Consider the following 112300-nt stretch of genomic DNA (forward strand, 5'->3'; position numbering starts at 1 on the left):
CCCGCGGCATGACCACCGGTCACAAGGCGGCCGGGACGGGACTGCGCAGCACACCTTCGGACGCCGGGGCCGGCCTCAGCGGCGAGTGGACGGCACGCCCCGTCACCGGGTCGGTCCAGGAGCCCGCCGTACCGCAGGAGCGGCCCGTGCCGCCGCCCACCGCGCTCGCCACCCTCGCCGGGCGCCACAACGCGGGCCTCAGCCTGGGGCGGCTCGGCCGCTGGGAGGAGGCGGGCGAGGTGCACCGGGCGGTCGCCGCCGAGCGCGAGCATCTGCTCGGGCCCGAACATCCGGACACCCTGGACAGCCGCCACCAGGTCGCCTTCACCCTCAGCCGCACCGGGCGCGCCGCCGACGCGCTGCGCGAGTACAGCCACGTCGCGCGGCTCCGGGCCCGGGTGCTCGGCCCCGAGCATCCCGACACGCTCGCCGCCCGGCAGGAGATGGCGTACGTCCTCGGCCAGTTGGGACGCCCCCTCGACGCGGACCGGGTCTACACGGCGGTGCTCGCCGCCCGCGAGCGCATCATGGGCCCCGACCACCCCGACACCCTGCGCTGCCGCCACAACCTCGCCTTCAACCTGGGCCGGCTGGGCCGCCTGGAGGACTCGTACCGCATGGCCTGCGAGGTGGCCGGTGACCGCGCCCGGGTGCTCGGCCCCGAGCATCCCGACACCCTGGTCACCCGCTACGAGGTCGCCTACGCGCTCGGCCAGCTGGGCCGCTGGGCGGAGGCGCTGCACGTCTACCGCGAGGTCGCCGCGGCCCGCACCCGGGCGCTCGGCCCCGACCACCCCGACACCCTCGCCGCCCGCCACGAGGTCGGTATCTGCCTCGGCCGGCTCGGCCGCAGCGCCGAGGCACTGCGCCTCTACCGCGACCTCGTCGACGACCGCACCCGCGTCCACGGCCCCGCCCACCCCGAGACGCTGCGCGCCCGCCACGGCCTCGGCGTCAACCTCGGCCGTCTGGGGCGCTGGGAGGAGGCCCTGGTCGAGGCCCGCGACGTGTGCGCGATCCGCGAGCGGGTCCTCGGCCCCGACCACCCGGACACACTGGTCAGCCGCCGGGAGGTCGCCGTGGGCCTGGGCTGGCTCGGCCGCTGGCAGGACGCCCTCGCCGAGTACCGCACCGTCGCCGCCATCCGCGAGCGCGTCCTCGGCCCCGACCACCCCGACACTCTCACCAGCCGCAACGACGAGGCCCACTGCCTGGAACAGCTCGGCCGCGGCCCGGAGGCGGTGGAGCTGTACCGGAGAGTGGCGGTGCTGCGGCAGCAGAGGGTCTGAGCCGCAGGAGCCCCTGTGACGGGCATCTGGCGGCGGACGATCACGCGTGTTACCAAGAACCATGCCCGCACCCGCTCGCGCCTACGACGCCGTCATCGTCGGCGGCGGACACAACGGCCTGGTCGCCGCCGCGTATCTGGCCCGCGCCGGCCGCTCGGTCCTGGTCCTCGAACGCCTCGGCCACACCGGCGGCGCCGCCGTCTCCACCCGCCCGTTCCCCGGCGTCGACGCACGGCTCTCCCGCTACTCGTACCTGGTCAGCCTGCTGCCGCGGAAGATCGTGCGGGATCTCGGCCTGGACTTCCGGGTCCGCACCCGCACCGTCTCCTCGTACACCCCCGTCGTCCGCGACGGACGCCACACCGGCCTGCTCGTCGGCGGGGGTGAGCGCCGCACCCGGGAGGCGTTCGCGCGGCTGACCGGGGGAGAGCGGGAATACGCGGCCTGGCAGCGGTTCCACGCCATGACCGGGCGGGTCGCCCAGCGGGTGTTCCCCACGCTGACCGAGCCGCTGCCCGACCGGGCCGAGCTGCGCCGCCGCGTCGACGACGAGGACGCCTGGCGGATGCTGTTCGAGGAGCCGATCGGCGTCGCGATCGAGGAGCACTTCACGGACGACCTGGTGCGCGGGGTGGTCCTCACCGACGCCCTGATCGGCACCTTCGCCGACGCCCACGACCCCTCGCTGCGGCAGAACCGCTGCTTCCTGTACCACGTGATCGGCGGCGGCACCGGTGCCTGGGACGTCCCGGTCGGCGGCATGGGCGCCCTGACCGACGCCCTCGCCGCCGCGGCCCGCGCGGCCGGCGCCGTCCTCGCCACCGGCCACGAGGCGGTGCGCGTCGCCACCGACGGGGCGACCGCCGAGGTCACCTACCGCACCGCCGACGGCGAGGGCGTGGCCGCCGCCCGGCACGTCCTGGTGAACGCCTCCCCGCGGGAACTGGCCGCCCTGACCGGGGACACGCCGCCCGACCCCGCCGAGGGCGCCCAGCTGAAGGTCAACATGCTGCTGAAGCGGCTCCCGAGGCTGCGCGACCCCGACGTCGACCCGCGTGAGGCGTTCGCCGGCACCTTCCACATCGCCGAGGGCTACCGGCAGCTGGCCGCCGCCCACGCCGAGGCCGCCGGCGGCCGGCTGCCCGCCGCACCGCCCTCCGAGATCTACTGCCACTCCCTGACCGACCCGTCGATCCTCGCCCCCGCACTGACCGACCGGGGCTACCACACCCTCACCCTGTTCGGCCTGCACACCCCCGCCCGGCTCTTCGCCCGCGACCACGACACCGCCCGCGACGAGCTGCTGAAGCACACCCTCGCCCAGCTCGACGCCCACCTCGCCGACCCCCTCACCGACTGCCTCGCCGAGGACGCCGACGGCCGCCCCTGCATCGAGGCGAAGACCCCGCTGGACCTGGAGCGCGACCTCGGGCTGCCCGGCGGCCACATCTTCCACCGCGACCTGTCCTGGCCGCACGCCCAGGACGGCACCGGCCGTTGGGGCGTCGAGACCCGGCACCGCAACGTGCTGCTGTGCGGCGCGGGCGCGGTACGCGGCGGCGGGGTGAGCGGCGTACCCGGGCACAACGCGGCCATGGCGGTGCTGGAGAGGGAACCGGCCCCGGCTTGATGCCGGTCCTCGTGCGCGGGATGCTCGACACATGGTGACGTCGCCGCGCGATGAGGCGCGAGCGGCCACGGCGAGTGACGCCGTGGCGGTGGTCGACGCGCGCGGTCTCGTCACGGGCTGGAGCGAGGGCGCCCGCCTCCTCACGGGCTACGACCCCGAGGAGGTGACCGGCCGCCCGGCCGCCGACCTGATCGACACCGACGCCGACCCCGACGGCGACGCCGCCCGGCACCGGCTGACGGAGACGGGCACCGCCGTGGTGGCGGTACGGCACCGGGACGGCCGGCGGCTGGATCTGGCCCTGCGGGCCTGTCCGCTGACCGGCGCCGCGGGGGAGCCGGAGGGCTGTGTGATCTTCGCCGCGCGGGACGACCGGGACCGGCTGCTGGGCGAGCTGGCGTTCCAGCAGGCCTCCATGTCGATGTCCGTCTTCGACACCGAGCAGCGCTATCTGCGCATGAACGACGTGGCGTGCCAGGTGATGGGCCGCCCCGAGGCGGAGTTCCGTCACCGGTACTTCCCCGACACCGTGGAGGACGCCGAGCACAACCGCGGCTTCCTCCGCCATCTGGAGATCGTCGCGGAGACCGGGCAGCCGGTCCGCTACGAGAGCTGGGCCCGCGCCCCCTCCGGGCGGCGCATGCACGCCTGGAACATCGAGATGTGGCCGGTGCGCGGGCCCTCCGGGGAGCTGATCGGCACCGCGCTCGCCGCCTTCGACAGCAGCGAACAGCACTGGGCCCGGCAGCGGCTGGCCATGCTGAACGAGGCCGCCGCCGGCCTCGGTACCAAGCTGGACGTCGTCCACACGGCTCGGGAGCTGGCCGAACTGGTGGTGCCCCGGCTCGCCGACTTCGCCAGCGTGGACCTGCTGGACTCGGTCGTCGAGGGCGAGGAGCCGGTCGTCGGCCTGGTCGGTGCCGACGTGGTGCTGCGGCGGGCCGCCCACCACTCCCTCACCCCGGGCGTGCCGGAGGCGGCGATCGCCCTGGGCGCCGCGGACACCTACCCGCCCGAGTCACCGCCGGCCCGCGCGCTCGCCACCGGCGAGCCGGTGCTGACCGGTACCGGCGATCCGGGCCTCGACGACTGGATCGCCGGCCACGACGCCCGCGCGGCCGTCCTGAGCGCGGCCGACACCCCCGACCTGTCCCTGATGGCCGTCCCGCTGGTCGCCCGCGGCACCACCCTCGGGGTGGCCGTCTTCGTCCGCCGCCTGACCCCCGAACACCCCGACGCCTTCGACCAGGACGACGTCTCCCTGGCCCAGGAACTCGCCAGCCGCGCCGCCGTCTGCGTCGACAACGCCCGCCGCTACACCCGGGAACGCACCACCGCGCTCGCCCTCCAGCGCAGCCTGCTGCCGCAGGCGATGTCCGGGCAGGCCGCGGTCGAGTGCGCCTCCCGCTATCTGCCGGCGCTCTCCCAGGCGGGGGTCGGCGGCGACTGGTTCGACGTCATCCCGCTGTCCGGCACCCGGGTGGCGCTGGTCGTCGGGGACGTCGTGGGGCACGGCATCCACGCCTCCGTCACCATGGGCCGGCTCCGTACGGCGGTGTGGACGCTCGCCGACGTCGACCTGCCGCCGGACGAACTCCTCACCCACCTGGACGACCTGGTCGGCCATCTCGCCTCCGACGGCCGGAACACCGGCGGAGAGATCGCGGCGACCTGCCTGTACGCGGTGTACGACCCGGTCGCGCAGCGCTGCACGGTGGCCTCCGCCGGGCATCCGCCGCCCGTCGTACGGCTGCCCGACGGCACCGTCGAGGTGGTCGGGATGACCCCCGGGCCGATGCTCGGCGTCGGCGGCCTCCCCTTCGAGGCCACCGAACTGGAGCTGCCCGAGGGCGCCGTGCTGGCCCTCTACACCGACGGGCTGATCGAGGCCCGCTACCTCGACGTGGACGCGGGCACCGCCACCCTGTGCGGTGCGCTGGCGGCACCCGCCGACAACCTCGAGCAGATGTGCGACACCATCCTGAAGGCGCTGCTCCCGGACACCCCGGCCGACGACGTGGCCCTGCTGATGGCCCGCACCCGGGCCCTGGACGCCGACCGGGTGGCCGTGTGGGACCTGCCCGCCGACCCGGCGGTGGTCGCCACCGCCCGGCAGGGCGCCATCGAGCAGCTGGAGCGGTGGGGGCTGGAGGAGACCGCGTTCGTCACCGAACTCGTCGTCAGCGAGCTGGTCACCAACGCCATCCGGTACGGCGGCGCCCCCATCCAGCTCCGCCTCATCCGCGACCGCGCCCTGATCTGCGAGGTCTCCGACGCCAGCAGCACCTCCCCACATCTGCGCCGGGCCCGCACCTTCGACGAGGGCGGCCGCGGTCTGCTCCTGGTCGCCCAGCTCACCCAGCGCTGGGGCACCCGGCCCAGCGGCACCGGCAAGACCATCTGGGCCGAACAGGCGCTGCCCTGACGTCAGTCGGCGGACGCCGACCAGCCGTCCGCCGTGATCCGGGCCGCGTCGGCGGGCCGCGCCTCGTCGAACAGCACGGAGTCGCCCGTCGTCACGCGCAGCCCGTCGACGTACGCGCCCCGGCCGACGTACAGCCGGTCGGTCCGGTACCGCCAGCGCAGCGTCAGCCCGCGCGCGGCCGGGAGGTCCGCCGTGAGCCGGTGCCAGACCCGGCCGGACCAGCCGGTGACCGCGCCGGACGGACGGTCCGCGGGCTCCTCGCCGGGCCGCGAGGTGGTGAACGGCACCGGCTGCCAGGAGGCTCCGCCGTCGGCCGAGGACTCCAGGGCCAGGGAGTCCGCCCCCGGCTCGGTGTCCCACCACAGCAGACAGCGCAGCCGGGTGCCGCCGCCGGAGGTGTCCAGCGCGGGCAGCGTGAGCGTCGCCGTCGCCGCACTCGCCATGCCGGAGAACCAGGCCGTGCGTCCGCGCGCCGGACGGACCGGCACCGCCCGCGCCAGGTTGTTCGCGGCGGCCACCCGGGGCGCCGAACCGGAGCGCCAGCTCCGCACGGGATGCACCGAGTTGCCGAGCACCACGAGGAACGAGTCGGTCGTCGGGTCGAGGACGAGTGAGGTGCCGGTGAACCCGGTGTGGCCCGCGGTGCGCGGAGTAGCCAGCGCGCCCATGTACCAGTGCTGGTAGAGCTCGAAGCCGAGGCCGTGCTCGTCGCCGGGGAAGGCGGTGTTGAAGTCGGTGAACATCAGCCGCACCGACTCCGGTGCCAGGATGCGGGTGCGGCCGTAGGTGCCGCCGTTGAGCAGGGTGCGGGCGAGTACGGCCAGGTCCCAGGCGGTGGAGAAGACGCCGGCGTGGCCCGCGACCCCGCCGAGGGAGAAGGCGTTCTCGTCGTGCACCTCGCCCCAGACCAGCCCCCGGTCCAGCCCGGACCAGGGCTTGCGGGCGTCCTCGGTGGCCGCGATCTTCGGCTTCCAGGAGGCGGGCGGGTTGTAGCGCGTGCGGTGCATCCCGAGTGGGGCGGTGATCTCGTCGTGGAGCAGGGCATCCAACGTGCGAGCAGTGATCCGCTCCAGGACCAGCTGGAGCGAGATGAGATTGAGGTCCGAGTAGCGGTACCGGGTGCCCGGCGGGTCGATCGGCGCCTCGTTCCAGAGGAGCCGCAGCTTCTCCTCGTACGTCGGCGCGGCGTACAGCGGGATCCAGGCGCGCAGCCCCGACGTGTGGGTGAGCAACTGCCGGATCGTGATGCCCGCTTTGCCCGCCGCCCCGAACTCCGGCAGATACGAGACGACCGTCCCCTCCAGCTCCAGCGCGCCCCGCTCGATCTGCTGCACCGCGAGGAGCGAGGTGAACAGCTTGGACACCGAGGCGAGGTCGAAGACCGTGTCATCGGCCATCGGGATCTGCCGCTCGGCCGGGAACTCCACGCCGGTGTCGGTCTTCTCGTCGTACGCGGAATAGCGCACCGCCATCCCGATCGGCCGGTGCAGCGCCACGGTGCCACCGCGCCCGGCGAGCAGCACGGCGCCCGCGTACCAGGGGTGCTTGGGGGAGGGGCCGAGGAACGCCTCGGCGTCGGTGACGAGTTGCCGCAGGTGCGCGGCGAGCAGTCCGGCGCGTTCCGGCGAGCCGTGGCGCAGGGTCGGGTGCGCCTGTCCCGGCGTGGCGGCCGCGGCCGGTCCCGCGGGCAGCGGGGCGAGAGTGAGGGCTCCGCCCAAGGCCAGGGCCGCTCTTCCGAGTTGGCGACGGGTCACCGCTCTGTCGGCCCCGCCATCGGTTCTGTCTGCCTTGCCATCGGTCATCGAGTTCCTCCCGCAGGTGGTCGGCCGGCCGCACCCGAAAGCATGTCCAGCAGGATGGCCCAATAAATCTGACGGTGCATCAGAAAGCCTCTTCCGTCCTCCGGAGGACTCCGGCATCCTGCGCCCATGCAGACGGAGCTGAGCAAGACCCTGGGAGTCGAGCACGCCGTCTTCGGCTTCACGCCGTTCCCCGCCGTCGCCGCGGCCATCAGCCGGGCCGGCGGCTTCGGAGTGCTCGGCGCGGTCCGCTACACCGACCCCGACGACCTGAAACGCGACCTCGACTGGATCCAGGCGCACGCCGAGGGGAGGCCCTACGGCCTGGACGTCGTCATGCCCGCCAAGAAGGTCGAGGGCGTCACCGAGGCCGACGTCGAGGCGATGATCCCCGAAGGCCACCGGCAGTTCGTCCGGGACACCCTCGCCAAGTTCGGGGTGCCCGAACTCGCCGAGGGCGAGGCGGCCGGCTGGCGGATCACCGGCTGGATGGAGCAGGTCGCCCGCAGCCAGCTCGACGTCGCCTTCGACTACCCCATCAAGCTGCTCGCCAACGCCCTCGGCTCACCGCCCGCCGACGTGGTGGCCCGCGCCCACGACCGGGGCGTGCTCGTCGCCGCGCTCGCGGGCAGCGCCCGGCACGCCCGCAAGCACCAAGAGGCGGGCATCGACATCGTGGTGGCCCAGGGGTACGAGGCGGGCGGCCACACCGGCGAGATCGCGACCATGGTGCTCACCCCGGAGGTCGTCGAGGCCGTGGCTCCGCTGCCGGTACTGGCCGCCGGAGGCATAGGCAGCGGCCGGCAGGTCGCCGCCGCGCTCGCCCTCGGCGCCCAGGGCGTGTGGCTCGGCTCCCTCTGGCTGACCACCACGGAGGCCGAACTCCCCTCACCCAAGCTCGTCCGGAAGCTGCTCGCCGCCGGCTCCGGCGACACCGTCCGCTCCCGCGCCCTCACCGGCAAACCCGCCCGCCAGCTGCGCACCGAGTGGACCGACGCCTGGGACGACCCGAACGGCCCCGGCGCCCTGCCGATGCCCCTCCAGGGGCTGCTCGTCGCCGAGGCCGTCTCCCGCATCCAGAAGTACGAGGTCGAACCGCTGCTCGGCACGCCCGTCGGCCAGATCGTCGGCCGGATGACCAGCGAGCGCAGCGTCCAGGCGGTCTTCGACGACCTCACCCGCGGCTTCGAGCAAGCCGTCGACCGCATGAACCGTATCGCCGGAAGGAGCGGCCAGTGACCGGAGTGCCCCCCACCGGATTCTGGGCCCAGGCCACCGCCGACCCCGGGCGCCGCGTTCTCGTCGCCCCCGACGGCGAGGAGTGGACCGCCGGACGCCTGCACGCCGCCGCCAACCGCCTCGTCCACGGCCTGCGCGCGGCCGGCCTGGAACGCGGCGACGCCTTCGCCATCGTCCTGCCCAACGGCCCCGAGTTCCTCACCGCCTACCTGGCCGCCACCCAGGCCGGGTTCTACCTCGTCCCCGTCAACCATCACCTGGTGGGCCCCGAGATCGCCTGGATCGTCGCCGACTCCGGCGCCAAGGTGGTCATCGCCCACGAACGGTACGGCGGCCCCGCCCGCGCCGCCGCCGACGAGGCCGGACTCCCGCCGGGCCGCCGGTACGCGGTCGGCGCGATCGACGGCTTCCGGCCGTACGCCGAACTCCTCGACGGGCAGCCGGAGTCACCGCCCGCCGACCGGACCCTCGGCTGGGTCATGAACTACACCTCGGGCACCACCGGCCGCCCGCGCGGCATCCGGCGACCGCTGCCCGGCAAGCCCCCCGAGGAGGCCCACCTGGGCGGTTTCCTCGGCATCTTCGGCATCCGGCCGTTCGACGACAACGTCCATCTCGTCTGCTCCCCGCTCTACCACACGGCCGTACTCCAGTTCGCGGGCGCGTCCCTGCACATCGGGCACCGGCTGGTGGTGATGGACAAGTGGACGCCCGAGGAGATGCTGCGCCTGATCGACACTCACCGCTGCACCCACACGCACATGGTCCCGACCCAGTTCCACCGGCTGCTCGCCCTGCCCGACTCCGTCAAACGGGCGTACGACGTCTCCTCGATGCGGCACGCCGTCCACGGCGCCGCCCCCTGCCCTGACCACGTCAAGCGGGCCATGCTCGACTGGTGGGGGCCGTGTGTAGAGGAGTACTACGCGGCCAGCGAGGGCGGCGGCGCCTTCGCCACCGCCGAGGACTGGCTGAAGAAACCCGGCACGGTCGGCAAGGCCTGGCCGATCAGCGAACTCGCCGTCTTCGACGACGACGGCAACCGGCTGCCGCCCGGCCGGCTCGGCACCGTCTACATGAAGATGAGCACCGGCGGCTTCGCCTACCACAAGGACGCGGACAAGACCCGGAGGAACCGCATCGGCGACTGGTTCACCGTCGGCGACCTCGGCTACCTCGACGAGGACGGCTACCTCTTCCTGCGCGACCGCAAGATCGACCTGATCATCTCCGGCGGGGTCAACATCTACCCGGCCGAGATCGAGTCCGCCCTGCTCGCCCACCCCGCCGTCGCCGACGCCGCCGCCTTCGGCATCCCGCACGACGACTGGGGCGAGGAGGTCAAGGCCGTCGTCGAACCGGCGCCCGGCCACGAACCGGGCCCCGCCCTCGCCGCCGCCCTCCTCGACCACTGCGCCGAACGCCTGGCCGGCTACAAGCGGCCGAGGAGCGTCGACTTCGTCACCGAGATGCCCCGCGACCCCAACGGCAAGCTCTACAAACGGCGGCTGCGGGACCCGTACTGGGCGGGCCGGGCGCGCCCGGTGTGACGCGCCCGGCGGGGCCGCTCAGCGTTCCCGCACGCGCACGATCTCCAGCGCGGGCGAGGCCAGGATGTCCTTCTCGCAGAACCGGGAGGTCACCCACCGCTCGCCGGAGAACAGCCGGGTCTGGTCGGCGTGGTGCGGCGAGTTCGGGTTCGAGGACTGGGCGTACGACAGCAGGGTCCGGGCCACCGGGCAGCGGCTGCCGTCCCAGCCGACCGCCTGGATGTAGCTGGAGCCGGTGGTCACCTCCGTGTAGCCGCCGTGCGCCGGGTTCCACACCGGCTCGATCTTGTTCCACACGCCCAGCGACTCGGTGCCGCCGGACACGGCGACGCGCTCACCGCCGCGCACCACGAACTGGTGCTCGCCGAGCGGCGCGTCGAGCGGGATCCCTGCCGCCCGCAGCTCGCCGACCGCGTCCGCGAGGGCCGTGGCGAAGCCCGGCGCCGCCGTGTTCAGGGTGTGCGGCGTACGGACCGGGTCGGCCGCGGAGAACGGCACCTTCCACAGCTGCGCCGCCGGCACGCTCGCGGTCAGCTTCCGCCAGAACCGGTCGAAGAGCAGCGCGCCCCGGCTGCCGGTGTCCACGGTCCGGTCCCAGGCCGCGAGCACGTCACACGCCTCCCGGACGTCGACGGACACCCCCTGGCTGCTCGTCGCCGTCCCGCCGGGCAGCCCGGCACAGGCCTTCGCCGCGTCGGCCGCGGCCAGGTCGCCCGCCGGCACGCGGTTGGCGAACTGCTGCCGCTGGAGGTCCCGTACGGTCAGCTCCCCGCGCCCGGCCATCGCCGCCACGTCCTCGATCGCGCCGCGCGTCCGCAGCGAGCGCGGAGTTCCGAGGTCGCCGAAGACTCGCTCGTACCCGGTCAGCGGCCGGTCCGCGTTGGCCAGCCAGGCGCTGTTGTTGGAGTTCTCCGCGTACGGCGCGTCCGTCAGCGTCGGCATCCGCGCGGGCCCCATGACGCCCGCCTGCACGGCGTCGGCGTCGCGGCCGAGGTCGCAGTCGCCGCGCGAGCCGTCCAGGATCGCCAGCCCCGACGAGGGGTAGGTGACCTTGCCGAGCGCGGTGGAGCAGCGCTGGGCGAGGTCGTCGGTGATGCGAGGGAGCACCTGCGACTGGGTGAACAGCGTGTGCCCGGCCGAGTCGGCGGCGATGGTGTTCACCCACGGCAGGCCCTGGGTGTCGCGCAGCGCGTCGAGCACGTCCGCCGTGCTCCGCGCCGTACTGAAGCCGAGCGCGGTGTCGGAGGAGCGCAGGTTGGCCGCGTTGGGGTCGTGGAGGGCGTACGCCGTGGTGGCCGTCCAGGGCAGCGGGAGCGAGGCGCCGAGCGAGCCGACGACCGGGCCGTAGCGCGTCCACCACTGGGTGCGGGTGACCGGCGCGCCGTCCTTCACCGCGACGGTGACGGTACGTTTCCGCATGCGCTCCGGCCTGCCGTCGACCAGGTAGACGGTCGGGTCCGCCGGGTCCAGGGCCAGCTGGTGCAGGTTGAGGGTGACGCCGGTCGCCACGGTGTGGCTCCACGCCACATGCGCGTTGTGGCCTATGGAGACGGTGGCCGAGCCGAGCAGCGAGCCGCCGGCGACGTTCAGCCGGCCGGGGATGGTCTGCTGCGACTGCCAGAACCGCCGCCCGCCCTGCCACGGGTAGTGCGGGTTGCCGAGCAGCAGGCCCCGGCCGTTCGCGGTGGTGGCCCCGCTGAACGCGACGGCGTTGGACCCCATGTCGGCGTCGTGCGCGGCGAACAGGTCACGGGCGGCGCGGGCGGCGTCCTGGGGATCCGGCGTGGCGGCGGATGCCGTGCTCGCCGCGGAGGTCGTGGCTGCGGTGGATCTCGTGCTCGCCGCGGAGGTCGTGCCTACGGCGGACGTCCTGCCCGCCGCGGAGGTCGCGGGCGGCCTGGCGGCCGTGATGCCGTCCACGGCCCGCCCCTGCCCGCCGAGCACCGCGAGCGCGTGCCCGCGTGCCGCCACGTCCAGCGTCGTCACCGGCCGCACCCAGGCGGCGCCCGCGCACGCCGGATCGGTGATCCGGTTCTCGCGCAGCCAGGCGTTGTAGCCGGCGGCGTACCCCCGCATCAGCTCCTTCGCCGCCCGGCTCGGGCCCGCCGGAGCGGGCTGGGCGAGCAGCTCCTCGACCGTGCCCGCGTCCCGCACCCCGCGGAAGTACAGGTCGCTGGAGAGGTTGGTGGCCGCGGAGGACAGCGAGGCGTCGGGCGCTGCGTCCGGCCCGAAGTACCGGGACCGCTCGCCGCGTACGGTCACGAAGCCGTCGGCGAGGACGCACACCTGATCGGCGGCCTGCGCCCACCCGGTCCCGAAGCCGAGGTCGGCGTAGCTGTGCCCGACGATGTGCGGAATGCCGTACTCGGTGTACCGGATGACGGCCGACAGCCCACCGTGCGAGGGACGGTCCTCCCGGCCGTCCGGCGCGGCGGCGGCCGCGGGCAGGCCGGCCGTCGCGGTGAGCAGGGCGACGGCCGTGACCGCGAGCCGTCTCAGGCGTGTGCGCATGGAGCCTCCCAACATCATTGGGGGAAGGGGCGGTTGAGCGTACCAATGGGTATGTGCTCGGTGCACCGGTGTCGTCCGGTGTTCTTGCCGCTCGCTTGACCGCACCCGGCGCGGGGTCGAGGATCGGGAGCCATGAGGCCCGGACACGGCAGCACGGTCGACGGGGTGCTGCGACGCAGCGCCCGCCGCACCCCGGCACGCGTCGCGGTGGAGTACCGCGACCGCCGGTGGACGTACGAGGAACTGGACGACGCCGTCTCCCGCGCCGCGCGCGCCCTCCTCGACCGGGGCCTCGCCCCCGGCGACCGGGTCGGCGCCTACGGCCACAACTCCGACGCCTATCTCATCGGCTTCCTCGCCTGCGCCCGTGCCGGCCTGGTGCACGTACCCGTCAACCAGAACCTCACCGGCGACGACCTGACGTACATCGTCCGCCAGTCCGGCAGTTCCCTGGTCCTCGCCGACCCCGACCTGGCGGGCCGGCTGCCCGACGGCGTCCCGGTGCTGCCGCTGCGCGACGCCGACGGCTCGCTCCTGGACCTGCTCGCCTCCACCCCGCCGTACGACGGCCCCGAGGCGCGCGCCGAGGACCTGGTGCAGCTGCTCTACACCTCGGGCACCACGGCGCTGCCGAAAGGCGCGATGATGACCCACCGGGCTCTGGTGCACGAGTATCTGAGCGCCATCACCGCCCTCGACCTGAGCGCCGGGGACCGTCCGGCGCACGCGCTGCCGCTCTACCACTCGGCGCAGATGCACGTCTTCCTGCTGCCGTATCTCGCGGTCGGCGCCACGAACATCGTCCTCGACGGCCCCGACGGCGACCGGCTCTTCGACCTGATCGAGGCCGGGCGGGTGGACAGCCTGTTCGCCCCGCCCACCGTGTGGATCGGCCTCGCGGGCCGCCCCGACTTCGCCACCCGCGACCTGGGCGGGCTGCGGAAGGCGTACTACGGGGCGTCGATCATGCCGGTGCCCGTCCTGGAACGCCTCCGCGCCCGCCTGCCCGAACTGGCCTTCTACAACTGCTTCGGACAGAGCGAGATCGGCCCGCTGGCCACCGTCCTCGGCCCCGACGAGCACGAGGGCCGCCTGGACTCCTGCGGCCGGCCGGTGCTGTTCGTGGACGCACGCGTCGTCGACGAGGACGGCAAGGACGTGCCCGACGGAACGCCCGGCGAAATCGTCTACCGCTCCCCGCAGTTGTGCGAGGGCTACTGGGACAAGCCCGAGGAGACCGCCGCGGCCTTCCGCGACGGCTGGTTCCGCTCCGGCGACCTCGCGGTCCGGGACGCGGACGGCTACTTCACCATCGTCGACCGGGTCAAGGACGTCATCAACTCGGGTGGCGTCCTGGTCGCCTCACGCCAGGTCGAGGACGCCCTCTACACCCACGAGGGCGTGGCCGAGGCGGCCGTCGTCGGGTTGCCCGACGAGAAGTGGATCGAGGCGATCACGGCGTTCGTCGTCCCGCGCGGCGAGATCACCGAGGCGGAGCTGATCGCCCACGCCCGGGAGCGACTGACCCCCTTCAAGGCGCCCAAACGCGTCGTCTTCGTCGACAGCCTGCCCCGCAACGCCAGCGGAAAGATCCTCAAACGCGAACTGCGAGACCGCGGTTGAGCGACGGACTGAGCAACGGACTGAGCGACGGACCGGGCGACGGTCTGGGCGAGGCGGCGGGGGTACGGCAGGCGGTGTCGGTGGTGGTGCCGGTGCTGCTGGACGGCGATCCCGACTGGGACCGGGGCCCGTTGCCGTTCGGCACCGAGCAGCGGCCGTGGGACGCGGACCGCCGGGGCCGGTACTACGCGCCCGCGGCGGCGCGGGCCCTGTACGGGCGGCGGTGGCATCGCAGACTGTCGGTCACCGAGGGCCCGCTGGAGCTGGAAGGGCTGGAGCTGCTGCGGGTGGCGACGCCCAAGGAGCCCCGGCAGGCGCTCGGCGTGCTGCACTTCGCCGTACGGGGCACCCATCTGCTGGAGGTGCTGCGGGCGATCGGGCACCGCCCGGGCGCGGCCCCGGACCCGCTGACCGGCGCCCTGCACCCGGCCGTACTCTTCGACGGCGTGGCCGACACCGCGCCGCCCCGGGCGCCCTTCGCGCTGTCCCGGCCGTACACGGTGGCCTTCTTCAGCCCCGGCGCCCCGCACACCGCGGCCCTCCGGGACGCCGACGGCCGGCTGCCCGCCTCGGCCGACCGCCGGCTGCGCGCCCTGGCGTGGCGGGCGTCGGAGGCCGACAACCCGTCCCCGCCGGAGCGCATCGACGGCGTGTCCGCCGACGCGATCCGCATCTCGGCGGACTGGAGCGCCCTGGTCGGCCGGCACGGCGCGGCCTTCCTCGGCCACCGGCCCGACCAGGGCCCCGGCGACTTCTACGCGTTCGCGGCGGTCCAGGCCCGCGCGGTCTACCTGGACGCGCTGCTGCTGGGCATGCTGCAGCGCGACCACCTCGACGCGCTCACCGACGAACTGTCCACGGTCTTCGACAGCGCCCCCGGTCTGGCCCGGCGGGTCTCGGCCCTGGAGCAGAACATCGCGGTCTTCCGCAGCACCTACTGGCGCCGCCACCAGACCGTGCACGGCCCCGCCGACGGACTGCTGCGCGCCTTCCAGGCCCAGCACCGGCTCCCCGACCTGTTCACGGACATCCTGGCCGAGGCCGCCGACTACAGCCGGATCGTCCAGACCCGCGAGAGCCAGCAGATCGCCGGCGCCCTCGGCGTCCTCACCGTCCTCGGCCTCCCCCTGGGCACCGCCCTCTCCGTCCTCCAGGTCCTGGGCGACGAGAACCCCTGGCATCTGCTGATCGCCCTCACGGCCGCCCTCGCCGCCACGGCCGCCGCGCTGACCACCCGGTACGGCCGCCTGGTCCTGGCGTCCCTGCGGGGCGGGCCGCGACGCCGACCGGGACCGGACTGACCACCGGCTAAGGCCGGGCGGGCCGCTCTGTGGGGTCGCCCGGCCTCAGAGCCACATCACCGGCGTAGTGCAGCGGTACGCCAGGCCCGAAACCCTCCTGCTCGATCATCGCCTCACCGCTGCCGACCTTGTACCGGCAGTGCACGGTGGGGTTGCCGGGGTGCGGGAGCCGGATCTCGCCGGTGCCCTCGCTCATCGTCCCGGTGTCGCCCCGGTGCGGGCCGCTCGTCACGTAGTAGCGCATGGCGCGCAGGATGCCTTCGCCGCCGGGCCCTGCGCAAACAGTCGGAAGACGGGGACCTGCGGGTCAGGAGACGGCCTTCGGGAAGCTCAGCGCGGCCGCAGGTCCACGATCCGCCGGATCTTCCCCACCGACCGCTCCAGGGACTCCGGTTCGACGATCTCCACCGAGACCGACACCCCGATGCCGTCCTTCACCGCCGCCGCGATCGAGCGGGCGGCCGCCTCGCGGACCTCGGGGCCCGCGTCGGGACGGGCCTCGGCGAGGACCGTGAGGGCGTCCAGGCGGCCCTCGCGGGTCAGGCGCAGCTGGAAGTGCGGGGCGACGCCCGGGGTGCGCAGCACGATCTCCTCGATCTGGGTGGGGAAGAGGTTCACGCCGCGCAGGATCACCATGTCGTCGCTGCGGCCGGTGATCTTCCGCATCCGCCGGAACACCCGCGCCGTGCCCGGCAGCAGCCGGGTCAGGTCCCGCGTGCGGTAGCGGACGACCGGCATCGCCTCCTTGGTGAGCGAGGTGAAGACAAGCTCCCCCTCCTCGCCGTCGGGCAGCACCTCCCCGGTGACCGGGTCCACGATCTCCGGATAGAAGTGGTCCTCCCAGATGTGCAGCCCGTCCTTGGTCTCCACGCACTCCTGGGCGACCCCGGGGCCGATCACCTCCGACAGGCCGTAGATGTCGACCGCGTCGATCGCGAACCGCTCCTCGATCTCCCGCCGCATCTGCTCGGTCCACGGCTCGGCGCCGAAGACGCCGACGCGCAGGGAGGTTGTGCGCGGGTCGACGCCCTGCCGTTCGAACTCGTCCAGCAGGGTGAGCATGTACGACGGCGTCACCATGATCACGCGGGGCTTCAGATCCTGGATCAGCTGCACCTGACGGGCGGTCATGCCGCCGGACGCGGGGATGACCGTACAGCCGAGCCGTTCGGCGCCGTAGTGGGCGCCGAGGCCGCCCGTGAACAGGCCGTACCCGTACGCCACATGGACCCGGTCGCCCGGCCTGCCGCCCGCTGCCCGGATCGAACGCGCCACCATGTCCGCCCACATGGACAGGTCGCCCTCGGTGTACCCGACCACCGTCGGCCGTCCGGTGGTCCCGCTCGACGCGTGGATGCGGCGGATGCGCTCCTGCGGCACGGCGAACATCCCGTACGGGTAGTTCTCCCGCAGGTCCGCCTTGGTCGTGAACGGGAACCGGGCCAGGTCGGCGAGCGAGCGGCAGTCGTCCGGGTGGACGCCGGCCTTGTCGAAGGACTCCCGGTAGAACGGCACGTTCGCGTACGCGTGCCGCAGCGAGGCGCGCAAGCGCTCCAGCTGGAGCGCCCGCAGCGCCTCCGGGTCGAGCCGTTCCCCCGCGTCCAGCAACTCCGTCGCTTCCGCCATGCGGACTACTCCCTCACCAACCGCACCAATCCGGGCGACCGATCATTCGGTCGAGGCCTTGGAGATCAGTAATCCAGTCCCGGCGCCACCGGCGCAAGAGGTCGGCTCGTACTTTCTCGGCCGCGGGCGGGCCCCGGCCCGGCCCGCGGAAACTCCCTTGCCACCGGTGACCGGCCCCCTCGATGATCGGCGCCATGCCGACCTTCAGCGCCCCCGACGGAACCCGCCTCGCCTATCACCTGCGCGGCGAGGGAGACCCGCTCGTCGTCCTCCCCGGCGGGCCCATGCGCGCCTCCGCCTACCTCGGCGACCTCGGCGGGCTCGACCGCCACCGGCGGCTGGTGCTCCTGGACCTGCGCGGGACCGGGGACTCCGAGGCGCCCGCGGACCCGGCGTCGTACCGCTGCGACCGCCTGGTCGACGACGTGGAGGCGCTGCGGCGGGAACTGGGGCTGGAGCGGATGGATCTGCTCGGGCACTCGGCGGGCGGCAGCCTGGCGATGCTCTACGCCGCCCGGTACCCCGAGCGGGTCGCGCGGCTGGTGCTGATCACCGCCACGCCGTGGGCGCTGGGCATGCCCGCGACGGCCGAGGACCGGCTCGCGGCGGCCCGGCTGCGGGCGGACGAGCCGTGGTTCGAGCAGGCCTTCCCGGTGTTCCGCGCATGGCTGGCGGGCGAGCGCGACTTCGACCCCGTCGTACGGCCCTTCTTCTACGGCAGTTGGGACGCCGCGGCCGCCGCGGAGGCCGCCCGCGACGAGGCGCAGACCAACGAGGAGGCCGCCGAGGTCTACGGCTCCGAGGGCGCCTACGACCCGCCCGCGACCCGTGCCGCACTCGCCCGGCTGACCGCCCCCGTCCTCGTCCTCGCCGGTGAAGTCGACGGCGGGCCGAGCCCCGACCTGGCCCGCCGTACCGCGGCCGTCTTCCCGGACGCCGAGTGCGCGGTGCAGCCGGGGGCCGGGCACTATCCGTGGCTGGACGACCCCGAGTGGTTCGCGGGGCGTGTCGACGAGTTCCTGGCCGCCACCTCGCGCGCCCACCGGTAGTCCGCCTTGCCGCTCGGTGAGCGGCGGATGCTGTCCGTGAGGACGAGCCGGCGCGGGATCTTGTATCCGGCGAGCCGGGTCCGGCAGTGGGCCTGGAGGGCCTCCAGGGACATCCCCGGCGCGCCCTCGCGCAGTTGCACCACCGCCGCCACCCGGTGCCCCCACCGCGCGTCCGGGACTCCGGCGACCAGGGCGTCGTACACGTCCGGATGGGACTTCAGCGCCTGCTCCACCTCCTCCGGATACACCTTCTCCCCGCCCGTGTTGATGCACTGCGAGCCGCGCCCGAGGACGGTGACCACGCCCTCCTCGTCGACGGTGGCCATGTCGCCGAGCAGCACCCACCGCTTCCCGTCCTTCTCGAAGAAGGTCTCGGCCGTCTTCCGCGGATCGTTGTAGTAGCCGAGCGGCACATGGCCGCACTGCGCCACCCGCCCCGGCTCGCCCGGCGCGACCGGCTCATGAGTGACCGGATCGACCACAGCCGTACGGGAGTTGACGCGGATCCGGAAGCCGCGCTCGGGGCCGGAGTCCTCCGTCGCGGTGCCGTTGAAGCCGGACTCGGAGGAGCCGAAGTTGTTCAGCAGCATCACCTGCGGGACCAGCTCCAGGAACTGCCGGCGGACCGTCTCCGACATGATCGCCCCGGACGACGACACGCTGAACAGCGAGGAGCAGTCCGTGCCCTTCATCGGTCCGGCGAGGGCGTCGATCAGCGGCCGCAGCATCGCGTCGCCCACCAGCGACACGCTGGTCACCCGTTCCCGCTCGATGGTCCGCAGCACCTCCTCGGGCACGAACTTGCGGTGCAGGACGACCCGTTGGCCGAAGTGGAACCCGATGAACGCGGTCAGGGTCGAGGTGCCGTGCATCAGCGGGGGAGTGGGGAAGAAGGTGATGCCCGCGCCGCCCGCGGCGACCCGTTCGGCCAGCTCTTCCGGCCGCTTCACCGGCTCGCCCGTGGGCGCGCCGCCGCCGAGCCCGGCGAAGAACAGGTCCTCCTGCCGCCACATCACGCCCTTGGGCATGCCGGTCGTGCCGCCGGTGTAGATGATGAACTGGTCGTCTCCCGAGCGGGCCGGGAAACCGCGCTCGTCCGATCCGGCGGCTTCCGCCTCTGCGAAAGAGACGGCCTCCGCCTCCGCGAAGGAAACGCCCGCCTCTCCTGCTCCCACCCGTAGCAGGTGCCGCAGCCTCGGGGCCTGCGGCAGCGCCGCCGCCACCCGCCCCTCGAACTCGGCGTCGAAGACCAGCGCCACGAGGTCCGCGTCCCGGTAGAGGTAGACCAGCTCGTCCTCGACATACCGGTAGTTGACGTTCACCGGCACGATCCGCGCCTTCAGGCAGCCCAGCACAGTCTGCAGATACTCGACCCCGTTGTAGAGGTGCAGCCCAAGATGCTCGCCGGGGCGGATCCCGCTGTCGAGCAGGTGGTGGCCGATGCGGTTGGCGGCCGCGTCCAGCTCCGCATAGGTCAGCCGGCGCTCCGCGCCCGTACCCGGATGGTCGAGGTACACCAGCGCCTCACGCTCCGGCACCACGTCGACGACCGACTCGAACAGGTCGGCAAGGTTGTACTCCACCGCTCCTCCTGACCCCGTCCCGCATCGGTTGCCGGTCATCAGAGCAAAGGCCGCCTCAAGTGTGAAGGGTCCTCGCGACAGAAATCTGACTGACTGTCAGAAACCTCTTGTCCTGTCCGCGCGCCTCCTGCAACCTGTTCTCGTTCCGGCAGAGGGGAGACGGGTCATGGGCGGTACGGAACACCTCACCGTGGTACGCGAAGGCGCCACCCTGGTGCTCACCCTCAACAGGCCCGAGGCCAAGAACGCGCTCTCGATTCCGATGCTCGTCGGCCTCTACGACGGCTGGCTCGAGGCCGACGCCGACGACGCGATCCGCTCCGTCGTGCTCACCGGCGCGGGCGGCGCCTTCTGCGCCGGCATGGACCTCAAGGCCCTCGCCGGGAACGGCATGGCCGGACAGGAGCACCGCGACCGGCTGAAGGCCGATCCCGACCTGCACTGGAAGGCCATGCTGCGCCACCACCGGCCCCGCAAACCGGTCATCGCCGCCGTCGAGGGCCCCTGCGTGGCCGGCGGCACCGAGATCCTCCAGGGCACCGACATCCGGGTGGCCGGCGCGTCGGCCACCTTCGGGCTGTTCGAGGTCCGGCGCGGCCTGTTCCCCATCGGCGGCTCCACGGTCCGCCTGCCACGCCAGATCCCGCGCACCCACGCCCTGGAGATGCTGCTCACCGGCCGCCCCTACAGCGCCCGGGAAGCCGCGGACATCGGCCTCATCGGCCATGTCGTCCCCGACGGCACCGCCCTCGCCGAAGCCCTGGAGATCGCCGAGCGGATCAACGCCTGCGGCCCGCTCGCCGTCGAGGCGGTCAAGGCGTCCGTGTACGAAACCGCCGAGATGACCGAGACGGACGGCCTCGCCCACGAACTCCAGCGCGGCCGGCCGATCTTCGACACCGCCGACGCCAAGGAAGGCGCCCGCGCCTTCGCTGAGAAGCGACCGCCCGACTTCAAACGCGCCTGACCGAAGGAGCCCCACGGGATGCCCGAAGTCCTCAAAGCCCCCCTCGTCGTCGAGTTCCCCTTCACCCGCTCCCTGGGCCCCGTCCAGAGCGCCTTCCTCACCGGCCTGCGCGAACGCGTCGTCCTCGGCGTACGGACCGCCGACGGCCGCACCCTCGTGCCGCCCGTCGAGTACGACCCCGTCACCGCCGAGGAGATCCGCGACCTGGTGGAGGTCGCCCCCACCGGCACCGTCACCACCTGGGCCTGGAACGAGGAACCCCGGCGCGGCCAGCCCCTCGACACCCCCTTCGCCTGGGTCCTGGTCCGCCTCGACGGCGCCGACACCGCCCTGCTGCACGCCCTCGACGCCCCCGGCCCCGACGCCGTCCGCACCGGCCTGCGCGTCCGCGTTCGCTGGGCCGAACAGCGCACCGGCGCCATCACGGACATCGCCTGCTTCGAGCCGTACGACGGCCCGCCCGAGGAACCGGCCGGCCGCACCGGCGAGTTCGCGGACCCCGTGACCGGCATCGTCGCCCCCGCCCGCCTCGACTACACCTACTCACCCGGCCGGGCCCAGACCGCCTACCTGCACGCCCTCGCCGACCACCGCGCCGTCGGCGAACGCTGTCCCTCCTGCCGCAAGGTGTACGTCCCGCCCCGCGGCGCCTGCCCCACCTGCGGCGTGGCCACCTCCGAACAGGTCGAGGTCGGCCCGCGCGGCACCGTCACCACCTACTGCATCGTCAACATCAAGGCGAAGAACCTGGACATCGAGGTCCCGTACGTCTACGCCCACATCGCCCTCGACGGCGCCGACCTCGCCCTGCACGGCCGGATCGCCGATATCCCCTATGACCAGGTGCGCATGGGCCTGCGCGTCGAACCCGTGTGGACACCCGGCAGCCGCTACCCGGACCACTACCGCCCCACCGGCGAACCCGACGCGGACTACGACACCTACAAGGAGCTGCTGTGACCCGCACCGACGGGGTCCGCCCCATCGCGGTCGTCGCCTTCGCGCAGAGCGACCATCTGCGCACCACCGACGAACTGTCCGAGGTGGAGATGCTGATGCCGGTCCTGCACGAGGTGCTGGAGCGGACCGGACTGCGCACCGGCGACATCGGCTTCACCTGCTCCGGCTCCAGCGACTACCTCGCCGGCCGCGCCTTCTCCTTCACCATGGCCCTCGACGGCGTCGGCGCCTGGCCGCCCATCGCCGAGTCACACGTCGAAATGGACGGGGCGTGGGCGCTGTACGAGGCCTGGGTCAAGCTGCTCACCGGCGACGCCGACACCGCCCTCGTCTACGCCTACGGCAAGTCCTCGCCCGGCTCCCCGCGCGACGTCCTCACCCGCCAGCTCGACCCGTACTACGTCGCCCCGCTCTGGCCGGACTCGGTGGCCCTCGCCGCCCTCCAGGCGCAGGCCCTGATCGACGCGGGCGACACCGACGAGCCCGCGCTCGCCGCCGTCGCCGCCCGCAGCCGGGCCGACGCCCGCGCCAACCCGCACGCCCAGCTGCGGGGTCCGGTCCCGCACGGCGAGCACGTCGTACGGCCCCTGCGCACCGGCGACTGCCCGCCGATCGGCGACGGCGCCGCCGCCGTCGTCCTCGCGGCCGGGGACAGGGCCCGCGAGCTGTGCGCCCGGCCCGCCTGGATCACCGGCATCGACCACCGCGCCGAGGCCCACTCCCTCGGCGTGCGCGACCTGACCGACTCGCCGTCCACCCGCCTGGCCGCCGAACGTGCCGGCGCCTTCGAACGGCCCGTCGACACCGCCGAACTGCACGCGCCGTTCACCTCGCAGGAGGTGCTGCTGCGCAAGGTCCTGAAGCTGGACGACACCGTGTGCGTCAACCCCTCCGGCGGCGCCCTCGCCGCCAACCCCGTCATGGCCGCCGGTCTGATCCGGATCGGCGAGGCCGCCGCGCGCATCCACCGCGGCGCCTCCGACCGCGCCCTCGCCCACGCCACCTCCGGCCCGTGTCTCCAGCAGAACCTGGTCGCCGTACTCGAAGGGGATCCACGATGAGCAAGGAACCGGTGGCCGTCGTCGGGATCGGCCAGACGAGGCATGTGGCGGCCCGCCGGGACGTGTCGATCGCCGGGCTGGTCCGGGAGGCCGCCCGGCGGGCCCTCGACGACGCCGAGCTGGACTGGGCGGACGTCGACGCCGTCGTCATCGGCAAGGCGCCGGACTTCTTCGAGGGCGTCATGATGCCGGAGCTGTACCTCGCCGACGCGCTCGGCGCCGTCGGCAAACCGCTGCTGCGCGTGCACACCGCCGGCTCCGTCGGAGGCTCCACCGCCCTGGTCGCCGCGAGTCTGGTCGCGGCCCGCGTCCACCGCACCGTCCTCACCCTCGCCTTCGAGAAGCAGTCCGAGTCCAACGCCATGTGGGGCCTGTCCCTGCCGATCCCCTTCCAGCAGCCCCTGCTGGCCGGCGCGGGCGGCTTCTTCGCCCCGCACGTGCGCGCGTACATCCGGCGCAGCGGCGCGCCCGACACCATCGGCTCGCTGGTGGCGTACAAGGACCGCCGCAACGCGCTCAAGAACCCGTACGCCCACCTCCACGAGCACGACATCACCCTGGAGAAGGTCCAGGCCTCGCCCATGCTCTGGGACCCGATCCGCTACAGCGAGACCTGCCCGTCCTCCGACGGCGCCTGCGCGATGGTCCTCACCGACCGCGCCGGAGCGGCCCGCGCGCCCCGCCCGCCGGCCTGGATGCTCGGCGGCGCCATGCGCAGCGAGCCGACCCTCTTCGCCGGCAAGGACTTCGTCTCCCCGCGGGCCGGCCGGGAGTGCGCCGCCGACGTCTACCGGCAGGCCGGGATCACCGACCCGCGCCGCGAGATCGACGCCGTCGAGATGTACGTGCCGTTCTCCTGGTACGAGCCGATGTGGCTGGAGAACCTGGGCTTCGCCGCCGAGGGCGAGGGCTGGAAGCTCACCGAGTCCGGGGCCACCGAACTCGACGGCGACCTGCCCGTCGACATGTCCGGCGGGGTGCTGTCCGCCAACCCCATCGGCGCCTCCGGCATGATCCGGTTCGCCGAGGCCGCGCTCCAGGTGCGCGGACAGGCCGGGGAACACCAGGTGGAGGGCGCCCGCCGGGCGCTCGGCCACGCCTACGGCGGCGGCGCGCAGTTCTTCGCCATGTGGCTCGTGGGGGACCGGCCGCCCGGCTCCTGAAAGGTCCCCCTCGCGTGGCCTGTCCGCCGTGGGACCCGATCGCTAGGCTGGCCGCGGACGACGAGTCGGGAGGAGCACGGACGTGGCCGAGAGCACCACCCAGCAGCAGCCGCTCAAGGGCTGGGACAAGCCGGAGCTGGACCTGAGCAGGGCCGAGTGGCAGTCCGGCAGCCGCGGACTGGGGGATGTCCAGATCGCTTTTGTCGAGGGGTTCATCGCCATGCGCAACAGCGGCCGCCCGGGAAGCCCGTCCCTGATCTTCACCCCCGCCGAGTGGGGAGCGTTCGTGTCGGGGGCGCGGGAAGGCGAGTTCGACCTCACCTGACGGGGATGTTCGCGGTCGGCTGAGCGGCCGATCCGGGGGGTTCCCGCCGGTTTTTCCGGACACGCGATGCCGTACGGCGTTCCGGGGCCGACGCCTGGGTCAGGCTGGCCCCGGAAAGCGGCGGATCGCATTCCGGAGGTGAGGAACCCATGGACACCCTGCCGGTCATCGCGGGCTTCGACGGTTCGGACGACAGCGTCCGCGCCCTGGACTGGGCTCTCGACGCCGCCCGCAGGCGCGGCACTTCACTGCGCGTGGTGCACGTACGGCAGTACGCGGCCTGGGCCCCGGCCGGGATCACGATCCCGATGCCACCGCAGGCCGCGGGCGACCCGGTGCTCGACCAGGCGCGCGACCACCTCGGCGGGCGCACCGGCCCGGTCTCGGTGGAGTACGTCGCCGTGGACGGCGCGCCCGGCGCCACCCTGCCCGAACTGGGCGCCGAGGCCCAGCTCCTCGTACTCGGCTCCCGGGGGCGCGGCGGCTTCGCCAGCCTGCTGCTCGGCTCCAACGGGCTGTCCGCCGCGCGCGACGCCGAGTGCCCGGTCGTCGTGGTGCCCCGGCCCGGACGCGAACTCGACGGCGTCCCGGTGGCCCCCGGACCCCGGGTCGTCGCCGGACTCAACGTGGACAGCCCCGACGACGCCGTGCTCGGCTTCGCCTTCGCCGAGGCCGCCCTACGCGACGCCCGCCTCGAGGTCGTCGCGGCCTATCCGTGGCCCGTGCAGCTGTGGGCCGGCACGCCCGGCGAGCTGCTGCCCACCGGCATCGACCAGGACGCCGTCGAGCACGAGATCCGCGTCCTCGCCGAAGGCTTCCTCTCCCCGCACCGCGCCCGCCACCCCGACGTCCGCGCGGAGCCGTACGTCGCGCCCGGCGACGCGGCCGGGCAACTCGTCGCGGCCGCCCAGGGGGCCGAGCTGACCGTGGTCGGCCGCCATCGCCGCCGGCTGCTCGCTCCCGCCCGGATGATCGGCTCGGTGACCCACGCCGTGCTGCTGCACGCGCCGAGCCCGGTCGCGGTGGTCCCGCCCACGCCGCACGACGACTGAACCCGACCAGGGAGACCTAATGGAAGCGGGGTCTCCATATCATTAACGCATGCAGGACTCGATCAGCCCCGAAGCCCGGCTCGCCCTCGACCTCGCCCTCACCATCCGCCACGACGGCAACGGCGGGGTCGCGGACGACCTGACCGAGCCCGCCGGACTCACCGCCTGGGTCCACGCCCACCCGGAGACCGTCCCGGACCCCGCCGCCTTCACCGCCGACGCCGCCGCCCTCACCGCCGTACGGGAGCTGCGCGCCGCCGTCCGCGCGCTGTTCGCCCGCGCCGTACGGCCCGGCGAGCCCAGCCCCGCCGACGCCACCCGGCTGCTGCCCCTCCCCGAGGCCCTCGCCCGGCTCAACACGGCGGCGGCCCGCACCCCCACCGTGCCCGTCCTGCACTGGCCCGAGGGCGCCGAGCCCGCCGTGCACCGGCGGGCCGCGGACGGCGCCCCCGAGCTGACCGCCGTCCTCGCCCAGGCCGCGATCGCCTTCCTCGCCGGCCCTGACCGGCAGCGGCTGCGCGCCTGCCACGCGCCCCGCTGCGTGCGGTACTTCCTCAAGGAGCACCCGCGCCAGGAGTGGTGCAAGCCGTCCTGCGGCAACCGCGCCCGCGTCGCCCGCCACCACGAACGGCACCGTCAGCGGATGTAGGCCGCGCGGACCCCGCCCGCCCGGCGCCGATCGCCCTCGGGCACGTACCATGGCGGCATGTCGTTCCTCCGCCGCCGCAGCGCCACTCCCGCCGGGCCCGACTTCGACGTACTGGCCATGGACCCGGGCGACTGGCCCGGCAATCTGGGCGCGGGCCTGCTGCCCGCCCCCGACGGCAGCTGCCAGGGCGTCTTCCTGCGTTACGACCTGTTCGGCGGCCGCGGCCCCGCGATGATCATCGGCAACCTCCCCGAGGGCTCCCCGGCCCGCGAGGTCGCCGAGGGCCAGGTCCCCTTCGAGGTGGCCCAGCTGCTGCTGGCGCTGGAGAACGACGAGGAGGTGACCGTCGTCGGCACCGAGGACGTGCCGGTGATGCAGGGCGACAACCTGCTGATCGTGCGCCGCATCAAGCTCTCCGAGAGCCGGATCTCCTGCGTCCAGTTCGACCGCAGCGACAACGTCCTGGTCACCATCGCCGCCTGGGACCGCCCCATCACCGACGACCTGTACGCCCTGCTGAAGCCGCTCCCGGCGGAGCTTTTCCAGCAGGGCTGAGGCCCGGCGCTATCCGGCCGACGGCACCACCTCGACGTCGGCCGCCCGCACGAACGCCACCCGGTGGCCGTACTGGATCTGGTAGTAGAGATCCTTGCCCGTCACCACCCGGTGAGAGCCGGTGTCGAACGTGACCGCGTAGTAGTACTCGCCGGGCAGCCGGTCACCCGCGACGTACTTCTGCCCCGCCGGCAGCTTGTACGGCAGCGGGGTCACCGGCTGGGCGGGCACCCCCGCCGGGTAGGCGGAGGCTTCCGGGTAGGCGCGGCCGTACACCGGGATGCTCGTCAGACCGGCCTTCGGCGTCACGACGACACCCCTCGCCGGGACGGCGGCCGGGGACTTCTTCGGGTTCTCGAACCAGGCCTTCTGGCCGAGATACCAGATCGCCGTCCAGTCGCCGGCGCGCTCCGCCACCGCGTACTGCTGGCCGGTGGAGACCCGGGAGCCGATGTCGTTGACGCCGGTCGTCGAGTCGCCGCCCCCCGGACGCAGCCCGATGTCCTTGATCAGCGGGTACTGCTTCCCGGGACCGGAGTACAGCCGCACCGCGCTGGAGCCGTGCACCGCGCACGGCTCGCCCTTGGCGGCGCAGCCGGTGAACTCCGGGCGGTTCGTGGCGTAGTCCGGGCGGATCGTCACGACGTCCGAGCCGACGCCCGCCGAGGGCTCGAACGGGTGGCCGAGCAGAGTGAAGTAGTGCTGCCAGTCCCAGTACGGTCCCGGGTCGGTGTGCATCCCGGGCACGGTCGACGGGGTCGGGCCCGGCACGGTGTCATGGCCGAGAATGTGCTGCCGGTCCAGCGGGATGTCGTACTCCTTGGCCAGGTACTTCACCAGCCGCGCCGACGAGCGGTACATCGCCTCCGTGTACCAGGCGTCCGGCGAGGCGAGGAACCCTTCGTGCTCCAGCCCGATCGACTTGGTGTTGACGAACCAGTTGCCCGCGTGCCACGCCACGTCCTTCGCCTTCACATGCTGGGCGATGTGACCGTCGGTGGAGCGCAGGCTGTAGTGCCAGGACACATAGGTGGGGTCCTGGACCATCCGCAGGACACCCTCCCAGCGGCCCTCCGTGTCGTGCACGACGATGTAGTCGATGTCCTGGGAGCGCGGCCGGTCGGCGAGGTCGTGATTGCCGTAGTCGTTGTCGCCGAACTCCTCGTACGGCGCCGGGATCCACTCGCAGGACACCGTCGGCGGGCACTCGGTGCCCTCGGCGTCGGCGGTGCGCAGGCCCGCCTGCCGCAACCGGCCGGTGTCGGGGACGAGGTCCGGCTGGGCGGGCAGGGCCACCCGCTGCCCGGCGTCGGTGAACCGCCCCCCGCCGGTGCGCAGCACGTCGTAGACGTCGTTCGCGTACGCCGCCGCCGTCGCGCTGTCGTCCGCGCCGGAGAAGCGGGCCACCGCCCCGTACCAGTCCGCCGGATCCGTGCTCATCGGCGCGCCCAGCTCCCGCTGCGCGGCCGCGAGCAGCGCCGCACCGCCGGCGATGTTGGCGGCCGGATCGGTCCGCAGCCGTTCGGGTGCCAGACCGGTCAGCTCCGCGGCCTTCGTCAGCGTCGTCAGACGCTCCGGCAGCTCCGTGCTCTGCGGTACCTCGGCCGTGGGCAGCAGCGGCGCGCGTGAGTCGTCCCCGCGCGGATCCTCCGTGCCCTCGCTGTGGTGCGGGGCCGCGCCGGTCAGGGCGGTACGGGCGTCGGTGAGGTGCATCGGGCCGTAGCCGCCGACGACGCTCGGCGCGCCGCCGTGGGTGTCCCAGCGGGACTGGAGATAGGAGACCCCGAGCAGCACGCTCTGCGGCACGTCGTACGCTGCGGACGCGGACGCGAAGGCCTGTTGCAGACCGCCCGCCGCGTCATCACCGCCCTCGGCCGGGGCGGCGCCCAGCAACGGCAGCAACAGGGCCGCGCCGGCCACGGCACCGGCGGTCCGCCGTCCGCGTCTCGGCCCTGCGGGTCTCCTGGAATCGGTCTTGTGCACGTGCAGCCTCCTGGAACGGTCGGGCGCGATGAGCCGTGCGGGACTGTGCATCCGGGGTGCGACAGTGGTACCGGCTGTCCGACGGTCCGTCAATCATGCAAGAGAGGCTGCGATTTCCCACGTCAGCGCAGGACACGCGGAGTTTCGCGGTAGCGGGGGACGGGCCTGCGGGGCGTCAGTGGCGTACACCAATGAGGGTGGCGGGCGGTGACATGGCGAGGTCCGCGGTGCGCCGTCGTCATCGGCGCGCCGCGGACCGCCATCCCCGTCAGCGAGTGCCGACCGCCGCACGCACGGCCCGGCGGGCCATCTGGCAGTCGTCGTGCAGCCGCCGCAGCAGCAGCCGCTGCTCCTCGCCGGACGGCGCAGCACCCGGGTGGGCCGGTCCCGGTGCCGCCGGGGTCGCGTCGTGCATCGAACGCTGCACGGCCGTCTCGTAGGTACGGATCTCCCGCGTCAGCACCAGCATCAGATTGACCAGGAACGCGTCCCGCGAGGCCGGGCCCGCGGACTGCGCGATCTGGCTGATCTGCCGCCGGGCCGCCGGGGCGTCCCCGAGCACCGACCACAGCACCGCCAGGTCATAGCCCGGCAGGTACCAGCCCGCGTGCTCCCAGTCCACCAGCACCGGTCCCGCGGGCGAGAGCAGGACGTTCGACAGCAGCGCGTCCCCGTGGCAGAACTGGCCCATGCCCTGCCGCCCGGCGGCCATGGCGATGCCGTGCAGCAGCTTCTGCAGGTCGCCCAGGTCCCGGTCGGTCAGCAGTCCCAGCTCGTGGTAGCGGTTGATCCGCGCCGCGTAGTCCAGCGGCGCGTCGAACGTGCCCGCCGGCGGCCGCCAGGCGTTCAGCCGGCAGATCGCGCCCAGCGCCGCCCGGATGTCCGCCCGCGGCGGGGCCTCGACCGGGTGCCGTTGCAACGCCGCCGCCCGTCCCGGCATCCGCTCGATCACCAGGGTGCAGTTGTCCGGATCCGCCGCGATCAGTCTCGGCACCCGCACCGGGGGGCGGTGCCGGACGAACGAGCGGTAAGCAGCTATTTCGTGCCGGATCCGCTCGGCCCAGACGGGGGAGTGGTCCAGTAAACACTTGGCGACGGCCGTGCTGCGCCCGGTCGTGCCGACCAGGAGCACGGACCGCCCGCTGCGCCGGAGCACCTGCACCGGCGCGAACTCCGGGCAGATCCGGTGCACGGACGCGATCGCCGTGCGCAGCTGGGCGCCCTGAGGGCCGGACAAGTCGAGTCTCCCGCTGAGCGGTTGGGTGCCGATACCCCCGCCGCGCCGCGCCGTGCCCTGCCCGAGCACGGGGGAGGCCGGGCGCGCGGGGGCGAGGTAGGGACCGCCGCCACCCGGGCGGGGGTGCAGCGGCCGGGGCGGGGCGGACACGGAGGACGATGCTGCGTACATGGGCGAGACAGATCCCTTCGTGTGCCTGCGACATCAAAACGCCTCCCGGCCCGGCCGTCCGGGTGCACCCTGGGGAATGCACCCGTCATATGAAGCGGCGACCGGGTCGGGGTGGCGCGTTCCTACCTGACACCCGATGCCCAGTGGCACACCATCTGGCGGACCCTGGCGAACCCTGGCGAATAGTCGCCCGGCAACTCTCACCGGGCTACTGTCAACTCAGCCGAGAACCTGGGGGCTTGACGTGAGCGGACAACCCAACACCCGCCTTGCGGACCTGTTCGGCCTGGCCGGCTGGTCCAAGGGCGAGCTCGCGAGGCTGGTCAACCGGCAGGCGGCGGCCATGGGCCACCCCCAGCTGGCGACCGACACCTCGCGGGTGCGGCGGTGGATCGACATGGGAGAGATCCCGCGCGATCCGGTGCCGCGGGTGCTGGCGGCCCTGTTCACCGAGCGTCTCGGCCGTGTCGTGACCATCGAGGACCTTGGTCTGGTCCGGCACGGGCGTGCGGGGAAACGGCAGGGCGACGGGAGTGTGGAGCATCCCGACGGAGTGCCGTGGGCGCCCGAACGGACCGCCGCGGTCCTCACCGAATTCACGGGAATGGACCTCATGCTCAACCGACGCGGCTTGGTGGGCGCGGGTGCCGCGCTCGCCGCGGGATCCGCACTCAGCAGCGCCATGCACGACTGGCTGCACACCGACCCGGCCCTGGCGGCCGACGCTCCGGACTTCGACGACCCCCTGCACGCCGACCCCGCTGGGTTCGACCGTTACGAGGCCGCCCCCATCGGGTCGCAGGAGATCGAGGAGCTGGAGCGCTCGGTCGAAGTGTTCCGCGCCTGGGACGCGGCCCGCGGCGGCGGGCTCCAGCGCAAGGCGGTCGTGGGCCAGCTCAACGAAGTGGGCGGCATCCTCGCCTACCACCATCCACCCCATCTCCAGCGGCGCCTGTGGGGCGTCGCGGCCAACCTCGCCGTCCTCGCGGGCTGGATGTCGCACGACGTCGGCCTGGAGCCCACGGCCCAGAAGTACTTCGTGATCGCCGCCCATGCCGCGCGAGAGGGCGGTGACCGGCCCCGGGCCGGCGAGGCGCTGTCGCGGGCGGCCCGCCAGATGGTGCACCTGGGCCGGCCCGACGAGGCCCTGGACCTCATGAAGCTCGCGCAGTCGGGCTCCGGGCCGGCGCTGCTGCCGCGCACCCAGGCGATGTTCCACACGATCGAGGCGTGGGCCCAGGCGTCCATGGGCAAGGGCCAGGCGATGCGCCGCACCCTCGGCCAGGCGGAGGACCTCTTCGTCTCCGACAAGGCCGATGTGCCGCCGCCCAGCTGGATGCAGTTGTTCAACGAGGCGGACCTGTACGGCATGCAGGCGCTGGCCTATCGCACGCTCGCGGAGTTCGAGCCGGGAGCGGCCGTGCACGCCCAGCACTACGCGGACAAGGCGCTGGCACTGCGGGTCGACGCACAGGAGCGGTCGAAGATCTTCGACCATCTCTCCATGGCGTCAGCCTGCTTCATCGCCGACGACCCCGAACAGGCGGCCGGGTACGCGCGCCTCGCACTGGTGTCGATGAGTTCGAACTCCTCGCGCCGCACCTGGGACCGGCTGCGCCAGATGTACCGGCTCACCGCCGAGTACGCCACCTACCCGAAGATCCAGGAGCTGCGGGAGGAGATCAAGCTGGCCCTGCCGAAGGACCAGGTCAGGAAGCTGGGCGGCAGCGCTCGGGCGTGACCGTCATCGCTGAGGGAAGCACCAGGCGTCGAGGGGGAGTCAGGGCGGCGCGCGTCCCTACGCGGTCACCCTGGCGACGAGCACGCAGGCGTCGTCCTCGCGCTCCGTCTCACCGAACTCCTCCACGACCAGCCGCACACAGTCCTGTGCGGTCCGCGCCGCGGTGAACCGCGGTGCCAGGTCGAGGAGGCGGTCCACGGCGGCCGTGTCCGCCGCTCGCCCGGGCAGCAGCCCGTCGGTGTGCAGCAGGAGCAGGTCCCCGACCTCCAGGGTCTCCTCGGCCTCGCCGTAGGTGGCACCGGAGGTCGCGCCGAGCAGGACGCCGTCCGGCGTGTTCAGCCTGCGCCCCGTCCCGTCGCGGAACAGCAGCGGGGCGGGGTGTCCCGCATGCGCCCAGAGCAGGGTGCGGGTCTCGGGCTGGTAGCGGCAGCAGACGGCGCTGCCCAGGGCGGGCTGGACGGTGGCGTCCAGCAGCTGGTTGAGCCAGGCCATCAGCCGGCCCGGCCGGGTGCCGGCCATCGCCATGCCGCGCAGCGCGCCCAGCAGCATCGCCATGCCGGAGGTGACGGCCGGGCCATGACCGGTCAGGTCGCCGACGCTCAGCAGCGTCTCGCCGCCGGGGAGTTCCAGCGCGTCGTACCAGTCGCCGCCGATCAGCGCGCTCGTCGTCGCGGGAAGATAGCGGCCCGACAGGTCCAGGCTCGACGGACCCTGATGCGGGAGCCGCAGGGTGTCGCGCCACGGCGGCAGCACGGCCTCCTGCAACTCGACCGCAAGCCGGTGCTCGGTCTGTGCCTCGTGCCGGTGGCGCTGGAGTGAGTCACGGGTCTCGCTCACGGCCTGCTGGCTGCGGCGCAGGGCGCTGACATCGCGCAGCACGGCCCACATCGAGGCGGTGCTGCCGTCGGCGTCGAGCACGGGCTCGCCCATCATGTGCACGGTGCGGACCTCGCCGTCGGGGCGGACGATCCGGAACTCGCCGTCGATGCGCTGGGCGTCGACGAGGCAGCCCGTGACCATCGCGGTCAGCTTCGGCCGGTCCTCGTCGTGCACCAGGGACGGCAGTTCGTCCAGGGTGAGCGGGGGAGCTGCGGGGTCGCGGCCCAGGATCGCGTACAGCTCGGCGGACCAGGTGGCCGCGTCGGTCAGCAGATCCCACTCGGCGCTGCCGACCCGGCTGAGCAGCGAGTCGCCCTCGGACGACTGCGGCGCGGAGCGGGCGGGCGGCACCGCGGGGGCCGGTGCCGGCGCGGGCGGCGGGCCGTCCCGCAGCTGGGCCAAGTGCTCGTCGAGGTCGTTGAGCTGGTGCAGCGCCAGGTCGTACAGGGCGCGTTCCCAGCGGCCCTGCGGGTCCGTACCGTCCGTGCCGTCCCTCTGGGTGTCCCGCCGTACGGCGTCCACGTCGCCCTTGAGCCGTCGCGCCTGGGTGATGAGGGCGTCGACCTGGCCGCGTCCTGGCGGCTGGGCGGCTGGGCGGTCCGCGGAGAGATGGGACGGCATGACGCACTCCATGCGGGGGACGGTTCGGCCAAGGCGGACGGTGGGACCGCTACGACTGTTGCACAGCCCGCGACGCCCTGTAAGGGATTTGGCAACACACGATACGGTGGTGCTTCTGGCATATGCCACAGTCTTCCGGGAGCGGTTCCAGCGTACCTCGGATGTACCTCATCGAAGGGTGCAAGTCGTAGACGCCGTACGCGAGTTGACGGACAGCCGGGCATCGCAAGCAGCGCTCATTCACTTGTTCGACGTGCCCTTGTTCTAGGTGGGGCGGTGCTTTTCTGCGGAGTGACGCAGATCACAGAATGTAACGAGGGTCCGCGTGCTCGTACTGGCACACCGGCCCGATCGCGCACCGCAGGGAGACCGCCCATGGACCTCACCCTCCAGCAGGCCGCCAGCGCCCGTCTGATCACCGCGGACGAGCGGGACAAGCCCGTGCCCGCCGTGCTCCGGTACACGGCCGACGACCCGTTCGCGGTGCACTTCGACTTCCCGCCCCAGGCGGCTCTCGACGGCGAGGCGGTCAGCTGGACCTTCGCCCGCGCCCTGCTGGAGGAGGGGCTGCGCGGCCCCGCCGGCGGTGGAGACGTGCATCTGTGGCCGTGCGGCCGGGAGCGCACCGTCGTTGAGTTCCACTCGCCGTACGGGCTGGCGCTGCTCCAGTTCGACACCGCCGCCCTGCACCGGTTCCTGCTGCGCACGTACGCCGTGGTGGCGCCCGGCCGGGAGGACGTCGGGGCGGCCGTGGACCGCGGGCTGAGCAGCCTGTTCGACGGGGTCTGAGTCAGTCGCCGGGACCGCCGTAGAGCGCCGGGCGCGGGGCCAGTTCCACGGTCGTCCGGCCGCCGCCCTCCAGGGACCGCACCCCCGCCTCGGCGACGGCGGACGCCGTGTACCCGTCCCAGGCGCTCGGCCCGGTGACCCGCCCGCGCCGGGTGGCGTCGACCCAGGCCTGCACCTCACGGTCGTAGGCGTCCGCGAACCGGACGAGATAGTCCCGCGGCACCTCCTCGCGCGCCTCGCCCCCGGCCGTGACGACCATCGTGTGCCCCTCCCCGACGCGCGCGCTGCCCGCCTCGCAGACCGCCTCGCAGCGGACCTGGTAGCCGAAGCCGCAGTTGACGAAGACCTCCACGTCGACCAGCACGCCCGCCTCCGTCTCGAACAGCACGAACTGCGGGTCCAGCAGCCCCTCGGGGGCGAGCGCGGAGGGGCGGGGCCGCAGCACGGTCACCGCCGTCAGCTCCTGCCCCAGCAGCCAGCGCGCCGCGTCGATCTCGTGCGACACCGAGCTGTTGACCAGCATCGCGCTGGTGAAGTCCGGCGGCGAGGAGACATTGCGATGGACGCAGTGCAGCATCAGCGGCCGGCCCAGCCGCCCGTTGTCCAGCAGCTCCTTGAGCCGCCGGTACTCGGCGTCGTAGCGCCGCATGAACCCGACCTGCGCGAGCCGCCGCCCGAGCCGCGCCTCCGCCTCGACCACCCGCAGCGCGCCCGCGGACTCCGGCACCATCGGCTTCTCGCACAGCACCGGCAGCCCGCGCGCGAACGCCGCGCGCAGCGCCTCCTCGTGCGCCGGGCCGGGCGAGGCGATCAGTACGGCGTCCACCCCGGGCGCGTCCAGCGCCGCCTCGGTCTCGGTGTGCACCGTGACCCCGGCCAGCCCGGCCACCGCCTCCTTCGCGCGGTCGGTGTCGGGGTCGGCCACCGCGGCGATCCTGGCGCCGCTCACCACCTTGTCGAGGCGCCGTATGTGATCGGCTCCCATGTGTCCCGCGCCCAGTACCGCCACGCCCAGCAGGTCACCCACGCCCGCACTCCTTGTCGCCGACCGTCCCGGCGTAGCGTACGGGCCGGGCCGCGGGCGCGGTCAGTAGCGCAGCACGCCGGCGATGCCGCCGGCCTCGCCCAGGGTGCCGTCGGGCACGAAGCGCACGTCGGCGCCGGTCTCCAGACACTGCTCGACGATCTCGTCCACGATGTCCTCGCGGGCGTCGAGGTCGCCGCTCTCGGCCGGGACCAGATGGTCGCCGTCGTCGCGCACCGTCACCCGGTAGTTCTCCTCCACGGCGAGCAGCCGGACGCGGGCCTGCTTGGCGTTCTGCCAGACCTCGTCCACCCCGGCCACGAACTCCCGGTGGCCGCGGGCCGCTTCCAGCTGATCGGCCACGCTGTCCACCGTGCGGGCCTCCTCGGCCTGGATCAGCGGGCGCAGCGCCTGCCAGACCGCGTCCGGAGCCGCGTGCGCCAGCCCGCCCCGGGGCACCTGCGCCGCGGCCTTGGTGGCCTCGCCGACGTCGTTGAGCAGGGCGAGCGCGGCGGGCTCGCCGGTGATGTACAGCGGGCGCGGGCTGTCGCGCAGGACCGAGCCGATCGCCCGGTCGGCCTCGCGCAGGAAGTGGCGGGTGCTCTCGTCGCGGTAGGCGCTCGGCTGGTCGCCGACGCGTTCCTGGCGCTCGGGGTCGAAGTTCTCGTTGTCGCGGATCATCGGGAAGCCGCTGGAGCGCTCCTCGACGACCCGGTCCGCTCCGCCGTTCCACAGCGTGACGCGGTCGGACGCGACCGACAGCACCCAGAACGGCCGCTCGGCGGCCTGTGCGGAGACCAGATTGCGGGTGAGGAAGGTGTCCGAGAGCACCACGCGCTCGGGCACGGACCGGGCCAGCGACCACACCTGGTGCTCACCCGGCGCGGCGAAGATCACCAGGCCGTCCTCGGCGTGCGTGAGATCGACCTCGGCCAGTGCCTGGTCGAGCTGGGCGACGACGTCGACGCGCCGGTCGCGGGGGACCGAGGGGTCGTGCTCCAGCTGCTTCTTCGCCTCGGCCACCACATTGCGCAGCCGGACCGGATCCTGGGCCTTCTCCGGTTCGCGGCGGTGGGTCGGCGTCAGCACGGACACCGCGGGGTAGGGGCGCGGGCGGCGCAGCTCGGCGAGGGTCGTGGGACTGAGTGCGTGCTCCATGACAGCACCATAGGGCCGATCCGCATCTCGGGCATTCGGTGAGAAAGACCCCAGCTCAGTCCCGGTCCTCCGCGCCGCAGGAACTGCCGTTCGCGGGCAGCGAGCCGTACAGCAGGAAGTCGTCGACCTTGCGGTGCACGCACTTGGACGACACGTATCCGGTGTGCCCGTCGCCCTTGTTGTCCAGGACGACCGCCGACGGGCCGAGCCGGCGTGCCGTCTCCACCGTCCAGCGGTACGGTGTCGCCGGGTCGCCGCGGGTGCCGACCAGCAGCAGCTTCGGCGTGTCGACGTCCTTCACCCGCTCGCGGATGAAGTCGGTGCCGCGGGGGCGGCCGTAGCACATCAGCACCTCGGTGAGGCGGTACCGGCCGAAGACCGGGGAGGCCTGCTCGTACGCGGCGCGCAGCCGGCCGAGGTCACGCTCGACCTGGCCGGCCGTGGGGCGATCGGGATCGTCCGCGCAGTTGATCGCCATCAGCGCCGCGGTGAGGTTGTCGAGGGGGATGTCCTCCTCGTCGGTCAGGCCGCCGTCGGTCTCCGGTCCGGTCTCGCGGCGGCGTTCGCTCTCCCGGCTGCCCGGAAGGGCGTAGCCGCCGGTCGCGAACGCCTCCATACGGCGGGTGTCGCCGTCCTCGACCAGCGAGGCCAGCGCCCGCTCCAGTGACGGCCACAGATCCTTGCTGTAGAGCGCCTGTCCGATGGCGCCCACCAGGTCCTGGCCGGTGAACTCGTAGCCGAAGTCGGTCGGCACCGGGTTCTGGTCCAGCGAGCGGACGAGCCGCTGCACCTCCTCGCGGGCCGTGCGCACATCCTGTCCGAACGGGCAGGCGATGTCCTCCACGCACCAGTCGAGGAAGTCGTCCAGCGCCGTCTGCTGCCCCTGCGCCACCGCGAGCCCCTGCTCGGCGAGCGGTTCGGTGAGGGCGTCCACGCCGTCCAGCGCCATCCGGCCCACCCGGTCGGGGAACTGCGTCGCGTACACCGCGCCGAGCCGCGTGCCGTAGGAGAAGCCCAGGTAGTTGAGCTTCTTGTCGCCCAGCGCCTGGCGGATGACGTCCAGGTCGCGGGAGACGTTGATGGTGCCTATGTGCGGCAGGACCGGCCCGGAGTGCTTCTCGCACGCGGCGGCCTCCCGGCGCAACTGCCGCAGCAGGGCCTGCGGATCGCGCAGGACCTCGTCGGTGTCGTCGAGGGGCTCCTCCATGCCGAAGAGGTCCCCGCAGCTCACGGGGGAGGAGCGGCCTACGCCGCGCGGGTCGAAGCTCACCACGTCGTAGCCGTCGGTCAGGCCCATGTACTCCTTGCCGCCCATGGCCAGTCCGGCGACGCCCGGGCCGCCCGGCCCGCCGAAGTTCAGCACGACCGAGCCGCGCTTGTCGCCGGTGGCCCGGTAGCGGGCCAGCGCCAGCTCCAGGGTGCCGGCGTCGGGCCGCGCGTAGTCGAGCGGGACCGTGACCTTGCCGCACTGGAGGTCCTTCGGCATCTCCACGCCCTCGCACCTGCCCCACGCGATCTCCTGGCGGTAGAAGCGGGACAGGTCGGGCTGGGCGTCCTGCGCGACCGCCGCCGGAAGTGCCGCGCACAGCAGCGTCACGGAGAGGGCCCCGGTGAGTGCGCGGCGCCGCAGGAAGGGCCGCGTCGACGGCTTTGCCGGCATCGATGCCTCCAGGGGTGCCAGGCTGCGGACCGGTGAACGGCACCCTCGCTCACGATAGGCGGACGCCGGAAGGGTCGCCTCCGGGCGGGCGGGGACGGCGGAAGAGGCGTACCATGCGCGCCTTTCGGCCACGCCACGGAACGTTTCGCCGCCCGTTCGAGCGGTCGGTCACTCGATGGGATGAACCGGTGACAAGCCATAACCCGAATGGTTCGCCCGCGTTTTATCCGGTGCGGGTGAGTGCCCGCGAATCTGTCTGGAAGGCAGGGAACCTATGAGACGGGTTACCCGAAACGGTGTGATCGCCGTCGCCGCCGCGTCCGGCGCGATGGCTCTGACGATGCCCGCGGTGGCCGACTCCGCGGCCGACGGCACCGCCGCCGGCTCGCCCGGGCTGATCTCCGGCAACGGCGTTCAGCTTCCGGTGCACGTGCCGGTCAACGTGTGCGGGAACACCGTGAACGTGGTGGGGCTGCTCAACCCCGCCGCGGGCAACACCTGTGTCAACGAGGGCGGCGGACACGCGAAGGACTCCTCCGGCACGTCCGGCGGGGCGACCGCTGAGGGCAGCGCCGAGGACTCCCCCGGAGTGATCTCCGGCAACGGAGTGCAGCTCCCCGTCGACGTCCCGGTGAACGTCAGCGGCAACACCGTGAACGTGGTGGGCATCGGCAATCCGGTCACGGGCAACCAGTCCGTGAACACCCCGGGCGACGAGCCGGACGGCCCCGGCAAGCCCAAGCCGACGCCCACGCCCAAGCCGACGCCCACGCCCGACAAGCCCGGCACCCCCGTCACCCCGGACAAGCCCGGGGAGCCGCGGCCCGAGCCCACGTCCCCGCCCAAGGCGCACCCCGAGCCCGTGCCCGCCCCGCACGCGGCGCAGCCGCCCGCCACGGTCCCCCTCGCCGACACCGGCGCGGACGCGATCCTGCCCGCCGCCGCCGGCGCGACGGCCCTCGTCCTCGGCGGCGCCGCGCTGCTGCGCCGCTTCAGGCGGGGCGACACGCACTGACCGCTCCCCGACGACGGAAGGCCCGCCGGCATCCGCCCGGCAGGGCCTTCCGCCGCTTCCGGCCCCCGCGGGCCCCGCCCGGCCCGCGCAACGCCCCCAGGCGTTCACCCTTGGTCGCGCGCCGCCGACACCGCGGTGAGCAGCAGCATCCCGGTGTCCCCGTAGTCGGGCAGTGTCGGGTCGGCGTCGATGTGCGTCACGTCCAGGTGCTCCGTCAGCGGCTCGAACACCTCCCGCACCAGGTCGCTGTCGACCGGGCAGCCCGGCCAGCGCGACTCGGGTCCGATCCGATAGGTCGGCATGTTCTCCATGAACGCGGCCACCAGATGCCCGCCGGGCACCACGCACCGCACGAAGACCCGGCAGAACTCGGCGAACTCCGCGGGATCCTCGGTGACCCCCTCGGCGAGGAAGTGCATGGACGCCAGCTGGTACTTGCCCGGCGGCAGCGAGCGCACATCGGCGTGCACCACCTCCACCGGCGCCAGCGCGGCCGCCAGGGTGGCCGGCACGGCCGGGTTCAGCCGCCGGCACAGCGCGTGGAACGGCAGCCAGCTCGTGTCCGGATGGTCGAGGATCTGGCACCGCAGATAGGCCACGTTGCCCGCGCCCGCCTCGACCGCGTCGATCCGCCGGCTCACCGCCGAGGCGAGGATCAGCGGGTAGAGGTTGGGTCCCGCGCCCAGCTCCACGCTGTCCACGAGGCTGTGCGGCGGTAGCCGGCGGTAGTACGCGGAGTGGTGGGCCATGACCGCCTCGTCCGACGGGTGCACGGTGCGGTAGTTCTCGGCGAGATAGTCCGCCACCGGCCAGAGGTCCCAGTCCACGTCGTCGTTGTGCGTGCGCATGCCCGTCACCCCTTCGCCGCGGAGACCGTGCGACGGCGCGACCGCAGCGGGAAGCGCGCCGCCAGCCGGGTCAGCGCGGCGTTGAGCCGGTCGATGTCCTCGTCGGAGTTGAGGGCGGTGATCTGGACCCGGAAGCCGACCCGGTCGCGCGGGACCAGCGGATAGGCGGCCAGCGTCACATAGATGCCCTCCTGCCACAGGAACGCGGCCACCGCGTCCAGGTCGCCGGGGTCGGCCAGCGGGACCTCCACGATGGGCAGCCGGTCGCGGTTCAGGGTGTCGGCGTCCAGCCCGGCGAGATGGTCCAGCACCCGCGCCGTCCTGCGGTACAGATCGGCCCGGATCGCGTCGCCGCGCCGCTCGTTGACGTCCAGCCCGGCCAGCGCCGTCGCCAGCGACGCGGTGGGGGAGGGGCCCGAGTACAGATAGGGGCCGGCGGCCGTCTTCAGCCGGTTCTTCAGCGGGGTCGGCAGGGCCACGAAGGCCAGCAGCGACGAGTACGCCTTGGAGAACCCGCCGACCAGCACGATGTTGTCGTACGACTCGCCGGTGTACCGCACCACACCGTTGCCGCGCGTCCCGTACGGGCAGGGCTCGCCCGGCCCACGCTCCCCGATCACCCCGAAGCCGTGCGCGTCGTCCACGTACAGCGTGGCGCCCCGGGCCCGGCACACCGCCGCCAGCGCCGGCAGGTCGGGCACATTGCCGCTCATGCTGTTCACACCGTCCAGACAGACCAGCCGGGGCGCTCCGGCCGGCGCCGCGGCGAGCAGGGAGTCCAGTTCGTCGGGCCGCTCGGCGTGGAAGCGGCGCAGGGTGGCGCCCTGCCCGCGGGCCACCGCACAGCCGTCGTACATCGTCCTGTGCGCGGTCGCCTCGACGAACACCTGCCCCTCGTCGGCCAGCACCGGGATCACCGAGGCGTGGATCAGCGTCAGCGTCGGCAGCAGCAGCGTGTCCGGGGCGCCGAGGAGACCGGTCAGCCGCTCCTCGATCAGCGGATACAGCCGCGGGCTGCCCAGCAGCCGGGACCAGCTGGGATGCGTGCCCCAGCGGCGCAGCGCGGGGTCCACCGCGGCGATGATCTCCGGGTCCCAGTCGAAGCCGAGGTAGTTGCAGGAGGCGTAGTCGATCAGCCAGTGGCCGCCGCTGCGGATGTGCCGGCCGCGCACCTCGTCGAGGACGGCGTCGCTCATCGGGCTGGTCCTGCGCAGGTGTTCCAGCTCCGCCCAGCGGGCGGCGGGCCGGACCGGGGCCGCGACGGCCCGGGACACGGAGGGCGTCCGGCCGTCCGGCCGCCGCAGCACCCGCGAGCTGTGCTCCACCGGCATCGGCCGCGCGAACAGATACCCCTGCCCGAACCGGCAGCCCATCCCCGCCAGCAGGTCCCGCTGCTCCGGGTCCTCGATGCCCTCGGCGATCACCTGGAGCCCCAGGGTGTCGGCGATCCGTACGATGCCCTCGACCAGCGCGACCTGCTGGGCGTCGCGGGGGAGGTCGTCGATGAACGACTTGTCGATCTTCAGTACGTCGATGGGGAAGTCCCGCAGATAGCGCAGCGAGGAGAACCCGGTGCCGAAGTCGTCGACCGCGATGTGCACGCCCAGGTCCTTCAGCGCGTGCAGCACCGCCTGGATCCGGTCGTCGCGGCGCAGCAGCACCGTCTCCGTCAGCTCCAGCTGGAGCGAGCCGGGGGCCAGCCCCGGGGTGCGCAGCACGCGGCCGACCTGGTCCAGGAACCCGGCATCGCGGAACTGCCGCGCGGAGACGTTCACACTGACGTACGGCGGGCTGTCCCGGCCGGGCAGCCGCTGCAGCGTCGCGATGTCGCGAACGGCGCGCTCCAGCACCCAGTTGCCCAGCGAGGCGATCTGCCCGGTCTCCTCGGCGAGCGCGATGAACTGCTCCGGGGCGACCGGCGGGCGCGGCGGCCGCGGCCAGCGCACCAGCGCCTCGAAGCCCACGACCTCGCCCGCAGTGATGTCCACGACCGGCTGGTAGCGCAGCGCGAACTCCTCCCCGGCGACCGCCTGGGCGAGCCGGCTCTGCAGATCGTGCCGCTCCACGATCCGCGACTGCAGCATCGGCCGGAACCGGCGCCACTGGCGCTTCCCGGCCGACTTCGCCGCGTACAGAGCGAGGTCGGCGTGGCGCAGCAGCTCCTGCGCGTCGGTGCTGTCGCGGGTGGTGGCCACGCCGACGCTGGCGGACACCGTCACCGTCTCGTCGGCCAGCGCGAACGGCCGGGACAGCGTCTGGATCACCTGCGCGGCCAGCAGCTCCGCGTCGAGGGGTGCGCGGGCGCCCTCCATCAGCACGGCGAACTCGTCGCCGCCGAGCCGGGCCGCGGTGTCGCTGCGCCGCAGCGTCTTCGACAGCCGGTCGCCGACGGCGCGCAGCAGATGGTCGCCCGTGGAGTGCCCCATGGTGTCGTTGACCAGCTTGAAGTCGTCCAGGTCCACGAAGAGCAGACAGGTCGGGGACGACTCGCGTCGGCCGCGCAGCAGCGCCCGCTCGATCCGCTCCAGGAGCAGGGTGCGGTTGGGCAGGCCGGTCAGCGAGTCGTGGAAGGCCCGCTGGGTCAGCTCGTGCTCCAGCCGCCGCTGCTCGGTCACGTCGCGCAGGGTGACCACCAGGCCGGCGACGGTCCGCTCGTCCCGGAAGTCGCTGCACCGCACCTCCACCTCGACCCGGCCGCCCTGGCGCGGCACCCACCAGTGGTCGTGGGCGGCCCGCGGGCCGTGCTCGCGGACCGCCGCCAGCTCCCGCGCCGCCCGCTGCCGGTCCGCCGGGGCGAGCAGCCCGGGCAGGGACCGGCCGGTCAGGTCGGCGGTGCCGAACACGCTCGCCGCGGACGGGCTGGCGTACCGGATGGTGTCGTCGTCCTCCAGGATCAGGATGACATCGGAGGCGTTGCGCACCAGGGTGCGGAAGTAGGCCTCGCTCTCCCGGCGGACCACCTCCTGGCGCAGCACCACGCGTTCCAGGGCGAGACCGGCGTGGGAGGCCAGGATGTCCAGCGAGCGCCAGGTCTCGGTGAGCTGCCGGGTCGGGCCCGCGACCAGCAGCACGCCCGGCGGCGCGCCGGACGGCCGGTCCGGCGGTGTCATCGGGCACATCAGCACGGCCGGCGGATCGTCGAGCTCGGCGGCGAGGTCCGGGCCGAGGTCGGCGGGCGTGACCAGACGGGTGCGGCGCGGGTCGAGCCGGGCGGCGCGTTCGGCGGACAGCAGCAGGGTGCGGTGCCGGACCGCGGGGCCCAGCAGGGTGTCCACGGCCGCCTCGCAGGAGCGCGCCACTTCCTCCCGGCGGACCGCCGACACCAGGGAGGCGGCGGCCCGGCGCAGGGCGAGCTCCCGGGCGACGGCCTTGCGGTGCGCCACGACCATGCCGGCCAGCCGCAGGATGACCAGCAGGAACAGCAGGGCGGAGAAGACGGCGATCACCGGTGCGTCGTAGGCGGTGCCGTCCAGCCCCTGGTCGAGCAGGATCGCCGGGGCGATCAGCGTGGCCACGGCGAGCAGGACCAGGCGGCGGCGCGGTGGCAGCAGGGACTCCCGCCGCGGCTCGGCGGCGGTCAGCCGGACCATGGACGGGTGCAGCGCGGCCAGTCCCCAGGCCGTGTAGAAGACGATCCAGCCCGAGTCGGTGAGCGTGCCCGCCTGCCACATCCCGTTGAGCTGGAGCAGGCCGTAGGCGATGTCGAAACCGAGCAGCGTCACCGTGCCGGCCACCAGCAGTCGCACCGACCAGCCGTTCCCGTCGACCGGACTCGGTGTCAGCAGCCGGGCCAGCAGGGCGAGGACGAGCACGTCGCCGAGCGGATAGGCGATGCTGATGGCGCGCTGCTGCCAGGTCAGCCCCTCCACCTCGGTCAGCGGCTGCACCAGATACACCCACACCGGCAGGGCGAGCGCCGCGGTGAAGATCAGCGCGTCCAGCAGGCTGGGCGGATCGCGGCCCGCCCACCGGTGGCGGACCAGCCCCGACAGGCCCAGCGCGAACAGCGGATAGGTGGCGAGGTAGCAGGCGTCCGCGGGCGACGGGAAGGGGTTGGAGGCGTGGAAGTACTCCTCCATGACGTTGTAGTACGTGTCGCCGCCGACGAACGCGACCAGTCCGGCCGCCAGCACCCACCAGGGCCAGGCGTGGGCGGGGCGGTGCAGCCGGACGCCGGTGACGACGGCGGCGGCGCCCGCGAGACCGATCACGGCCCACAGCGGGGTGCGGGCCGCGGGGACCGTCAGGTAGCCGACGGTGGCGACCGCGACCAGCGCGACATGAGCGGCCATCAGCCGCTGGGCCGGCAACAAGGACAAGCGCCCCCTCGCACCCGCGGAGACCGGGCCGTCGACCCGGTCCGGGTCCCTCTCGATCGTAGGCATCGCGGGTCGGCCGCTGCATCTCGGGCGGCTCGGCGCCGTGCCGCCCCGATGACGGGCGCGGCCGGCGTCACTCCAGCGGGCCCGGCCGCCGGGCTGATCCGGCGTAGCCGTCGGGGTTGAGCCGCTGGAAGTGCCAGGCGTCCCGGCACATCGCGGCGAGGTCGCGGGTGGGCCGCCAGCCCCAGGCGCGGGCCACCGCGCCCGCGTCCGCGACCAGCTCGGGGACATCGCCCGGGCGGCGGCCGACGATCTCGTAGGGGATGGGCCGGCCGCAGGCGGCGCCGAACGCGGAGACCACGTCGAGCACCGAACTGCCGCTGCCGGTCCCGAGGTTGAACACGCGCATGCCGGTCCCCTCGGTGACGTGGTCGAGGGCTGTCCGGTGCGCCTCGGCGGTGTCCATGACGTGCAGATAGTCGCGTACGGTGGTGCCGTCGCGGGTCGGATAGTCGTTGCCGAAGATCCTCAGCCGTTCCCGGCGGCCGACGGCGACCTGGGCGACGTACGGCATGAGGTTGTCGGGCTCCCCGCTCGGGTCCTCGCCGAGCAGTCCGCTGGGGTGGGCGCCGGCCGGGTTGACATACCGCAGGCACAGCACCGCCAGCTGCGGCCAGTGGCGGCAGACGTCGGCGAGGATCTGTTCGCACAGCCACTTGGAGTTGGCGTAGGGGTTGGTGGGGCGGGCGGGTGTGGACTCGTCGAGCGGGCCGCCGCCGGCGGCGCCGTAGACCGAGCAGGAGGAGGAGAACACCAGCCGGCGCACCTGGTGGGCGTGCATCGCGGACAGCAGCGAGGTGGTGCCTCCGACGTTGGTGTCGTAGTACGGCACGGGCGTCCGTGTCGACTCGCCCACGGCCTTGCGCGCGGCGCAGTGCACGACGGCGTCCACGGAGTGCCGGTCGAAGACGGCCGAGAGGGCGCGCCGGTCACGGACGTCCAGCTCGTAGACGGCGCCGACGAAACGGCCGGCGACCCGTTCCACCCGGGTGAGGACCTGCGGGCTGCTGTTGGAGTAGTCGTCGACCACGATCACCTCGTAGCCGTGGTCGAGGAGTTCGACGCAGGCGTGGCTGCCGATGAACCCGGCGCCGCCGGTCACCAGGACCGTCGCCGGTGGACTCACGGCCCCCGGCCCTTCGTACGGCGTCCAGGTCCGCACCCCGCTCACCGGCTCAGGACGACGGCGGCCGTACGCCGGAGGAAGGCGAGGGCGGGGGGCCGGCCCCGCGCGGCCCGAGAGCCGTCGGCCTGGGCGCCGCATACGCTGGGTGCGGCGCCGGGGCCGGTCGCGGGGTCGGCGCACGGGCGGACCGTCTCGGCGAGACAGCCCCGGGCGGGCGCGTGGCCGAGGGCAGGTCCGGCCACCACGTCGTATCGGTCGTGGAAGCAGCCGGTGGGGGAGGGTGCGCGGGGCACGACGAAGGCGACCGGCAGCAAGGGGATCGCCAGGTCGGAGCTGCCCGGGTGCGCCCTCGGGGCGGGGAGGGACAAGGACGTCGGCGTCATGGGAAAACGCTCCTGACGCTGTACGTTGGAGCCGTATGTTTACGACGTATATGTACGACTTTGCGCCTATCGTTCTGTTGCGTCAAGAGGTGCCGGGAGCGATTGGCGGCGAGGACGAGGTGACGGTCGATGACCGAGGAGACGGAACGATCCGGCGGTGGCCGGGGGCGCCGCGCCGGTGACCGGGGCCGCTACGGCAGGCTGAGCCGGGAGCGGGTGCTGGCCTCCGCGCTGGAGGTGGTCGACCGGGACGGGCTGTCCGGGCTGAGCATGCGGCGGCTCGGCGCCGAGCTGGGCGTGGAGGCGATGGCGCTGTACCGGTACGCCTCCGGCAAGGACGCCCTGCTCGACGGCCTGGTGGAGGCCTTCTGCCTGGAACTGGAACGCGACCTCGGCGACGAGGAGCGGGGCGGGGAGATCACCGGGGACTGGCGTGCCGGGCTGCACCGCATCGCCCGCACCGCCCACCGGGTCGCGCTGCGCCACCCCAACGTGGTCCCGCTGCTCGCCACCCGGCTGCTGTCCACCCCGCTGGCCCGCCGCCCGGCAGCCGTGCTGCGCAGCGACGAGCGGATCCTGGCGCTACTGGCCGACGCGGGCCTGAGCGGCCGTCGGTCCGTCGCCCTGCACCGGGCGTTCACCGCCTGGCTGCTCGGCTATCTGCTGGTCGAGCTGCGCGCCATGGACGACGCGCCCGAGGAGCCGGACCCGGCGTTCCGCATCGGGCTGCACCGCATCTCCGCCCGGGACCTGCCCCGGCTGCGCGCCACCGCCCTCGCCCTGGCCGACCCGGGCGGGCCGGAAGCGCTGGCGGCGGGGCTGGACGCGCTACTCGACCGCTTCGGGTGAGGCTCAGCCGCCCTTTTGGCTGAGGCTCAGCCGCCGGCTTCGGGTGAGGCTCAGCCGCCTGCCTCGGGTGAGGCTCAGCCAGCCGCTTCGGGTGGAACTCAGCCGCCGAAGAACCGGAGATGCAACCGCCGTACCGCGTCGGTGAGTTCGGGCACCGGCCCGTCCACCACCACATCCGGCGCGACCTCCCGCACCGGCAGCGTTCTGACCGGCGGCGCGGGCACGCCCCACTCCGCCAGCCAGCCGGAGAGCTGCTCCGAGGACACCGCGTACACGATCCGGCCGAGGCCCACCCAGGCGTGCGCGGCGGCGCACATCGGGCAGTGCTCCCCGGAGGTGTACACGGTCGCCGCCGCCCGCTCCTCCGGCGTCAGCCGCGCGGCCGACCAGCGGGCCAGCTCGAACTCCGGGTGGCGCGTGCGGTCGCCGGACGCCACATGGTTGTGGTCCTCGGCCAGCACCGTGCCGTCCGCGGCCACCAGCACCGAGCCGAACGGCTCGTCCCCGGCCTCCAGCGCCCGCTCCGCCAGCTCCACACAGCGCCGCAGATACGGCAGTTCGGCGTCCTTCACGACCATGGCGTACGGCCCTCCTCGCGATGTGGTCCTGTCGGCCTCCTTGTCCGCGCGCCGCGGTCAGCGCCGCGCCCTGGAGCGGTCCAGGGCCGCGACGCCCAGCGCGGCGAGGGCGATCTGGACGAGCCACTCGATCCAGTCGACGCCGTCGGTGTCGGCCACGCCCAGCCCGGCGGCGAGCGCCGAGCCGAGCAGTGCGGCCACGATACCGACCAGGATCGTCCACAGGACTCCGATGCGCTGACGGCCCGGGACGACGAGCCGGCCCAGGACGCCGATGACGATGCCGATCACCAGGGCACTGAGGATTCCTGATATCTCCATGTCCGTTCCTCGGTGTTGAGAGACTGTCGGGGTTCCGAGAAGAGAGCCCGCCGGAATCCGGGTGCCCGCCGGACCCCGGGCCACTCCGTTTCCGGCGGACGAGGCCCGGCCGAGGCCGGAGAGGGAGGCGCTGCGCGTGGAGGAGCGGGTGCTCGCGGGCGGGGCCGTCAACCAGGTGGTGCGGGTCGGGGCGACCGTACGGCGGTCGCCGTCCACGCGGTCGGCCCATGTGCGGCGGCTTCTGGCGCTGTTCGAGGAACGGGGCTGGCGGGGCGCGCCGCGCTTTCTCGGCATGGACGAGCGGGGCCGGGAAACGTTCGGCTACATCGAGGGGCGGGCCGCGGTGACCGCCGGGGAGCGGGCCGCCGCGTGCACCGACGCGGGGCTGGAACGGGTGGCCCGGCTGGTGCGGGAGTTCCACGACCTCACCGAGGGGACGGCGCTCGCCGGAGACGCGGAGGTCGTGTGCCACAACGACCTGGCGCCGAAGAACACCGTGTACGCGGTGGACGGGACCGTCTGGCGTCCGCTCGCCCTCATCGACTGGGACCACGCCGGGCCGGGCGAGCGCGTGCACGACGTCGCCCACGCGTGCTGGCAGTACCTGGACCTCGGGCCGGCGGTGCCGGACGTGGGCCGGGCGGCCCGCCGGATGCGGCTGTTCTGCGATGCCTACGGACTCCTCGGACGGGACCGGGACCGGCTGTTGGACACGGTCCTGTGGTGGCAGGACCGCACCTGGCGCGGCATCGACGAGGGCGCCGAGCGCGGGGAGGCCGCCCTGGTCGGGCTGCGCGAGCGCGGGGCGGTGGAGGAGGTGCGGCAGGCCCACGACTGGGTCGCCGCCCACCTCCGTGACCTGGCGGCCTTCCTGCGCTGACCGGCGGGGCGCGGTCAGGCCGCCGGGGCCGCGGTGACGTCCGGGGCCTCGGAGATCACCGGCTCCTGCTGCTCCGGGTCGTCGGCGTCGTCGGGCTGCGGCTCGGGCGTCGGCGTGGAGTCCGAAGCCGGGGCGTCGTCCACCCAGGAGGTCAGCCGCCCGTCCGGCTGGAGGGCGACGTGCAGGCCGTTGTTCTGGCCGTACGCGGCACGGCCGTCGGCGACCAGCGTGTCGAGCTTGTGGCCGTGCGCGAGGATGTCGGCCTCGTGATGGTCCGTCGTGACCTTGTAGACCTTCGCGGTGGAGGCGCCGTCCGCGAGGGTGGCGGTGGAGACCAGGACCCGCTCGACGGCCGGCTTCGGCTCGGGCTCCGGCTTGGCCCGCTCGACCCAGGAGGTGACCCTGCCGTTCGGGTGGAGCGTGACGTGCAGGCCGTTGTGCTGCCCGTGGGCCGGCTTGCCGTCGGTGCGGAGGGTGCCGTATTCGACGCCCTTGGCCCAGATCTCCGCCTCGTAGCGGTGCTGGCCGGTCCTGTAGACCTTCGCGCGGGAGACCTTGTCCGCCAGCCTCACCGTCCTGACGTATCCGCGCTTGGCCTTGGCGTGGGCCGGGGCCTGCGCGGCCGCGGGGAGGGTCCGCGGCTCCGGGGCGGGGTGCGCGAGGGCGCCGGTGGCCGAGCCGCCGAGCACGATGCCGGCGCCGGCGGCGACGAAGGCGGTGCGCAGGGTGCGAGGAGCACGCATCAGAAAGCTGTCCTTCGGGTCGGGTTCACGACGCCTTCGACGCTACGGACCGCTCGTCAAGGGTTCCCATACGTCGTGTAACAGCCACCCCTCGCATAAGGTGCAAATCGGGCAATAATCCCATACTCAACAGTCACCCCGCGACACACGGCGAGGCCGGTCCGTGGGGACCGGCCTTCCTGTCTCTCCCTGTCTCGCTACGGCCTGGGGGTGCTCCGCGCCGCCGTACCGGCGCAGACCAGGCCGAGGATCACGGCCAGGGCGCCGATGATGACGTTGTTCAGCACGACGCCCGCGTCGGGGCCGGCGCCGACGATCCACGGCGAGATGATCATCCAGACGCCCAGTGCGCAGCAGGCCCAGCTCAGGCCGTACATACGCTCCGGGGCCCGGGTGAACCCGAGGGCCAGCAGGCCGATCGCGATGCCGATCACCAGATTGTGTGGCACGAGGTTGGGCTGGCTGGCCGTGTAGTGGAGTATCCAGGGGGATACGGCGCAGTACAGACCGAGCAGGAACAGCGGTCCGTCCACGAGCGCCACATCGCGACCGCCGAGCACGCGGTCGTATCGAGCCCGCATTTCGGAAACATCGGGGTGAGCGCTGATGTCACCACCCCGGGTGGGCGAGACGTTGGCCATGACTCGTCTCCTTTGACTGGCAGGCCTTGGTGCGTCTGTGCGGTACGCGACAAGCACGCCCCGCATGTTCATTCTGCTCTTATTTATCCTTTATGTGTAGAGAAGAGGTCAGTGCGGCCAGATGGGCCTCGCGCACCGGCGCCGTCTGCCCCTGGATCAGCAGGAACATGCCCTCGCGGGCCAGCCGCTGGGCCGGGCTGTCCAGGCTCATCGCGCGTCCGCCCCCGGCCACCACCGCCGCGGTCGTGGCCGCTTGCATCAGGTCGTACGTCTGGGTGCGCAGCGCCAGCCGCTCTTCGACGTGCTCGTGCGGGACGGGGTGGTCGGCGAGCGCGTACGCCTGGCGGCGCACCTCGTCGAGCCGGGCCCGCAGGGACTGCGCCGTCTCCCGAGCACCGGCTGTGTCGTCCAGCAGCCGCACGGCGGCGTACGCCACCCCGAAGACGGCCGGGGAGGCGTTGGCGCTGCGCGGGATGTCGACCAGGGCGAAGCTCTCCCGCGGCGTGCGCAGGACGACCGACTCCTCGGGCACCCACAGGCCGTCCAGCTCCAGGGAGACCGTCCGGGCGGCGGTCAGCGCCGCGAGCCGCATCGGCGGCGAGGCGCGCAGCCCCGGCTGCTCGCGGGCCCCGGTGAACGCGAACACCACCTCGGCCGCGTCGGTCACGCCCGCGAGCAGCATCACGTCGTTCAGGCCCCAGCCCGTGTACCAGGGCACCACGCCGTCGAACCGCCAGCCGCCCCGCTCGGCCGTCGCCCGCACCGGGACCCGCGGGAAGGCCCGCACATGGGCGTACGCGATGCCCGCCAGCAGCTCGCCGGTGGCCAGCGGACGCAGCAGCCGCTCCCGCACGGGGAGGTCCGACCGGGCCAGCAGCCGTACCGGCGTGTGGTGCTGTGTCTGCACGAACCAGGTGGAGCCGCACGCCCCGGCCAGGATCTCCTGGATCTCCCGGGCCACCGCGTCGGGCGCCCCCGCCCCGCCATACTCCTGGGGCGCGCTCACCCCGAGCACCCCGGACTCCCGGACGGCGGCCAGATGACTCGCCGGCACCCCCTCCTGGTCGACCCGTTCGGCGTGCGGGACGAGAAGATCCCGCGCGAGCCGACGGGCACGGGCGACGAGGGGGTGCGGTGTGGTGGTCATGGGGTCATTGTCCCGAGGCCGCCACGACGCCGGAGGGCGGAAGCCGCCGGCCCGAGCCGGCTGCCGCATGCCCAGGGGGCCCGGGGGTACTCGGGCGGGCGCGGAACACCGTACGGCACCACCCACCCGAGCCGACCATGAAGCTCTCGTTCCTCGACCCGCTCTTCGCCGGCCCCGGTCCCTGGGCCAGCGTCTACCTCGACACCTCCCGGGACGCCGACGACCCCGACCGGGCCATCGCCCTGCGCTGGCTCCACCAGCGCGACGCCCTGCTCGCCCAGGGCGCCGACGCCGCCACGGTCTCCGCTCTGGAGGACGCCGTAGGGACGTCGGACGCCCCGGGTCAGGCGCTGTTCGCCGCCCACGGCCACGTCGCCCTCGCGGCCGAGCTGCCCTACCCGCCCGAGCGGGACCGCGCCCGCTTCGACGACCTGCCCGACGCGCTGCCGCTGGCGCTCCGGCGCGCCCCGGACATCCCCTACGCCGCGATCACCGTCACCCGCTGGGAGCTGCCCGGCGAGGAGGAGACGTCCTTCGACGGCCACGACGCGTACGGCGGACTCGACGAACTCGACGGCTACGACGGCTTCGACGGCCGTCTCGCGGCGGCGCCGCCCGCCGTCGAGCAGCACATTCTCCTCACCTGCGAAACCGGCCACTGGCCCACCGGCCGCATCCGGCCCGGCCCGCGGCTGAGCCACCGTGTCCCGGTCGGGGAGTGGCAGCAGACGGCCCCCCGGCTGGCCCGGGAGCTGACCGACCTGGCGGACCGGCACGCCGCGGAGGTGATCCTCGTCTGCCGCGACGCGGGCGACCCGTGGCTGTCCGGCGTCCTGGTCAACCGCCTGCCCATCCACCTCCAGAACCGGCTGACGACCGTCGACGAGGAACCCGGGACCATCGGCCCCGACACCGCGCACCCCCATCTCGCCCGGCTGCTGCGCGGCCGGCTGAGGTCGGCGGACCAGCACCAGCTGGACACGTTCTTCGCCCAGCGCGCCCGGCACCGGCCCAAGTCCGAGGGCGTCACCGCCGCCGTCACCGCGCTGCAGCGCCGGCAGGCCCGGGCGGTGCTGCTCACCGACGCCCTGCGACTGCCGGAGCGGCTGTGGACCGGCTCCGACCCCACGCAGATCGCCCTGTCGGCGACGGAGCTGGAGGCCTACGGCACCCCGTACGTCCACGAGGAACCGGCCGACGCGGCGCTGCTGGCCGCCGCCGCCCGCACCGGCGCCGAACTGATCGTGCCGCCGTCCGACCGGGTGCCCCTGACGGACGGCATCGGCGTGGTGCTGCGCTACCGGGACGCCGCCGACATGGCCATGACGGCGTGATCACCCGCCTGATCTTCGCGCCCGTGCCTACCCTGGAAGCGTGGCTCGTTCCAACGACGAGGTCGCCGCGCTGTTCTACGAGTACGCGGATCTGATCTCGATCACCGGAGGAGACGCGTTCAAGGCACGCGCCTACGAGAAGGCCGCCCGGGCGATCGGCGGCCACCACGCCGATGTCGCCGGCCTCGACGTCAAGGGGCTCCAGGAGATCCCCGGGGTCGGCAAGTCGGTCGCCGAGAAGGTGGTCGAGTACTTCCGCGACGGCAGCGTGTCCGCGGTCGAGGAACTGCGGGCGAAGATCCCGGCCGGCGTCCGGCGGCTGACGGCCATCCCCACGCTCGGCCCGAAGAAGGCCCATGTCCTCTACGAGGAGCTGGGCATCGCCTCCGTGGACGAACTCGTCGACGCCATCCACGCCGAACGCCTGCGCGACCTCAAGGGCTTCGGGCCCCGGACCGAGGAGAAGATCCTCCACGGCATCGGCCTGCTCCAGTCCGCCGGCGACCGGGTCCTCGTCGACGTCGCCATGGACACTGCCGAGACCATCGTCGGCGAGCTGTCCGACATCACCGGCTGCCGGCGCTGCACCTACGCCGGCTCGCTGCGCCGGGTCCGCGAGACGATCGGCGACATCGACGTGCTGGCCGCCGCCGAGGACTCCGCCCCCGTGATGAAGGCGTTCACCGAGCTGCCCTTCGTCACCGAGGTCATCGCCCAGGGCCGTACCAAGACATCCGTGCGCACCGCCAAGGGCCTCGCCGTCGATCTGCGCGTGGTGCCCCCGGAGTCGTGGGGTGCGGCCCTGCAGTACTTCACCGGGTCCAAGGCCCACAACATCCGCACCCGCGAACTGGCCGTCCACCAGGGCCTGAAGCTCTCCGAGTACGGGCTGTTCGACGCCGAGAGCGGCGAGCTGATCGTCTCCGAGACCGAGGAGGACGTCTACGCCCGGCTCGGCCTGCCGTGGATCCCGCCCACCCTGCGCGAGGACCGCGGCGAGATCGAGGCGGGGCTGCGCGACGAACTGCCCGAGCTGGTCACCGAGGACGACATCCGCGGCGACCTGCACACCCACACCGACCTCACCGACGGCCTCGCCCCGCTGGAGGAGATGGTCGCCGCGGCCGCGGCGCGCGGCTACGCCTACTACGCCATCACCGACCACGGACCCGACATGGCCATGCAGCGCATGACCGACGAGCGGATGCTGGCCCAGCGCGAGCAGGTCCGGGAACTCGACGGCGCCTACGGCCGGCACGGCCGGCGGCAGGCGACCGGCAAGCAGGGCGGGATGCGGCTGCTGCACGGCGCCGAGCTGAACATCGGACCCGACGGCGAGGTCGACTGGCCCGCCGAGTTCCTGGCCGGATTCGACCTGTGCGTGGCCTCCGTGCACTCCCACTTCAACCAGAGCCGCGAGGCGCTCACCCGCCGGATCGTACGGGCCTGCGAGAACCCGTACGTCCACATCATCGGCCACCCCACCACCCGCATCATCGGCAAGCGGCCCGGCATCGACGCCGACCTCGACGCGGTCTTCGCCGCCTGCGCCCGCACCGGCACCGCCCTGGAGATCAACGCCCACCCCGACCGGCTCGACCTGGGCGACGAGGACATCCTCCGGGCCAAACGGCACGGGGTGAGGTTCGTCGTCGACAGCGACGCCCACGCCGTCGTCCACCTGCCCAACATGCGCTACGGCGTGGCCACCGCCCAGCGCGGCTGGCTCACCAAGGACGACGTGATCAACACCTGGCCGCTCACCCGGCTGCGCCGCTTCCTCCGCAAGGGGCGGTGACCCGGGGCCGGCGGCGCCCCAGACCGCGAGGGAACCCATGGAACTCGTCGAGGAAACCCCGCACCGCTTCCGGCTCGACCCGCACGGCGCCATGCGGGTGCCCGGCGTGGTCTTCGCCTCCCGCGACCTGCTCGCCGACGCCGAGCAGTCCCTGGAACAGGTCGCCAACGTCGCCACCCTGCCCGGCATCGTCTGCGCGTCGTACGCCATGCCCGACATCCACTGGGGCTACGGCTTCCCCATCGGCGGCGTCGCCGCGACCGCCGTCGACGAGAGCGGGGTGATCTCCCCGGGCGGCGTCGGCTTCGACATCTCCTGCGGGGTGCGGCTGCTCGCCGCCGACTGCGACCGAGCCGCCCTGGCCCCCGCCCTCGGCGCCATCATGGACGGCCTGGACCGGGCCATCCCCCGCGGCGCCGGACCCGGCGGGGTGTGGCACCCCGGCCCCGGCGAGCTGGACCGCATCCTGCAGGGCGGCGCCCGCTACGCCGTCGAACAGGGCTACGGCGAGGAACGCGACCTGATCCGCTGCGAGGACCGCGGGGCGGTCGACGACGCCGAGATCCGCGAGGTCGGCGAACGGGCCCGCGAGCGCGGCCTCGGCCAGGTCGGCAGCCTGGGCTCCGCCAACCACTTCCTGGAGGTACAGACGGTCTCCGAGGTGTACGACGAGGCCGTCGCCGCCGCTTTCGGCATCGCCGCCGGACAGGTCTGTGTGATGATCCACTGCGGTTCGCGCGGCCTCGGCCACCAGATCTGCACCGACCACGTCCGGGCGATGGACCGCGCCATGGCCCGCTACCACATCACGGTGCCCGACCGGCAGCTGGCCTGCACCCCCGTGGACTCGCCGGAGGGCCGGGCCTACCTCGGCGCGATGGCCGCGGCCGCCAACTACGGCCGCGCCAACCGCCAGTTGCTCTCCTACGCGGCCCGCAAGGTCTTCCACCGTGCCGCGGGCGTCCACCTGTCCCTGGTGTACGACGTCTCCCACAATCTGGCCAAGCTGGAGACCCACCCGGTCGACGGGCGGCCCCGCCCGCTCTGCGTGCACCGCAAGGGTGCCACCCGCGCCTTCCCGCCCGGCCACCCCGACCTGCCCGCCGATCTGCGGGAGGCCGGGCAGCCGGTGCTCATCCCCGGCACCATGGGCACCGCCTCCTACGTCCTCGCCGGAGTCACCGGCGGCGACGCCTTCGCCTCCACCTGCCACGGCGCCGGCCGCCGGATGAGCCGCCACCAGGCCGCCCGCACGGTCACCGGCCGGGAGCTGCGGGCCCGCCTGGAACGCGCGGGCATCGCGGTGCGCCCCCGCTCGTGGCGCGGCCTGTCCGAGGAGACCCCGGAGGCGTACAAGGACGTCAGCGCCGTGGTGGCCGCGAGCGAGGGCGCGGGGCTGTGCCGGACGGTGGCGCGGCTGGTGCCGCTGGGGGTGGTCAAGGGCTGAACCGTCACGTGCCTGCGCCGACCGGGGCTGAAGCGGCCTTCGTCGTACGCCGAGCCGGCCCTGATCCGCCGCCCGTCACACGTCGACCGTCACCGCACAGGACCAGCCGTACGCGTCCGGCCGGATGCGCAGCTCGTGCCAGGCGACGGCCTTCGGCACCGCCCCGGTGATCTCCACGTTCTTCAGGTCCGCCATGGTGAACCGCACGTCCAGGGCGTCCTCGGCGGCTTCGGCCGCCACGTCGACGGGGATCTCGCCGCTCACCTCCAGGCGGTAGACCACTTCGTCCAGAAGGGCCGCCAGCAGCTCCTCGTCGCCCTCGTCGGGCAGCCGTACCCGGGCCACCCCGGCGGGCCGAGCCCCGGCCACGTCCGCGAAGCACTCGACCAGGCCCCGTACGGCCTCCAGCAGGCAGCTCTCCCGGTCGGCGCCCCATGCCTCGATCCGTACGTCGGCCGTGTGCCCGGACGCCCGGTGCCCGCTCGCACCTCGTCGCCGCAGCGCGATGTCGTCGTCCGTGTCACCGACCATGCTCCCCCGAGTTCCCCGCCCGGCCCGCCCGCACACGGCCCTCGACCAGGAGATACGGCGCCTCGAAGACGAGGCTGCCGTCGCCGGCCCGGTTGTGCGCCGCGAAGAGGGCGGCGAGATCGGCGCGGGCCCGGTCCCAGCGTCGGGCACGCTCCAGGGCCCGGCGATGGGCGCGGATCGGGCCGGGCTTGGCCTCGAAGACGGACACGGCGTGCGCCACCGACGGATACCGCACCCGCACCTGCGCGACGCGGCAGCGCACGGTCACCGGAAGCGGCGCGAACCACTCCAGGACATGGCCGGGTTCGCCCCAGCGGGCGGGCCCCGCCGGGGCGGGTGGGTTGTCCTGGGGACGCAGGACCGCCGGGCCAGGGGAGTCGTCCAGGTGGCGCAGCACCGTAGGCGCGATCCGGCCCATGATCCCGTCCGGCGTCCAGGAGGCGACGGCGAGCCGCCCGCCGGGACGGGTCACCCGCACCAACTCGGCGGCGACGCGCGGCGGTTCGGGGGCGAACATCACGCCGAAGGTGGACAGGACGACGTCGAAGACACCCGCCGGGAACGGCAGCCGCCGGGCGTCCCCGGCCACGCGGCCCAGCGGGACCCCGGCCCGGCGCGCCCGCTCCGCCGCGACGCGCAGCAGCCCCGGCTCCAGGTCCAGCCCCACCACCCGCGCACCGCCCCGCGCCGCGGCGAGCGCGGCCGGACCGGACCCCGTGCCCACGTCCAGCACCCGAGGCGCGGCGGGCCCGCCGGCCAGCGCGGCGGCGACCACGTCGTCCGCGGCGTGCGCCCAGGCGTCCCCGGCCGCGGTGTAGTCGCCGCCCTCCCACTCGCCGCTCACGGCCGGGCCCTGTCGAGGCTCAGCAGCCCGACCCCGTGACCGGCCAGCGACTCGGGCAGCGCGGCCAGCGGCGGCAGCTCCTCGATGTGATGAACCCCTGGAGGGAGCGCGCCGTCGAGCAGCGCGCGGACCGTGTGCGCGGCGACCAGGCCGGTCACCCGGCTCTGCCCGCGCCCCGTGAGCGCGTACGCCGTGTGCCGGTTCCCGTGGCCCCACGCGTCGGCCCGCACCACGAAACCGTCCCCGCCGAGACGCACGTGCCCGAAGGCCCGCGCCAGCCGCCGCCGCACCTCCGGCCGGGCGAGCGGCCCGGTGACTCCCGTCCGGCGCGACGCGAACAGCGCGGCGGTCAGCGGGCGGGAGTCCAGGCACAGCCGGGTGGTCACCTGCGGCACCCCGAGGGTGCGGGGCAGGGTGTGCTGGTCGGAGAAGGGGAAGGGATGCGCGGTCCGGGTGCCGTAACCGGGGAGGCCCACCCGCCGGGACGGCGCCCGCACCGGTGCGGACAGCCCGGCCAGCGTCCAGCGCAGCGCGTCGGTGCCGTGCTGCTCCCCGGTGCCGAACAGCAGCGTCAGATCGATCCGCCGGGCGCCGCCCACCGCCTCGTGGGCGCGCCGCGCCAGCAGGTTCGTCAGGCCGGGCGCCACGCCCACGCTGAGCACCGCCGTCGCCCCCGCGCCCGCCGCGACCGGCCCCAGCCGCGCCACCGCGTCGAGGAGGCCGGCGGTGGCGCCGACGTCCACCAGATGCACCCCGCGCTCCAGACACACCCGGGCGACCGCGGCGTCCGGCGGCTCCACGCACAGCACCACCGCCGCCACGTCCCTCAGCCGCTCCAGCACCCGGCGGAACCCGTCCGGGTCACCGACGTCCACCCGGACACCCCCGAGCCGCCGCACCCGTGCCGCGTCCCGCCCGGCGGGTACGACCCGCCCCAGGAACCAGCCGCCCAGACAGGACGTCACCGCCGCGCCGACCGCGCCGTAGCCCCCGACGACGAGCACCCGGCCGGTCGGTTTCACTGTAGTCATGCTCTAGTGAATTACACTGTAGTGCCACTCCAGTCAAAGGGGATTCACGAGTCGCCGAGGCGTCGTGCGAGACTCCGCCGATGACCTCCGAAAAGATCTCCGCGCACGCCGCGGGCACCTGGACCCTCGGTGAACTGACTGTCGGTCGCGTCGGGTTGGGCGCGATGCGGCTCACCGGCAGCGCCGCCTTCCACCTCGGCACCCCCAGCGACCGTGCCCGGTCGATCGCCGTCCTGCGCAGGGCGGTCGACCTCGGCGTCGACCACATCGACACGGCCGCCTTCTACTTCTCCGCCCTGCGCTCCGCCAACGAACTGATCAACACCGCGCTCGCGCCGTACCCCGACGACCTGCTCATCGCCACCAAGGTGGGCCCGCACCGCGAGTTCGACGGCTCATGGGGCACCGCGGCCCGCCCCGACCAGCTGCGCGGGCACGTCGAGGAGAACCTGCGCCAGCTCGGCCGCGACCACCTCGACCTGGTCTATCTGCGCCGGATGCAGCAGGAGTCGATCGCCGAGCACTTCGGCGCGCTCGCCGAGCTGCGCGAGGCGGGCCTGGTCCGGCACCTGGGCCTGTCCGCGATCGAGCCCCGGCATCTCGCCGAGGCACAGGCCATCGCGCCGGTGGTGAGCGTGCAGAACCGCTATGGCCTCGACGCCCCGGACCCCGCCTCCGACGAACTCCTGCGGATCTGCGGCGAACAGGGCATCGCCTTCGTGCCGTTCTACGCCGTCGCCGGCCAGGGCGGCGAGCGGGGCGCGCCCGCCGCCCAGGACGAGGAGGTGGTGGCCGTGGCCCGCGCGCACGGCGCGAGCCCCGCCCAGGTCCGGATCGCCTGGACCCTCCACCAGGGCCCGCACGTCCTCGCCATCCCCGGCACCGGCGACCCGGACCATCTCGCCGAGAACGTGGCGGCAAGCGCGCTGCGCCTCACGGACGACGAACTGGCCCGCCTCGACGCCCGCCGCGAGGAGTCCGCTCAGCCCGCCTGACCGGTCACCGGGTAGTGGTCGGACAGGTTGGTGTACGTGTACTCGGTGCCCCAGCTCGACACCGTCCAGGGCGCCGAGGTCTCCTTCACCACGTCGTTCTTCCACACCGCCGGACGGGCGTGACCCGCGCGGTGCAGGACGTAGTCCAGGTCCTCGCGCGGATCGTCGGGGTAGCGGTCGCGGGCGATCGAGTTCTCCTCCGTGTCGAAGGAGTACGGGTGCCCGGTACGGGCGTCGGCGCCCACCAGGCCGCCGTCGGCGAGCATCGAGGCGTACTCGGCGCTGCGCGAGTCGACGTTCAGATCACCGGCGACGAGGACCTGCTCGCCAGCCGGGATGTTCTTGGCGTCCAGGAAGGCGTCGATCGCCCGGAACTGACGGCTGCGCATCGCGGCGGCCTCGCCGGGGTCGCAGCCGGGGTCGGTCGACTGGGCGTGGGTGCCCAGCACATGCACCTTCGCTCCGTTCACGTTCAGCACGACATACGCGAAGCCCTTGTTGGACCACCAGTCCGCCCCGCACGCGTCCTTGAAGACGTACTGCTCCTTGCGCAGGATCGGCCACTTGCTGAGCACGGTCACCCCGCCGTCCTCCGGCGTCGTCGCCGAGTAGGCGCCGCCCGTCGCGTCCCAGCCGTCCTTGCTCCGGCCCACCACCGGCGTCTGGTACGGATAGGCGGTCGCGGCGGCCCGCTTCAGCGCGTCCGAGGAGGAGTTGTCGAAGGCCTCCTGGAGCACCACCACGTCGTTGCCGTGGAAGAAGGGCGCCTTGGCTGTCTCCGCCGCCCGGTGGTCCTGCCCCCAGTTCGGGTACAGGCTCTTGCTGAACAGGAACACGTTGTACGACAGGACCCGCACCGCCGGCGTCTGCTCGGCGGCCGTGGCGGTGGGCGCCGTACCCGCGAGCCCCGCGGTGGCGAGGGCGAGGGCGAGCGCGGCGGCGCCGGGGGTGCGGCGCTGCGTGAGGAGCGGCACTGGATCTCCCTGTGGATGAAGGGGGCTGAGTGGCGCCGCACATCAAACCACCGGGGATTACTCTCAGGTAACTACCGTGCGGGAAAAGAATGTCGAAGGGACGTCAGATCACCCACTCCCCGTCCCGCATCAGATACCGCCCCGCCATCTCGTGCTCCCCGTGCATGGCCTGCACGAGCAGCGGGCGGACCCGGAAGTAGGCGTAGGAGGGGGCGTCCTCGGCGGGATTCCAGCCGTACTTGGCGGTGTACGCCCGTGCGATCGCCGCCGGCGCCTCCTCGCGTGTGTGGACCTCCGCCTCCCCGTCGATCAGCACGACGTCCCGGGTGTCCCCGAGTGCCAGCCGGACCCGGCGGCCGTCGCGCAGATTGCGCCCGGTCGGATTGGTCGTCCGCGTCGCCAGCCACACCGCCTCCCCGTCCCACAGGAACCAGAGCGCGACCAGCCAGGGCGTCCCGTCGACCGACGCCGACGCCACCCACACGTCCTCCTCCCGATCGAGCCGGGCCAGGACGGCCTGCTTGCGCTGGGCGGGGGTGCGGGGGGTCTCCGTGATCTTCATGCGAGGACAGTAACGGCCGAAACGACCGCCCCACTTCGGGCCTGGGACCGGCGGCACTCGGGCCTGCGAACTAGGGCCTGGGTCGTATCCGCGAGGTGCGTGGGCCGGCGACGGGGATTTCACCCGTGAGCCGGTCGCGCGGGGAGGGGAGGGAGCGTCAGGCCGCGCGCCCGGTCCGTACGGCCAGCAGCAGTCCGGTGCTCCAGGCCAGGCGGACGGTGCGGAAGTCATCGCGGCCTTCCAGGGCGGCCAGCAGCCCCGACACCGCCGTCTCGTGACCCTCCGGCCACTCCGGCTCCGGAAGGAGGTCGTCGACGAGGTACGTCCCGCCGACGGCCACCAGGTCCAGGGCGCGGTCGAGGTGCGTGAACTTCCCCGGCCACGTGTCCGCGAAAACGAGGTCGAACGGCGCCCCGTCGTACGACTCCAGCCACGCCCCGCCGTCACCGGTCACGAAGGTCACCCGCGGATCCGCGCCCAGCTCCGCGCGGCCGACGGCCTGCACCGTCTCGTCGAGTTCGACCGTGACCAGCTCGGCTCCGTCGTCCATCCCGCTCAGCAGCCAGGCGGTGCCCTCGCCGACGCCGGTGCCCAGTTCCAGAATCCGTCCACGGGGCCGGGCGGCGGCCAGTGCGGCCAGCAGGCTGCCGGTCCGGTCGTCGCAGGACATGGTGAATCCGGCGTGCTGTGCCGCGGCCCGCAGAGCGGGCACGGCCGGGGGGAGCAGGGTCGGTGTGTCGTCCATGGGGGAGAGTCTGCGAACGCGGCGGGGCGGTCAGCAAGCGATTTCTGCTCCGAATGGTCCGGCGTCGGCGCAGGAGGCGGACAGGTCTTCGAGCGGACTCCGGCCCGCGACTGGCATCCCGCAGGTTTTACGTATAACCTCTCCCGCTAACCCGCCGGATCCGCTCCCGAAAGGTCCCGATGAGACGCATCGCCCTGGTCACCCTCGTCGTCGACGACTACGACGAGGCGATCCGCTTCTACACCGAGGCCCTGGGGTTCCGGCTCGTCGAGGACACACCGCGCCCGGACGGCTCCCGCTGGGTGGTGGTCGAGCCGTCGGCCGGCGGTGCGGGCGCCGGCACCGCGCTGCTGCTGGCCCGCGCCAAGAACGACGCCGAGCGCGGCCGGGTCGGCGACCAGACCGGCGGCCGGGTCGGCTTCTTCCTGTACACCGACGACTTCGCCCGCGACCACGCCCGGATGCTGGCCGCGGGCGTGACCTTCCTGGAGGAGCCCCGGCACGAGCCGTACGGCACGGTCGCCGTCTTCCAGGACCTCCACGGCAACCGCTGGGACCTGCTCCAGCCCGCCGCCTCCTGACCTCCCCCGCACGTCCGCTCACCGAACCGCCGAGGAACGCCGCACCATGACTTCTACGCGCATAGACACCGACCTCCTCCTCCGCCTTCCCAAGGCCGTCCTGCACGACCACCTCGACGGCGGCCTGCGCCCCGCCACCGTCGTCGAGCTGGCCCGCGAGGTCGGCCACACGCTGCCCACCACCGACCCGGACGAGCTGGCCGCCTGGTACTTCGAGGCCGCCAACTCCGGCGACCTGGTCCGCTACATCGCCACCTTCGAGCACACCCTCGCCGTGATGCAGACCCGCGAGGGCCTGCTGCGCACCGCCGAGGAGTACGTCCTCGACCTGGCCGAGGACGGCGTCGTCTACGCCGAGGTGCGCTACGCCCCCGAGCTGAACACCCAGGGCGGGCTGACGATGCGCGAGGTCGTCGAGACGGTCCAGGAGGGCCTGGCCGCCGGTATGGCCAAGGCCGCGGCGGCCGGCACCCCGGTCCGGGTCGGCACCCTGCTGTGCGGCATGCGGATGTTCGACCGCGTCCAGGAGGCCGCCGAGCTGGCCGTCGCCTACCGCGACGCCGGTGTCGTCGGCTTCGACATCGCCGGAGCCGAGGACGGCTTCCCGCCCGCCGACCACCTCGCCGCCTTCGAGCACCTGCGCCGCGAGAGCGTGCCCTTCACCATCCACGCCGGCGAGGCCCACGGCCTGCCCAGCATCCACCAGGCCCTCCAGGTCTGCGGCGCCCAGCGCATCGGCCACGGCGTGCGCCTCACCGAGGACATCGTGGACGGCAAGCTCGGCCGCCTCGCGAGCTGGGTGCGCGACCGCCGGATCGCGCTGGAGATGTGCCCCACCTCCAACCTCCAGACCGGCTGCGCCACCTCGATCGCCGAGCACCCGATCACCGCGCTCAAGGACCTCGGCTTCCGGGTCACCCTCAACACCGACAACCGCCTGGTGTCCGGCACGACCATGACCCGCGAGATGTCCCTGCTGGTCGAGCAGGCGGGCTGGACCGTCGAGGACCTGCGCACGGTCACCGTGAACGCGATCAAGAGCGCGTTCATCCCGTTCGACGAGCGCAGGGCCCTCATCGAGGACGTCGTGCTGCCGGGCTACGCCGCCGCGCTCTGAAGCAGCCCGCGCACATAGGCGGCCTGTCCGACGTGCTGGAGATCGTCGGACAGGACGCTGACCAGCCGTACGCCGAGGCTGACCGGCGGATCCCAGCGCTCGTCGACGATGCGCTCGAGATCCTTGGCGGTCAGCCCGCGCACGAACCCGAGCGTCTGTTCGTGCACGGCGTCGTAGTACCCGGTCAGCAGGTCGGGGGAGTCGACCCGCACCTTGCCGACCTTCGCGGAAGTGTGGCCGTACCCGGTGTCCCGGAGGGGCAGCTTGAGCCCGAAGCGCTTCGCCCAGTCCTGCGCCAGCCACACCTGGTCGAGCTCCGAGGCGTCCGCGATGTGGTCGTCCTGGACCCGGGTGAGATGCCAGACCAGCCAGGCGATGGAGTTGGCGTCGGCGGACGGCCGGGCGTTCAGCTCCTCGGCCCCGAGACCGTCGACGGCGGCATGGACTTCTTCCTGGATACGGCCGTAGCCGTCGATGAGGATGTCCTTCGCGTGCATACGTCCACCATGGCGCGGACGCCGCTCACGCGCTCCCCGTCTCCAGCAGCGCCATCAGTGCCCGGGCGGCCGGACTGGTGGCCTCCGGGGGCGGCAGCAGGGCCACCGTCTCGTACGCGGCCTCGCCGGTGCCCTTGAGCGGCAGCGCGGTGAGCGACGGCCGCTTGTGCCGGAAGTGGTGCGGCACGACGGCGATGCCCAGATTCTCGTCCAGCAGGTCGAGCAGGCTGTGCACGTCGTTCACCTCCAGCGCCACCGTCCGCCGTACGCCCGCGGCGGCGAACGCCGCGTCGGTGGTGCGGCGCGGCCCCCAGTCGGGGTGGAAGTCGACGAACACCTCGCCGCCGATGTCCTGCGGGGTGACGGCCGCCCCGGCCGCCGCCAGCGGATGGCCCGCATGGCACAGCACGGTCATCGGCTCGCTGGTCAGCGCCACGGCCCGGAGCTGTTCGGTGTCCGTGTCGGTGCGCACCGCGAACGCCAGGTCCAGCCGCCCGGCGGCCACCTCCTCGCCCAGCGCCCCCGAGCCCGCCTGCCGCAGCCGGATCTCCACGTCCGGGTGGCGCCGCCGGAACGCGGCGAGCAGTCCGGCCACCGGCACCCCGGCGATGCACTGCTCGGTGCCCAGCGCCAGCGTGCCGCGCAGCACGCCCTGCACGGCGGCCACCGCCTCGTGCGCCGCCCGCACCCGGTCGAGCACCCGCTCCGCCTCGACCAGCAGCGCCCGCCCCGCCTCGGTGAGCGTCACCCGGCGGGTGGTCCGCACGAACAGCGGGGTCTGCAACTCCCGCTCCAGCGCCCGGATCGACGCCGACAGGCCCGACTGCGAGACCATCAGCCGTTCGGCCGCGCGGGTGAAATGCTGGTCCTCGGCGACCGCGAGGAAGTGCCTGAGCTGGCGCAGTTCCATGACTGAGAAGCGTAGCCGCTGAATTCCATCGGATTCTTCTGTTGGACCACTGGCCGCAGGTCAGACAGAGTAGGGGGCGGCTTCGGCCCCGGAGCCACACCCTGTGTGCCAACCCCTCAGGAGTCGCGTTGTACACCGCACACCCCGACCGCTACGCCGAGATGCCCTACCGGCGCACCGGACGCAGCGGCCTCAAGCTCCCCGCGCTGTCGCTCGGCCTGTGGCACAACTTCGGCCCCGACCGGCCGGTCGAGACCCAGCGCGCCATCCTGCGCCGCGCCTTCGACCTCGGCGTCACCCACTTCGACCTGGCCAACAACTACGGCCCGCCGCCCGGCGCCGCCGAGTCCGCGCTCGGCGAGGCGCTCAAGGCGGACTTCGCGCCGTACCGCGACGAGCTGGTCATCTCCACCAAGGCCGGCTATCTGATGTGGCCGGGACCGTACGGCGAGTGGGGCTCCCGCAAGTACCTGCTGTCGTCGCTCGACCAGAGCCTGAAGCGGATGGGCCTGGACTACGTCGACATCTTCTACTCGCACCGCCCCGACCCGGAGACTCCGCTGGAGGAGACGATGGGCGCCCTGCACTCCGCCGTGCAGCAGGGCAAGGCGCTGTACGTCGGCGTCTCCAACTACTCCCCGGAGCAGACCCGGGAGGCCGCCCGCATCCTCGGCGAGCTGGGCACCCCGCTGCTCATCCACCAGCCGCGCTACTCGATGCTCGACCGGCGCCCCGAGGAGGGCCTGCTGGACGCGCTGGACGAGCTGGGGGTCGGCTCCATCGCGTACTCCCCGCTGGAGCAGGGCCTGCTCACCGCCCGCTACCTCGACGGGATCCCGGAGGACTCACGGGCCGCGAGCGACAGCCCGTTCCTGAACTCCGACGCGCTGACCGAGGAGCTGGTCGGCAAGCTGCGCGCCCTGGACGAGATCGCCAAGTCGCGCGGCCAGTCCCTCGCCCAGATGGCGCTCGCCTGGGTGCTGCGCGGCGGCCGGGTGACCTCCGCCCTGGTCGGCGCGAGCAGCCCGCAGCAGCTGGAGGACAGCGTCGCGGCGACGGACAACCTGGACTTCGACGCGGACGAGCTGGCCCGTATCGACGCGGTCGTCACCGCGTAGGAGATCTTTTTCGGAGATCTTTTCGGATGCCCGGAGACGGTGGCCGTCTCCGGGCATCCGGCATTTCGATCAGCTCGTCTCGAGCAATTCGCGGGTGCTGAAATTCCCGGCCTGGTTTCGGCCAGCCGAGAGAGGGGTCGGCTGCCTGGTCCGGGCCTGGGCCCGGGCTCGCGGGCAATTCCACGTTCGCTTTTCCGCCGCGAAACTCGGCACGCCCGTCGCATTCCGGCCAATCACCGCGCGGGAATATGCCAGGAGACTGGCCGGAAAGGCATGGTGACAGTGGTTCAAGAGTGAAGATACTCGACGTCAGGGGCAGTTCACCGCACAGGAGCCGCACGGAAAGCGAGGCACCACCGGCCGGCGAGCGACGCGACGGGGGAGGAGAACGTGCACGACGAATTCCTGTGCCATGTCACCGCGTACGGCACCTGCGGCGGGCGGCGTATCGGAGTGCCGCTGGGCACCTACCGGGCGCCCACCCTGGCCCTCGCCCTGTGGTGGCTGCGGGACCGCGCCACCTGGATCGCCGAGCGGCTCGACCCCCAGCCCGGAGACGCGCCCTATCCGCCTAACGCGCTCGTCCCGGTCGGGCACGAGGTGGCCGACGTACCCGCCGTGCTGCGCTCCTGGTGCGCGGACGCGGACCGGCAGGAGCTGGTCGCCGACGAGCTGGCGGCCGGGCGGCTGGTGCGGATCGCCGTCAGCGACGACACCACCGAGTACGAGCTGCTGGCCGAGTCCGTCGACGCCCTGCGGATGCAGCGGACCATCCCGGCGCTGGTCGTGCCGGTCGCCTGAGGGAGAGGCCGGGCCTCGAACAGGCAGGCGTATATGTGGGCCAATCGGTAGAATTCTGGCATGGCGGAGCGGCCGTCCGCGTCCACGGCACCCGAACTCGTCCTGGAGACCGAGACGGGCGTCACCGTGATGACCCCGGCCCGCGACTACCACGTCGGCCGCGACCCCCTCAGCGACATCGTCCTCGACGACGACCGGGTCTCCTGGCACCACGCGGTGCTGCACCCGGAGGCCGACCACTGGACGCTCCAGGACGAGCACAGCACCAACGGCACCTTCGCCAACGGTCGCCGCATCCACGAGTGGGGCGTCGGCCCCGGCACGGTCATCCGCTTCGGCAGCCCCACCGACGGCCCTCGCGCCGTGCTCACCGGCCTCGCCGCGCCCACCCCGGGGCGTCCCTCGGGGGTCTCCCGGCCGGCCCTCACCGGCACCTTCCGCGCGCCGACCGCCGTACGGCCACTGCCCCGCCGTACCGTCCGCATCGGCCGCGCCACCGACAACGACCTGGTCATCGACGACCTGATCGTCTCCCGGCACCACGCCGAACTGCGCATCCACGCCGACGGCACGTATGAGATCGCCGACCTCGGCAGCCACAACGGCACCTACCTCAACGGCGAGCCGGTCGACCGGGCCGACATCGGGCCCGGCGACATCGTGGGCATCGGCCACTCCGACTTCTGCCTGGTCGGCGACGAACTCCAGCAGTACGTCGACACCGGCGAGATCTCCCTCGATGTCCAGGACCTCACCGTCACCGTGGACCGCGGCCGCACCCGCCTGCTCGACCAGGTCTCGTTCCCGGTGGGGGAGAAGACCCTGCTCGCCGTCGTCGGCCCGAGCGGCTCCGGCAAGTCCACGCTGATGAACGCCCTCACCGGCCTGCGCCCCGCCGACCGCGGCACCGTCCTCTACGACGGCCGCGACCTCTACCACGACTACGCCGAGCTGCGCCAGCGCATCGGCCTCGTCCCGCAGGACGACATCCTGCACACCCAGCTCACCGTCCACGCCGCTCTGTCCTACGCCGCCGAACTGCGCTTCCCGCAGGACACCGGCAAGGCCGAACGCCGGGCCCGGGTCGACGAGGTGATCCGCGAACTCGGCCTCCAGGAGCGCTCCCGGCAGCCCGTGCACACCCTCTCCGGCGGCCAGCGCAAACGGGTCAGCGTGGCGCTGGAGCTGCTGACCAAGCCCTCGCTGCTCTTCCTCGACGAACCGACCTCCGGCCTCGATCCCGGCATGGACCGCTCGGTGATGACCATGCTGCGTGGACTCGCCGACGACGGCCACACCGTCATCGTCGTCACCCACAGCGTGCTCAACCTGGACGTCTGCGACCGCCTCCTGGTCCTCGCCCCCGGCGGCAGGGTCGCCTACTACGGCCCGCCCGGCGACGCCCTCCCCTTCTTCGGCTTCGCCCACTGGCCCGAGGCCTTCGACGCGTTCGAACACGACCAGGACCGGGACTGGGCGGGGGACTACCGCGACTCGCCCTTCCACCAGAGCTACGTCGCCGAGGCCGGCGGGCAGCCCCGGCGGCCCCGCAAGGGCCCGGTGATCATGGGACCGCCGCCGCGGCCCCGCACCTGGGGTGCCCAGCTGCGCACGCTGGTCCGCCGCTACACCGCCGCACTCGCCGCCGACCGCACCTTCCTCGCCATCATGATCGCGCTGCCGTTCGTGATGGGCGCCCTGGCCCGGGCCCTGGCGGGCGACGAGCTGACCCGCAAGAACGCGATGAACACGCTGCTCATCCTGTGCGTCGGCGGCCTCCTCACCGGTGCCGCCAACGCGGTGCGCGAACTGGTCAAGGAGCGCGTGATCTACCAGCGGGAGCGGGCGGTGGGCCTGTCCAGATCGGCGTACCTGATGTCCAAGGTGGTGGTGCTCGGCACCATCACCGTCCTCCAAGCCGTGGTGCTGACCCTGGTCGCGCTGTACGGCGTGGACCTCAAGGCGCCCGGCGGTCAAGGGGTGCTGATGCCGCCCCTGGCCGAGATCACCCTCGCCGTCGCGCTGCTCGCCTTCACCGCCATGATGCTCGGCCTGCTGGTCTCCGCCTTCGTCCCCAGGGAGGAGGTGACGATGCCGCTGCTGGTGCTGCTCACCATCGTCCAGGTCGTCTTCTGCGGCGCCCTGCTGCGCCTCGACGGCGTGCTCGTCATGGAACAGGTGGCCTGGCTGGTGCCCGCCCGCTGGGCGTTCGGCGCGATGGCCGGCAGCATCGACCTCGCCGGCCTCTCGCCCGGCGAACTGAGCCGCGATCCGCTCCTCGCGCACGAGCTGGACGTGTGGCTGCTCGACATCGGCATCCTCGTCGCCCTCTCCCTGGTGTTCGGCCGCCTGGTGGCCGTCCTGCTGCGCCGCCGGGAACCCGTCGTGATGCGGAAGTCGTGATGCGGAAGTCGTGACGCGGAAACGGGGCGACGGCGTCAGGGCCGGCCGGAGGGCTCGCCGGGGCGGCGCAGCACCCGGGCGAGGAGAGCGCCGAGGAAACCGGTCACCAGTCCCCACAGCAGGGCGAGGCCCAGCGCCCCCCAGAGGCGCGGTCGCAGGAACAGCTCCTGGGACAGCTCGCCGCCCTGGTCGCCGATGCCCAGCACGGACAGGCCGAAGGCGGTGGAGATCCGTCCGACCAGGCAGATCATGAGGACCGTGAGGGTGAGCGCGACCGCCATGCGGACGGCATGCAGCCACAGCGGCACCCGGGCCGGCGAGCGGACCGCCATGAGGTACGCGGCCGCGAGCAGCAGGACCGCGTCGACGACCACCAGCCACCACACCCGGCCGTCGTACTCGGCGAGCGTGCCCAGGTTGAGCGCGCCCGCCTCCCCGGACCGCATCACCTGGTCCAGCACGTGCGGCATCGGCAGCCCGAACGGCCCCTCCACATGCCCGTCCCAGGTGGCGCCGAGCCCGATGGTGAGGACGAGCCAGACCAGGTTCGGCATGCCGAGCAGGATCACCGCCAGGGTCTCGGCGGCGTGCCCGCGGGTCACCGCGACCACCAGGCCGGCGACGACGCCCAGCACGACGTAGGCCAGCAGCAGGAGGACCATCGCGGACGCCGCCGGGCGTGCCGACTCCCGCAGCCGCGGCAAGCGCCCCGGCAGCGGCGCCTCGCGCGAGACCAGCAGCGCAAGCACCAGCACCCCGGCCAGCCACAGCAACCCGAAGAACAGGGTCGACGGCACATCGGTGGTGAAGCCCAGCTCCGGGTCGATACCGAACAGGTCGGCGATATCGCTGATCGCGCCGTCCCCGAGGGAGAAGCTGAAGGTGTGCCGGGCGGTGAGGGCCAGCGCGATCAGCGCGAGCAGCCACAGCACGGCGATCCGCGCGGCCCAGCCTGCCAGTTCACCGGCCCCGGCCACCGCCCGGTGCCGTACCGGCCGCAGGAAACCGGCGGCGAACACCAGCGCGCCGACGAGTGTCACCGACAGCGGGATCACCGTCAGACCGCCCTCCACACCGGCCAGCTCCCCGGCATCGCCGGACAGCTCGACGCTGCCGCCGACGGCGGTGACGACCGTCGCCACGACCACCTTCGGATAGGCGCCGTCGGGGAGGTCCGTCGCGCCGGCCGCCCACAGTCCCAGCGCGGCGACGACGCCCATGGCGAGCACCGCGGCCAGCGTCACGGCCAGGGCCGCCACCCACCCGTGGCGGGCGCCGGCCCGGTCGGCGGGGATGCGCGGCCTCACACGCCCACGCTAACCAGCGCCCGGTGGCCGCGCCCGCCGGGTGAGCCGTCCGCGTCGGCCACGGACCGTGACGGAACGGAGCGCGCCCCGGGGCCTCCCGGTCCCTGGGTGTGACGACCGCTGCACCATGGACTGCTCGGCCGGGCTCGGGGTACGAGGACTGGTGCAGCAGTATCCGGCCAAGCCGGCGTGGGAGAGAGAAACGCATGATCGAGCACCGGGACGGCACGGTCGCACCCACCGGTTTCGACGTGCCCGTGGAACCGCTGCGGCGGGCGGCGCACTACACCGGCGAACCCGGGTGCATAGCGGAGGCGCGCGCGTTCGCCGCACAGTTCCTGAACCAGCTCAGGACCGAGTGGTGCGCCGAGATCACCGAGCGCGCCGAGGAGGCCCTGCTCCTGGTGGTCAGCGAGCTGGTCACCAACGCGGACCGGCACAGCGACGGGCCGTACATCCTGGACCTGGAGGGCACGGACAGCACGGTCACGGTATCCGTCTACGACAGCAGCGACGCCCTGCCCCGGCGCTACCCCCGCGACCCCGAACGCATCGGCAGGCACGGCCTGGAGATCGTGCACGCGCTCGCGTCCCGCGTCGCGGTCGAGCGGGTGCCGGTCGGCAAGCGCGTGTGGGCCCTGGTGGACCTGGGCGGCGGGTGAACCCGCCCGGGCGGCGTGTGCGCGGCCGACTGTCAGGCGCGGCCGCGCATCCCCGGGCCGCCCGGACGGCACGAGCCCGGCGTGTTCCCCGGACCGGTCCTCAGACGCGGTCCAGGTCGCCGAGCATGCCCTCGCGGAGCCGTACGATGATCCGCTTCAGCAGCCGGGACACATGCATCTGCGAGCAGCCGAGCCGTTCCCCGATCTCCGCCTGGGTGGCCTCCTCCACGAACCGCAGATGCAGGATCCGCCGGTCCCGCTCGTCCAGCTCGGCCATCAGCGGGGCCAGCGACTGGAAGTCCTCGACCAGCCGCAGCCCCCGCTCCTCGACGCCGATGAAGTCGGCCAGCACCGCCTCGCCGTCCTCGGGCCCGTCGCCGGTCAGGGCGGCGTCCAGCGAGGCCGAGGTGTAGCCGTTGGCCGCGATCTGGCCCTCGACCACCTCGTCCTCGGAGAGGTTCATCAGCGTGGCCAGCTCCGCCACCGTCGGCTCGCGGTCCAGCCGGCTGGACAGCTCCTCGCGGGCCTTGGCCAGCTCCACCCGCAGCTCCTGGAGTCGGCGCGGCACGTGCACCGCCCAGGTGGTGTCCCGGAAGAACCGCTTGATCTCACCGACGATGTACGGCAGCGCGAACGAGGTGAACTCGACCTCCCGCGCCGGGTCGAACCGGTCGATGGCCTTGATCAGACCGATCATCCCGGTCTGGACGACGTCCTCCATGTCGTCCCCGCGGCCCCGGAACCGGCCGGCCGCGAACCGCACCAGCGACATGTTCATCTCGATGAGCGTGTTGCGCGCGTACTGATACGCGTGCGTGCCCTCCTCCAGCTCCTCCAGCCGGCGGAAGAACTGGCGGGACAGCTCCCGTGCGTCGCGAGGGGCCACGGTCCGCGGGTCCACGACTGCCGGCTCCGGCCCCGCCTCCGTCCCGGCTCGCGCGCTCTCCTCGGCGAGCGGAGCCTGAGACCCGGTCACGGCGGTGGCGGTGGCGGTGTCCATTGCCTCTCCCACGAAAGTCATGGTGCGACGTATGCCTCTTTCGGATGGTGCTGTCCTTGGGTGTCCTCGCGTCCCGGTGACGCATCGGGTCGGGTACCCGGGGCGTGGCCGGCCATGCACTCTTGGTGCCGGACCGGCGTGAAACCGCCGCCGCGCACGCCCTCCCAGGCGCTCGCGCCGGGCGCTACATTCACGGCACTCGGACGGGGGAGCGGTGCATGCGGGAACGCCCGGGAGCGGTGGCGAAATGGCTGGTCGCGGCCCTGTTGGCGGTGCTGTGCGGGCTGGCGGTGCACGCCGCCGCCGGACGCTTCGGGCACCCCGAGCGGGCTCCGGACGGACGGGCGAGCGCCCCCGACCTGAACTGGGAGCGTGCGGCGCATCGCGCGCACCCGCCGCGCGCCCTCACCACCCGCGTGGAGTTCACCGCGCGAGCCGGTTCCTGGACGGCCCGCGTCGAGCACCGCCTGACGCTGCACCGTGACGACCCGCTGCTCGCGTCGATACGGCGCGGCGAGACGACGGACACCGCCGAGTACCTCGACGACCGGCTGGCCGGAGACGTGCGCTACGCGGACGGCACCATGTCCCGGGCCGGCGGCGGCCTGGCCCGACGGCTGGCCGCTCCGTCCCTGAGGCAGGACGGCCCGCGCGGGACGGCCGTCGTCGCCTGGACGCTGGAGGAGACCTGCCGGGCCCCGTGCGCCTGGGACGGCGTCTTCCGCTTCACCTTCCGCCCGGCCGCCGACCCCGCGCCGCGGACCACCACCTGGCACGTGGACCTCCGGGTCCACGGCACCGGCCTCGACCTCACCGGCGTGCGGGGGGCGGCGCCGGTGCGGCAGACCGAGGACTCCGCGCTGTTACGGCCGCTCACCGCAGCCCGCGGCGGGACCACCACCGTGACCCTCACCGCCGTGGACGCCGCGGCCCTGGGCTTCCCGCGGCAGCCCTCCGCCGAGACCGGGCCCCGTTTCCTGCCTGCCTTCGACGAGCCCCTGCCGGTGGCCCTCGGCATCGTGCTCGGCTTCGTGCTCATCGGCTGGAGCGCCGTGTACGGGATGCGCAGCCTGGAGACCATAGACCCACGCCCCTCGTCGCATCTGCGCGTCCTGCTGTGGACCTTCACCGCGGGCAGCATCCTGCTGGCGCTGGCCGCGTGGGAGTCACCGCGGCTGCCGGACGGCATGGCCCGCTCCCTGCTCGCCACGGTGCTGATCACCTGGTGGGGCGTCGTCGTCCCCGTCGGACTGCTCTTCCTGCTGCCCGCCCTGCACAACGTCCTCAACACCCGCCGGAGCGGCCTCCAGCGGCTTCAGCTGCACGAGGTGGAGCAGGAGAGCACGGCCTTCGGCTTCGTCGCGGTCACCGGCTGCGGCCTCGCCGTCGAGGCCCTGCTGGTGGCGTCCGCGTCCGGCGGGACACCGCTGCGGGAACCCCTCGTGGGCCTCTGCGCCGCAGCGGTGGCCGCCGCCCTGATCCCCGTCGTCCTGCCGGTGGACCTCCGCTGGCCCGCCGGACCGCGCCGCGCGTGGTGGAGCGCGATCGCCGCCGTCATGGCCGTGGCCGCCAGTGTGCTGGCCTCCTGGGGGCGGCTGGCGCCGTCGGAGCGGATCGACACCCATCTGTCCGAGGGACTGCTGCTGGTCGGGCTCGGTCTGCTGTGGGTGCCGACCCTCGTCCGCGCGGCGCAGCTCGCGGGCCGGGCCGGCCGCTGGTGGACGGGATCCGCCCTGGTCGCGGGCCTCTTCTTCTATCTGCCACCCGACGTCGGCCGCGCCTTCGAACCGCCCCGGACGCTGCTCGCCGAGACCACCCGGCCCCGCCTGTTCGAGGCCGCCCTGGCGGACATCGCCTTCCACACGGTCGGCGGTCTCATCGTCGTGGCCATCCCCGTCATGGTGTGCCGGCGCTGGCACACCGCCGGCGAGTCACGGGTCCGCCACGCCCGGACGATGCGGAAGAAGCGGGCGGCGGCCCTCGGCGTCGCGTTCGTCGCGCTGACCGTGAACCCCGTCGTCTCCGCCGACCGCAGCAATGTCGTCGACGTGCTGCCCGTCGCCGCCGCCCTGGGCGGCTTCTCCCTGCTGCTGTACGGCGGTCACGGCGGACACCGCCGTGACCGCGGCGCGCGGCTGGCCGAGTACGACCGGCGCCTGCACGCCGCCCAGGTCCGTGGGTACGCGCGCTGGACGCTGCTGCAGTCCGCGCAAGCCCCGTTGGTCCAGCAGGCCCGGGACGGGCTCGCCGACGGCAGCCTCACCCCGCAGGCCGTTCAAGCCCGCTGGCGTTCCCTGGGCCTGGACATCCGGCCGCCGGCCCTCGTCACCGGCGGCGGGCGGACCCCGTGGCAGAACGGTGTGCACGCCGCCGCGGTCGCCTCGCTGCTCGCCCTGCCCGTGATGGGCATCGAGCTCTACTCGGTGCGCAAGCTGCTGCCCGAACTGACCCTCGGGCAGCTCCTCGTGCTGGTCGAGCACACGCTGCGCTGGACGGCGTACGGCGCCTTCTTCGGCTACTTCTGCACCCGGCTGCCCGGCCGGACGCCGGTGATGAAGAGTCAGTTCCTGCTGGGCGCGCTGCTCGTGCCCGAACTGCTGCTGCTCTTCTACCCCTACTCCCGCCAGGTGACGAACCTCGGTCTGGCCAGCGGGCTGCGCATCGGCTGGCTGATCGTGTTCTGTCTGGTGCTCGGCATGTACTGGGAGTGGCATCTGGTGCGGCTCGCCGGGCTCCAGTGGCGGCTCGTCCGCTCCTTCCGCACCCTGGCCACGCTGACCGCGCCGGTGACGGCCGTCGTGGTGGCCGCCGTGACCGCCGTGGCGACCGGCCTCGCCGGAGCGGCGTCCGTCGCCATCACCCAGCAGCCGACGAACGGCACGCTCCAGGTGGAGACGACATACAGCGTCTCCAACCGCTGACCCACTCCGCCCGAAGTGCCCCATTCCACCGAGGGCGGAACGCCGGACCCTTCCCGTCCGGCCTCGCGCTCCTAGGCTGAAGTGGTGACGAACCAAGCGCCGAACGAAGCCCGTGTCATCCCCCTGCGCCCCCGCGGCCCCGAACCGGCCCAGCGCGGCCCCGCCCCGCGGCAGGCACCCAAGGAACCCCTGTGGCGCGACCTCGTCGGTGACGTCCTGCGGCGCGAACGCCTCGCGCAGGAGCGGACGTTGAAGGACGTCGCCGACGCGGCCCGCATCTCCATGCCGTACCTGTCGGAGGTGGAGCGGGGCCGCAAGGAGGCCTCCTCGGAGGTGCTGGCGGCCGCCGCCCAGGCGCTGGGCCTCGGCCTCGGCGACCTGCTGGCGCTGGCCCAGCGGGAGCTGGTCCGGGTCACCTCCCGGCACCCGAACGCCCGCCGCGGCGGCACGAGTTCGTCGTACGACGGGCTCTGCCTGGCCGCCTGAGACCGGTGCCCGGCCGGCGTCTCAGACCGTCATGAGGCGCCGGCTCAGCACCTCGTCGGCCAGCCCGTACGCCACCGCCTCCTGGGCGGTGAACACCTTGTCCCGGTCCATGTCGGCCCGCAGCGTGGGAATGTCGTGGCCGGTGTGCCGGGACAGCACCTCCTCCACCTGGGAGCGGATCCGCACCATCTCCTTGGCCTGGAGCGACAGATCGGCGGCCGTGCCCTGCCGGCCGCCGGAGGCCGGTTGCCCGAGCAGCACGCGCGCGTGCTCCAGCACGAACCGCCGCCCCGGATCCCCGCCGGCCAGCAGCACGGCCGCCGTGGAGGCCGCCTGGCCGACGCAGAACGTGGAGATCGGCGCCTTCACGAACGTCATCGTGTCGTAGATCGCCATCAGCGAGGTGTACGCGCCGCCGGGCGAGTTGATGTAGACCGAGATCTCGTTCTCCGGCGCCGCCGACTCCAGATGGAGGAGTTGCGCGATGACGACGTTGGCCACGCCGTCGTCGATCTCGGTGCCGAGAAAGATGATCCGCTCCGACAGCAGCCGGCTGAACACGTCGTACGACCGCTCGCCCTGCGGGGTGCGCTCGACCACGTGCGGAATCGGGTAACTCCCCATGACTACAGCCCCGTCCGTCGTCGCGTGGCGGCCGGCAGGACCTCCGTGAAGGAGTCCACGATCCGGTCCACCATCCCGTACTCCCTGGCCTCCTCGGCCGTGAACCAGCGGTCGCGGTCCCCGTCCCGGGAGATGGTCTCCGGGCTCTGCCCGGTGTGCTCGGCGGTGATCCGCTCGATGGTGCGCTTGGTGAACTCCAGGTTCTCCGCCTGGATCTCGATGTCAGCGGTGGTCCCGCCGATGCCCCCTGACGGCTGGTGCATCATGATCCGCGCGTTCGGCAGGGCGTACCGCTTGCCGGGCGCGCCGACGCTGAGCAGGAACTGCCCCATGCTGGCCGCGAATCCCATCGCGAGGGTGGAGACGTCGTTGGGGATCAGCCGCATCGTGTCGTAGATGGCGAGGCCCGCGTGCACCGAGCCGCCGGGGCTGTGGACGAACAGGCTGATGTCGGTCCGCGGGTCCTCGGCGGACAGGATCAGCAGCTGGCTGCAGACCCGGTTCGCGGAGACCTCGTCGACCTGGGTGCCCAGCAGCACGATCCGCTGCCCGAGCAGCTGCGCGGCGAGGTGGTCGTCGAACCGGGTCGGCGGCGTGTCGCCCTCCTGTGAGCGCGGGGCGAGCAGGCTGAGGGGAGTCATCGGTCCTCCTTGTCGTGGCGGATGCCGTCGACTCCACTCTTGACCGCGGACCGTGCCCGTCGGTCATTTCTCTGCCCGCCGCAGATTCGCCGAGGGCAGAGCGGTCAGCGGGCGTCTTTCTCGGCGACTGGTCCGGGGCCAGGGCCACGGGGCCGTACGGATGAAGCCCCGGCGCGACCGATGAGTTTCCCGGCGTGTGCCGGTCGACACTGATGACCGCGTTCCACGCCCAGGAGGTATCCATGACCACCGACGGATTCACCACGTGCCTCTGGTTCGACACCGAGGCCGAGGAAGCCGCCCACTACTACGTCTCGGTCTTCAAGAACTCCAGCATCGGCAAGGTCGCCCGCTACCCCGAGGAAGCCCCCCGCCCGGCCGGCACCGTGATGACGGTCGAGTTCACCGCCAACGGCCAGAGGTTCCTCGCGCTGAACGGCGGCCCGGAGTTCAAGTTCAACGAGGCGGTCTCCTTCATCGTCTACTGCGAGAGCCAGGAGGAGATCGACTACTACTGGACCAAGCTCACCGAGAACGGCGGCGAGCCCGGTCCCTGCGGCTGGCTCAAGGACAGGTACGGCGTGTCCTGGCAGGTCACCCCGGACCGGCTCGACGACATGGTCAGCGACCCGGACCCGGCGAAGGCACAGCGCGCGATGACGGCGATGCTGTCGATGGGCAAGCTCGACATCGCCGCCCTGGAGAAGGCGTACGCGGGCGAGTGACGGCTCAGCCGCCGCCCCGGGCCTGCGCGCCGACCACGCGGGTGATCTCCCGGGCGATGCGCAGGATGCCCGGGGAGGGGACCGGGCACGGCTTCGGGGTGGACGTCGTCGGGGCGAGACAGAAGTGCAGGTAGTCGTCGTCCCGGTGCAGGGCGGTGCGGCCGCTGCCCGGCTCGGTGCAGTAGTCCGGGTGCGCCCGCTCCCAGGCGGTGCACGGCAGGAACCGGGTCCAGGTGTAGCGGCCGGAGTCGGGGCTGACCGCCCGGCCCGCGTCGGCCACGACGTCGCCCGAGGCGGCGGCCCGCTCCTCATAGACGGCGTTCACCTTCCGCACCCGGTCGGGGGTGATCGGATCCGGTCCCTGGAGGACCCACACGATCCTCGGCGGCGCCTGGCCCCCGGCCGCCGCGATCTGCCCGGCCAGCCGGCCGGCGTCGGCGGCGTACCGCTTCAGATAGCGGTCCGGTGCAGCGTCGTACGTGATCCCGTCCATGCACGGGGTGTAGCCCCAGGCATTCCCCCAGAACTGGAGCACCACGACGTCCGGCCGCACCGAGCGCACCAGCACCGCCGCCTTGTCCGCGTCCGGCACGAGAGACCGCTCGCCGGTGCCCTCCAGGTAGTCGCACAGGGTGGTGCCCGAGTACGGGGCGCTGGTGTAGTCGGCCTTGAGCTCCCGGCGTAACTCCTGGCCGAGGACCCGCTGGTTCTCCATCGCCAGCGAGTCGCCGAGATAGAGCACCACCGGGGGCCGCGCGGGCGAGGCGGGCGCCCGTTGGTGCGTGGTGGCCGACGCCTTCGGCGAGGACGGGACGGCCGGTGGCTCGGCGGACCCGGACGCCGGATCCCCGCACCCGCCCAGCAGCAGGGCACCGGCCAGTGTCCACCCCGCCACCCACCGTCCGCGCATGCCGTCACTCCCGCCCCGCCACCGACAGGGCTCACCAGGCAAGCACAGCCCGGCGGCGGGGGGAAGACGCGCGTCAGACGCGGTCGGCCGCGATCAGCAGATACTGGAAGCTGCCGTTGCGGTAGGCGGTCAGAAAGGTGTCCTCGATCCCGGTGACCAGATGGTCGGCCCGCCTGCGCAGCTCCCAGTAGGGGATCGTGGCCTCGGTGAGGTCCTGGACGTGCACGGGGACGAGCCGGTTGCGGGCCAGGGCGCGGAAGTACGCCGAGCGGGGATGGATGTCGCAGATGTAGTGGGCGTTGATCAGCGACACCTCGCGCGAGGCCTGCCCGTAGGTGTCGTTGTAGCAGCCGGTGATCACCACATAGCGCCCGCCGCGGCGCAGCAGCCGGGCGTGCTCGGCGAACAGCAGGTCCAGCTCCACGTACATCGTCGACTCGTTGTTCCACGACGCCGCGTACGCGCCCGACGGGAAGCCGGTGTCGAGCATGTTGCGGTGGTGGTAGCGCACCTTGTCGTCGATGCCCCGCTTGCGGGCCTGCGCGTTGGCGAAGTCCGCCTGCTTGGCGGAGATGGTGACCCCGTCGGCGTGGCAGCCGTAGCGCAGATGCGCGACCACACTGCCGCCGCCGCGCCCGCAGCCGGCGTCGAAGACCCGGTCGTCGGGGGTGAGCGGGCCGAGATGGGAGGCGAGGAGTTCGGCCTGGGCGTGCTCCAGCCGGTGCAGTTCGGCCGTGACCCGTTCGCGGCGCAGGTCCGGGTCGGGCTCGTCGAGCACCGAGAAGTCCGCGTCGCCGATGCCGTAGTGGTGGTGGTAGAGGTCGTCGATCTTGCCGAGTTCGAGGTTGACCGGGTTCTCCTCGGCGTTCCAGTAGTCCGCGACGCGGGTCTGGTACGTGGACTGGGTGGGCACCGCCGTCGTGGTGCCGGCGTCGGGCGCGGTGGTCAACGGTGACTCCTCGAGGCGCGGTTGTGCAGGTGTTACCAGTAGTCGGGCAGGTGGTAGCGGTGGGTGTTGGTGGCGTGCCACTCGTGATTGCCGGACACCCAGGCCGCGAGTCCCGTGAGATAGCGGGCCACCAGCGGCGAGCCGGCGGACAGCGCCGCGGACTCCTCCTCGAAGGCGTCCATGATCCGGTTGTGGATCTCGACCGCCTGCAGATAGGCGGCCTTCAGTCCGCACCGCTCGTTGCGGGCGATGACCTGCGGCAGATTCAGATGGTCCGGGTCGTTCGCCAGCTCCTTGGTGAAGGAGTACAGGTCGTTGACGATGGTGGTGGCGTTGCAGGCGAGCGCGGTGACCCGCTGGATCTCCGGGCGGGCGTAGACCGGCTCGGGCAGTTCGTAGCCGTCCACGGCGTCCACGATCGACAGACACGGACGGAAGTTGTTGAACTGCCGCATCACCAGGTACTCCCAGACCCGGGGCACATAGCGGATCTGCGCCCAGCCGGCCTCGCCGAGATAGCCCAGGTGGAGCCGGGCCATGTCGTGTACGAACCGGGTCACCTGGCTGGGCGTGGCGAAGGCCGCGTAGTCCTTCAGCGCCCAGTGGTACGAGCGGAGCGGACCGTCGGCCTGCATCCCGCGCTCCCACTCCGCTTCCAGCTCGGGCGTGCCGTGGTACGGGTCGAGCGCCGACTGGGCCAGCACCAGCCGCCCCCCGAGGCCGCGCGGCGAACCGCCCCGGTCCTCGCAGTAGCAGTCGTCCACGATGTTCTCGGCGAGCAGCAGCTTCCCGGCCACGGTCAGGCGGTCCAGGTCGAGCGCCCCGGGATGCTGGAGCACCACCGCCCGCCCGAACTGGAACCCGGCGAAGTCCCCCGTCCACTCCTTCGGGAACAGCTCCAGCTCCCGGGCCCAGGCCTCCACCCTGCGGTCGACCTCCGCCACCTTGGCGGGGTCGGCGGGGACGGCCGGCCGGTACCGCAGCCCGGGGACCGCGCCGGTCCGCCGGGCGCGCGCGGTGCGCACCAGGCTGGGCGGGCCCGGCGGACGGAACGGCGATGGACCGGTCGCGGGCGGTGCGGCGCTCATTCCGGCATCCGCCCGATCTGCACGTTCTCCAGGATGCCCGCGGCGTCGGGCACCAGGATGGCGAGCGAGTAGTAGGCGGTCACCAGGTAGCTCATGATCGCGGTGGTGTCGATGCCCATGAACCGCACGTTGAGACCGGGCTGGTATTCCTCCGGGATCCCCGTCTGGAACAGCCCGATCACGCCCTGGTCGGCCTCGCCGGTGCGCAGCGCGATGATGCTGCTGGTGTGCTGCTCGCTGATCGGGATCTTGCCGCACGGGAAGATCGGCACGCCCCGCCAGGCCGGGACCTCATGCCCGTCGACGTTCACGGTGCCCGGCACCAGACCGCGCCGGTTGCACTGCCGGAAGAACGCCGCGATCGCCTTCGGGTGGGCGAGGAACAGCCGGGTCTTGCGGCGCATCGACAGCAGCTCGTCGAGGTCGTCCGGGGTCGGCGGGCCGGTGAAGGTGCTGATCCGCTGCCCGTAGTCGGTGGCGTGCAGCAGCCCGAACTCCCGGTTGTTGACCAGCTCCCACTCCTGGCGCTCGCGGATCTCCTCGATGGTGAGCCGCAGTTGCTGCTCGGTCTGGTTCATCGGGTCGTTGTAGAGGTCGGCGACCCGGGTGTGCACCCGCAGCACGGTCTGGGTGAGCGACAACTCGTACTCGCGCGGGGCGAGTTCGTAGTCCACGAAGCCACCCGGCAACACCGGCTCGCCGACATGGCCGGCCTGCACCGGGACATCGGCCTCGCCCTTGCGGTTCATCGGCTTGCGCTGCCGCTCGGCGTACGCCGACAGATGCGCCGCGAGGGAGGGGGCGCGGTCGGTGAACTCCTGCAGAGTGTCCCAGGGCAGCGCCAGCACGATGCCCGCGGTGTCGGCGCGCACCGAGCTGAGCCAGAGCGGGTCGTCGCGGCCGACGTTCTCGTCGCCCAGCCCCTCGCCGTCGGTGACGACGTCGATGACCTCCTCACCGCCGTACTTGCCGGTGGTGTAGCGGGTGAACCGGCCGTGTGCCACGAGATAGGCCTCGGTGACCGGCTGCCCGGCCTCGAACAGGACCTCGCCCGCCCGGACCTCGCGCACCTGGAAGCGGGTGGAGATCTCCTTCAGGACGTCGATGTCGGAGTAGCCGCGCAGGACCGGCAGTTCGGTCAGCGTCTCGGGGATGACCCTGACGTCGTCGGCGCCGTTCTGCTCGAACTGCACCCGCCCCCGGCCGATGCGCAGTTGCAGACGCCGGTTGACCCGGTAGGCGCCGCCCTTGACGTCCACCCACGGCAGCGTCTTCAGCAGCCACCGTGAGGTGATGGCCTGCATCTGCGGTTCGGACTTGGTGGTCGTGGTCAGCTGGCGGGCGGCCTGGGTGCTGAGGCTGGTGGGCTGGGGGACGGGTTCCTCGGTGGCGGGACCGGTGGCGCTGTCGGGGGTGGACACATTCCCTCCTGGGATGCGCAGGGGTGAGCGGAACGGTCGGAGAACGGGCGTTTGGTCATGCGCCCGGACGAGTGGTCATGCGCGTGAACAAGCCAAACAGCGGTTGACGCCGGTCGGGTACGGCGTGAAGGGGTCGGTTTGCGCGCCTTGAGGTGCAAACCTTCCGGTTGGGGCGGCCCGCTTCTCGGGAGTCGTTCCGTGAGACGTCCGTAGGGCTCGTGCCCTGGGCGCACAAGGCGCACGGCCGCCCCGGGACACCCAAAGGTGTGTTCGGCGCGCGGCGCGACCCCCGCATGGCTAGCGTGAGGAACCGGACCATACCCCGAACCGGAAGAGGGCCGCGATCATGGCCGTGAAACCTGAGGGCCACCCCTGCTGGGCCGACGCGATGTTCACCGACCTGGAGGGAGCCAAGAGCTTCTACGGCGACGTCCTCGGCTGGACCTTCGGCGAGTCGGCGTCGGAGTTCGGCAACTACACGGAGGCCTACCGCGACGGCAAGGCGGTCGCCGCGATCGTCCCGCCGATGCCCGAGCAGGAGGGCCAGTCCCAGTGGTGTCTGTACTTGGCCTCCCCGGACGCCTCCGCCACCGCCGCCAAGATCCGTGAGAACGGCGGCGAGCTGGTCATGGAGCCGATGACGGTCGGCGACTTCGGCACCATGTGCCTGGCCCGCGACCCGGGCGGCGTCGTCTTCGGCGTCTGGCAGGCCGGCCGCCACGAGGGCTTCGAGGCGGAGATGGGCACGCCGGGCGCCTTCTGCTGGGCGGAGGTCTTCACCCGCGAGCCCGAGAAGTCCGACGCCTTCTTCCCGGCGGTCTTCCCGTATCAGGCGCAGCAGATGGAGGACGACGAGATCGACTTCCGGGTGTTCAACGCCGGGGGCGCCCCCGTGCTGGGCCGGATGAAGATGACCGACGACTTCCCGCCCGACGTGCCGCCGTACATCAACGTCTACTTCGCCGTCGCCAACTGCGACGACGCCGTCGCCAAGGCCACCAAGCTCGGTGCCGTCCTCCGGTTCGGGCCGATGAACAGCCCCTTCGGGCGGTTCGCCGCGCTCACCGACCCGCAGGGCGCGAACTTCTCGGTGATCGACACCCAGACCACCGAGGGTGACATGCCGCAGCTCACCGACGTGTCCTGAGCGACGCCCGCGAACCGGCGCCCGGCCCGTCCATGGCATGATCGGGGCCATGCGTGAACGAGTGGTGGCCGCGTGCGACGGGGCATCGAAGGGAAACCCCGGACCGGCGGGCTGGGCGTGGGTCGTCGCCGACCAGACGGAGACACCCGCCCGGTGGGAGGCGGGCCCGCTCGGCCGGGCCACCAACAACGTCGCGGAGCTGACCGCGCTGGAGCGGCTGCTGGCGGCGACGGACCCGGCCGTGCCGCTGGAGATCCGGATGGACTCCCAGTACGCGATGAAGGCCGTGACCACCTGGCTGCCGGGCTGGAAGCGCAACGGCTGGAAGACCTCCGCCGGCAAGCCGGTCGCCAACCAGGACCTGGTCGTCCGGATCGACGAACTGCTCGACGGCCGCACCGTCGAGTTCCGCTACGTCCCCGCCCACCAGGTGGACGGCGACCGGCTCAACGACTTCGCCGACCGCGCCGCCAGCCAGGCGGCCTCCGTCCAGCAGCCGGCGGGCAGCGCCCTCGGCTCCCCGGAGCCGCCGCCCGCTCCGGACGCCCCGGTCAAGGCCCCGCGCAGCCGCCGCTCCCCGGCGGCGGCCCGGAAGAACGGCAGCGGCGGCTCGCGCACCCTCAAGGCCAAGTTCCCCGGCCGCTGTCTGTGCGGCCGCTCCTACGCCGCGGGTGAGCCGATCGCCAAGAACGACCGGGGCTGGGGCCACCCGGAGTGCCGCACCGCCGACTCCGCGTGACCGGAGCGGGAGCCGGAACCGGAGCCCGAACCTGAGCCGCACGGTCGCGCTGGGCCCGGAACGCCACGATGCGCGGCTCCCGGACGGGAGTCGCGCATCGCCTGGAGAGAGCGACGACGCTCAGTCGTGGCCGTTGCCGCCCCGACCGTTGTGGCCGTTGTCGCCGTTGCCACCGCGACCGTTGTCGTGGCCGTTGCCGTGGCCGTTGTCACCGCGACCGTTGTCGTGGCCGTTGTCGTGGCCGTTGTCACCGCGACCGTTGTCGTGGTCGTCGTCGTGGCCGTTGTCACCGCGACCGTTGTCGTGGTCGTCGTCATCGTCGTGATCGTGATGGTGGTGTCCGCGGAAGTCGCCGCGGTCATCGTCATCATCGTCGCAGTCGTCCCACCAGCGGTGGTCGTCGTCGCAGTACCAGCTGTACTTGTGGTCGTCACCGTTGCGGTCGTTGGCCGAAGCCGTGCCCGCTGTGCCGACTGCCGCGCCGCCGGCCATCAGTACGGTGGTGGCAGACGCCGCGATGAGACGCCTGGCGCGAAGTGATCGCATGGCCATACCTTTCCTTCCATCGTCTCGCGCACTCCCACGCACGAGATGGATGGCCGCGGCCGCAGCTGACGAAGCGTGCGGCGCGGTCATGGGCGTCGCCGCAAAATGTGTGAAGCACCCCCTCGGCCGCCGCGCCTCGTCAACCGCGCTGTGTCGCGCGGCCGGCGCCACGGTCGTGGTCCTCGCTGTGCAGGAACGGTGCCGGCCGGGTGTACCCGACTTGCGGCTTACATCACTAGACGTTAGTCGCGTGATGGTGACGCGGCATCTTGAAATGGCCGGATTTCCAAAACTGGTTGAATCCGTCTGTATAGCCATGAAAGGGCATGTATTGGACTGCATATTGCCCTCCGACGCACCCGCCGCTGCGGCGGACGGTGGTTCAGCGGGCGATGGTTCAGCGGGCGGTGCCGAAGTCCTGCGTCCAGTAGTTGCCGGGCTGCGCGAGGCCGACGCCTATCTCCTTGAACGCGCAGTTCAGGATGTTGCGCTTGTGGCCGGGGCTGGACATCCAGCCCGCCATGACCTTCTCGGGCGTGCTGTATCCGTATGCGACGTTCTCGCCGTACGTCCGCCAGTCGTAGCCGGCCTTGGTGATCCGGTCGCCCGGGTCCGAGCCGTCGGAACCCGTGTGCGACATGTTCCGGTGGCTCGCCATGTCGGCGCTGTGGGCCTGGGCGGCCGCCGTGAGCTTGGCGTTCAGCTTCACGGGGGAGCAACCGGCCTTGGCGCGCTCACTGTTCACCAGGGCGACGACGCGCGTAGCGGCGCTGGAGGCCGAGGCCGGCGCGGTGGAGGTGCTCGGCGCGGGGGTGGCGGGCGTGCTCGCCTCCGGGGCGGCCGTCGATTCCGGGCTTGCCGTCGATTCCGGGGCTGCCGTCGATTCGGGGGCACCGCTGCCCGGCGCGTCGGACGCGTCCGACCACGTGTCGGCGCCGTTCGTCCACTTGTCGGAGGTGTTCGCCCACTTCTGCCACTGGCTGTAGCGATCGGTGGCCTCCGCGGCATCGGCGCGGTCGTCGTCCAGACAGGCCATGGCGGCGGACGGTACTGCCAGCGCGGTGAGGGCGATGGCGGCGACGGCCAGGTGCCGGTGGCGTGTCGTCCTGCGGTGCTTCCTCATGGGACCTCGCTCGGTCGTGGGGGGTCACTGGGGTCGTCATTGTCAGAACGGGGGTGAGCAGGGGGCAACAAGCGGCACTACTACCCGGCGTCGTAGTCTCCGAAGGCCCTTGAAGAGGGCGCGCGGGTGTGCACACCCGGCTCACCGGAACCAGTGCAACGCCTGACGCTCCGTCAACCGTTGGCGTGCACCGGAACGGTGGCATGCCGGAAACAGGGCGCATCCATGACGTCGCACCGGGTGTTCCGTTTGTCTGGTTCCGGGTGGCGAGTCCGGCTATATCGCCCGAGGGCGATGTACTACCGGGCCACGTGGACGCCTGGCTGTCGCGTGATGGATGTCACTGTGAGGCGCTGCAACCTTTTGCAGGAGGTGTAGTCCACATGGAGGCAAGAGGTGCGCATATAAGCCGATTTAAGGAGAACTTGCTGGCATAGTGCGCCCATGAAGCGCCCCCGCCGCAGAGCCCTGGCCCTCGCTCTCACCGCCGCCGGTGTCGCCGGCGCCGCCGTCGTCACCGGCACGCTGCCCCTCGGGGACCAGCGGCCCACCGCACACCCCGGCGCCCCCGGCCCGTCCCGCACCGCGTCCGGACCGCCCCCGTCCCCCGGCGCACCGGGCATCGGCGACCCGCTTCTGCCGCTCGACGGCAACGGCGGCTACACCGTCCGCCGTTACACCCTCGACTTCGACTGGCGCGCCCCCCGCACGCCCTTCGCCGCCCGCGCCTCCATCAGCGCCACCGCCACGCAGGCGCTGTCCCGCTTCAACCTCGACTTCGCGGGCAACACGCTCCACGAGGTCACCGTCGACGGCGCACCGGCGACCGCCGAACGTGACGGCGAGGAACTCGTCGTCACGCCCCCGCAGGCGATCCGCGAGGGCGCCGCCTTCACCGTGGAGGTCGCCTACACCGCCGATCCCACCCAGCGAGGGGAGCGGAGCGACGCGATCCGGGCGTACGGCTGGGTGCCCACACCCGACGGCACGGTGGTCTACGCACAGCCCAACGGCGCCAAGATGATCTTCCCGGTGAACGATCACCCCAGCCTGCGAGCGCCGGTCACCTTCCGCATCACCACCCCGCCGGGCCTCAGCGCGGTGGCCAACGGCCAGCTCGTCGAGCGCGTCCGGCGACCCGACGGACGGGTCCGGTGGACCTACGACTCCGAGCATCCGGTCGCCGCCCAGCTGATCCAGCTGGCCATCGGGAGGTTTACGTTCGTCGACCGCACCGGCCCGCGCGGGCTGCCCGTCCGCGACGTGGTCCCGGACGGCCTGGTCACCGACACCGAGGACGTCCGCTCGCTGACCTCCGAGCACCTGACCTGGCTGGAGCGGCGGCTCGGCCCGTACCCGTTCCGCCGCTACGGGGTCCTGGTCGGCGACACCGACCTGCCGGTGGCGCTGGAGACGCAGTCGCTGTCCGTGCTGCCGAAGGCCACTCTGCTGGGTGACCGGGTCTACGCCGAGCGCGACCTCGTGCACGAGCTGACGCACCAGTGGGTGGGCAACAGCGTCGCCCTGCGGCGGTGGTCCGACCTCTGGCTGAGCGAGGGGCACGCCCGCTTCTACGAACGCCTCTACTCCGACGCGCACGGCGGCGTCGACCTCGAGGACGCGATGCGGGCGGCGTACGAGCAGCACGACCAGTGGCGGCACGACGACGGGGCGCCCGCCGAACCCACCGAGCCCACCCTCTTCAAGCGGATGCGGTACGACGGCTCGGCACTGGTGCTCTACGCCCTTCGGGAGAAGGTCGGCGAGGAGACGTTCGACAGGATCGAGCGGTCCTGGGTGACGAAGTACCGGGGGCGGGTGGCCGGCACCCGGGACTTCGTCGCGCTCGCGTCCGAGGTGGCCGGGGAGGATCTGACGCCGTTCCTCACACCGTGGCTCTACGGGGACCGGACCCCGCCCATGCCGGGGCATCCCGACTGGCAGGTGGACCCGGTCGAGGACTGAGCCCCGGCGGCCGGTACCGCCCGGTGCGGGGCCCGGAGGGCGGCTCGCGCCCGGACGGACGTACTGCCGCTGACCGGGTGGCCTGTGGCGGGCGGCTGGTCCAGCCCGGTGACGGTTGGCGCGACGTGGCGCTTCGGGCACGGAAGCGTACGAGGGGTGACGTGGAGACCAACTCCGCCGTCCTGGTTGCGCCGAGCATCGCCGGAGGCCCTTGCCATGACAGAACCCGCCGCCCCCCGTGTCCCCGCCACCGCCGCCGCACGCCGCCGTCGGGCCGTCTGCGTGACCGCGTCGGTGGCGCTCCCGGTCTCGCTGCTGGTCGCGCTGCTGAGCATGCCCCCTGCCGACAGCGACCCGGGGGCCGGGAGTACCGCGGCGGAGGACCGGCGTCTCCAGGACGTCTTCACGGCGGCCGCGGCCGAGTACGGCGTACCGCGCGGCGTGCTCATGGGCGTGTCCTACCAGCAGTCGCGATGGGACTCCCACCGGGGCGCGCCGAGCGTGGTCGGCGGCTACGGGCCGATGCACCTGGTGGACGCGCGCCACGCCCCGCCGCTCGCGGGCCCGCAGCGGTTGACGGGCAAGGCGGACATCCGGCGCGCCGGCGCCGCGCCGCCGGCCGACCTGCAACGCGCCGCCGGCCTCATCGGAGTCCCGGTCGAGCGGCTGCGGACGGATCCCGCCGCCAACGTGCGCGGCGGCGCGGCACTCCTGGCGCAGACGCAGCGCGAGCTGGGCAAACCGCTCAGCGCGGACCCGGCCGACTGGTGGGAGGCGGTGGCGCGGTTCCCGGGCATGGGCGACACCGTGTCGGCGAACGCGTATGCGCACGACGTGTTCACCGTGATCCGGCGCGGTGCGCAGCGCACCACCGACGCGGGGGAGCGCGTCACCCTGCCCGCCACCCCCGGCGTGCGTCCCCATCCGCACGACCCGCGGCGGCCGAAGGACATCGAGTGCCCGCCGGAGCTGTCCTGCTCATGGGTCAGAGCCCCGTACGTCGAGATCGGCGACGGCGAGTACGGCAACCACGACCGGGCCGACCGGCCCCGGGACCAGAAGGTCGAGTACATCGTCATCCACGACACCGAGGGCCCCCTGCCGTCCATGCTCAAGTCGGTGCAGAACCCGTACGAGGTGTCGTGGCACTACTCGATCCGCTCCGCCGACGGCCACGTCACCCAGCACGTCAGGACGAAGGACGCGGCCCGGCACTCCGGCAGCCAGTACATCAACGCCCGCTCGATCGGCATCGAGCACGAGGCGATCCTGGCGAAGCCCGACGCCTGGTACACCGAGCAGATGTACCAGGCCTCGGCCCGCCTGGTCCGCTACCTGGCCAGGAAGTACGACATCCCGCTCGACCGGCAGCACATCATCGGCCACGACAACGTGCCGTCCCCGATGGGCGTGACCATCCCCCACATGCACGACGACCCCGGCCCCTTCTGGGACTGGCAGCACTACTTCGACCTGCTCGGCGCGCCGCTGCGCGGCACGGCCGGACGCGACAGCGACCTGGTGATGATGCTGCCCGAGTACACCACCCACAAGCCCCGGTTCACCGGATGCGACAAGAGCGGTGTGCCGTGCAAGCCGCACGGTTCCAGCGCCGTCCGCCTGCACACCGAGCCGCGCGACGACGCCCCGCTGATCCAGGACCCGGGCCGCCGCCCCGGCGGCGACCCCTCCACGGAAGACGTCAACGACCTGGGGTCGCGCGTCTCCGCGGGCCAGCTCTTCGCGGTCGCCGGACGCCGCGGCGACTGGACGGCGATCTGGTACCAGGGCAACCGGGCGTGGTTCAAGAACCCCAGGACCCGCCCGACGGCGGTCGGCACGACCGGCCGGATGGTGACCCCGAAGGACGGGCTGAGCGAGATCCCGGTGTACGGCCGCGCCCTTCCGGAGCCGGAGGCCTATCCCGACGACGTACCGGTCAAGGCCGAGTCACCGCTCCCGTACCCCCTTCGCGCCGGCCAGCGCTATGCGACGCAGGACCGCGTCACCGGTTCCTACGTCGACAAGTCCGGCTCCGACGGCGCCTTCCGGGTGGTGAAGGGCGAGACGGAGTTCTACGAGATCCAGCTCGGCCACCGCGTCGCGTACGTTCGCGCGAGCGACGTGGACGTGGTGAACTCCTCCGTCACGGCGGCAGCGCCGCCCCGGACGCCCAAGTGACGGGTGCTCACCCAGGTTTTCTCACCCGGCCGGGGCGTCCGTGTCGAACGTGTAGTGGGCGGTGTGGTCCAGCAGGTCCGCCGGGGTCATGTCGTTCCAGGGCTTCATCGGCTCGTTGAGGTCGACCACGTTCGGGGTGCCGGCGGCCGGGACGTAGCCGGAGCCGGGGTGCCGGCGCTGCCACTCGGCCCACAGCTTGTCGATGTAGGCGTGGTGCAGCCAGAACACCGGGTCGTTGGGCGACACCCCGGTGGCCATCTGCCCGCCGACCCAGACGTGGACGCGGTTGTGCAGGTTCACCCCGCGCCATCCTTCCAGGTGGTTGCGGAAGCCGTCCGAGGCGCTGTTCCAGGGCGCCATGTCGTACGTCGCCATGGCGAGCACCGACTCCACCTCGGCCCGTGTCGGCAGCTCCCGCACCGCGGTGCCGAGCGAACGCCGCAGGAACGTACGCCCGTCCACGCGCACGTTGATCGGCCAGTTGCCGGCGGAGGCCGCGAACGGGCCGTCCGTCACCCGGCCGTCCCGGCTGCGACCGGTGCCGCCGAGGAAGTCGGGCGCCCACAGCGAGGCCCGTGCGGTGCGGTCGGCGGACCAGTCCCAGTACGGCAGCGCGACCGAGGCGTCCACCGACTGCAGGGCCCGCTCGAACTCCAGCAGGAATCTGCGGTGCCAGGGCAGGAACGAGGGTGAACGGTGGCCGGTGCGTTCACCGTTGTCGGTGTCGCCGACGATGAACGCGTTGTGGGTGGTGACGAACTCGTCGTAGCGGCCGCTGCGCTTGAGTTCCAGGACGGCGGCGACGAAGCGCCGCTTCTCGTCGGCGGTCAGGGCGGCCTGGTTCTTCCGGACGGTCATGTGCGTGTGCTCCAAAAAGCGTTGCGGGCAGGTCAGTTGGCGGGGAACGGCAGCAGCCGCGCGCCCTGGAGTTCGTCGACCGCGGCCCGCGCGGCGGCCCGCGGGGTGGGCACCGGGTCGTAGTGGCTGACGACGCTGATCCAGCTGCCGTCGGCGTTGCGCATCACATGCAGCTCCACCCCGTCGATGAACACCGCGTAGCCGGCGCCGTGGTGGTGATGGCCTCCGGCGGCCGGGCGGCCCTGTATCCGGCGGCCCTTGTAGACCTCGTCGAAGGAATCGGGGGAGCCGGGTGTGCCGGGTGTGCCGTGGTGGTGCTCGTCGGCGGTGGCGGCCGGGGCGGCGACGGCCTGGTAACCGGCTGCCGTGGCGAGGGCGGCGGCTGCGCCGAGCGCACGACGACGGCTGAGTTCGGGCATGCGGAACCTCCGGGAGGTGGGTGGGTCGGGTGACTCCGCATGCCTATCGGGCTGGTGGGCGCCCTTGCGAACGGTTGGCTGCGATCCGGACAATTACCCACATGTCGTGCAGCGTTGAACAAAGTTGATCTTGCCGGTTGTGGTGGTCCGGTGAAGGCGGAACGGGCAATTCCTTTGCAAGGGGCGCCGTTTCGCGGGGTAACTTCCCGGACCCGCGTGGCCGGCGTGGTGCGGATCACGCCATGAAGCTGACGCAAAGCCCCACATCCGGGCTGCTACCCTGCGTTGCCCCATGACCGCAACAGGTAGTCACCAGAGGTGTGCGTGAAGGTCGCCTGCGTCGGCGGCGGGCCCGCCGGCCTGTATCTGTCGATCCTGCTGAAGCTCCAGGACCCGTCCCACGAGATCACCGTCCACGAGCGCAACCCGGAGGGCTCCACCTACGGATGGGGCGTGACCTACTGGCGCGGTCTGCTCGACCGGCTGCACCTGCACGACCCCGAGTCGGCACGCGCCCTCGACGAGGCCTCCGTCCGCTGGAGCGACGGCGTCGCCCACGTCGGCGACCGCACCGTCCGGCACACCGGCGACCAGGGCTTCGGCATCGGCCGCCACCGTCTGCTGCAGATCCTCGCGGCCCGCGCCCGCTCCCTCGGCGTCCGCCTGGAGTACGGCCACGAGGTCACCGCCGGCCGGCTGCCCGCCGCCGACCTGGTGGTGGCGGCCGACGGCGTCCGCAGCGCGCTGCGCACCCGGTACGCCGACCACTTCGGCACCGAGGTGACGGCCGGCCGCAACTCCTACATCTGGCTCGGCACCACCAAGGTCTTCGACGCCTTCACCTTCGGCTTCGTCGAGACCGACCACGGCTGGATCTGGTGCTACGGCTACGGCTACGACCCCGGCCGCAGCACCTGCGTCGTCGAGTGCGCCCCCGAGACCCGGACCGGCCTCGGCCTGGACCGCGCGGACGAGGCCGAGGGGCTGGTCCTGCTGGAGAAGCTCTTCGCCGACGTCCTCGACGGCCACCGGCTGATCGGCCGCTCCCCGGCCGACGGCAGCGCTCCCTGGCTGACCTTCCGCACTCTCACCAACCGCACCTGGTACCGCGACAACCTCGTCCTCGTCGGCGACGCCGCGCACACCACCCACTACTCCATCGGCGCCGGCACCACCCTCGCCCTGGAGGACGCCATCGCCCTGGCCGACGCCCTGCGCGAGCTGCCCACCCTGCCGCAGGCCCTCGCCCGCTACGAACGGGAGCGCAAGGCGGCCCTGCTCTCCGCGCAGAGCGCCGCCCGCTACAGCGCCCAGTGGTACGAGAACCTGCCCCGCTACATCCGGCTCCCGCCGGACCGCATGTTCGCCCTGCTCGGCCAGCGCCACTCGCCCCTGCTCCCGCACATCCCACCGCGGCTGTACCACCGGCTCGACCAGGCCGCCGGTCGGCTGGCGGCGCTGCGCCGGTTCAAGCGCTGGCTGGGCCCCAAGGTCGCCCGCGCCGCGCACGCCCGCGCGCTGGCCGCCCGCAAGTGAGACGCCCGCGCTTTCAGCTCCCCGGACCGGCGGGTGACACACTGACGCGCATGGAAGAGCGCGTATTCGAAAGATGGGGCCAGCGGGCGTCCGTCATCGGCCTCGGGACCTGGCAACTGGGCGCCGACTGGGGCGACGTCGACGACAAGGAAGCCCTCGCGGTGCTGGAGGCGGCGGCGGAGTCGGGGGTGACCTTCTTCGACACCGCCGACGTGTACGGCGACGGACGCAGCGAGCAGACCATCGCCACGTTCCTGCGAGGCCGGCCCGATCTGCACGTCCTCGTCGCGACCAAGATGGGCCGCCGCGTCGACCAGATCCCCGAGAACTACGTCCTGGACAACTTCCGGGCCTGGAACGACCGGTCCCGGCGCAACCTCGGCGTCGACCGTGTCGACCTGGTACAGCTGCACTGCCCGCCGACCCCCGTCTACTCCTCCGACGAGGTGTTCGACGCTCTGGACACCCTCGTCGCGGAGGAGCGCATCGCCGCGTACGGCGTCAGCGTGGAGACCTGCGAGGAGGCGCTCACCGCGATCGCCCGGCCGAACGTGGTCAGCGTGCAGATCATCCTCAACCCGTTCCGCATGAAGCCGCTGCGCGAGGTGCTCCCCGCCGCGCGCGAGGCCGGCGTGGGGATCATCGCCCGGGTGCCGCTCGCCTCCGGCCTGCTGTCCGGCAAGTACACCAAGGACACGGTGTTCCCGGAGAACGACCACCGCACCTACAACCGGCACGGCGAGTCCTTCGACGTCGGCGAGACCTTTTCCGGCGTCGACTACGCGACCGGCGTCGAAGCCGCCGCCGAGTTCTCCGCTCTCGCCCCGGAGGGGTACACCCCGGCCCAGCTGGCGCTGCGCTGGATCGCCCGGCAGCCCGGCGTGACCACGGTGATCCCCGGTGCCCGCTCGCCGGAGCAGGCCCGCGCCAACACGGCCGCCGCCGCGCTGCCGCCGCTGTCCGACGCGACGCTCGAGGCGATCCGGGACCTCTACGACCGGCGGATCAAGGACCAGGTCGAGGACCGCTGGTAGGCCGTACGACGCGGACGCCGGCAGGCCGTACGACGCAGACCTCCCTCGGCGGGCACTCTTCTGCCGCCGAGGGGGAACTCGGAAGGGAAGGACTCGGGTCGTTTCCACCGGGAGGCAGTGTCGTGACGGGCGGCGAGGACAGCGTGAAGAGGCCCAGGGGGCGCAACGAGACCGAGGAGGAGCGCGCCGACCGGATGTGGGTCGAGCTCATCCAGGAGGTGCGTGTCGCGCAGATGGGTGTGCAGATCCTGTTCGGCTTCCTGCTCACCGTCGTCTTCACGCCGACGTACCGCCAACTGCCGGACACCGACCGCACGATCTACATCGTCACGGTCGTCCTCGGGGCCGCCGCGACCGGCGCGCTCATCGGGCCGGTCTCCCTGCACCGGCTGGTCTCCGGGCGGCGGATCAAGCCGCAGGCGGTGCACTGGGCCTCCCGGCTGACGCTGGTCGGCCTGGTGCTGCTGCTCGCCACCATGACCGCGTCGCTGCTGCTGATCCTGCGGGTGGCGACGCACGACGACTTCGTTCCGTGGATCGTCGCGGCCGTCGTCCTCTGGTACCTGCTGTGCTGGTTCGGCATACCGCTGTGGACCCGCCGTCGGCACACGAGCCGCTGAGCGGGTCCGCCCCGGGCCGCTCAGCCCTCCGCGATGACCTCGGCCAGGAAGTCGTCCACCCGGATCCGCTCCCGGCCGGGCGCGACCACGGCGTAGGTCTCGCGCAGGAAGGCCGCGACCGCCGGCGCCCAGGCGAAGACCGCCGCGTGATGGTGTCCGCCGTCGGAGCGCGGGTCGCCGAAGAAGTCCAGGCGCAGCTCCTCCCAGCGGCCCGTCGCGACCGGCCGCATCCGGACGTCGCCCGCGCCGACCGGCCGGCGCAGGCCGTCCGCCAGCATCTCGCGGTCCAGCCGCCACCGGGCGAGCACCCGGCCGTCATGGCTGAACACCGCGGTGACGGCGAACGGGTCCTCGGCGTCGTACCCCAGGTGGGCGAGGACCGGGAAACGGTCCGCGGTGCCGGCCTGGAGCTGCATGACCAGGGTCCTGTGCACGAAGGGGTTCACCAGAAGGCCTCCGGGGAGAACGGGCGTAGAGCCTTCCAGTACCCCTCTCACGCACGAGATGCTCAGCCCGCCGGGTGATTCTCGCGGGCGCCGCGCGGCGCCGGCGGGCAGGAGCCGCGCGGTCAGTCCAGCGCGTCGTGCAGGGCCGGCAGCAGCGTCTTCGCCGACCAGTCCAGGAACTCCGGCTGGGACTCGCCGCCGATCTGCACCAGCGCGATCTCGGTGAAACCGGCCTCGGCGTACGGGCGTACGGCCTCGACGAAGGCCTCCGGGTCGTCGCCGCACGGGATCGACTCCGCCACGTCGTCGGGCGTGACGAACTGCGTGGCCGACTCGAAGGAATCGGGGTGCGGCAGCTCGGAGTTCACCTTCCAGCCGTTGCCGAACCAGCGGAACTGGGCGTGCGCCCGCTTGATCGCCGTGTCGCGGTCGGTGTCGTAGCACACCGGCAGCTGGCCCACCCGCGGCTTGCCCGCACCGCCGTGCCGGTCGAACGCCTCCAGCAGCCCCGGCTTGGGCTCCGTCGCGATGACCAGGTCGGCCAGCCGGCCCGCCAGCGCGCAGGAGCGGTCCCCGGAGACGGCGATGCCGATCGGCGGCGGCTCGTCGGGCAGGTCCCACAGCCGGGCCGACTCGACGTCGAAGTGCGGGCCGCGATGGCTGACATGCCCGCCCTCGAACAGCGCCCGGATGATCCCGACGGCCTCCTCCAGCATCTCGTGCCGCACCTCCACCGGAGGCCAGCCGCCGCCCACCACATGCTCGTTCAGGTTCTCGCCCGAGCCGAGGCCGAGCCGGAAGCGGCCCTCGGACAGCAACTGCACGGTCGCCGCCTTCTGGGCCACCACCGCCGGGTGGTAGCGGAAGGTGGGGCAGGTGACGTACGTCATGAGCGGGATACGGGACGTTGCCTGAGCCGCCGCGCCCAGCACACTCCACGCGTACGGGGAGTGACCCTGCGAGCGCAGCCACGGAAAGTAGTGGTCGGAGGTCACCGAGAAGTCGAAGCCGACCTCCTCGGCCCGCGCCACATGGTCGACGAGCTCACGAGGGCCGGCCTGCTCGGTCATCATCGTGTATCCGATTTGCACCATAAAGGGCGAGTCCCCGGCCGGGCGGAGCGAAAACGGGACACGTGTGACCTGGGTGAAAGAAGGTCCGTTGAAAACCCCTCGCCACCCCGTGATCACGGGGGAGAGGATGACCGCATGAGTGTGCGCCCGCTGCCTTCGAGCACCCCCGCCGCCCAGGGTGTCGACGCCTCCGGTGTCCTCGCCTTCCTCGACGCCCTCGACGCCGCCCCCGAGATCGAGCCGCACAGCCTGATGATCCTGCGCCACGGCCATGTGGTGGCCGCCGGCTGGTGGGCCCCGTACGCCCCGGACCGCCCGCAGCTCCTGTACTCGCTCAGCAAGAGCTTCACAGGGACCGCCGCCGCCCTCGCCGCCGCCGAGGGGCTGATCGACCTCGACGCCCCGGTGATCTCGTACTTCCCGGAGTTCGCCGCCGACATCACCGACCCGCGCAGCCGCGCGATGCTGGTCCGGCACGTGGCGACGATGTCCAGCGGCCATCTCGGCGAGACCCTGGACGCGGCCCGCGCCCTCGACCCCGCCGAGCTGGTACGCGGCTTCCTGCTGCTGCCCCCCGACCGCGACCCCGGCACGGTCTTCGCCTACAACCAGCCCACCACCTACACCCTCGCGGCGATCGTCCAGCGGGTCACCGGACAGCCGCTCACCGGCTATCTGCGCCCCCGGCTGCTGGACCCGCTCGGCATCGGGGACGTCGCCTGGCTGCGCGACCGCACCGGCCGCGAACTCGGCTTCAGCGGACTGCACGCCACCACGGACGCCGTCGCGAGACTCGGCCGGCTGTATCTGCGCGACGGCGTGTGGGAGGGCGAACGGCTGCTGCCCGAAGGGTGGGTCGCGCAGGCCACCCGCGCCCACATACCGACCGCCGGCGCCATGGGGGACACCGACCGCGGGGACTGGGACCAGGGCTACGGCTGCCAGTTCTGGATGTCCCGGCACGGCTACCGCGGCGACGGCGCCTACGGTCAGTTCTGCCTGGTCCTGCCCGAGCACGACGCCGTGGTCGTGACGACCGCCGAGACCGAGTGGATGCAGCAGCTGCTGGACCTGGTCTGGGAACATCTGCTGCCCGCCTTCCGCCCGGAACCCCTGACCGGCCGTGAGGTCGCGGAGGCGGCCCTCCAGGAGCGGCTGGCCCGCCTCGCGCTGCCGCCGGCCCCCGGCAGCCCGGCACCCCCGGAGCGGGCGGACGCCTGGGCCGCCGCCGCGTTCATCCCGGCCGGCGGGGTCTGCGCCGCCCAGCCCGGACTGTCGGCGGTCGCCGTGCGCGGCGCGGCGGACGGCTGGACGGTCACCCTCACCGAGGACGGCCACGACCTCGTGCTGCGCCTCGGCGGCGAGGGGTGGACCGTCGCCGAGGACCCCGTCCCCACGGCGGTGAGCGGTGGCTGGACGGACACCGGGGCGCTCGCGCTGGACGTGCTCTTCCTGGAGACGCCGCACCACCTGCTGATCACCTGCTCGCTCCCGGACCGGACCTTCACCGCCCGCTGGAGCACCCAGCCCCTGCACGGCGGCCCGCTGCGCACCCGGGGCGCCCCGCGTCCGTCGTCAGTCTGAGGGGACCTGGAAGGTGCGCAGGGCGGTGTCCAGGGCCTGCCGGTTGGCGGAGGAGCCGAAGCCGTCCGCCGGGGCCGTCCAGCGCAGCGAGTAACCCCGGCCACCGCCGATCAGGACACCGCGCCCGAACGTGCGCACCTGTGTTCCCCGCACCTCGGCGACCCACTCCATGTCGGCGGCCTCGCGGCCCTGGTACGTCGTCGCCCGGATCGCGCCGAGCCGCCGGTAGCCGCCCGCGCCCTTCAGCCCCGGCTCCACGTCGTCGCGCCAGACGGCGACCGGGTCCGGGCCGATCCGCTCGCTGTAGGTCACCGCGAGCGTGCGGTCGTCGCCGTCCGCGCCGAGCACGACGCGGTACGCCACGTCGGAGACCCGGGTGGTGCGCAGCGGACGCCAGCCGTCGGGAAGGGCCACGGAGAAGCCCTCGGGGGCGGCGTACGTGCGGAAACCCTGGGGGAGGCCGGTCGGACTCGGCGTGGGGGTGGGCGTGGGCGTGGCCGCGCGCGTCGGGGTCGGGTCCGGGTCCGGGGAAGCGGTCGGGTCCGGCCGGGCGGGGGCGGGCGTGGTCGCGGGCGGGCCGGTCTCCGGGGTGCCGGTGGCGGGTCCGCCGGACGCGGAGGGCCGGGGCGCGGCGTCGGCCGCGGCGGGGGCGCCGTCCGGCAGCCCCCTGGTCGCGGCGAGGACGGCCACCGCGACCGTGACCACCGCCAGCGCCGTCCCGGCGACCATGGTGCGCCTGCTCCAGCCCGGCGCGGCATGGCAGACGGCGGCGTAGGCGCGGCGCACCCGGGGCGGCGGCGCGCTCGGCGGCGCGGCCCCGGGCTCCTCGTGCAGCACCCGCAGGAGGGCTGCGCGGACCACCGGACGCGTCAGCCGCTCCCGGGAGTCCTTGCGCAGCAGACCCTGGACGACCCGGCCGAGGGGACCGGCGCGCACCGGTGTGCGCAGCGGCAGCCGGTCCACGCCCCGCAGGGTCGCCTCCGGGCGGTCCCGGTCCCGGAACGGCGGGCGCCCCTCGACCAGCGTGTACAGGACGGCGCCCAGCGCCCACAGGTCCGCCGCCGGGCCGATGCGCTCGTCCCGGGCCTGCTCCGGGGAGGCGTACGACGGTGCCGTCAGCCGCGGGGCGAGGGTCGCCCCCGCCAGTCCGAAGCCGGTGACGACGACCGGGCCCCGCTCCGGCACGACCACCTGGCCGGGACTCAGCTCGCCGTGCGTGACGCCCTCGTCGTGCGCCGCCTCCAGCACGTCCAGCAGTTCGAGACCGATCCGCGCCGCCCGCACATAGTGGAACGTCCCGCGCTCGGCGAGGAGTTCGCCGAGCGGCGTCCCGCCGACCCAGTCGGTGACGGTCCACAGGACGCCGTCCTCCACCACGGCGTCGAGCACCGGTGCCACCCGCCCGGGGCACAGCCGCTCCACCGTCTCGGAGGTGCGCACGACCCGGCCGACGACCCGGCGCGCCTCGTCCTCGCCGGTGGCCTCCGGCAGCCGGATCTCGGTCACCAGGCAGGGCCGGCCTGCCTCGACGTCCTCCCCGTACCAGCAGACACGGTTCGTCTCGCGGTGGACGACGTCGAGGAGCCGGTACCTCCCCGCCACCGACTGCTGCGCGCCGACGTACGCGTTGCCCATGGTCATCCCTCGCTGCACGCGGTTCTCACCCTTTGCCAGTGGTACGCGGGGTGCGACGGCGTGTGTTCAACGCGCGGGCGCGTATTCGGGGCCGAGGCGCATTTTTGACGATGGGTCAGTCAGAGGTGCGCCGGAGATGTGTCAGCTCAGCCCGAAACGCTCGTCCCAGGCCCGCGGTTCACCGGTCGGCGCGTTGCCGCCGCACACCACCAGACCGAGCCGCGCTCCGTCCCCCACCCGCTCCAGCACCCGCCGGGCCGCGGGCAGCAGACAGCCGGCGGCCGGCTCCGTCCACAGCTTGGCGTGGTCGGCGAGGTCCCGACAGCCCCGCACCGCCTCCTGGTCCGAGACCACGAGCACCTCGTCCACCAGGGCGGACACATGGTCGTACGTCAGCTGGGAGACCGAAGGAGCGCTGAGCGTCGACACGATCGACGACGGCTCCACCGGCACCGGACCGCCGGTCTTCAGCGCCGCCGACATCGCCTCGGCGCCCTCGGTCTCCACACCCCAGATCCGCACCCCCGGCCGGCGGGCGCGCAGCGCGGCCGCCACCCCCGCGATCAGCCCGCCCCCGCCGATGCTGACCAGGACGTCGGTCAGCTCGTCCGCGTCCTCGGCGAACTCCAGTCCCACGGTGCCCTGCCCGGCGACGACCACGGGATCGTCGAACGGGTGCACAAGGGTCAGCCCCTCGTCGCGCAGCACCTCCACGAGACGGAACGCCTCCGTCATCCCGTCTGTCAGCCGCACCAACGCACCCGCCTCCCGGGCGATGTCCACCGACCGCGCGGGCGCCGAACGGGGCATGACCACCGTCGCCTTCACATCGAGCGCGGCGGCCATCACCGCGAGCGCGATGCCGTGGTTGCCACCGCTGACCCCGACCACCCCGGCCGCCCGCTCGGCCTCGCCGAGCGACAGCAGTTTGGCCGTCGCCCCGCGGGCCTTGAACGACCCGGTGCGCTGGAGGAGTTCCAGCTTCGTGCTGACCGGGACGCCGAGCAGCGCGGACAGCCCGGGGCTCGGCACGGTGGGGGTGCGGACGATGTGGCCGGCGATGCGCCCGGCGGCGGCTTCGATGTCCGTGATGCCGATCAAGGAGCTCACTCTTCCTTCCGGCGCGGCGGTCCTGGTGGTCCGCGCCGAGTCGACCCTCACCCGGCGGACTCCGGTGGTCAACAGGGTTTCGCCGGGGGCGGCGCGCTCAGTGCTGCTGCGCCTTCTGCGGGGTCGCCTCGCTGGGCCGCACCACGACGTGCCCGTCCCCTTGGAGCATCAGCTGGACGGCCTCCCCGGAGCCGCCGCGCAGCATCGAGCCGATGGACTGCGACCGGTGCAGCGAGGTCTGGAGCCCGGCGGTCCAGCCCACGACCGCGTCCGTGTCGACGTACACCGGATACTGCGGCGTCACCGGAATCACCAGCGGATTGCCCTCGCACACCAGCCCCAGCCTGCCGTGCCCGGTGAAGACGCTGTTGAACAGACCGCCGCCCGCGATGCCCGCGCCCTTCACGGTGGCGATCCGGTAGGAGAGCGTGGCGTCGAAGCACAGCACGTTGCGGCCGTTGACGGTGAACTCGTCGCCGGGGGAGACGTCCACGACGAAACAGTTCTGCGCCTCGTGCGCGAACCAGGCCTCGCCCTGGCCGCGCACCCTCATCAACGGCAGTCCCTCGCCGGTGACCGCGCGTTTGAGCATGCCGCCCACGCCCTGGCCCTTGCGCTCGAAGGCGAGGCTGCCGCGGTAGGCGACCATCGCGCCCTGCCGGGCCAGCATCTCGCCGTCGACCGTGTACCGGATGCACTTGGCGTTCTCGACGGTCATGCCCGGGCCCGTGGCGGGCCGCACCATGTGCTCACTGGAAAAGAGATCACCCTTCATGCGGGCATCCTGGCCGGAGGATTGGCTTCCGCCAAGATCGCGGGTGCGGGGTCAGCCACCGAACACCTGCGTCCAGTACGTGCCAGCCCGGCCGCCGCCCGCGAAACCCGTGCCGATGTGCCTGAACTCCGGCTTGAGAATGTTGGCGCGATGTCCGGGGCTGTTCATCCACCCGGTCACCACCTCGGCGGGGGAGCGCTGGCCGCAGGCGATGTTCTCGCCGATCGAGCGCAGGCCGGACCCCGCGGCGGCGGCCCGGTCCCAGGGCCGGCTGCCGTCGGGCGAGGTGTGCGCGTAGAAGTCCCGCGCCACCATGTCCGCGCTGTGCGCCTGCGCCGCGGTGGTCAGTGCCGGGTCGACGGCCAGCGCGCGCAGACCGGCTCTCGTCCGCTCCCGGTTGGTGAGGTCGACGACCTCGGCAGCCGTGGCCGCCAGACCGCCGGGCGACAGCGGCCGCGCCCACAGCGCCGTCCAGTACGGCTCGCCCGCCCGGCCGCCGTGCGCGGAGCCGACGGCGGCATGGGTGAACGCCGGGCCGAGGAGCGTGCGCCGGGGGCCGTCCGCGCGCAGGCAGTACGCCACGAACTCCGCGGGCGTACGCGGTCCGGAGACCAGGTGCTCGCCGACGGTGAGATACGCGTACCCGGCGGCGGTGATCCGCCGGTAGACGGAGACCCCGTCCCGGCCCTCGACCCCCAGCCACCCGGCCGCCGCCATGGCCGCGGCATGCTCCCGTGCCGCGACGGCCAGCCGCGCGTCGAGCACGACGGGCGGCGAACCGGCCTGGCCCCGCGCCGAGTTGACGAGCCCGAGAAAGCCGTCGCCGTCGCCGAGGAAGCCGTCGTCGTGGCCACGGAAGCCGTCGCTCGGTGCGGTCCCCTCGTCCGCCACCTCCACCCCGAAGTCCCGGACCAGTCCCGCCAGCCCGTCCGTGTACCCCTGCCCCAGAGCGCGCAGCTTCCACAGCGCCCCTCGCCGATAGATCTCGGCGAGCAGCAGCACGGTCTCCTGCGCGGGGCGCGGCGGTGTGAACCGGGCCAGCGTCCGGCCGCCGGGATCCATGACATGCAGTGTAGGGGCGGGCAGCCGACCCAGCGGCGTGCCGGGATCGGCGGGGCTGACGGTGACGGTGACCCGGGTCGCTCCGGCACGCAGCCGCGACGGCTCGAGCGTCAGGGTGTCGCCCCGCAGCCGAACGCCCGGCGCCGACGGCTGGTTGTAGAACACGAAGTCGGCGTCGCCGCGAACTCTCCCGCCGTCATCCGTGATCAGCGCGGACACGTCGAACGGCCCCGGCACCCGCACGGTCAGCGCGCCGCCCGGCAGGGGCAGATTGCCCCCGGGGACCAACTCGCTCATGGCGCCGCCTTGCTGCCCTGGACCGGGACGGGGTGTGGAAGGAACCTCGACCGGACAACGTCCCCGGACAGCCGAGGGTTCCCCGCTCACACACAGTGCGTGAACCCACCCAGGGGCGCGGGGAACTGCGCGCTCAACCCCTCACACACACCCGCACCCGCCGACGAACCTCCAGGCCCTCCCCTCAGGCGCCCAGAACCCTCGCCCAATCCTTCGGCACCCTTCCCGCCGGCCCCGGCGCCGGCTGGTCGGCCGGATGGCTGCCCGGCGGCGCGAGCGCCGGACCGGAGTCGTACAGAGTCTCGGTGGCGTAGTCCCAGAACCACTCCTCGCCCGGCTCGTAACTCTGCACCAGCGGATGCCCGGTGGCCCGGTAGTGCGCGGTGGCGTGCTTCGCGGGCGAGGAGTCGCAGCAGCCGACATGCCCGCACTGCGCGCACCGCCGCAGATGGAACCACCAGCCGCCGACGGCGTCGCAGTCCACACATCCCGCACCGCTCGGCGGCACGCTCGGATCGATTCCTGTCTGCTCCGTCATGCGGGCTCCTCAAGGGGTTCGGGAGTCGTCTCGTCCTCCGTGGCGGTGAGCGGGAGAAGCACCTGGAAGCGGGTGTCGCCCGGTACGGAGTCCACCTGGAGGCTGCCGTGATGCTTGTTGACCACGATCCGCCAGGAGATGTCCAGGCCGAGCCCGGTGCCTTCGCCCACCGGCTTGGTGGTGAAGAAGGGATCGAAGATCCGGTCCCGGATCTCCGGCTCCACCCCGGGCCCGGTGTCCCGGAACTCCACCAGCAGCCGGTCGTGGTCGAGCGCGGTCCGTACCGTCAACGTCCCGTCGCCGCCCGTGCTGTTGATCGCGGAGACCGCGTTGTCGATCAGGTTGGTCCACACCTGGTTCAGCTCCGCCGGGTAGGCGGGGATCGGCGGGAGAGCACGGTCGTAGTCCTTCACGACCTTGATCCGCTCGCCGATCTTCCCGGACAGCATCAGCAGGGTGCTGTCGAGGAGTTCGTGCACATCGGCGATCCGGTAGGGCGCGCGGTCCAGCTGCGAGTACTGCTTGGCGGCGTCCACCAGGTGCGAGACACGGGTGGTGGCGTCCGCGATCTCGTCCATCAACAGCTCGGTCTCCACCGTGTAGTTGAGCCAGCCGATCGCCCCCGGCAGGATCGACTCGTCGACGGCCGCCGCGACCTGGTCCAGCCAGTCGAGGTCGAGACCGGCCTGTACGAACGTGGGCGCGAGCCGCCAGCCGTCGGGGATGCCGTGGTCGTCCAGCCAGTCGGTGACCGCGTCCTCACGGTCGGAGGCCTCCAGCGGGCTGAGCGAGGGCGCCTTGCCCACCCGCTCGGCGGTGCGCTCCTGGATCTCGATCAGATGCGCCAGCACCTCGCGCGGATACGGCCCCGCCGAGATGACACTCAGCTTGTGCCGCATCTTCGCCACCCGCTCGCGCAGCGCCTCGGTGGCCCGGACGGCCGCCGCCGCGGGGTTGTTCAGCTCGTGGGTGAGCCCGGCGGACAGCGAGCCGAGCGCCAGCAGCCGCTCCCGCTGCCCGATCATCCGCTGGGTGTTCTTCGACCCGAAGAACAGGCCCTCCAGCAGATGGACGGCCATCGGGAACCACTCGCGCATGATGCTCGCGAACGTGTCGGCGGGCAGCACGAAGAACCGGGTCGGCTCGGTGACCCGCATCGAGTTGTTGTAGACCTGCCGGACCCGGTCGCCGATGTACGCCTGCATGGCGCCCGCGTACACCCCGCGCTGCGAGGTCCGGGTGACCTCGACGTCGTCGCCGCCGACCCGCCGGGAGAGCACGACGGTGCCCTCGAGCATCACGTAGAAGCAGGTGGCGGCCTCGCCCTCGGTGTAGACGGGGCCCGGCTCGAACCGCTCCACCCGTCCCTCGGCGCACAGCCGGCCCAGCTGCTCGGGGCTCAGCTTCTCGAACAGGAACAGCGAACTGATCTCCTGCGGGCTGCACGGCATCGGCTGCCCGCTCATGACTGCTCCAGGTAACGGTGGACGAGCATCACGGCCATGGCTCCCTCTCCGACGGCGGACGCGACCCGCTTGGCGGACTCCGCGCGCGCGTCGCCCGCGACGAACACACCGGGCACATTGGTCTCCAGGTGGTACGGCGGCCGGTCCAGCTCCCAGTCCGCGGGCGGGCGCCCGTCCGGGGTGAGGTCGGGCCCGGCCAGGATGAACCCGTGCTCGTCCCGCAGCACCGTGCCGTCCAGCCACTCGGTGCGCGGCGCCGCGCCGATGAACACGAACAGCCACTGGGCGTCGACCGTTTCGCTCCGCCCGGTCGCGGTGTCCCGCAGCGTCAGCCGCTCCAGGTGACCGGAGCCGTGCGCGGCCTCCACGACCGTGCCGCAGCGCACCGAGATGTTCGGCGCCTGCTCGATCTGCCGGATCAGATAGTGCGACATCGACGCGGTCAGCGACTCCCCGCGCACCAGCAGCGTCACCGACTTGGCGCCCCGCGCCAGGTACATCGCCGCCTGCCCCGCGGAGTTGGCGCCGCCCACGATGTACACATCCTGGCCCTGGCAGCCGGACGCCTCCGTCAGCGCCGACCCGTAGAACACCCCGCACCCGGTCAGCTCGGTCAGCCCCGGCGCGTCGAGCTGCCGGTACGACACGCCGGTCGCCAGGATCACGCTGTGCGCGGCGACCGCCGAGCCGTCGGCGAACCGTACGATCCGCGCGGCCCCGTTGACCTCCAGACCCGTCACCTCGCGCGCGGTGAGGATCTCGGCGCCGAACTTCGCCGCCTGCCGCCGGGCCCGTTCGGTGAGCTGCGCGCCCGACACGCCGTCGGGGAAGCCCAGATAGTTCTCGATACGTGAGCTCTGCCCGGCCTGCCCGCCGGTCGCCGACCGCTCCACCAGCACCGTCCGCAGCCCTTCGGAGGCCCCGTACACCGCCGCCCCGAGCCCCGCCGGGCCGCCGCCGATCACCACCAGGTCGTAGAACTCGGCCGTCGGCGTGGTCGCGAGTCCCACCCGCGCGGCGAGGTCCGGCGCCTCCGGCTCGACCAGCGGACTCCCGTCCGGGGTGATCACCACGGGCAGCCGCGTGCCGTCCTGCCCGGCCGCGGCCAGCAGCCGCCGGCCCTCCGGTTCGTCGGCGGAGTACCAGCGGTACGGCACCTGGTTGCGGGCCAGGAACTCCCGTACGTCCGAGGAGCGCGCCGACCACCGGTGCCCGACCACCTTGGTGCTGGGCACCGGCCGGTGATCACTGGTCCGCCACGCCTGGAGCAGGTCGTCCAGGACCGGATACAGCTTCTCCTCCGGCGGATCCCACGGCTTGAGCAGATAGTGGTCCAGATCGACGACGTTGATCGCGTCGATCGCCGCGTTGGTGTCCGCGTACGCGGTCAGCAGCACCCGCCGCGCCCCCGGATACACGTCCAGCGCCTGCTCCAGGAACTCGATGCCGTTCATCTGCGGCATCCGGTAGTCGGCCAGGATCACCGCCACCAGGTCGCCGCGCAGCTTCAGCTCGCGCAGCGCCTCGAGCGCGGACTCGCCGGACTCCGCGCGCACGATCCGGTACGACGCCCCGTAGCGCCGTCTGAGATCGCGGGCGACGGCGCGGGAGACCCCCGGATCGTCGTCCACGGTCAGAATGACGGTCCGCGCCGTATCGGCGGCCTGTGCCATACGTCTCCCACCCCGAGCGGTCGGACAATCGGGCGCGGTGCCCCCGTCGTCACCGCCCCGGCTCCCGCCATCGTATGTTCGATCGCCCCGTCCCGCTCGGGTTCGTTCCGCTGTGCGACGACCGCGCAGCGTGACGGAGGGAGAATCCCGGCATCTCACCGAACCGTGGCCCGCCGGGTGCCCGGCACGCGGCGTTCACGGTCCTGGGCGGATCCCGGGACATGAAGCGGACGCGTCAGCCCTGTCGCCGGGCGAGCACGCAGAACTCGTTCCCCTCCGGGTCCGCCAGTGTCACCCACGTCTGCTGGCCCTGGCCCACGTCCGCGTGCCGGGCGCCGAGGGCGAGCAGGCGGGCGACCTCCGCCTGTTGGTCGGCGGGGCGGAAATCGAGGTGGAGACGGTTCTTGACGGACTTGGCCTCGGGGACCCGCACGAACAGCAGACCCGGCAGCCGCTCCGGCTCGGGCCGGATCTCGAACTCGTCGGCGCCGTCGTGCACCACCACCCAGCCGAGGGCGTCCGCCCACCAGCGGCCCAGGGCGACGGGATCGGCGGCGTCGACGATGACTTGCTCCCAGACAAGGCTCATGGCGGCAGCGTAGGGAAGACTGACGGTGATTGCCGAACGGATAAGGACCCGGTGAGGACGAGGAGGCAGCCGGATGACACGCCCGATCACGGCAGGGGTGGACGGATCGGAGGGGAGCCACGCGGCGCTCGCCTGGGCGGCCCGGGAGGCCGTCCGGCGCGGGCGGGCACTGCGCGTGGTGCACGCCTGGCGGTTCGAGCCGCACGAGGCGGTGGACGGGGACCGGGACGCCCAGGCGCGCTGGGTGCGCGAGGCGGTGGACCGGGCCATCGGTGAGACCACCGGGCGCCACCCCGGGCTGGACGTGCGCGCCGACGTGGTCGAGGGCGACGTCGTCGACACCCTGGTCGCCGCCACGGCCGAGGACGAACTGCTGGTGCTCGGCTCGCGCGGGCACGGCCGGGTCGTCGGCTTCCTGCTCGGCTCGGTCGGACAGCAGGTGATCGCCGGGGCCGCCGGTCCCGTCGTGCTGGTCCGCTCCGGGGACCGCGCCCCGGCCGAGGCGGAGGGCCGCGAGGTCGTCGTCGGTCAGGAGGGCGGCCCGGAGGACAGCGCCGCCGCGCTGCGGTTCGCGTTCGAGACGGCGGCGGCACGCGGGGCGACCCTGCGCGCGGTACGGGCGTGGACGCTGCCGCCGGTGTTCGCCTACAGCCCGGGCTCGCTGAAGCTGCTGGACGAGGCCGGCGGCCCCGAGCCGTACGAGAAGAAGGCGCTGAGCGAGGCCCTGGAGCCGTGGCGGGAGCGGTTCCCGCAGGTACCGGTGGTCGAGCAGGTGGAGATGGGCAGCGCGGGCCAGGTGCTGCTCGAGGTGTCCGCGCGGGCCCAGCTGATGGTCGTCGGGCGCCGCGCCCGGCGGACCGCCGTGGGCGCCCGGATCGGCTCCGTCGCCCACGGGGTGCTGCACCACGCGCCGTGCCCGGTGGCCGTGGTGCCGCCCGCCTGATCACTCCGGCAGGGCGGGGCTCTCCAGGGTCTGGCGGGCGCGCGGCAGGATGTTCTCCACATAGTCCTTCACGGCCGTGTCCAGCCCGATGTCGTGCTGGGCCCGCTCCGAGAGGTACCAGCGGTGTTCGAGCAGCTGGTGGTAGATCTCGGCCGGGTCGATGCCGTCGCGCAGCTCGAGCGGCACCGCCCGCACGGTGGGCCGGAACACCTCCCGCACCCAGCGGTGGGCCAGCACCTCCGGGCGGGCGGCCAGGGGGTCGCCGGGGGCGTGGTCGTCCTGGGTGGCCATCCAGGACTCCAGGTCGTTCAGCAGCCGCCGGGCCTGGTTCTCCTCGGTGTCCAGGCCGGTCAGCCGCAGCAGCTGCCGCTGGTGGTGGCCCGCGTCGACGACCTTGGGCACGAAGGTGACGGTGTCGCCGTTGGAGGAGTGGTCGATCTGCATCTCGGCCACGTCGAAGCCGAGGTCGTTGAGCCGGCGTATCCGGCGTTCGATGTAGTGGTACTTGCCCGCCGGGTAGACGGAGGTGCGGGTCAGCTCCTGCCACAGCCCCTGGTAGCGGGCGCAGATCTCGGTGCCGAACGCGATCGGGTCGACCGAGGGGTGCAGCGCCCCGGACGCCTCCAGGTCGAGCAGCTCGCCGCTGATGTTGACCCGGGCCAGGTCCAGGTCGTAGTCGCGCTGCCCGTCGCTGAGCCGGGCGTGCAGCTCGCCGGTCTCGGCGTCCACCAGATAGGCGGCGTAGGCGCCCGCGTCCCGCCGGAACAGGGTGTTGGACAGCGAGCAGTCGCCCCAGGCGAACCCGGCCAGGTGCAGCCGCACCAGCAGCACCGCGAGGGCGTCCATCAGCCGGTGCATGGTCGCCGGGCGCATGGTGGTCTCGAACATCGAGCGGTACGGCATCGAACCGCCCAGGTGCCGGGTGATCAGCACGGGCTCCAGCGGCTCGCCGGCCGCGTCCGCGCGGCCGGTGACCACGGCGAGGGCGTCCACCGCCGGGATGCCGAGCCGGTCCAGGTCGCGCAGCAGCTCGTACTCGCGCAGGGCGGGCCGTTCGGCCAGCTCCTTGACGGCGATCACCTCGCTGCCCGCACGGGCGTAGCGCACCACATGCCGGGAGATACCGCGCGGCAGCGGGACCAGGTACTCCTCCGGCCACTCCTCCAGCGGGAGGTGCCAGGGGAGTTCGAGCAGGAGCGCGGGGTGCTCCGGGTTGGTGGCGCTGATGTGCAAAGCCATGGCCTGACCTTAACGGCGCGCGGCCGTGGTCCGACCTCAGACCGCCCCCTCTTTCGCCTGGAGCGCCGCGTCCCGCACTGAGCCCCGGTGGACGGGCCCGTGCCCGGGCAGCAGCACGTCGGCCGCCAGCCCGGCCAGCACGTCCAGCGAGGCCACCGCGCGGGACCGCTCGTGGTGGAACATGTCTGGCAGCAGCTGCGGGCCCTTCGTCCGGGTCGTGGGGTGCCCGCTGACCAGCGCGTCACCGGAGATCAGCAGGCCCGCGTCCGGCAGGTGGTAGGCGCAGTGGCCCAGGGTGTGACCGGGGGTGTGCACCGGGACCGGGTGCCCCGGCAGGTCCAGCGGGCCCGCCGCCGGGAACGGCTCGGGCGCGGTGACGGGGACGTGCGCGGTGCCGCCGGAGCGCAGCGCGTGCACGGCCCACGGCAGCACGCCCGGCCGCCAGCCGTTGCGCAGCACCTGCCCGACCGACACCTGGTGCAGGAACTCCCGGCGCGCGTGCGGCACTTCGGCCTCGTGCAGATACACCGGCGTGCCGTACGTCGCCCGCAGATACTCGGCGGAGCCCAGGTGGTCGTTGTGGGCGTGGGTGATGAGCACGGCCGCGACCGCCTCCGGTGAACTCCCCACCGCCGCGAGGGAGTCGAGGACCAGCTGCCGGTCACCGGGATACCCGGTGTCGACCAGCGTGACGGCGTCCCCCTCCGTCAGGATCACCCAGTTGGTGTTGCTGCCGTGCACCAGGTAGGCGCCGTCCGCGACGTGCCGCACATCTGCCCGCATGCTCTTCCCGCCCTGTTCCCGCCCTGTGAGGTCCGTGCCCGACGGGCCACAGCAAAGCAGATCACTGCACGCCGTGCGGGCGGAACTGGATGCTGATGCGCGGGCCCGCGGCGCGGGTGGTCTTCGGGACGCAGTGCTCCCAGGTGCGCTGGCAGGAGCCGCCCATCACGATCAGGTCGCCGTGGCCGAGGGGTCGCCGCAGGGTCCGGCCGCCGCCCGCGGGGCGCAGCAGCAGGTCGCGCGGTGTGCCCACGGAGAGGATGGCGACCATCGTGTCCTCGCGGGCGCCCCGCCCGATCCGGTCGCCGTGCCAGGCGACGCTGTCCCGGCCGTCGCGGTAGTAGCAGAGCCCCGCCGTGGTGAACGGCTCGCCCAGCTCGTCGGCGTAGTGCGCGCTGAGCGCGTCGCGCGCCTCGGTCAGCACCGGGTGCGGCAGTGGCTCGCCCGCGCGGTAGAAGGCGAGCAGCCGGGGGACGTCCACGACGTGGTCGTACATCTGCCGCCGCTCGGCCCGCCACGGCACCTCGGCCGCCAGCTGTTCGAACAGTGTGTCGGAACCGCTCAGCCATCCGGGCAGCACGTCGATCCAGGCGCCGGAGCCGAGGTCGGTCCGGCGGATCCCGTCGAGAGGGCCGAGCCGCACCTGGTCGGTCTGGTCGAAGAGGGAGCCCTGGAGGTGCATGGATCCAGCGTACCCCGCTAATCGAAAATGCGTTCCCATAGTCGCGTCCTGTGCATCGCGGGGCCTTTCGATACATCGGTGTATCCGATACATTCACGCATCGAACGGAGGTCCGACCATGGCAGCGCAAGGCACCACTCCCCGCGTCACCCGACGCCGCGTGCGGACCCGGGCCAACCTCCTCGACGCCGCGTTCGCCGTGTTCGCCGCCAAGGGCTTCGGGCGCGTCTCCATCGAGGAGGTCTGCGAGGCGGCCGGGTACAGCCGGGGCGCCTTCTACTCCAACTTCGACAGCCTGGACGAGCTGTTCTTCGCCCTCTACCGGCAGCGCGCCGACCTCATCGCCGAACAGGTCTCCGGCGCGCTCGCCCTGGACGGACCCGACCTCGACGTGCCCGCCGCCGTCGACCGGGTCACCGAGGTGCTCCTCCTCGACCTGGACTGGCTGCTGGTGAAGACCGACTTCCTGGTGCACGCCGCCCGGGAGCCGGCCGTCGCCGCGACCCTGCTGGAGCACCGGGCCCGGCTGCGCGGCGCGATCGCCGAGCGGCTCGCCCGGGCCCAGGGCCACACCGAACTGCCCGCCGTGCTGGGCGACGTCGACGCGGCCGCGCACGCGGTGGTCGCCGCCTACGACGGGGTCACCACCCAACTGCTGCTGGACAAGGACGTCGAGGGCGCGCGGGCCTGGCTCAAACAGCTGCTCACCGCGCTGCTGACGGACGGCAGCGGTACCACCGAATGAGGAAGGGACGGTCGCCATGGATGCCGACGTCATCGTCGTCGGAGCGGGACTCGCGGGCCTGGTCGCCGCGCACGAACTGACGAGCCGGGGCCGCAGGGTCGCGCTGGTGGACCAGGAGAACGCCGCCAACCTCGGCGGGCAGGCCTTCTGGTCCTTCGGTGGACTGTTCCTCGTCGACTCACCGGAGCAGCGCCGGCTGGGCATCAAGGACTCCTTCGAGCTGGCCTGGAACGACTGGCAGGGCAGCGCCCGGTTCGACCGGGTGGACGACGAGGACTCCTGGGCGGTGCGCTGGGCGCGCGCGTACGTCGAGTTCGCGGCCGGCGAGAAGCGGTCCTGGCTGGACGGGCACGGCATCTCCTTCCTGCCCACGGTGGGCTGGGCCGAGCGCGGCGACCTGCGCGCCCACGGCCACGGCAACTCCGTCCCCCGGTTCCACATCGCGTGGGGCACCGGCACGGGTGTCGTGGAGCCGTTCGCCCGGTACGCCGGGCAGGCCGCGCGCGACGGGCTGCTCACCTTCCACCACCGGCACCGGGTCGACGAGCTGGTCATCGAGGAGGGCGCGGTACGCGGCGTGCGCGGCACGGTCCTGGCCGAGGACGACGCGCCGCGGGGTGTCGCCTCCAACCGCGACCGCGTGGGCGAGTTCGAGCTGACCGCCCAGGCCGTGATCGTCACCACCGGCGGCATCGGCGCCAACCACGACATCGTGCGCCGCCACTGGCCGGAGCGCCTCGGCACACCGCCCGCCGAGATGGTCACCGGCGTCCCCGCGTACGTCGACGGACGGATGCTCGACATCAGCGCCGAGGCGGGCGTACGGCTGGTCAACCGCGACCGCATGTGGCACTACACCGAGGGTCTGCACAACTGGGACCCGATCTGGCCCGGCCACGGCATCCGCATCCTGCCCGGACCGTCCTCGATGTGGTTCGACGCCCTCGGCCGCCGGCTGCCCGAGCCGTGCCTGCCGGGCTACGACACCCTCGGCACCCTGGAGTACCTGCGCACCACCGAGGACATCGCGGAGTACGACCACTCCTGGTTCGTCCTCACCCAGAAGATCATCGAGAAGGAGTTCGCGCTGTCGGGCTCCGAGCAGAACCCCGACATCACCGCCAAGGACCGCAAGGCGTTTCTGCGCGAGCGCGTCCTCGGCAAGGGCGCCCCCGGACCGGTGGACGCCTTCCTGCGCAACGGCGCCGACTTCGTGACCGCCCCCACTCTGGAACAGCTCGTCGAGAAGATGAACGGCCTCACCGAGAAGCCCCTCCTCGACGCGGCCGGGATGCGCCGCCAGATCGAGGCCCGCGACCTCCAGATCGCCAACCCCTACGCCAAGGACGCCCAGGTCCAGGGCATCCGCAACGCCCGCCGCTACATCGGCGACCGGCTCGGCCGGGTCGCCGCGCCGCACCGGCTGCTCGACCCGGCCGCCGGACCGCTGATCGGCGTCAAGCTGCACGTTCTGACCCGCAAGACGCTCGGCGGCATCCAGACGGACCTCGACTCCCGCGCCCTCGGCACCGACGGCACGCCCATCGAGGGGCTGTACGCGGCCGGTGAGGTGGCCGGGTTCGGCGGTGGCGGCGTCCACGGCTACAACGCCCTGGAGGGCACCTTCCTCGGCGGCTGCCTCTTCTCGGGGCGGGCGGCCGGCCGGGCGGCGGCCCGGCAGACCGGCTGACCTGGCTCCTACTGCTCCAGCAGCCGGGCCAGCACCGCGGCGTGGCTCTGCTCGGGGGACTTGACGGCGGTCAGCAGCGTCACCGGTCCCTCGCGCACCCACGCCCGGGCGCGGTCGAGGGGTTCGGCCGCCTCGGGGGAGGCCAGCTCCGCCTCGTAGCGGCGCGCGAACTCCTCGTACGACCCCTCGCCCGCGTGATACCAGCGGCGCAGCTCGGCCGACGGGGTGAGGATCTTCGGCCACTCGTCCACCCGGGCCGCGTCCTTCGCAAGTCCGCGCGGCCACAGCCGGTCGACCAGGACCCGCAGGCCGTCGTCGGGGTCCGGCGGGTCGAAGACACGGCGTACCCGGACGCTCATACGCGGACCTCCCTCGGGCGGCGGCCGGTGCTCCTGTGCCGGGAGCCTAACCCGGGGCGCCGCCGCCCGCCCGATTCCGATCCGGCCGCGCGGGGTACCCCGTTCGCCTGAGCGGCGAAGAGGGAGGTCACGCCATGAGCGCCTGGGACGACCTGCCGGTCGTGCGCACGCTGGCCGAGCTCACCGCACTGGTGGAGGAACGGCAGGGCGGTCTGTACGTCCGCTGGTCCAGGGGGCCCGAGGCCGACCTCGGCGAGGTGTCCAGCACCGACGATCTGACCGGCGTTCCCATGCCCGGACTGTCGGCCAACCCGCTCGACATGGAGGACTGGTGGCAGGGCCGCTCGGTCCGCCTGTGGGTGGCCCGGAGGCTGTACGACTACGCCCATCTGCCGCACGAGAAGGGCCCCGGCGTGCGGCCCTGGGTTCTGGAGGGCAGGGAGAGCGGTCGCGGCCCCGACAACGAACCCCTTGTGGAACGGGTCCGG

100 protein-coding genes (2 of these 100 only partly in view) are annotated in these 112300 nt (G+C 73.0%); 46 read left to right on the forward strand and 54 right to left on the reverse strand.

Going from position 1 to position 112300, the window contains the following annotated elements; genetic code table 11:
- The 3 genes from ACZ42A_RS18900 to ACZ42A_RS18910 all read left to right on the forward strand — a co-directional run.
- Positions 1-1289: the 3' portion of a serine/threonine-protein kinase gene (locus tag ACZ42A_RS18900; protein ID WP_468528332.1), read on the forward strand. Its footprint begins 919 nt before the window's first position; 1289 of the gene's 2208 nt are visible here — the last part of the coding sequence; its start codon lies off the left edge, out of view; its stop codon occupies positions 1287-1289.
- 61 nt (positions 1290-1350) lie between these two features.
- Positions 1351-2919 carry a phytoene desaturase family protein gene (locus tag ACZ42A_RS18905; protein ID WP_468528333.1) on the forward strand — a complete coding sequence of 523 codons (1569 nt, stop codon included), beginning with the start codon at positions 1351-1353 and terminating at the stop codon, positions 2917-2919.
- A gap of 31 nt (positions 2920-2950) precedes the next feature.
- Positions 2951-5344, forward strand: coding sequence for a SpoIIE family protein phosphatase (locus ACZ42A_RS18910; RefSeq protein ID WP_468528334.1), 2394 nt, complete (start codon positions 2951-2953; stop codon positions 5342-5344).
- Between the two features lie 2 nt (positions 5345-5346).
- Here the strand turns inward: ACZ42A_RS18910 and ACZ42A_RS18915 are convergent, their stop codons facing one another.
- A complete protein-coding gene (locus tag ACZ42A_RS18915) occupies positions 5347-7146 on the reverse strand; it encodes a serine hydrolase domain-containing protein (protein ID WP_468528335.1) in 1800 nt (599 codons plus the stop codon).
- A gap of 126 nt (positions 7147-7272) precedes the next feature.
- Here ACZ42A_RS18915 and ACZ42A_RS18920 point away from each other — a divergent pair, with 126 nt between their 5' ends.
- Together ACZ42A_RS18920 and ACZ42A_RS18925 are read left to right on the forward strand one after the other, a co-directional pair.
- Positions 7273-8382, forward strand: coding sequence for an NAD(P)H-dependent flavin oxidoreductase (locus tag ACZ42A_RS18920; protein ID WP_468528336.1), 1110 nt, complete (start codon positions 7273-7275; stop codon positions 8380-8382).
- Positions 8379-9932, forward strand: a complete 1554-nt coding sequence (locus ACZ42A_RS18925; protein ID WP_468528337.1) for an acyl-CoA synthetase — start codon at positions 8379-8381, stop codon at positions 9930-9932. The genes ACZ42A_RS18920 and ACZ42A_RS18925 overlap by 4 nt, the downstream gene beginning before the upstream one ends.
- An 18-nt stretch (positions 9933-9950) precedes the next feature.
- Here ACZ42A_RS18925 and ACZ42A_RS18930 read toward each other — a convergent pair whose 3' ends face one another.
- Positions 9951-12443, reverse strand: coding sequence for a penicillin acylase family protein (locus tag ACZ42A_RS18930; protein WP_468528338.1), 2493 nt, complete (start codon positions 12441-12443; stop codon positions 9951-9953).
- Positions 12444-12575: 132 nt separating this feature from the next.
- Here ACZ42A_RS18930 and ACZ42A_RS18935 point away from each other — a divergent pair, with 132 nt between their 5' ends.
- Together ACZ42A_RS18935 and ACZ42A_RS18940 are read left to right on the forward strand one after the other, a co-directional pair.
- Positions 12576-14066: an acyl-CoA synthetase gene (locus tag ACZ42A_RS18935; protein ID WP_468528339.1), complete on the forward strand. Its 1491-nt coding sequence runs from the start codon at positions 12576-12578 to the stop codon at positions 14064-14066.
- On the forward strand, positions 14063-15367 hold the full coding sequence (locus tag ACZ42A_RS18940; protein ID WP_468528340.1) for a hypothetical protein: 1305 nt from the start codon (positions 14063-14065) through the stop codon (positions 15365-15367). Before ACZ42A_RS18935 ends, ACZ42A_RS18940 begins: the two co-directional genes overlap by 4 nt.
- Before the next feature lie 7 nt (positions 15368-15374).
- On the opposite strand, the gene ACZ42A_RS18945 is transcribed toward ACZ42A_RS18940, so the two are convergent.
- Positions 15375-15611: a hypothetical protein gene (locus ACZ42A_RS18945; RefSeq protein ID WP_468528341.1), complete on the reverse strand. Its 237-nt coding sequence runs from the start codon at positions 15609-15611 to the stop codon at positions 15375-15377.
- A gap of 86 nt (positions 15612-15697) precedes the next feature.
- On the reverse strand, positions 15698-16993 hold the full coding sequence (gene paaK / locus ACZ42A_RS18950) for a phenylacetate--CoA ligase PaaK (RefSeq protein ID WP_468528342.1): 1296 nt from the start codon (positions 16991-16993) through the stop codon (positions 15698-15700).
- Positions 16994-17187: 194 nt separating this feature from the next.
- Here paaK and ACZ42A_RS18955 point away from each other — a divergent pair, with 194 nt between their 5' ends.
- Positions 17188-18042 (forward strand): alpha/beta fold hydrolase, encoded by an 855-nt coding sequence (locus tag ACZ42A_RS18955; RefSeq protein WP_468528343.1) that lies wholly within the window; start codon positions 17188-17190, stop codon positions 18040-18042.
- On the opposite strand, the gene ACZ42A_RS18960 is transcribed toward ACZ42A_RS18955, so the two are convergent.
- A complete protein-coding gene (locus ACZ42A_RS18960; protein ID WP_468528344.1) occupies positions 17961-19625 on the reverse strand; it encodes an acyl-CoA synthetase in 1665 nt (554 codons plus the stop codon). The genes ACZ42A_RS18955 and ACZ42A_RS18960 overlap by 82 nt on opposite strands.
- 166 nt (positions 19626-19791) lie before the next feature.
- Here ACZ42A_RS18960 and ACZ42A_RS18965 point away from each other — a divergent pair, with 166 nt between their 5' ends.
- The 8 genes from ACZ42A_RS18965 (at position 19792) to ACZ42A_RS19000 (ending at position 26357) form a co-directional block, all read left to right on the forward strand.
- On the forward strand, positions 19792-20592 hold the full coding sequence (locus ACZ42A_RS18965) for a crotonase/enoyl-CoA hydratase family protein (protein ID WP_468528345.1): 801 nt from the start codon (positions 19792-19794) through the stop codon (positions 20590-20592).
- Positions 20593-20610: 18 nt separating this feature from the next.
- Positions 20611-21552 carry a Zn-ribbon domain-containing OB-fold protein gene (locus ACZ42A_RS18970; protein ID WP_468528346.1) on the forward strand — a complete coding sequence of 314 codons (942 nt, stop codon included), beginning with the start codon at positions 20611-20613 and terminating at the stop codon, positions 21550-21552.
- The gene (locus ACZ42A_RS18975) at positions 21549-22613 is read left to right on the forward strand and encodes a thiolase domain-containing protein (protein ID WP_468528347.1); all 1065 of its coding nucleotides are present in this window, start codon (positions 21549-21551) and stop codon (positions 22611-22613) included. Before ACZ42A_RS18970 ends, ACZ42A_RS18975 begins: the two co-directional genes overlap by 4 nt.
- Complete coding sequence (locus ACZ42A_RS18980; RefSeq protein WP_468528348.1) at positions 22610-23776, forward strand: thiolase domain-containing protein; 1167 nt, start codon at positions 22610-22612, stop codon at positions 23774-23776. Before ACZ42A_RS18975 ends, ACZ42A_RS18980 begins: the two co-directional genes overlap by 4 nt.
- Before the next feature lie 82 nt (positions 23777-23858).
- Positions 23859-24101: a DUF397 domain-containing protein gene (locus ACZ42A_RS18985; RefSeq protein WP_468528349.1), complete on the forward strand. Its 243-nt coding sequence runs from the start codon at positions 23859-23861 to the stop codon at positions 24099-24101.
- Positions 24102-24250: 149 nt separating this feature from the next.
- Positions 24251-25153: a universal stress protein gene (locus tag ACZ42A_RS18990; RefSeq protein WP_468528350.1), complete on the forward strand. Its 903-nt coding sequence runs from the start codon at positions 24251-24253 to the stop codon at positions 25151-25153.
- A 49-nt stretch (positions 25154-25202) separates the two neighbouring features.
- Complete coding sequence (locus ACZ42A_RS18995) at positions 25203-25802, forward strand: CGNR zinc finger domain-containing protein (RefSeq protein ID WP_468528351.1); 600 nt, start codon at positions 25203-25205, stop codon at positions 25800-25802.
- Between the two features lie 57 nt (positions 25803-25859).
- Complete coding sequence (locus ACZ42A_RS19000) at positions 25860-26357, forward strand: hypothetical protein (protein WP_073943719.1); 498 nt, start codon at positions 25860-25862, stop codon at positions 26355-26357.
- Between the two features lie 9 nt (positions 26358-26366).
- Here the strand turns inward: ACZ42A_RS19000 and ACZ42A_RS19005 are convergent, their stop codons facing one another.
- The gene (locus ACZ42A_RS19005) at positions 26367-28391 is read right to left on the reverse strand and encodes an N-acetylmuramoyl-L-alanine amidase (protein WP_468528352.1); all 2025 of its coding nucleotides are present in this window, start codon (positions 28389-28391) and stop codon (positions 26367-26369) included.
- A 217-nt stretch (positions 28392-28608) separates the two neighbouring features.
- A complete protein-coding gene (locus tag ACZ42A_RS19010) occupies positions 28609-29748 on the reverse strand; it encodes an aminoglycoside phosphotransferase family protein (protein WP_468528353.1) in 1140 nt (379 codons plus the stop codon).
- Between the two features lie 244 nt (positions 29749-29992).
- Here ACZ42A_RS19010 and ACZ42A_RS19015 point away from each other — a divergent pair, with 244 nt between their 5' ends.
- Entirely contained in the window at positions 29993-31489 is a 1497-nt protein-coding gene (locus ACZ42A_RS19015; protein WP_468528354.1) for a DNA-binding protein NsdB, read from the forward strand.
- Between the two features lie 57 nt (positions 31490-31546).
- Here ACZ42A_RS19015 and ACZ42A_RS19020 read toward each other — a convergent pair whose 3' ends face one another.
- Positions 31547-32989, reverse strand: a complete 1443-nt coding sequence (locus ACZ42A_RS19020; protein WP_468528355.1) for a PP2C family protein-serine/threonine phosphatase — start codon at positions 32987-32989, stop codon at positions 31547-31549.
- A gap of 375 nt (positions 32990-33364) precedes the next feature.
- Between ACZ42A_RS19020 and ACZ42A_RS19025 the strand changes: the two genes are divergently transcribed.
- Positions 33365-33778 (forward strand): SsgA family sporulation/cell division regulator, encoded by a 414-nt coding sequence (locus ACZ42A_RS19025; protein ID WP_468528356.1) that lies wholly within the window; start codon positions 33365-33367, stop codon positions 33776-33778.
- A gap of 1 nt (position 33779) precedes the next feature.
- On the opposite strand, the gene ACZ42A_RS19030 is transcribed toward ACZ42A_RS19025, so the two are convergent.
- Genes ACZ42A_RS19030 through ACZ42A_RS19040 form a run of 3 tightly spaced genes read right to left on the reverse strand, consistent with a single transcriptional unit; the run spans position 33780 to position 37620 of the window.
- Positions 33780-34805: a Gfo/Idh/MocA family protein gene (locus ACZ42A_RS19030; protein WP_468528357.1), complete on the reverse strand. Its 1026-nt coding sequence runs from the start codon at positions 34803-34805 to the stop codon at positions 33780-33782.
- A 60-nt stretch (positions 34806-34865) separates the two neighbouring features.
- Complete coding sequence (locus ACZ42A_RS19035; RefSeq protein WP_468528358.1) at positions 34866-35960, reverse strand: baeRF3 domain-containing protein; 1095 nt, start codon at positions 35958-35960, stop codon at positions 34866-34868.
- A 55-nt stretch (positions 35961-36015) separates the two neighbouring features.
- Positions 36016-37620, reverse strand: a complete 1605-nt coding sequence (locus ACZ42A_RS19040) for an alpha/beta hydrolase (RefSeq protein ID WP_468528359.1) — start codon at positions 37618-37620, stop codon at positions 36016-36018.
- 274 nt (positions 37621-37894) lie between these two features.
- On the opposite strand from ACZ42A_RS19040, the gene ACZ42A_RS19045 reads away from it, so the two are divergent.
- A complete protein-coding gene (locus ACZ42A_RS19045) occupies positions 37895-38635 on the forward strand; it encodes a chaplin (RefSeq protein WP_468528360.1) in 741 nt (246 codons plus the stop codon).
- A 104-nt stretch (positions 38636-38739) separates the two neighbouring features.
- Here the strand turns inward: ACZ42A_RS19045 and ACZ42A_RS19050 are convergent, their stop codons facing one another.
- The 4 genes from ACZ42A_RS19050 to ACZ42A_RS19065 all read right to left on the reverse strand — a co-directional run bounded on the left by ACZ42A_RS19050 (position 38740) and on the right by ACZ42A_RS19065 (position 45374).
- A complete protein-coding gene (locus ACZ42A_RS19050; RefSeq protein WP_468528361.1) occupies positions 38740-39483 on the reverse strand; it encodes a class I SAM-dependent methyltransferase in 744 nt (247 codons plus the stop codon).
- 5 nt (positions 39484-39488) lie between these two features.
- A complete protein-coding gene (locus ACZ42A_RS19055; RefSeq protein ID WP_468528460.1) occupies positions 39489-43775 on the reverse strand; it encodes an aminotransferase class I/II-fold pyridoxal phosphate-dependent enzyme in 4287 nt (1428 codons plus the stop codon).
- Positions 43776-43935: 160 nt separating this feature from the next.
- Complete coding sequence (galE, locus tag ACZ42A_RS19060; protein WP_468528362.1) at positions 43936-44991, reverse strand: UDP-glucose 4-epimerase GalE; 1056 nt, start codon at positions 44989-44991, stop codon at positions 43936-43938.
- Positions 44992-45032: 41 nt separating this feature from the next.
- Positions 45033-45374 (reverse strand): hypothetical protein, encoded by a 342-nt coding sequence (locus ACZ42A_RS19065; protein ID WP_468528363.1) that lies wholly within the window; start codon positions 45372-45374, stop codon positions 45033-45035.
- A gap of 129 nt (positions 45375-45503) precedes the next feature.
- Here ACZ42A_RS19065 and ACZ42A_RS19070 point away from each other — a divergent pair, with 129 nt between their 5' ends.
- Entirely contained in the window at positions 45504-46223 is a 720-nt protein-coding gene (locus tag ACZ42A_RS19070) for a TetR/AcrR family transcriptional regulator (RefSeq protein ID WP_468528364.1), read from the forward strand.
- A gap of 98 nt (positions 46224-46321) precedes the next feature.
- Here ACZ42A_RS19070 and ACZ42A_RS19075 read toward each other — a convergent pair whose 3' ends face one another.
- On the reverse strand, positions 46322-46801 hold the full coding sequence (locus ACZ42A_RS19075) for a nucleoside deaminase (RefSeq protein WP_468528365.1): 480 nt from the start codon (positions 46799-46801) through the stop codon (positions 46322-46324).
- Between the two features lie 57 nt (positions 46802-46858).
- Positions 46859-47122: a GlsB/YeaQ/YmgE family stress response membrane protein gene (locus ACZ42A_RS19080; protein ID WP_468528366.1), complete on the reverse strand. Its 264-nt coding sequence runs from the start codon at positions 47120-47122 to the stop codon at positions 46859-46861.
- A 61-nt stretch (positions 47123-47183) separates the two neighbouring features.
- Here ACZ42A_RS19080 and ACZ42A_RS19085 point away from each other — a divergent pair, with 61 nt between their 5' ends.
- Positions 47184-48002: a phosphotransferase family protein gene (locus ACZ42A_RS19085; protein ID WP_468528367.1), complete on the forward strand. Its 819-nt coding sequence runs from the start codon at positions 47184-47186 to the stop codon at positions 48000-48002.
- Between the two features lie 14 nt (positions 48003-48016).
- On the opposite strand, the gene ACZ42A_RS19090 is transcribed toward ACZ42A_RS19085, so the two are convergent.
- The 3 genes from ACZ42A_RS19090 to ACZ42A_RS19100 all read right to left on the reverse strand — a co-directional run bounded on the left by ACZ42A_RS19090 (position 48017) and on the right by ACZ42A_RS19100 (position 50533).
- Entirely contained in the window at positions 48017-48745 is a 729-nt protein-coding gene (locus ACZ42A_RS19090; RefSeq protein WP_468528368.1) for a hypothetical protein, read from the reverse strand.
- 197 nt (positions 48746-48942) lie between these two features.
- Positions 48943-49386, reverse strand: a complete 444-nt coding sequence (locus tag ACZ42A_RS19095) for an SPW repeat protein (protein WP_468528369.1) — start codon at positions 49384-49386, stop codon at positions 48943-48945.
- A gap of 79 nt (positions 49387-49465) precedes the next feature.
- A complete protein-coding gene (locus ACZ42A_RS19100; RefSeq protein ID WP_468528370.1) occupies positions 49466-50533 on the reverse strand; it encodes an acyl-CoA dehydrogenase family protein in 1068 nt (355 codons plus the stop codon).
- A gap of 137 nt (positions 50534-50670) precedes the next feature.
- On the opposite strand from ACZ42A_RS19100, the gene ACZ42A_RS19105 reads away from it, so the two are divergent.
- From ACZ42A_RS19105 to ACZ42A_RS19115, 3 genes are read left to right on the forward strand one after another with little or no spacing between them, the layout of a single operon-like run.
- Positions 50671-51867, forward strand: a complete 1197-nt coding sequence (locus ACZ42A_RS19105; protein WP_468528371.1) for a baeRF2 domain-containing protein — start codon at positions 50671-50673, stop codon at positions 51865-51867.
- Positions 51868-51907: 40 nt separating this feature from the next.
- The gene (polX, locus tag ACZ42A_RS19110; RefSeq protein ID WP_468528372.1) at positions 51908-53665 is read left to right on the forward strand and encodes a DNA polymerase/3'-5' exonuclease PolX; all 1758 of its coding nucleotides are present in this window, start codon (positions 51908-51910) and stop codon (positions 53663-53665) included.
- Between the two features lie 37 nt (positions 53666-53702).
- Complete coding sequence (locus tag ACZ42A_RS19115) at positions 53703-55112, forward strand: RtcB family protein (RefSeq protein ID WP_468528373.1); 1410 nt, start codon at positions 53703-53705, stop codon at positions 55110-55112.
- 75 nt (positions 55113-55187) lie between these two features.
- On the opposite strand, the gene ACZ42A_RS19120 is transcribed toward ACZ42A_RS19115, so the two are convergent.
- From ACZ42A_RS19120 to ACZ42A_RS19130, 3 genes are read right to left on the reverse strand one after another with little or no spacing between them, the layout of a single operon-like run.
- Entirely contained in the window at positions 55188-55643 is a 456-nt protein-coding gene (locus tag ACZ42A_RS19120; RefSeq protein WP_468528374.1) for an archease, read from the reverse strand.
- A complete protein-coding gene (locus tag ACZ42A_RS19125; RefSeq protein ID WP_468528375.1) occupies positions 55633-56487 on the reverse strand; it encodes a class I SAM-dependent methyltransferase in 855 nt (284 codons plus the stop codon). The genes ACZ42A_RS19120 and ACZ42A_RS19125 overlap by 11 nt, the downstream gene beginning before the upstream one ends.
- Positions 56484-57518 (reverse strand): saccharopine dehydrogenase family protein, encoded by a 1035-nt coding sequence (locus ACZ42A_RS19130; RefSeq protein ID WP_468528376.1) that lies wholly within the window; start codon positions 57516-57518, stop codon positions 56484-56486. The genes ACZ42A_RS19125 and ACZ42A_RS19130 overlap by 4 nt, the downstream gene beginning before the upstream one ends.
- Before the next feature lie 80 nt (positions 57519-57598).
- Between ACZ42A_RS19130 and ACZ42A_RS19135 the strand changes: the two genes are divergently transcribed.
- Positions 57599-58513, forward strand: a complete 915-nt coding sequence (locus ACZ42A_RS19135; protein ID WP_468528377.1) for an aldo/keto reductase — start codon at positions 57599-57601, stop codon at positions 58511-58513.
- On the opposite strand, the gene sph is transcribed toward ACZ42A_RS19135, so the two are convergent.
- The 3 genes from sph to ACZ42A_RS19150 all read right to left on the reverse strand — a co-directional run bounded on the left by sph (position 58501) and on the right by ACZ42A_RS19150 (position 60794).
- Complete coding sequence (sph, locus tag ACZ42A_RS19140; protein WP_468528378.1) at positions 58501-59487, reverse strand: sphingomyelin phosphodiesterase; 987 nt, start codon at positions 59485-59487, stop codon at positions 58501-58503. The two genes, ACZ42A_RS19135 and sph, sit on opposite strands and share 13 nt — an antisense overlap.
- A gap of 103 nt (positions 59488-59590) precedes the next feature.
- Positions 59591-60049, reverse strand: coding sequence for a pyridoxamine 5'-phosphate oxidase family protein (locus ACZ42A_RS19145; protein ID WP_468528379.1), 459 nt, complete (start codon positions 60047-60049; stop codon positions 59591-59593).
- 157 nt (positions 60050-60206) lie between these two features.
- Positions 60207-60794, reverse strand: coding sequence for an O-methyltransferase (locus ACZ42A_RS19150; protein ID WP_468528380.1), 588 nt, complete (start codon positions 60792-60794; stop codon positions 60207-60209).
- Between the two features lie 179 nt (positions 60795-60973).
- Between ACZ42A_RS19150 and ACZ42A_RS19155 the strand changes: the two genes are divergently transcribed.
- Positions 60974-61375, forward strand: a complete 402-nt coding sequence (locus ACZ42A_RS19155) for a VOC family protein (protein WP_468528381.1) — start codon at positions 60974-60976, stop codon at positions 61373-61375.
- A gap of 46 nt (positions 61376-61421) precedes the next feature.
- Entirely contained in the window at positions 61422-62492 is a 1071-nt protein-coding gene (locus ACZ42A_RS19160) for an adenosine deaminase (protein WP_468528382.1), read from the forward strand.
- Here ACZ42A_RS19160 and ACZ42A_RS19165 read toward each other — a convergent pair.
- Together ACZ42A_RS19165 and ACZ42A_RS19170 are read right to left on the reverse strand one after the other, a co-directional pair.
- Positions 62474-62989, reverse strand: coding sequence for a mycothiol transferase (locus ACZ42A_RS19165; protein WP_468528383.1), 516 nt, complete (start codon positions 62987-62989; stop codon positions 62474-62476). The two genes, ACZ42A_RS19160 and ACZ42A_RS19165, sit on opposite strands and share 19 nt — an antisense overlap.
- Positions 62990-63014: 25 nt before the next feature.
- On the reverse strand, positions 63015-63899 hold the full coding sequence (locus ACZ42A_RS19170; RefSeq protein ID WP_468528384.1) for a LysR family transcriptional regulator: 885 nt from the start codon (positions 63897-63899) through the stop codon (positions 63015-63017).
- 128 nt (positions 63900-64027) lie between these two features.
- Here ACZ42A_RS19170 and mgrA point away from each other — a divergent pair, with 128 nt between their 5' ends.
- From mgrA to ACZ42A_RS19185, 3 genes are all read left to right on the forward strand, one after another.
- The gene (gene mgrA, locus ACZ42A_RS19175) at positions 64028-65017 is read left to right on the forward strand and encodes an L-glyceraldehyde 3-phosphate reductase (RefSeq protein ID WP_468528385.1); all 990 of its coding nucleotides are present in this window, start codon (positions 64028-64030) and stop codon (positions 65015-65017) included.
- A 390-nt stretch (positions 65018-65407) separates the two neighbouring features.
- Entirely contained in the window at positions 65408-65818 is a 411-nt protein-coding gene (locus ACZ42A_RS19180; RefSeq protein WP_468528386.1) for a hypothetical protein, read from the forward strand.
- 60 nt (positions 65819-65878) lie between these two features.
- On the forward strand, positions 65879-68221 hold the full coding sequence (locus ACZ42A_RS19185) for an FHA domain-containing protein (protein ID WP_468528387.1): 2343 nt from the start codon (positions 65879-65881) through the stop codon (positions 68219-68221).
- A gap of 35 nt (positions 68222-68256) precedes the next feature.
- Here ACZ42A_RS19185 and ACZ42A_RS19190 read toward each other — a convergent pair whose 3' ends face one another.
- Positions 68257-69441, reverse strand: coding sequence for a streptophobe family protein (locus ACZ42A_RS19190; RefSeq protein WP_468528461.1), 1185 nt, complete (start codon positions 69439-69441; stop codon positions 68257-68259).
- Between the two features lie 293 nt (positions 69442-69734).
- Between ACZ42A_RS19190 and ACZ42A_RS19195 the strand changes: the two genes are divergently transcribed.
- Positions 69735-70190 carry an ATP-binding protein gene (locus tag ACZ42A_RS19195; RefSeq protein ID WP_468528388.1) on the forward strand — a complete coding sequence of 152 codons (456 nt, stop codon included), beginning with the start codon at positions 69735-69737 and terminating at the stop codon, positions 70188-70190.
- Between the two features lie 100 nt (positions 70191-70290).
- Here ACZ42A_RS19195 and ACZ42A_RS19200 read toward each other — a convergent pair whose 3' ends face one another.
- A complete protein-coding gene (locus ACZ42A_RS19200; RefSeq protein WP_468528389.1) occupies positions 70291-71211 on the reverse strand; it encodes an RNA polymerase sigma factor SigF in 921 nt (306 codons plus the stop codon).
- Between the two features lie 197 nt (positions 71212-71408).
- Here ACZ42A_RS19200 and ACZ42A_RS19205 point away from each other — a divergent pair, with 197 nt between their 5' ends.
- Together ACZ42A_RS19205 and ACZ42A_RS19210 are read left to right on the forward strand one after the other, a co-directional pair.
- Entirely contained in the window at positions 71409-74111 is a 2703-nt protein-coding gene (locus ACZ42A_RS19205) for a hypothetical protein (RefSeq protein ID WP_468528390.1), read from the forward strand.
- A gap of 84 nt (positions 74112-74195) precedes the next feature.
- On the forward strand, positions 74196-74597 hold the full coding sequence (locus tag ACZ42A_RS19210; protein ID WP_468528391.1) for a helix-turn-helix domain-containing protein: 402 nt from the start codon (positions 74196-74198) through the stop codon (positions 74595-74597).
- Positions 74598-74618: 21 nt separating this feature from the next.
- Here the strand turns inward: ACZ42A_RS19210 and ACZ42A_RS19215 are convergent, their stop codons facing one another.
- Together ACZ42A_RS19215 and ACZ42A_RS19220 are read right to left on the reverse strand one after the other, a co-directional pair.
- Positions 74619-75221, reverse strand: coding sequence for a ClpP family protease (locus ACZ42A_RS19215; RefSeq protein ID WP_468528392.1), 603 nt, complete (start codon positions 75219-75221; stop codon positions 74619-74621).
- Positions 75222-75223: 2 nt separating this feature from the next.
- On the reverse strand, positions 75224-75862 hold the full coding sequence (locus tag ACZ42A_RS19220; RefSeq protein ID WP_468528393.1) for an ATP-dependent Clp protease proteolytic subunit: 639 nt from the start codon (positions 75860-75862) through the stop codon (positions 75224-75226).
- 242 nt (positions 75863-76104) lie between these two features.
- On the opposite strand from ACZ42A_RS19220, the gene ACZ42A_RS19225 reads away from it, so the two are divergent.
- Positions 76105-76587: a VOC family protein gene (locus ACZ42A_RS19225; RefSeq protein ID WP_468528394.1), complete on the forward strand. Its 483-nt coding sequence runs from the start codon at positions 76105-76107 to the stop codon at positions 76585-76587.
- Between the two features lie 4 nt (positions 76588-76591).
- Here the strand turns inward: ACZ42A_RS19225 and ACZ42A_RS19230 are convergent, their stop codons facing one another.
- The 4 genes from ACZ42A_RS19230 to ACZ42A_RS19245 all read right to left on the reverse strand — a co-directional run bounded on the left by ACZ42A_RS19230 (position 76592) and on the right by ACZ42A_RS19245 (position 80955).
- Positions 76592-77497, reverse strand: a complete 906-nt coding sequence (locus ACZ42A_RS19230; protein WP_468528395.1) for an SGNH/GDSL hydrolase family protein — start codon at positions 77495-77497, stop codon at positions 76592-76594.
- Positions 77498-77570: 73 nt separating this feature from the next.
- Positions 77571-78446, reverse strand: coding sequence for a geranyl diphosphate 2-C-methyltransferase (locus tag ACZ42A_RS19235; protein WP_468528396.1), 876 nt, complete (start codon positions 78444-78446; stop codon positions 77571-77573).
- A gap of 32 nt (positions 78447-78478) precedes the next feature.
- Positions 78479-79534, reverse strand: a complete 1056-nt coding sequence (locus ACZ42A_RS19240) for a family 2 encapsulin nanocompartment cargo protein terpene cyclase (RefSeq protein ID WP_468528397.1) — start codon at positions 79532-79534, stop codon at positions 78479-78481.
- Positions 79531-80955, reverse strand: a complete 1425-nt coding sequence (locus ACZ42A_RS19245; protein ID WP_468528398.1) for a family 2B encapsulin nanocompartment shell protein — start codon at positions 80953-80955, stop codon at positions 79531-79533. Before ACZ42A_RS19245 ends, ACZ42A_RS19240 begins: the two co-directional genes overlap by 4 nt.
- A 346-nt stretch (positions 80956-81301) precedes the next feature.
- Here ACZ42A_RS19245 and ACZ42A_RS19250 point away from each other — a divergent pair, with 346 nt between their 5' ends.
- A complete protein-coding gene (locus ACZ42A_RS19250) occupies positions 81302-82102 on the forward strand; it encodes a VOC family protein (RefSeq protein ID WP_468528399.1) in 801 nt (266 codons plus the stop codon).
- 37 nt (positions 82103-82139) lie between these two features.
- On the forward strand, positions 82140-82841 hold the full coding sequence (locus tag ACZ42A_RS19255; RefSeq protein ID WP_468528400.1) for a ribonuclease H family protein: 702 nt from the start codon (positions 82140-82142) through the stop codon (positions 82839-82841).
- A 120-nt stretch (positions 82842-82961) separates the two neighbouring features.
- Here the strand turns inward: ACZ42A_RS19255 and ACZ42A_RS19260 are convergent, their stop codons facing one another.
- Positions 82962-83333, reverse strand: coding sequence for a hypothetical protein (locus ACZ42A_RS19260; protein WP_468528401.1), 372 nt, complete (start codon positions 83331-83333; stop codon positions 82962-82964).
- Positions 83334-83784: 451 nt separating this feature from the next.
- Positions 83785-84510, reverse strand: a complete 726-nt coding sequence (locus ACZ42A_RS19265) for a CAP domain-containing protein (protein ID WP_468528402.1) — start codon at positions 84508-84510, stop codon at positions 83785-83787.
- Between the two features lie 444 nt (positions 84511-84954).
- Between ACZ42A_RS19265 and ACZ42A_RS19270 the strand changes: the two genes are divergently transcribed.
- Positions 84955-86475: a M1 family metallopeptidase gene (locus ACZ42A_RS19270; RefSeq protein WP_468528403.1), complete on the forward strand. Its 1521-nt coding sequence runs from the start codon at positions 84955-84957 to the stop codon at positions 86473-86475.
- A gap of 216 nt (positions 86476-86691) precedes the next feature.
- Complete coding sequence (locus ACZ42A_RS19275; RefSeq protein WP_468528404.1) at positions 86692-88656, forward strand: N-acetylmuramoyl-L-alanine amidase; 1965 nt, start codon at positions 86692-86694, stop codon at positions 88654-88656.
- 21 nt (positions 88657-88677) lie between these two features.
- Here the strand turns inward: ACZ42A_RS19275 and melC2 are convergent, their stop codons facing one another.
- Together melC2 and melC1 are read right to left on the reverse strand one after the other, a co-directional pair.
- Positions 88678-89514, reverse strand: a complete 837-nt coding sequence (gene melC2 / locus ACZ42A_RS19280) for a tyrosinase MelC2 (protein WP_468528405.1) — start codon at positions 89512-89514, stop codon at positions 88678-88680.
- Positions 89515-89546: 32 nt separating this feature from the next.
- A complete protein-coding gene (gene melC1 / locus ACZ42A_RS19285) occupies positions 89547-89933 on the reverse strand; it encodes an apotyrosinase chaperone MelC1 (protein WP_468528406.1) in 387 nt (128 codons plus the stop codon).
- A 318-nt stretch (positions 89934-90251) separates the two neighbouring features.
- On the opposite strand from melC1, the gene ACZ42A_RS19290 reads away from it, so the two are divergent.
- From ACZ42A_RS19290 to ACZ42A_RS19300, 3 genes are all read left to right on the forward strand, one after another.
- Positions 90252-91469, forward strand: a complete 1218-nt coding sequence (locus tag ACZ42A_RS19290; protein WP_468528407.1) for an FAD-dependent monooxygenase — start codon at positions 90252-90254, stop codon at positions 91467-91469.
- 50 nt (positions 91470-91519) lie between these two features.
- Positions 91520-92503, forward strand: a complete 984-nt coding sequence (locus tag ACZ42A_RS19295; RefSeq protein WP_468528408.1) for an aldo/keto reductase — start codon at positions 91520-91522, stop codon at positions 92501-92503.
- Positions 92504-92697: 194 nt separating this feature from the next.
- A complete protein-coding gene (locus ACZ42A_RS19300; protein WP_468528462.1) occupies positions 92698-93123 on the forward strand; it encodes a DUF6328 family protein in 426 nt (141 codons plus the stop codon).
- Between the two features lie 20 nt (positions 93124-93143).
- Here ACZ42A_RS19300 and ACZ42A_RS19305 read toward each other — a convergent pair whose 3' ends face one another.
- Together ACZ42A_RS19305 and ACZ42A_RS19310 are read right to left on the reverse strand one after the other, a co-directional pair.
- Positions 93144-93569 carry an SsgA family sporulation/cell division regulator gene (locus tag ACZ42A_RS19305; RefSeq protein ID WP_468528409.1) on the reverse strand — a complete coding sequence of 142 codons (426 nt, stop codon included), beginning with the start codon at positions 93567-93569 and terminating at the stop codon, positions 93144-93146.
- Between the two features lie 122 nt (positions 93570-93691).
- Positions 93692-94663: an LLM class F420-dependent oxidoreductase gene (locus ACZ42A_RS19310; RefSeq protein ID WP_468528410.1), complete on the reverse strand. Its 972-nt coding sequence runs from the start codon at positions 94661-94663 to the stop codon at positions 93692-93694.
- 114 nt (positions 94664-94777) lie between these two features.
- Here ACZ42A_RS19310 and ACZ42A_RS19315 point away from each other — a divergent pair, with 114 nt between their 5' ends.
- Complete coding sequence (locus ACZ42A_RS19315) at positions 94778-96226, forward strand: serine hydrolase domain-containing protein (protein ID WP_468528411.1); 1449 nt, start codon at positions 94778-94780, stop codon at positions 96224-96226.
- Here ACZ42A_RS19315 and ACZ42A_RS19320 read toward each other — a convergent pair.
- From ACZ42A_RS19320 to ACZ42A_RS19355, 8 genes are all read right to left on the reverse strand, one after another.
- Positions 96218-97867 (reverse strand): serine/threonine-protein kinase, encoded by a 1650-nt coding sequence (locus tag ACZ42A_RS19320; protein ID WP_468528463.1) that lies wholly within the window; start codon positions 97865-97867, stop codon positions 96218-96220. The genes ACZ42A_RS19315 and ACZ42A_RS19320 overlap by 9 nt on opposite strands.
- A gap of 135 nt (positions 97868-98002) precedes the next feature.
- Entirely contained in the window at positions 98003-98962 is a 960-nt protein-coding gene (locus ACZ42A_RS19325) for a threonine/serine dehydratase (RefSeq protein ID WP_468528464.1), read from the reverse strand.
- A gap of 106 nt (positions 98963-99068) precedes the next feature.
- Positions 99069-99746 (reverse strand): AIM24 family protein, encoded by a 678-nt coding sequence (locus ACZ42A_RS19330; protein WP_468528412.1) that lies wholly within the window; start codon positions 99744-99746, stop codon positions 99069-99071.
- A gap of 51 nt (positions 99747-99797) precedes the next feature.
- A complete protein-coding gene (locus ACZ42A_RS19335) occupies positions 99798-101105 on the reverse strand; it encodes a CAP domain-containing protein (protein ID WP_468528413.1) in 1308 nt (435 codons plus the stop codon).
- Between the two features lie 184 nt (positions 101106-101289).
- On the reverse strand, positions 101290-101643 hold the full coding sequence (locus ACZ42A_RS19340) for a UBP-type zinc finger domain-containing protein (RefSeq protein WP_468528414.1): 354 nt from the start codon (positions 101641-101643) through the stop codon (positions 101290-101292).
- Positions 101640-103109 (reverse strand): ATP-binding protein, encoded by a 1470-nt coding sequence (locus tag ACZ42A_RS19345; RefSeq protein ID WP_468528415.1) that lies wholly within the window; start codon positions 103107-103109, stop codon positions 101640-101642. Before ACZ42A_RS19345 ends, ACZ42A_RS19340 begins: the two co-directional genes overlap by 4 nt.
- Positions 103106-104782 carry an FAD-dependent oxidoreductase gene (locus ACZ42A_RS19350; protein ID WP_468528416.1) on the reverse strand — a complete coding sequence of 559 codons (1677 nt, stop codon included), beginning with the start codon at positions 104780-104782 and terminating at the stop codon, positions 103106-103108. Before ACZ42A_RS19350 ends, ACZ42A_RS19345 begins: the two co-directional genes overlap by 4 nt.
- 235 nt (positions 104783-105017) lie before the next feature.
- A complete protein-coding gene (locus ACZ42A_RS19355) occupies positions 105018-105371 on the reverse strand; it encodes a VOC family protein (RefSeq protein WP_468528417.1) in 354 nt (117 codons plus the stop codon).
- A 73-nt stretch (positions 105372-105444) separates the two neighbouring features.
- Here ACZ42A_RS19355 and ACZ42A_RS19360 point away from each other — a divergent pair, with 73 nt between their 5' ends.
- Positions 105445-106314 carry a universal stress protein gene (locus ACZ42A_RS19360; protein ID WP_468528418.1) on the forward strand — a complete coding sequence of 290 codons (870 nt, stop codon included), beginning with the start codon at positions 105445-105447 and terminating at the stop codon, positions 106312-106314.
- On the opposite strand, the gene ACZ42A_RS19365 is transcribed toward ACZ42A_RS19360, so the two are convergent.
- The 3 genes from ACZ42A_RS19365 to ACZ42A_RS19375 form a co-directional block, all read right to left on the reverse strand.
- Entirely contained in the window at positions 106315-107553 is a 1239-nt protein-coding gene (locus ACZ42A_RS19365; RefSeq protein WP_468528419.1) for a DUF4032 domain-containing protein, read from the reverse strand.
- A gap of 36 nt (positions 107554-107589) precedes the next feature.
- Positions 107590-108336: an MBL fold metallo-hydrolase gene (locus tag ACZ42A_RS19370; protein ID WP_468528420.1), complete on the reverse strand. Its 747-nt coding sequence runs from the start codon at positions 108334-108336 to the stop codon at positions 107590-107592.
- A gap of 61 nt (positions 108337-108397) precedes the next feature.
- Positions 108398-109018: an alpha-ketoglutarate-dependent dioxygenase AlkB gene (locus ACZ42A_RS19375; RefSeq protein ID WP_468528421.1), complete on the reverse strand. Its 621-nt coding sequence runs from the start codon at positions 109016-109018 to the stop codon at positions 108398-108400.
- Positions 109019-109136: 118 nt separating this feature from the next.
- Here ACZ42A_RS19375 and ACZ42A_RS19380 point away from each other — a divergent pair, with 118 nt between their 5' ends.
- Together ACZ42A_RS19380 and ACZ42A_RS19385 are read left to right on the forward strand one after the other, a co-directional pair.
- Positions 109137-109763: a TetR/AcrR family transcriptional regulator gene (locus tag ACZ42A_RS19380; protein WP_468528422.1), complete on the forward strand. Its 627-nt coding sequence runs from the start codon at positions 109137-109139 to the stop codon at positions 109761-109763.
- Between the two features lie 16 nt (positions 109764-109779).
- Positions 109780-111453, forward strand: coding sequence for an FAD-binding dehydrogenase (locus ACZ42A_RS19385; protein ID WP_468528423.1), 1674 nt, complete (start codon positions 109780-109782; stop codon positions 111451-111453).
- An 8-nt stretch (positions 111454-111461) separates the two neighbouring features.
- Here the strand turns inward: ACZ42A_RS19385 and ACZ42A_RS19390 are convergent, their stop codons facing one another.
- Positions 111462-111812 carry a DUF488 domain-containing protein gene (locus tag ACZ42A_RS19390; protein WP_468528424.1) on the reverse strand — a complete coding sequence of 117 codons (351 nt, stop codon included), beginning with the start codon at positions 111810-111812 and terminating at the stop codon, positions 111462-111464.
- Between the two features lie 134 nt (positions 111813-111946).
- Here ACZ42A_RS19390 and ACZ42A_RS19395 point away from each other — a divergent pair, with 134 nt between their 5' ends.
- Positions 111947-112300, forward strand: the 5' portion of a protein-coding gene (locus ACZ42A_RS19395; RefSeq protein ID WP_468528425.1) for a DUF6098 family protein. It continues 99 nt past the right edge of the window; only the first 354 of its 453 coding nucleotides appear in the window; it begins with the start codon at positions 111947-111949; the stop codon falls past the right edge of the window.

The organism is Streptomyces sp. NPDC030838, from assembly GCF_055572035.1.

Coding starts and splice junctions, on each gene's coding strand:
- ACZ42A_RS19115 (WP_468528373.1), top strand. CDS start 53,703: ATGGAACTCGTCGAGGAAACCCCGCACCGCTTCCGGCTCGACCCGCAC.
- ACZ42A_RS19355 (WP_468528417.1), bottom strand. CDS start 105,371: ATGAGCCTTGTCTGGGAGCAAGTCATCGTCGACGCCGCCGATCCCGTC.
- ACZ42A_RS19370 (WP_468528420.1), bottom strand. CDS start 108,336: ATGCGGGCAGATGTGCGGCACGTCGCGGACGGCGCCTACCTGGTGCAC.
- ACZ42A_RS19200 (WP_468528389.1), bottom strand. CDS start 71,211: ATGACTTTCGTGGGAGAGGCAATGGACACCGCCACCGCCACCGCCGTG.
- ACZ42A_RS19100 (WP_468528370.1), bottom strand. CDS start 50,533: ATGACCACCACACCGCACCCCCTCGTCGCCCGTGCCCGTCGGCTCGCG.
- ACZ42A_RS19145 (WP_468528379.1), bottom strand. CDS start 60,049: ATGAAGATCACGGAGACCCCCCGCACCCCCGCCCAGCGCAAGCAGGCC.
- ACZ42A_RS19205 (WP_468528390.1), top strand. CDS start 71,409: ATGCGGGAACGCCCGGGAGCGGTGGCGAAATGGCTGGTCGCGGCCCTG.
- paaK (WP_468528342.1), bottom strand. CDS start 16,993: ATGGCGGAAGCGACGGAGTTGCTGGACGCGGGGGAACGGCTCGACCCG.
- ACZ42A_RS19265 (WP_468528402.1), bottom strand. CDS start 84,510: ATGAGGAAGCACCGCAGGACGACACGCCACCGGCACCTGGCCGTCGCC.
- melC2 (WP_468528405.1), bottom strand. CDS start 89,514: ATGACCGTCCGGAAGAACCAGGCCGCCCTGACCGCCGACGAGAAGCGG.
- ACZ42A_RS19225 (WP_468528394.1), top strand. CDS start 76,105: ATGACCACCGACGGATTCACCACGTGCCTCTGGTTCGACACCGAGGCC.
- ACZ42A_RS19080 (WP_468528366.1), bottom strand. CDS start 47,122: ATGGAGATATCAGGAATCCTCAGTGCCCTGGTGATCGGCATCGTCATC.
- ACZ42A_RS19050 (WP_468528361.1), bottom strand. CDS start 39,483: ATGCGCACGCACAACGACGACGTGGACTGGGACCTCTGGCCGGTGGCG.
- ACZ42A_RS19025 (WP_468528356.1), top strand. CDS start 33,365: ATGGACCTCACCCTCCAGCAGGCCGCCAGCGCCCGTCTGATCACCGCG.
- ACZ42A_RS18915 (WP_468528335.1), bottom strand. CDS start 7,146: ATGACCGATGGCAAGGCAGACAGAACCGATGGCGGGGCCGACAGAGCG.
- ACZ42A_RS19120 (WP_468528374.1), bottom strand. CDS start 55,643: ATGGTCGGTGACACGGACGACGACATCGCGCTGCGGCGACGAGGTGCG.
- ACZ42A_RS19000 (WP_073943719.1), top strand. CDS start 25,860: ATGTCGTTCCTCCGCCGCCGCAGCGCCACTCCCGCCGGGCCCGACTTC.
- ACZ42A_RS19375 (WP_468528421.1), bottom strand. CDS start 109,018: ATGCACCTCCAGGGCTCCCTCTTCGACCAGACCGACCAGGTGCGGCTC.
- ACZ42A_RS19350 (WP_468528416.1), bottom strand. CDS start 104,782: ATGGCACAGGCCGCCGATACGGCGCGGACCGTCATTCTGACCGTGGAC.
- ACZ42A_RS19010 (WP_468528353.1), bottom strand. CDS start 29,748: ATGTACGCAGCATCGTCCTCCGTGTCCGCCCCGCCCCGGCCGCTGCAC.
- ACZ42A_RS19070 (WP_468528364.1), top strand. CDS start 45,504: ATGACCGAGGAGACGGAACGATCCGGCGGTGGCCGGGGGCGCCGCGCC.
- ACZ42A_RS18935 (WP_468528339.1), top strand. CDS start 12,576: ATGAGGCCCGGACACGGCAGCACGGTCGACGGGGTGCTGCGACGCAGC.
- ACZ42A_RS19150 (WP_468528380.1), bottom strand. CDS start 60,794: ATGGACGACACACCGACCCTGCTCCCCCCGGCCGTGCCCGCTCTGCGG.
- ACZ42A_RS19270 (WP_468528403.1), top strand. CDS start 84,955: ATGAAGCGCCCCCGCCGCAGAGCCCTGGCCCTCGCTCTCACCGCCGCC.
- ACZ42A_RS19230 (WP_468528395.1), bottom strand. CDS start 77,497: ATGCGCGGACGGTGGGTGGCGGGGTGGACACTGGCCGGTGCCCTGCTG.
- ACZ42A_RS19315 (WP_468528411.1), top strand. CDS start 94,778: ATGAGTGTGCGCCCGCTGCCTTCGAGCACCCCCGCCGCCCAGGGTGTC.
- ACZ42A_RS19170 (WP_468528384.1), bottom strand. CDS start 63,899: ATGGAACTGCGCCAGCTCAGGCACTTCCTCGCGGTCGCCGAGGACCAG.
- ACZ42A_RS19320 (WP_468528463.1), bottom strand. CDS start 97,867: ATGACCATGGGCAACGCGTACGTCGGCGCGCAGCAGTCGGTGGCGGGG.
- ACZ42A_RS19165 (WP_468528383.1), bottom strand. CDS start 62,989: ATGCACGCGAAGGACATCCTCATCGACGGCTACGGCCGTATCCAGGAA.
- ACZ42A_RS19130 (WP_468528376.1), bottom strand. CDS start 57,518: ATGACTACAGTGAAACCGACCGGCCGGGTGCTCGTCGTCGGGGGCTAC.
- ACZ42A_RS19155 (WP_468528381.1), top strand. CDS start 60,974: ATGAGACGCATCGCCCTGGTCACCCTCGTCGTCGACGACTACGACGAG.
- ACZ42A_RS18930 (WP_468528338.1), bottom strand. CDS start 12,443: ATGCGCACACGCCTGAGACGGCTCGCGGTCACGGCCGTCGCCCTGCTC.
- ACZ42A_RS19065 (WP_468528363.1), bottom strand. CDS start 45,374: ATGACGCCGACGTCCTTGTCCCTCCCCGCCCCGAGGGCGCACCCGGGC.
- ACZ42A_RS18995 (WP_468528351.1), top strand. CDS start 25,203: ATGCAGGACTCGATCAGCCCCGAAGCCCGGCTCGCCCTCGACCTCGCC.
- ACZ42A_RS18970 (WP_468528346.1), top strand. CDS start 20,611: ATGCCCGAAGTCCTCAAAGCCCCCCTCGTCGTCGAGTTCCCCTTCACC.
- ACZ42A_RS19255 (WP_468528400.1), top strand. CDS start 82,140: ATGATCGGGGCCATGCGTGAACGAGTGGTGGCCGCGTGCGACGGGGCA.
- ACZ42A_RS19055 (WP_468528460.1), bottom strand. CDS start 43,775: ATGGCCGCTCATGTCGCGCTGGTCGCGGTCGCCACCGTCGGCTACCTG.
- ACZ42A_RS19195 (WP_468528388.1), top strand. CDS start 69,735: ATGATCGAGCACCGGGACGGCACGGTCGCACCCACCGGTTTCGACGTG.
- ACZ42A_RS19250 (WP_468528399.1), top strand. CDS start 81,302: ATGGCCGTGAAACCTGAGGGCCACCCCTGCTGGGCCGACGCGATGTTC.
- ACZ42A_RS19335 (WP_468528413.1), bottom strand. CDS start 101,105: ATGAGCGAGTTGGTCCCCGGGGGCAATCTGCCCCTGCCGGGCGGCGCG.
- ACZ42A_RS18910 (WP_468528334.1), top strand. CDS start 2,951: ATGGTGACGTCGCCGCGCGATGAGGCGCGAGCGGCCACGGCGAGTGAC.
- ACZ42A_RS18965 (WP_468528345.1), top strand. CDS start 19,792: ATGGGCGGTACGGAACACCTCACCGTGGTACGCGAAGGCGCCACCCTG.
- ACZ42A_RS19365 (WP_468528419.1), bottom strand. CDS start 107,553: ATGGCTTTGCACATCAGCGCCACCAACCCGGAGCACCCCGCGCTCCTG.
- ACZ42A_RS18920 (WP_468528336.1), top strand. CDS start 7,273: ATGCAGACGGAGCTGAGCAAGACCCTGGGAGTCGAGCACGCCGTCTTC.
- ACZ42A_RS19020 (WP_468528355.1), bottom strand. CDS start 32,989: ATGCCGTCCCATCTCTCCGCGGACCGCCCAGCCGCCCAGCCGCCAGGA.
- ACZ42A_RS19390 (WP_468528424.1), bottom strand. CDS start 111,812: ATGAGCGTCCGGGTACGCCGTGTCTTCGACCCGCCGGACCCCGACGAC.
- ACZ42A_RS18980 (WP_468528348.1), top strand. CDS start 22,610: ATGAGCAAGGAACCGGTGGCCGTCGTCGGGATCGGCCAGACGAGGCAT.
- ACZ42A_RS18955 (WP_468528343.1), top strand. CDS start 17,188: ATGCCGACCTTCAGCGCCCCCGACGGAACCCGCCTCGCCTATCACCTG.
- ACZ42A_RS19190 (WP_468528461.1), bottom strand. CDS start 69,441: ATGGGCGTCGTCGCCGCGCTGGGACTGTGGGCGGCCGGCGCGACGGAC.
- ACZ42A_RS19260 (WP_468528401.1), bottom strand. CDS start 83,333: ATGGCCGGCGGCGCGGCAGTCGGCACAGCGGGCACGGCTTCGGCCAAC.
- ACZ42A_RS18905 (WP_468528333.1), top strand. CDS start 1,351: ATGCCCGCACCCGCTCGCGCCTACGACGCCGTCATCGTCGGCGGCGGA.
- ACZ42A_RS18990 (WP_468528350.1), top strand. CDS start 24,251: ATGGACACCCTGCCGGTCATCGCGGGCTTCGACGGTTCGGACGACAGC.
- ACZ42A_RS19040 (WP_468528359.1), bottom strand. CDS start 37,620: ATGCCGGCAAAGCCGTCGACGCGGCCCTTCCTGCGGCGCCGCGCACTC.
- ACZ42A_RS19095 (WP_468528369.1), bottom strand. CDS start 49,386: ATGGCCAACGTCTCGCCCACCCGGGGTGGTGACATCAGCGCTCACCCC.
- ACZ42A_RS19220 (WP_468528393.1), bottom strand. CDS start 75,862: ATGACTCCCCTCAGCCTGCTCGCCCCGCGCTCACAGGAGGGCGACACG.
- melC1 (WP_468528406.1), bottom strand. CDS start 89,933: ATGCCCGAACTCAGCCGTCGTCGTGCGCTCGGCGCAGCCGCCGCCCTC.
- ACZ42A_RS19075 (WP_468528365.1), bottom strand. CDS start 46,801: ATGGTCGTGAAGGACGCCGAACTGCCGTATCTGCGGCGCTGTGTGGAG.
- ACZ42A_RS19090 (WP_468528368.1), bottom strand. CDS start 48,745: ATGCGTGCTCCTCGCACCCTGCGCACCGCCTTCGTCGCCGCCGGCGCC.
- ACZ42A_RS19385 (WP_468528423.1), top strand. CDS start 109,780: ATGGATGCCGACGTCATCGTCGTCGGAGCGGGACTCGCGGGCCTGGTC.
- ACZ42A_RS18945 (WP_468528341.1), bottom strand. CDS start 15,611: ATGCGCTACTACGTGACGAGCGGCCCGCACCGGGGCGACACCGGGACG.
- ACZ42A_RS19380 (WP_468528422.1), top strand. CDS start 109,137: ATGGCAGCGCAAGGCACCACTCCCCGCGTCACCCGACGCCGCGTGCGG.
- ACZ42A_RS19240 (WP_468528397.1), bottom strand. CDS start 79,534: ATGAGCGCCGCACCGCCCGCGACCGGTCCATCGCCGTTCCGTCCGCCG.
- ACZ42A_RS19330 (WP_468528412.1), bottom strand. CDS start 99,746: ATGAAGGGTGATCTCTTTTCCAGTGAGCACATGGTGCGGCCCGCCACG.
- ACZ42A_RS19215 (WP_468528392.1), bottom strand. CDS start 75,221: ATGGGGAGTTACCCGATTCCGCACGTGGTCGAGCGCACCCCGCAGGGC.
- ACZ42A_RS19035 (WP_468528358.1), bottom strand. CDS start 35,960: ATGGAGCACGCACTCAGTCCCACGACCCTCGCCGAGCTGCGCCGCCCG.
- ACZ42A_RS19295 (WP_468528408.1), top strand. CDS start 91,520: ATGGAAGAGCGCGTATTCGAAAGATGGGGCCAGCGGGCGTCCGTCATC.
- ACZ42A_RS19185 (WP_468528387.1), top strand. CDS start 65,879: ATGGCGGAGCGGCCGTCCGCGTCCACGGCACCCGAACTCGTCCTGGAG.
- ACZ42A_RS19360 (WP_468528418.1), top strand. CDS start 105,445: ATGACACGCCCGATCACGGCAGGGGTGGACGGATCGGAGGGGAGCCAC.
- ACZ42A_RS19045 (WP_468528360.1), top strand. CDS start 37,895: ATGAGACGGGTTACCCGAAACGGTGTGATCGCCGTCGCCGCCGCGTCC.
- ACZ42A_RS19160 (WP_468528382.1), top strand. CDS start 61,422: ATGACTTCTACGCGCATAGACACCGACCTCCTCCTCCGCCTTCCCAAG.
- ACZ42A_RS19275 (WP_468528404.1), top strand. CDS start 86,692: ATGACAGAACCCGCCGCCCCCCGTGTCCCCGCCACCGCCGCCGCACGC.
- ACZ42A_RS19300 (WP_468528462.1), top strand. CDS start 92,698: ATGTGGGTCGAGCTCATCCAGGAGGTGCGTGTCGCGCAGATGGGTGTG.
- ACZ42A_RS19345 (WP_468528415.1), bottom strand. CDS start 103,109: ATGAGCGGGCAGCCGATGCCGTGCAGCCCGCAGGAGATCAGTTCGCTG.
- ACZ42A_RS19310 (WP_468528410.1), bottom strand. CDS start 94,663: ATGGTGCAAATCGGATACACGATGATGACCGAGCAGGCCGGCCCTCGT.
- ACZ42A_RS19340 (WP_468528414.1), bottom strand. CDS start 101,643: ATGACGGAGCAGACAGGAATCGATCCGAGCGTGCCGCCGAGCGGTGCG.
- ACZ42A_RS19105 (WP_468528371.1), top strand. CDS start 50,671: ATGAAGCTCTCGTTCCTCGACCCGCTCTTCGCCGGCCCCGGTCCCTGG.
- ACZ42A_RS19005 (WP_468528352.1), bottom strand. CDS start 28,391: ATGCACAGTCCCGCACGGCTCATCGCGCCCGACCGTTCCAGGAGGCTG.
- ACZ42A_RS19135 (WP_468528377.1), top strand. CDS start 57,599: ATGACCTCCGAAAAGATCTCCGCGCACGCCGCGGGCACCTGGACCCTC.